Genomic DNA, 111,446 nt, shown 5'->3' on the forward strand with positions numbered 1-111,446 from the left:
AGCGGCGATTCCTGCGTACTCGTCGCATACCGGGAGGGCGTCGCACGCCGCGGGGACGCCCTTGGTCAGGTAGCCCAGGCGGGGCTTGAACCCGCGACCGACGGATTATGAGTCCGCTGCTCTGACCGGCTGAGCTACTGGGCCGTGGCCCGTTCGGGGCCGGTCAGAATCTACCACCCCTGGTCCATGTGACCTGCCGTGATGCGCGGCCGTCGCGAGGTGCACCACGCCCCGGAATCGCCGGCGGGGGAGGAGGGGATCAGTCCACGCGCCGTGTCGCGGCGGCACCGCCGGCGCGGGTGTCGCCGCCGGCGAGCTCGACCTCCTCGCGCACCACGCGGATCGTCGGCCGCTCCCCGGCCCGGGACGCCTCCATCCACGCCTCGAACACCGCGCCGCCCGGCGCGGCGGCGCTGCGACGGAGCAGCGGCTCGGGGCCGACGGGCCAGTCGATCGCCCGTCCGCGCGGAACGGGCGCCGCGGCCTCGCGGCCGTGGGCGATTACCTCCCGGAAGGCTTCACCGGCCGGCTTGAGGTGGCCCTGGGCGTCGAACAGTCCCAGGGTGTGCTCGAGCGGCGGGATGTCCGCGAGGTCCGCGGACACGTCGTGCGAGCACCACCAGGTCACGCCCCACAGCTGGGGGACGTCCAGGGCGTTGCCGATGGTCTCGGTGACGAACCAGGGGACGTCCGCCTCGTCGAGCACGTTCCGCGGCGCGCCCACCTCCTGCAGCCACAGCGGACGCTCCGGCACAGGGGAGAAGCCGCGGGCGAGCTCGAGGTAGTACTCCCCGCGATGCGCCGTCTCGTAGGAGCGGCCGCCGTAGCGCTGGCCGGTCCCGTCGAAGATCCACGAGTGCACCACGGTCGCGTCGCCGAGCGTCGCCGACTGCTCGGGCGTGAAGGAGTGGTCGTCGAGGAACCAGGCGGCGTCGTAGTTCGCGACCGAGTGCAGCCCCTCCGGCAGCGACTCCCGGGCGGCGCCGAGCATCGTGGCGGTCCACTGCGCGGCCTGCTCGACACTCAACGGATCGGGATCGGGGTGGTTCGAGGCGGAGAACTGGTTCATCTCGTTGCCGACGCTCAGGCCGATCAGGTTCGGTGCCCCGGCGAGCTCGGCGCCGAGCGCCCGCACCAGATCCGCTGTGGAGGCGACCACTGCCGGATCGGTGAACATGTTGCGCCGGTGCCAGGAGGTCAGCCAGCTGGGGACGAAGTCGAAGCTCGAGAGGTGCCCCTGCAGCGGATCGACCACGACGTCCAGCCCGACCTGCGCCGCGAGGTCGACGACCGTGCGCACGTCCTCGAGCGCGCGGCGCCGGATCAGGGTCCGGTTGGGCTGGAGCAGCGTCCACAGCGGGAAGATCCGCACGTGGTCCGCGCCGAGGGAGGCGAGCGCGGCGAGATCCTCGGCGATCTCCCGGGGCTCCAGATCGAGCCAGGCGTGGAACCAGCCGCGGCGAGGGGTGTAGTTGACGCCGAAGCGCGGCGGGACGGCGGAGGAGGGGGAAGACACCCTCGTCATTCCGACTGATCGGGTGGAGGGCGCTCCGAGACGGGCGTGCCGATCCCGCAGGTGAGGCGTGACCGAACCGCTGGGTCACTCCACGGGTCGGACCGCTGCACGGGAGGCTTCCCGGCGACTACTATAGCGCTCAAGCAGAAGACTGGCCGAGTGCTCTCCTCCTGTCTCCACGACCTCGGGAGGAACGTCATGAGCACCCCCAGCACCTCCAGCAGTCCCGCCCGGCGAGGCAGCGGCCGCGGCCAGCGCGTCACCATCGCGGACATCGCCGCCCGCGCCGGCGTGACCTCCGCAGCGGTCTCCCTCGCGGTGAACGGCCGCCCTGGCGTCTCCGACGCGACCCGCGCCCGCATCCTGGAGATCGCCCGCGAGCTGGACTGGGAGCCGTCCCCGTCGGCCCGCGCGCTGGCCGGCGCACCGGTGCTCTCGGTCGGGATGGTGCTCGCCCGCCCGGCCGAGGTGCTGGGCGACGAGGCCTTCTTCGGGGCGTTCTCCGCCGGGCTCCAGGAGGTGCTGAGCTCCCGGGACTACTCCCTGCAGATGAAGATCGTCGAGTCCGCCGAGGCCGAGATCGACACCTATCGCCGCTGGTTCGCGCAGCGTCGTGTCGACGGGATCGTGATGGTCGACCTGCAGCTCGAGGACCCGCGCATCCCCGCGCTCGAGGAGCTGGGGCGTCCGGCCCTCGTGATCGGCGGACCAGGCCATCACGGCACCCTCCCGTCGGTGTACGTCGACGACGCCCTCGCGACCCGCCTCCTCGTCGAGCACCTCGCCGATCTCGGCCACACCCGCATCGCCCGCGTCGCCGGCACCCGGGGCTACCACCACACCGCCCAGCGCGACGAGTCCTTCCTCGCCGTCTGTGCCGAGCGGGGCGCGACGGGGACCCTCCACGAGGCGGACTTCGGGGCGCTCGGCGCCGCGCGCTGCGTCGCGGAGCTGGTCGCCGGCGAACAGCCGCCGACGGCGATCATCCTCGACAGCGACGAGATGGCCCTCGCCGGCGCGCACGTCCTCCAGGAGAGCGGTGTCGACATCCCCGGCCAGGTCGCGATCGCCAGCTACGAGGACTCGCCGCTCGCGCGGATGCATCGGCCGCCGCTGACCGCGATCGGTCGCTCGGCCGTCGAGTACGGCCGACGTGCCGCCCATCGCATCCTCGAGCTCATCGAGGAGGACCGCGGGGCACGTCGCGGCGAGGGAGCGGCCGACGGGCGGGACGCCGCCGAGGACGCGCGCCCCGAGCTCCGGGCGATCGAGCCCGAGCTGATCATCCGCGCCTCGAGCGACCCCCGGGCCGCGACCGATCCGCTGCTGCTCGCCGTCGACGGGGACCTCGACCGGACCGTCGGCGGATCGTCCGCCACCCAGGGTTAGATGCGTCATAGTGCCCGGTGGGCGCGGGGAACCGGCGTGCGCGCACCCCGGGGATCCTGCTAAAGTCGCTGAGGTCGATCCCGCATAGCTCAACGGCAGAGCACTCGACTGTTAATCGAACGGTTGTTGGTTCGAATCCAACTGCGGGAGCCCACGCAGGAAGAGCCCCGGAGAGATCCGGGGCTCTTCCCATGTCAGCACCTGCCGCACCCGGCGGCGACCGCCGCACGTCGGCGGCCGCGCCCGACCCTGGAGGACCGCCATGCCCACCGTCCCCGATGACACCTTCGACCTGCCCGAGGACTTCGGCCCCGGCAGCGTCTGGGCGGACCGCACCGGAGCGCGCACCCTCGTGGGCCGCAACCAGCGGGGCGTCGAGATCCGCATCGGCCACGGCGAGGGCGAGATCAACCCCGGCGAGCTGCTCAAGCTGGCCCTGATCGGCTGCGCCGGGATGTCCAGCGACGTGAACCTCGCCCGCCGCCTCGGGGAGGACTTCCCGATGCGCCTGTGGGCCCACGGCACCTCCGATCCTGCCGACAACCGGTACCACCGCGTCGAGGAGCAGGTGCAGCTTCCGCTCGAGGACTTCTCGCCCGAGCAGATCGCGACCGTGGTGAAGGTGTTCTCGCGGGCCGTGGCCGCCGGCTGCACGGTCGAGCGGAGCGTCGTCCCCGGCCTCGAGGTCGCCCACCGCGTGTTGGGCGCCGAGACCGACCAGGCCGACGCCGAGATCGACCAGGCGGACACCGAGACCGGCTCCGAGGTCGGTCCGACCGGCGCCGACGCCCGCGCCGAGGGCGAGGGGGGCCAGGGATGAGCGTCCGTCCCATCCGCCTCGTCGGCGATCCTGTGCTGCGCACCCCCTGCGACCCGATCCGCTCGGTCACCGATGCCACTCGCCGTCTGGTCCGGGACCTCGAGGACACCGTGGACGACGAGGCGCGCGCGGGCGTCGCCGCGAACCAGATCGGCGTCAGCCTGCGCGCCTTCTCCTGGCACCTGCCCACCCACACCCAGCGGGTCGGCCACATCCTCAACCCCGTCATCGTCGAGCTCTCCGACGAGCTGCAGCACGACGACGAGGGCTGCCTCTCCGTGCCGGGACTGTTCTTCCCCCGCACCCGCTCCGCTTTCGCGCGCTGCGTCGGCACCGACGTGGACGGCGCCGAGATCGAGCTGGCCGGTGAGGGCATCATCGCCCGCCTCATCCAGCACGAAGTCGCGCATCTCGACGGGGAGCTCTACATCGACGGCCTCGAGCGCTCCGTGAAGAAGAAGGCGTTGCGCCAGATCAGGGAGACCCTCTAAGCTCGGACCCGTTCGACCTGGAGCCTCGTTCTCCTGCCGCACCCTCGGGGGCGGCGAACCCCGGCAGTTCCGATACGTGGGGAAGACGCATCGGAGACCGGAAGGAACGAGATGACTCAGGGCGTTCTGTATGTGCACTCCGCGCCGCGAGCCCTCGCACCGCACATCGACTGGGCAGCGAGCGGAGTCCTTGGTGTGCCCTCCCGCTTCCGCTGGGAGGAGCAGCCCGTCGGCCGCGGCCTGCTGCGGGCCGAGATGACCTGGCGCGGCCGCGAGACGACCGGCGCCCAGCTCGTCAGCGCCCTGCGAGGTATGCACGAGGTGCGCTTCGAGGTCACCCAGGAGGCCACCGCCACGAGCGACGGCGCCCGCTGGTCCTGCACCCCGGAGCTCGGTATCCACCACGCGGCGACCGATCGTGCCGGCAACATCGTCCTCACCGAGGATCACGTGCGTGGCTGTCTGGAGCGGGCGGGCGATGACCCGCTGGCCCTCAAGCGCGAGCTGGGCGTCGCCCTCGGCGAGCCGTGGGACGAGGATCTCGAGATCTACCGCCACGCCGGCGAGGGCGTGCCCATGCGCTGGCTGCACCGCGTCAGCTGAGCCGACGCCGGCGCAGGTCGGCTTTCTTTTGGACGACCCCTGGCTCCCCGCCGTGCGCACCTGGCTCCCCGCGGTATGCCGTCGTCGAGTGTTGCGTTTGGACCGCCCGGCGCGCCTGGTGACGGTCCAGATGCAGCCCCCGGGCGCGACGCGGCGCGGCGGTAGCGGGGATCGAAGCGCGGCGGGCGCGGAGATCGGGGCGCGGCGGGAGCGGGGATCGGGGTACGGCAGACTTGGCGAGGCCATAGCTCGAGGTGTGGCGAGTGCGGAGAAGGTCCGCGTTCGCCCACGCCCCTCCACAGCGCAGAGCGCCCGCCCCCGTAGAGGGGAGCGGACGCTCTGCGGCTGTCGGGCTCAGGCGCTCGTGACCACCACGGCCACGTCGTGGCCGCCGAAGCCGAAGGCGTTGTTCAGCACGGCGACGTCGCCCTGGGCCAGCTCGACCGGCGCGTTCTGCGCGATCGCCATCGGGGTCTCGGGATCGAGGTTCTCGATGTTGATCGTCGGCGGGGCGATGCGGTGGTGCGCCGCGAGGGTCGCGAAGAGCGTCTCGAGGGCCCCGGCGCCGCCCAGCAGGTGACCGGTCATCGACTTGGTCGAGGAGACCACGATCTGGTCGGTGACCCCGTCGAGCGCGGCGGAGACCGCGTTCAGCTCCGCGATGTCGCCGAGCGGGGTGGAGGTGCCGTGGGCGTTGACGTGCACGATGTCCGCGGCGGTGAGGCCCGCGTCCGCAACCGCCTCGCGCATGGCACGGGCCTGGCCCTCGAGCGACGGGGCGGAGATGTGGTACGCGTCGGACGCCATCCCGCGACCCGCGACGTAGCCGTAGATCCGGGCGCCGCGCGCCGCGGCGTGCTCCTCGCTCTCGAGCACGAGCATGGCTGCGCCCTCGCCGAGCACGAAGCCGTCGCGGTCCACGTCGTAGGGACGGGACGCGGTCGCCGGGTCGTCGGTCCGGGTGGAGAGGGCACGGATGTTCGCGAAGCCGGCGAGCGGCAGCGGGTGCACGCACGCCTCGGTGCCGCCGACGACGACCACGTCCGCACGGCCGGCGCGGATCATGTCGAAGCCCAGGGCGACGGCCTCCGCACCGGAGGCGCACGCGGACACGGGCGTGTGGGCGCCGGCCTTCGCGCCGAGGTCCATCTCGATGTGCGCGGCCGAGGAGTTGGCCATCAGCATCGGCACGGTGAAGGGGTTGACCCGTCGGGCGCCCTTCTCCCGCACCACGTCCCACTGGTCCAGGATCGTCCATACGCCGCCGATGCCGGTGCCGACCACCACGCCGAGGCGCTCACCGGGCACCTCGGGGGTGCCCGCGTCGGCCCAGGCCTCGCGGGCAGCGATCATTGCGTACTGGCCCGAGGGGTCGAGCTTCTTCGCCTCGGGGCGGGACAGGTGGTCGAAGGGGTCGATCTGCACCTCGCAGGCGAAGTTCACGGCGAGGCCGTACTTCTCCTGCCAGTCGTTGTCGAGGGTGCGGGCGGTGGAGGTCCCGGCGAGGGCCGCCTCCCAGGTCGAGGCCACGTCCCCGCCGAGCGGGTTGACGGTGCCGAGGCCGGTGATGGCGACACGGGTGCTTGCTGCGGACATTCAGACCTCCGGTGCGAAGTGCGGGAACGACGACGCCCGGGACGGAATGACCCGTCCCGGGCGTCGGGCGGGAGTCAGGACTGGGCGCCCGCGATGTACTTGACGGCGTCGCCGACGGTGGCGAGGTTCTTGACCTCTTCGTCGGGGATGCGCACGTCGAACTTCTCCTCGGCGTTGACCACGATGGTCATCATCGAGATCGAGTCGATGTCGAGGTCGTCGGTGAAGGACTTCTCGAGCTTGACGTCCTCCGTGGCGACACCCGTCTCCTCGTTGACGATCTCGGCGAGGCCCTCGAGGATCTCGTTCTCGGTGTGTGCCATGGGTTCTCCTTAGGTTTCCGGATGGTGTGGCGGGGACAGACTACCCGCGCGGGAGGCCGTCGCCCGGCAGGGGCCGCTAAGTGACCGGCGGGTCGTGATCGGGGCGACAGCGGACCTCGGCCCGGGACCGCCGGTGCGACGTCAGGGGAGGATCAGCACCTGCCCGGCGTAGGCGAGGCCTGCACCGAAGCCGAACTGGACGAGCACGTCGCCGCTCTTCGCGGCGCCCTCCTCGAGCAGGCGATGGGTGGCCAGCGGGATCGAGGCGGCCGAGGTGTTGCCGGTCTCGGCGATGTCGCGGCCGATCACGACCGACTCGGGCAGCTTCAGCTGCTTGGCGAGCTCGTCGATGATGCGCATGTTGGCCTGGTGCGGCACGAACACGTCGATGTCCTCGACCCCGAGGCCAGACAGTTCGAGCATCTCGCGGATCTTCTCGGCCGTGTGCCACACCGCCCAGCGGAACACGGTGCGGCCGTCCTGCTCGAGGGTGGGCCACTCGGCGGTCCCGTCGCGGAAGTCCACGAGGGAGCCGGTCATGCGGATCGTGTTCCAGTTGTCGCCGTCGGATCCCCATACGGTCGGACCGATCAGCGGCTCCTCGCTCGCGCCGACCACGGCCGCTCCCGCACCGTCGCCGAGCAGGAAGGAGATCGAACGGTCGGTGGGGGAGACTAAGTCGGAGAGCTTCTCCGCCCCGATGACCAGCACGTTCCGTGCGCTGCCGGAGCGGATCAGGGCGTCGGCCTGGCCGACGCCGTAGGCGAAACCGGCGCAGGCGGCGGAGATGTCGTAGGCGATGACGTCGGGGCGCCCCAGCTCGCCGGCCAGCAGGGTCGCGAGCGACGGCGTGGGATAGGGGAAGGAGATCGTCGAGACGATGATCGCGTCGAGGGTGTCGAGGGCGATGCCGGAGCGCTCGATCGCCTCACGCGCCGCCGTGAGGGAGAGGTCCTTGACGCCGACGTCGCGGGAGGCGCGGGTGCGGGTGACGATGCCGGTGCGCTGGCGGATCCACTCGTCGGAGGAGTCGATCGGGCCGACCAGGTCGTCGTTGGGGACGATCAGGTCGCCGCGGGCGGCGCCGTAGGCGAGCACCCGGGAGCCGGCGACGACGGGATGGGTCTTCAGGGTCGGGGCCATGCTCAGTCCTCCTGGTGCGCGCTGGAGCGGTCGTCGGAGTTCGAGGACGACAGTCCGTGCTCGGCGACGAAGGCCCGTGCGGCCTCGAGATCGTCGGGGGTGTTGAGGTTCATCAGAGCGACGCCCTTCAGCTCCCGCTTGGCGAGGCCGGTGAGCGTCCCGGCGGGGGCCACCTCGAGGATCCCGGTCACCTGCTTCTGCGCGAAGACCCCCATGCAGGACTCCCAGTCCACCGGAGCGGAGACCTGGTCGACGATCAGCTCGAGGTAGCGGGAGCCCGTGGTCACGATCTCGCCGCCCGCGTTGGACACCAGCGGGCACTGCGTCAGGGGGTCCGAGACCGTCAGGCCGGGGGCGAAGGCGGCGAGCTCCTCCCGGGCCCCGGCCATGAAGGCGGTGTGGAAGGCCCCCGCGACCTGCAGCGGGATGACGCGGGCACGAGCCGGAGGGTTCTCCCCGAGGGCCTGGATCTGCGCGGCGGTGCCCGCGGCGACCACCTGGGCGGCGGAGTTCAGGTTCGCCGGCGCCAGATCGTGCTCGCGGATCGCTGCGATGACCTCGTCGCGCACTCCGCCGACGACGGCGGCCATCGAGGTCGGCTCGGCCGCGGCGGCGGTCGCCATGGCCCGGGAGCGCACGGCGACCAGTCGCATCGCGTCCTCGGCCGTGAGAACACCGGAGAGGGCCGCGGCGGTCACCTCGCCCACGCTATGACCGGCGAGCAGATCCGCCTGCGCGCCGGCCGCGAAGCCGTCCCCTCCGGTGAGGCAGTCCGCGGCGGTCACACCCGCGGCGACCAGCAGCGGCTGGGCCACCGCGGTGTCGCGGATGGTCTCCGCATCGGACTCGGTGCCGTGGCGGATAAGGTCGACGCCCGCGGCCTCGGAGAGCCCGGAGAGGGACGCCTCGACGCCGGGCAGCTCGAGCCAGGGGGACAGGAAGCCGGGCTTCTGCGCCCCTTGGCCGGGGCAGACGATCGCGAGCACGGGAACCTCCAGGGGAGAGATCGAGGGCGGTCCGGTCGATGCCGAGCGGATCCGCTCAGGGGATGGAAGACGACACCGGGCCGCCCGTCCCGGAGGACGGGCGGCCCGGCGCGTGGATCAGGACTCGCCGCCGAACGACCCGGACTGGCCGGCGTTCACGTTCGTCAGGTCGTACTTGTCGATCGCCTGGCGTACCACCGACGGGTCGACCTTGCCCTCGCGGGCGAGCAGCTGCAGAGCCTTGACGACCATGGAGTGCGCGTCGATCTTCAGGTGGCGTCGGGCGGCCGGACGGGTGTCGGAGAAGCCCCAGCCGTCGGCGCCGAGGACGCCATAGGCGCCGGGGATCCACTCGCGGATCATGTCCGGGACCAGGAAGTCGTAGTCCGAGGTCGCGACGAACGGGCCGTCCACGCCCTGCAGACGCTGGCTGATCCACGGGGTGCGCGGATCCTCCGGGTTCAGCAGGTTGTGCTTCTCGGCCTCGAGGGCCTCCTTGCGCATCTCGGTCCACGAGGTCACCGACCACACGGTCGCGCGGACGCCCCAATCCTCCAGCAGCAGCTCGCGAGCGTGCTTCGCCCACGGGACACCCACGCCGGAGGCCAGCAGCTGCGCCTCCGGGCCGTCGCCCTCGGGCGCGCCCTCGAGCTGGTACATGCCCTTGAGCAGGCCCTCGACGTCCAGGCCCTCGGGCTCGGCCGGCTGCACAATCGGCTCGTTGTAGACCGTGATGTAGTAGAAGACCTCCTGCAGGCGGTCGTCCACGCCGTACATGCGCTGCAGGCCGTCACGGATGATGTGCCCCAGCTCGTAGCCGTACGCCGGGTCGTAGATGACTGTCCCCGGGTTGGTGTAGGCCAGGATCGGCGAGTGGCCGTCCATGTGCTGCAGACCCTCGCCGGCCAAGGTGGTCTTGCCGGCGGTCGCGCCGATCACGAAGCCCTTGGCCATCTGGTCGCCCGCGGCCCAGAAGAAGTCGCCGGTCCGCTGGAACCCGAACATCGAATAGAAGATGTAGAACGGGATCATCGGGTAGTCATGGGTGGCGTACGAGGTGCCTGCCGCGGTGAAGGCCGCGGTCGAGGAGATCTCGTTGATGCCCATGTGCTTGATCTGGCCGGAGGTGGACTCCTTGTAGGCCAGCAGCAGGTCGCGGTCCACCGACAGGTAGTTCTGCCCGTCGGGGTTGTAGATCTTCGCCGTCGGGAACAGCGAGTCCATGCCGAACGTGCGCGCCTCGTCGGGGACGATCGGCACCCAGCGCTTGCCGGACTCCTTGTCGCGCATGAGGTCCTTGAGCAGGCGGACCAGCGCCATGGTGGTGGCGATCTCCTGCTTGCCGGAGCCGCGACGGGCGACCTCGTAGGCCTTGTCGCCGGGCAGCTCGATCGGCTTGTGCTCGGTGCGCCGCGAGGGCACGGGGCCGCCGAGCTCGCTGCGCCGCGACTTCAGGTACTGCATGACCGGGGTGTCCTCGGCCGGGAGGTAGAGCGGCGCGTCGTAGACGCTGCCCGACTCGAGCTGCTCGTCGGTGATCGGGATGTGCAGCGTGTCGCGCAGGGCCTTGAGGTCCTCGAGGGTGAACTTCTTCATCTGGTGGGTCGCGTTGCGACCGGCGAAGTTCTTGCCCAGGCGGTAGCCCTTGATGGTGTGGACCAGGATGACGGTCGGCTGACCGGTGTGCTCGGAGGCGGCCTTGAAGGCGGCGTGGATCTTCCGCGTGTCGTGGCCGCCGCGGTTCAGCTTCCACCAGATGTCGTCATCGGACATGTCCTCGACGAGCGCCTTGGTGCGCGGGTCGCGGCCGAAGAAGTTGTCGCGGATGAACCCGCCGTTCTCGGCGCGATAGGTCTGGAAGTCGCCGTCCGGGGTGGAGTTCATCAGGTCGATGAGCGCGCCGTCGGAGGACGCCTCGAGCAGCGGGTCCCAACCCGAGCCCCAGATCACCTTGATGACGTTCCAGCCGGCGCCGCGGAACTGGCTCTCCAGCTCCTGGATGATCTTGCCGTTGCCGCGCACCGGGCCATCGAGGCGCTGCAGGTTGCAGTTGACCACGAAGGTGAGGTTGTCCAGATGCTCCTTCGCGGCGATGTGCAGCGCGCCGCGGGACTCGACCTCGTCCATCTCGCCGTCGCCGAGGAACGCCCAGGTGTGCTGCTGGGAGGTGTCCTTCAGGCCGCGGTTCTGGAGGTAGCGGTCGAAGGAGGCCTGCTCGATCGCGGCGACCGGACCAATGCCCATCGACACGGTCGGGAACTCCCAGAAGTCGTGCATCGCACGCGGGTGCGGGTACGAGGGCATGCCGTGCTCGGAGGAGAACTCCTGGCGGAAGCCGTCGAGATCCTCCTGGCCGAGGCGCCCCATCGCGAAGGCGCGGGCGTAGATGCCGGGGGAGGCGTGGCCCTGGAAGAACACGTGGTCGCCGCCGCCGGGGTGGTTGCGCCCGCGGAAGAAGTGGTTGAAGCCGACCTCGTACATGTTCGCGATGGACGCGTAGGAGGAGAGGTGACCGCCGACGGAGACGCCGGGGCGCTGGGCGCGGTGCACGAGCATCGCGGCGTTCCAGCGGTTGATGTCGCGCAGCTCGCGCTCGAGTTCCGTGTCACCGGGGTACTCGCCCTGCGCCGAGACCGGGATCGTGTTCACGTAGTCCGTGGTCAGCGAGTCGGGCAGCTCGAGGTCGTTCACGCGCGCATGCTGGATGAGGCTCTGGACGACCTCGGAGGCCCGCTCGGCACCACGCTGCTCGACGAGACCGTCGAAGGAGTCGAGCCATTCGCGGGTCTCCTCCGGATCCGGATCCGCGGCATGGCTGGGCAGGTTGATGCCGATGGGACGAGGGGTCTCGTGCGAAGTCACACTGTCCTTCTCTCTTCGGAGGCGCTGGACCGGCCAGGGGAGCGGGTGTCTGCAGTGGGCACGGCTCCGTCGGCCTCGGTCCGGCAAGCCTACCGTCGCCAGGGGTCCCGAGGTCCTTCACGATCCCTCCTCATCTGTGAGACTCGGGACACCCGGACGGATGCCCGACAGGGCCGTTCCCCGTCACTGGCCGGTGCAGCGGCGCGCCGCGTGTCATATGATCGGCCGCGCGCAGTCCGCCCCCGGGTCCGACGGACACGGGTCGGGCGCGCGGGACCACCCGGTCCCGTCATTGCTGTCTTTCCCCTGAGGAGCCCTTTCTTGTCACCGTCGGCCGACGCCCCTTCGTCCAGCTCCGCTGCCGAGGCCCTGTCCTTCACCACCGGGCAGATCGTGCAGGAGTTCGGGTACGACGACGACGTGGACCTGGATCTGCGCGACGCCATCGAGGACCTCATCGGGGCTGATCTCGAGGACGAGGACAGCCAGGAGATCGTCGACGGCGTCATCCTCTGGTGGCGCGACGGCGACGGCGACCTCACCGACGCCATGGTCGACACCCTCGCGACCCTCGCGCCCGGCGCCCCGGTGTGGGTGCTCGTGCCGAAGGCCGGACGCGACGGCCACGTCCTCCCCGCAGAGATCCAGGAGAGCGCCGCCACCGCGGGTCTGCGCGTCATGTCCACCGTCTCGCTCGCCGCGGACTGGACCGGCACCCGCCTGGCCAGCCGCAGCTGAGCGCACGTCGTCGGCCGGGACGCTCGGCCGACGGACGCCCCTCCGGGGCGCGGGGCCCTGCCCCGATACGGGTCGTTAGCTCAGCTGGTCAGAGCGTCTGGTTTACACCCAGAAGGTCGGGGGTTCGAGCCCCTCACGACCCACTGCAGGTCAGAGCGCGGCTCACCCCGCCCTGACGTCCTGCGGCCCCGCCGAGGCGCGTTCTGCCGCGAAACCTCCGCAGAGTTGGGGGAATGAGCAGCGAATTCCCCCAAGTCTGCGGGGGTTCCGCGGAGTCAGCGGGGTGAAGGGCGCGCGGAGCGAGTGAGGGGCGCGTCGGGGAAGAACCGTCCCAGCAGCCCTCAGCCAGTCACCCAGTAGATGGCCAGCAGGACGAGGGGCACCGCGAGCAGCAGCACCACCCAGATGCCCGAGGCGCGACGGTCCTGCTCGCGCTCCTCGGCGGTGGGCTCGGGACGCTCCGGGCGGCCGTCCCGCTCCCACTGCTCGCGCTCCTGGCGGCGGCGCACCAGCAGGCGTCCGATCATCACGATCATCGTCACGAGGACGCAGACGAACAGGACGGCGAGGAACAGGGTGTCGATCGGGCACCTCCGGGGGACGGCGCGGTCTGACGGTGTGAACGCGCGGGTCGGGCGGACTGTGGACAGGGTCTCACGCCCGTCTGCGCGGGGGCGGACCTTCCTATACTGGCCGGACCGCCCTCGATCCCAGGAGGCCACCTCAGGTGAGCGCAGCGACCAGACCGTTCGACGTCGAGGCGATCCGGGAGGACTTCCCCATCCTCACCCGGATGCTGGATGAGGACACCCCGATGATCTATCTCGACTCGGGCGCGACCTCGCAGCGTCCGCGCCAGGTCATCGACGCCGAGGTCGCCTTCCTCACGCACGACAACGCCGCGGTCAAGCGCGGGGCGCATCGCATGGCCGGTGCCGCGACCGACGCCTACGAGTCCGCGCGGGAGACGGTCGCCGACTTCCTCGGTGCCCCCTCCCCGGACGAGGTGGTCTTCACCCGCGGGGCGACCGAGGCGCTGAACCTCGTCGCCCGCTCCCTCGGTGACGGCGATCAGGACGTGCCGGACCACCTGCGCGTCGGCCCGGGCGACGAGATCCTCGTGACCGAGATGGAGCACCACGCGAACCTCGTCCCCTGGCAGGAACTCGCCCGCCGCACCGGGGCGACGCTGCGCTGGATCCCCGTGACCGACGACTTCACCCTCGATCTCACCGACCTCGGCAGCCTGCCCACCGAGCGCACCAAGGTCCTCGCGTTCACCCACCAGTCGAACGTGCTCGGCACCGTGAACCCCGTCGGCACTCTCGTGGAGGCGGCCCGCTCCGTGGGTGCGCTCACGGTGCTGGACGCGGCGCAGTCCGCGCCGCACATGCCGCTGGACCTTGCCGCGCTCGGCGTCGACTTCGCGGCCCTCTCCGGCCACAAGATGCTCGGTCCCACCGGCATCGGCGTGCTGTGGGGCCGTTACGAGCACCTCGCCGCGATGCCCCCCTTCCTCACCGGCGGCTCGATGATCGAGACCGTCGAGATGGAACGCTCGACCTATGCCGAGCCGCCCGCCCGCTTCGAGGCCGGCACCCCGCCGATCAGCCAGGCCGTCGGTCTCGCCGCCGCCTGCGACTACCTCTCGGCCCTCGGCATGGACCAGGTCGCCGCCCATGAGCGGGCCCTCACCGCCCAGGCCCTCGAGGGCCTCGCCGGGATCGACGGGATACGGATCATCGGCCCCGCCGCCTCCCCGGAGCGGGCCGGCGCCGTGTCCTTCGCCCTCGCGGGGCGCCACCCGCACGACGTCGGCCAGGTGCTGGACTCCTACGGCATCGAGGTGCGGGTGGGCCACCACTGCGCCTGGCCGCTGCACCGCCGCTACGGCCTGCACGGCACCACCCGGGCGAGCTTCTCCGTCCACACCACGGCCACTGAGGTCGACGCCTTCGTCCGCGGCGTGGCCCGCACCGTCGAGTTCTTCGAGGAGCGCGCATGAGCACCGGACTGAACGCCCTCTACACCGAGCTGGTGATGGAGCACGACAAGCGCCCCCTGCACGAGGGGCTGCGGGAACCCTTCGACGCCGAGGTCCACCACGTGAACCCCACCTGCGGCGACGAGATCACCCTGCGGCTGTACGTGGAGGGCGACGGCGACGAGCGCCGGATCCTGGACGTCTCCTACGACGCGATCGGCTGCGCGATGAGCCGCGCCTCCGCCTCGATCATGGCGGACCTGCTGATCGGCCGCACGACGGCAGAGGTCGATCCGGTGCGCGAGCACTTCGAGGCCGCGATGCGCTCGCGCGGACGGATCGAGGGCGACGAGGAGCTGATCGGCGACGGGATCGCCCTGCTCGGGGCGGCGAAGTTCCCCGCCCGCGTCAAGTGCGTGCTGATGCCGTGGAAGGCCTACCAGGCGGCGCTCGTCGAGACCGGGGTGCTCGGCGCATGAGCCCCGTCGCTGCACCGCCGGAGCGGTCCGGGTCGTCCGCGGAACCCGCGACGACCGTCGGCTCCCTGGTCACCGCGCTCGAGGCGGCCTACCCGCTGCCCTGGGCGGAGGACTGGGACCGGGTGGGGCTCGTCCTGGGGGAGCGCGGCGCGGAGGTCACGGCCGTGCACCTCGCCGTCGACCCGACGCTCGCGGTCGCCCGCGAGGCGATCGCGGCACGCGCCCAGCTGCTGGTCACCCACCACCCCCTGCTGCTGCGCGGGGCGAGCCATCTCCCGGCCGACGACGGCAAGGGGGCCGTGGTCACGGCCCTGCTCCGCGCCGGCACGGCGCTGTGGTGCGGGCACACGAACGTGGATCGCTCGACGCGCGGCACCGTCGGCGCCTGGGTGCGGTCCCTCGACCTGCAGCAGGTGCGGGCGCTCGTGCCGAGCGGCGCGGGGGAGGAGGCCGCACACGGCTCCTCCGTGCTGGGGCTCGGCGTCGTCGGCGAGCTGCCCGAGCACACCACGGTCGGCGATCTCGCCGCTCGGGTCGCGGCGCTCGTTCCCGCCACGGCGCGCGGCATCCTGCACACGGGCGATCCGGATCGACCGGTGCGGACCGTCGCGGTGTGCCCGGGCTCGGGCGACTCCTTCACGGGAGCGGCGGCCGGCGCGGGAGCCGACGTGTACATCACCTCGGACCTGCGGCATCACCCGGTGGTGGAGCATCTCGAGTCCGCGGCCGACGCCGAGCGAGTCCCCGCTCTGATCGACGTGCCGCACGGGGCGAGCGAGGCGCTGTGGCTGCCGCTCGCGGAGCAGCTGCTCGGGGAGATCGCGCCCGGCCTCGAGGTCACCGTGAGCGCGCTGCCGGTGGACCCCTGGGCGGCGCGGATCGTCTGAGCCCGGGTCAGGCCACCCGGTCGACGATCAAGAGCCGGTGCCCGTCGAGCTCGACGGCGAGGGGCGACCCGGCGACCCCGGGCACCGAGGCGAGCCGCTCCTGCAGCAGTCCGACCAGTTCTCGCGCGTCGGCCGGCACCCGGTCCGCCGAGAGCAGCTCGCGCGTGACGATCCCGCGATAGCGCTTCGCATCGTGCGAGATCACCTTTCGCACCCCCGCGCGCTCCTGCACGGGGGCGACCTCGAGCACCGGAACCTCCGGGGTGCTCTTCAGGCGCATCATCGACCGGTACGAGCCGGAGCGGCCGTCGATCACGAGCGGCGCGGGCGAGGTCGCCTGTTCGGCGAGCAGGGCCGCGCCGACGCCCCGCAGCCGGGGAGCCCACCAGGAGGCGGCGGTGCCGAGTCGGGACACGGACGATCCGGCGGAGAGGCGATACGCCGGGATGCGATCGGTCGCGGCGTCGACGACCCCCAGCAGCGCGCTCTGCACCAGCACACGGCGGTCGGTCGGCACCGCCGTGTCCGGAGGGAGCTGGTCGTAGAGCACGCCCGAGTAGACGGCCAGGGGAGACGCCGCGGGCTCGTGCTCGAGGCTGGCCATCCGATCGACCAGCTCGGGAGCGGACGCGGGCACGCCGAGGCGGGTGGCGGCGTCCTTCCCGGCGGCGGTGCGGATCGCGGCCCGGACCATGGTGCGCCGCGCGTCCTCGAGCTCGGGGAGCGCGAGCCGCGCCAGGTCGAGCGGGGCGGCGTCGGCGGCGGGCCGGGACTTGGTCTCCGAGGGCGGCAGCAGGATCAGCACCGCACCATCTTGGCCGACCCCGGGGTGCACCAGGCTGCACGGCGCGGGAGAGATCGCGCACGTCACGGCGGCGGGCACGAACCGGGACGCCGGTCGCGCGCGGTCGCCGCGTAGACTGCTCGGCGGACCAGTCGGCCGGGCAGTCGCGTCCTCGGGGGAGACCTCGGGGCCGAGGAAAGTCCGGGCTCCGTCTGGCACGGTGGTGGGTAACGCCCACCCGGAGTGATCCGCGGGACAGTGCCACAGAGAGCAGACCGCCTCCGCGCCCTCGGGCACGGGGGTAAGGGTGAAAGGGTGGTGTAAGAGACCACCGCGGCCTCGGTGACGAGGACGGCACGGCAAACCCCACCGGGAGCAAGGTCGGACAGGGCGCGTTCGAGGGTGCCAGCCCGAGCGTCCGGGTGGACCGCTGGAGGTCGTCGGCAACGGCGATCCGAGATGGATGACTGCCGCTCACAGAACCCGGCTTACAGGCCGGCTGGTCCGCTCACCCGAGCCGGTCGCCCGCCGCGGGGCGACCGACTCGGGCACGGGTCACTTCCCGTGCTTCTTCCCGTGCTTCGTGTCCGTCTTCTGCAGCGCCTTCTCCTCGCGCCGGGCGAGCACGGCCGCGCCGACGATGCCGGCCTCGTTGCGCAGCTCGGCCGGGACGATCTCGGTGCGCAGGTCCAGCAGCGGCAAGAACTTCTCGTGCTTCTTGGAGACGCCGCCGCCGACGATGATGCGGGTGGGGCTGAACAGGAACTCGACGTGCGCGAAGTACTCCTGGAGGCGTCCCGCCCAGGTCTCCCAGTCGAGGTCCTCGATCTCCCGGACGGAGGAGGCCATGTACTTCTCCGCGTCCTGGTAGGCGCGGGCCGCCTCGCCGGCCAGGTGGAGGTGCCCGAGCTCGGCGTTCGGCACGAGCCGGCCGTCGACGAACATGGCGCTGCCCACACCGGTGCCGAGGGTCACCACCAGCACGACGCCCTTCGTACCGCGCCCCGCGCCGAACTCCATCTCGGCGATGCCGGCGGCATCGGCGTCGTTGACCACGAAGACGTCATGCCCGGTGCGCTCGGTCAGCAGCGAGTCGACGTCGGTGCCGATCCAGGACTTGTCGACGTTCGCGGCGGTGAGCGCCACGCCTTGCTGGATCACGGCCGGGAAGGTGACGCCGACCGGCATGTCGTCCGCGATCTCGAAGCCGGCGAGCAGCTCCGCGACGGTGTCGGCGACGGCCTCGGGGGTGGAGGGCTGCGGGGTCTCGAGCCGGAGGCGGTCCTCGGCCAGCTTCCCCTTCTTCAGATCGACCGGCGCGCCCTTGATGCCGCTGCCGCCGATGTCGATCCCGAAGGCCTTCTTGCTCATCGCTTCTCCCTGCTCCATGGGGCGGGGCGTTCCCGCCGGCCGGGCCGCCGACGTCGGCGTCCTCACGGCGGCCCAGGATACCCGCGGACCGTGCGTCCGGAGCAGGCGCGCCGCCGTTCAGACGACCGGCCGGGCCGATCAGACCACCGTCAGCAGCTCCGGGCCCTCGTCAGTGATCAGCATGGTGTGCTCGAACTGGGCGGTGAAGGAGCGGTCCCTCGTGACCACGGTCCAGCCGTCGTCCCACTGCTCCCAGGCCTGCGAGCCGAGGGTCACCATCGGCTCGATGGTGAAGGTCATGCCCTCCTCGATGACGTCGGCGAACATCGGCGCGGCGTCGTAGTGGGGGATGACCAGACCGTTGTGGAAGCCCTCGGCGACACCGTGCCCGGTGTAGTCGCGCACCGACTCCATGCCGTGGCGGGCCACGAACTTCTCGATCACGCGCCCGATCACGTTCACCTCGCGGCCGGGCCGGGCGACCTTGATGCCGCGCTCCATCGCCTCGCGCGAGCGGTCGATCAGCTCCTGCGCGCGCGGGTGGATGTCGCCGACGGCGAACGTGGCGTTGGTGTCGCCGTGGACGCCGTGGACGAAGGCGGTGACGTCGACGTTGAGGATGTCACCGTCCTGCATCACCGTCGAGTCGGGGATGCCGTGGCAGATCACTTCGTTCAGGCTCGTGCAGCACGACTTCTCGAAGTGCAGGTAGCCGAGGGTCGAGGGATAGGCACCGTTCTCGATCAGCACGTCGTGGACGACCTGGTCGATGTGATCGGTGGTGACGCCCGGGCGCGCGGCCTCCCCGGCGGCCTGCAGCGCGAGGGCCGCGATACGGCTCGCCTCGCGGACCCGCTCGATCACGTCCGCGCTCTGCACATAGGGGCCCGAGTCGGAGACGGCCTCGTCCTTGTCCACATATTCCGGGCGCTCGATGCGCGCCGGAACGGGTCGCCGGGGGCTCAGCTCGCCCGGCACCAGCTCCGCGCGTCCTGCGGGACGGGTCCACACCTGCTCTACAGTCATGGCCACCAGTCTCTCACCCGGCCGCGAAGGAGCCCGCCATGAGCACGACCCACGAGTTCTTCTACAACCTCGCCACCGGGGCGGTGGAGGAGGGCCGCCAGTCGAGCGGCCAGGACCTCATGGGTCCCTACTCCACCCGCGCCGAGGCCGAGCGGGCGCTGCAGACGGCGGCCGCGCGCAACGAGGCCTGGGACGAGGACGACGCCGCCTGGGAGGGCGAGGACGCCGAGTCCTGAGCGGCGCGTCGGCCCGTTCGGCCGGGGCTCACTCGAAGGAGTGCTCGGCCGTCGGGTAGGCGCGGGTCTCGACCTCGCCGCGATAGGCCTCCGCCGCGCGACGCAGATCGGAGCGCAGGTCCGCGAAGGTCTTCACGAAGCGACCGTGGAAGCCGGACAGCCCGGCCATGTCCTGCCAGACGAGCACCTGGCCGTCGCACGCCGGGCCCGCACCGATGCCGATGGTCGGCACGTGCAGCACCTCGGTGATGCGCTCGGCGACGTGGGCCGGGATCAGCTCGAGCACGACCGCCGAGACGCCCGCCTCCTGGAGCGCCAGCGCCTCCTCGGCCAGGTGGTCCGCGGCGTGCGTGTCGCGTCCCTGCACGCGGTGCCCGGAGAGCGAGTTGACCGACTGCGGGGTGAAGCCGAGGTGGCCCATGACCGGGATCCCCGCCGCGACGAGGGCGCGCACCTGCGGGGCGATCGCGGAGCCGCCCTCGAGCTTGACCATCTCGGCGCCCGCGCGGACCAGGTCGACGCCGTGCCGCACCGCCTCCTCGACGGAGACCTGATAGCTGCCGAAGGCGAGATCCGCGACGATCAGCGGACGGCTCACGCTGCGCGCCACCGCGCCGGTGAAGGTCAGCATGTCCTGATGGGTGGTGGCGGTGGTCGACTCGTGCCCGAGCACGGTGGTGCCGACGGAATCGCCGACCAGCAGCACCTCGATGCCCGCCTCCTCGAAGACACGCGCCGAGAACTGGTCGTAGGCGGTGAGCATCGCGAAGGGACGGCCGCGCTCCTTGGCGTCCTGCAGATGACGGAGTCGGATCTTCGCGGGGCCGGTGCCGGAGGGGGTGCTCACGTGTGCTCCTGGGCGGATGGGGGGGGATCCGAGGGCCGGGTGGGCCGCGTCGGGGACGGGCCGGTCCAGCCTAGCGGGAGGCGGCCCCCGGGCGGGCTCCGCCCGACGCCCTGTTCCTCGATGCATCGATGAACGGAGATGGCCGGGAGCGCCCTTCCTGTGGGAAGCTGTGACCTCCGTCGGCCAGGGGGGTCGACCGATCAGGGAGGACAATCACCATGCGTTCCATCATGCGCACCACCACCCGTCGTGCTGCCGTCGTCGTCGGCGCCCTCGCGCTGGCCGCCGGTGCGGCCGGCTGCGGAGCTCTCACGGGCGGTGACGAGCCGGAGACCGAGACCACCGCCGAGGAGGCCGGCACCGAGGAGGACGCCGCGACCGAGGAGGAGGCGACCACCGAGGACGAGGCCGCCACCGAGGAGGAGGCGACCACCGAGGACGAGGCCGCCACCGAGGAGGACGCGGCCGCGGAGTCCGGCCCGCTCTCCGACGAGGACCTCACCGCCGCCGCCGACCGCTTCTACGAGTTCCTCGAGAAGGCCGCCGCCTCGGACTTCGTGGGCGCCTGCGGTCTGATGCTCGACCCGACCACCGACGAGCCCGTCTCCGGCGCGACCGCCGAGGGCTGCGCGGACGGCCTCGAGACCGGCCTGGGCGAGAACGTCTCCGCGCTCGGCTCGATCGACCGCTCGAGCGTCGAGACCACGGACAACGGCGACGGCACCGCCGCGGTGCAGTTCATGGGCTCCGACTTCGGCTACAACATGGTCAAGGCCTCCGACGGCCAGTGGTACATCGACTCCGGCGTCTGATCGCACCGCCGAGCACGATCCGGACCGCCTCGAGCGCCCCGTCCCTCCCTGCCGAGGTGCGGGGCGCTCGGGCGTCCACGGGCTCCATCGGCCCCGGATCCGGCCCCGTCGCCTGGCAGACTGTGCGCATGGAACATCTCCACGACGACGTCATCCGCCGGGTCTCCGACAACGACGTGCGGTTCATCCGCCTGTGGTTCTGCGACATCGCGGGGACGCTCAAGTCGATCGCGATCTCCCCGTCGGACCTCGAGAACGCCTTCACCGAGGGGATCGGCATCGACGGCTCGACGGTCGAGGGGCTCACCCGCAGCTATGAGTCGGACATGATCCTGCGGCCCGACCCCGCGACCTTCGAGCTGCTCACCTGGCGCGGCGACACCAACGGCACCGCGCGGATGATGTGCGACGTCCTCACCCCCGACGGGGAGCCCGCCGCCTCGGACCCCCGGCGCGTGCTGCGCGACGCCCTGGCCCGCGCCGAGGAGAAGGGTCTCGAGCTCTACACCCACCCGGAGATCGAGTTCTACCTCTTCGAGGAGCCCTACGAGGTGGGGGAGCGCCTACGCCCCATCGACAGCGCCGGCTACTTCGACCACGTCCACCGGGGACAGGGCCAGGACTTCCGCCGCACCGCGATCGAGCATCTCGAGGCGATGAACATCCAGGTCGAGTTCTCCCACCACGAGAACGGCCCGGGGCAGAACGAGATCGACCTGCGCTATGCGGACGCGCTGTCCACCGCGGACAACATCGTCACGCTGCGCACGGTGGTCAAGGAGGTCGCGCTCGGCATGGGACAGGTCGCCTCCTTCATGCCGAAGCCGATGATCGAGCACCCCGGCTCCGGGATGCACACCCACCTCTCGCTCTTCCAGGGCGGCCGCAACGCCTTCCACGAGCCCGGCGCCGAGTACGGGCTCTCGCGCCTGGGCCGCCAGTTCATCGCCGGGCTGCTGCGCCACGCCCCCGAGTACAGCGCCGTCACCAACCAGTGGGTGAACAGCTACAAGCGCCTGTGGGGCGCGCAGGAGGCCCCGAGCTACATCTGCTGGGGGCACAACAACCGGTCCGCGCTGGTGCGCGTCCCCTTCCACAAGCCCACCAAGGGCACCAGCTCCCGCGTCGAGTTCCGCGGGCTGGACTCGGCGGCGAACCCGTACCTCGCCTTCGCCGTGCTGCTCGCCGCGGGCATGGCCGGCATCGAGGGCGAGTACGAGCTGCCCGAGGGGTCGGAGGACGCGGTCTGGGACCTCACGGAGCGCGAGCGCCGGGCCATGGGCATCGAGCCCCTGCCCACGGACCTCTTCCGCGCCCTGGAGAGCTTCGAGAGCTCCGAGCTGATGGCCTCGACGCTCGGCGAGCAGGTCTTCCAGTTCTTCCTGCGGGATAAGAAGCAGGAATGGCAGCGCTACCGCGAGCAGGTCACCGACTACGAGCTCGCCTCGACCTTCTCCCGGATCTGAGCGGCGCCGCATGACCCCCGAGCCCTCCACCTCGACCGGGGCGCTGGCGCGCCTCGGTTTCTCGAGCACCGACCGGGTGCGCCGCTTCCTCGCCGATCCCGCCCTCGCGGCGCTCGGACCCGGGGCACCGCTCGCGATCGGCGCCACCGCCGACGGGGACGACGCCGTGCTGGGCCTGCTGCGCCTCGCCGAGGCCGGCCACGCCGCCGGGCACGGGACGCTCATGGACGAGTTCCTGGCGGGAGTCGGCACCGAAGGCACGCCGGGGGAGCGGCTCGTCCGCCTGCTCGGCACCTCGGTCGCGCTGGGCGACTTCCTCACCCGCCACCCGGAGCAGCTCGAGGCGCTCCGCGAAGGTGATGACCAGCTGCGCCTGTCCGGCGAGGAGTTACGCACGGCGGTGCTCGAGGCCGTCGGCGCGGACCCGGAGGGCACCCCGCCGGTCGCCGCCCTCAGCGGCCGGGAGGCCCGGGACGCCCTGCGGGTGGTCTACCACCGTCGGCTGCTGCAGATCGCGGCGGCCGACGTCATGGCGGCCGATCCGACCGCGCTGCAGCCGCAGGTCTCCGCCGCGCTGGCCGACCTCGCCGACGCCTCGCTCGACGCGGCCGCGGCGATCGCCCGGCGCTCGGTGGAGGGGCAGGAGCACGTGCACTGGTCCGTCCTCGCGATGGGCAAGACCGGGGCGCGGGAGCTCAACTTCATCTCCGACGTGGACGTCCTGCACGTGGTCGCCCCCGCCGGTGAGGGCGAGGCGGCCTGCGACGAAGAGCAGCTGGTGGTGATCGGCTCGGCCCTCGCGCGGGAGCTCGCGCGGGTCTGCTCGGACCGCACCTCGGAGGGCTCCCTGTGGCAGGTCGACCCGAACCTGCGACCGGAGGGCAAGGACGGCCCGCTCGTGCGGACCCTGGACTCGTACCGCCGCTACTACGAGCGGTGGGCGCAGTCCTGGGAGTTCCAGGCGCTTCTGAAGGCGCGCGCCGCCGCGGGCGACCGCGCGCTCGGCACCGCCTTCGAGGAGATGGTGGCGCCCTGGGTGCGGCAGGCCTCCACCCGTGACGGCTTCGTCGAGGACACCCGGGCGATGCGTCGCCGCGTCGTCGCCCACATCCCCCGCGGCGAGGCGGACCGCAACATCAAGCTCGGCCCGGGCGGACTGCGCGACGTCGAGTTCACGGTGCAGCTGCTGCAGATGGTGCACGGCCGCACCGTCGAGAACCTCCACCACCGCTCGACCCTCGAGGCCCTCGCCCGGCTCGGCGCGGAGGGGTTCATCTCCCGCGAGCACGTCGCGGAGATGGACGCCGCCTATCGCTTCCTGCGCTGCATCGAGCATCGCATGCAGCTGCACCGCCTGCGGCGCACCCAGGTGCTGCCCACGGCTCCCGTGGAGAAGCGCCGCCTGGCCCGCACCATGGGGCTCACGGTGGAGGCCTTCGATCAGCAGTACCAGCGCACCCGGCGCCGCGTGAGGCAGCTGCACGAGGAGATCTTCTACCGGCCGCTGCTCACCACCGCCGCGGCTCTCAGCGACGGCGAGATCGCGCTCAGCCCCGAGTCCGCCGGGGCCCGCCTCACGGCGATCGGCTACCGCGACGGCGCCCGCGCGCTGACCCACATCCAGGCCCTGACCTCCGGCATCTCCCGGCGCGCGAAGATCCAGAAGCAGCTGCTCCCGGCGATGCTCGAGTGGTTCGCCGACGGCATCGACCCGGACCTGGGCCTGCTGGCCTTCCGTCGGCTCTCCGACACCATCGGCTCCGCACATTGGTACCTGGGACTGCTGCGCGACTCCGGCCTGGCCGCGAAGCGGCTCACCCGGGTGCTCTCCGGCAGCCGCTTCGTGGGGGAGCAGCTGGAGCAGATCCCCGAGGGGGTGCGCTGGCTCGCCCGCGACGAGCAGCTGCGGCCCCTCGGCCGGGACCAGCTCGGACGGGAGTTCCTCGCGGTGAGCACGCGGGTCGACACCGTCGAGGTCGCCCAGGAGGTCCTCCGGCGCACCCGCAACCGAGAGCTGCTGCGCATCGCCCTCGCGCACCTCACCGGGATCGCGACCCCGCGCGAGGTCGCCGTGGCCCTCACCGACCTCGCCGAGGCGGTGCTCGAGGCCGGAATGCTCGTGGCCCTGCACGTGGTGGCCCGCGAACGGGGCGCGATCGCGGAGGGTGCCGAGACCCTCGACGAGGTGGACGAGGTCGACGAGGGCACTGCGCATCGTCTGCGGGAGAAGCGCTCGGACCCCGCCCGCGCTCTCGGGGTGGAGATGGCGATCCTGGGGATGGGCAGCTTCGGCGCCCGCGAGATGGGCTACTCCTCCGACGTGGACGTGCAGTTCCTCGTGCTCGACCGCGGCGCCGGCGAGGCGACCGGGGAGATCGGCATCGCGGTCGCCACCCAGATCCAGCGGATCCTCAACGCCCCGGCTGCGGGAGCCGACATGAAGGTCAACGCGGACCTGCGCCCCGAGGGGCGCAGCGGACTGCTCGCCCGCAGCCTCGAGGGCTGGGTGGACTACTACCGCCGCGACGCGCTGACCTGGGAGAAGCAGGCCCTGCTGCGGGCGCGGCCGGTCGTCGCCTCCGAGGCGGTCTCCGCCCGCCTCACCGAGGAGATGGATCGCCACCGATATCCCGCCGGAGGCATCGGTCCGATCGAGCGCCGCGAGATCACCCGGATGAAGGCCCGCGTCGAGTCCGAGCGGCTGCCCCGCGGGGCGGACCCACTGCGCCAGGTCAAGCTGGGTCGCGGCGGGATGACCGACGTGGAGTGGACGGTGCAGCTGCTCGCCCTCGAGCACGGGCACGAGGTCGAGGGGCTGCGCAGCCCCGGCACCGTGGCGCAGCTCGAGGCGGCGGCGGAGGCGGAGCTGCTGCCCGGGCGGGAGGCGCGGGAGCTGATCGACGCGTGGATCCTCGCCTGGCAGATCCGCCGCGGGCTCTTCCTGTGGAAGGGGCGAGAGGGGGTCGTGCTGCCGACGGACCGGATCGAGCTGCGCGCCCTCGCGCTCCTGATCGACGGCCCGGACGCGACCGCCGTCGCCCTCGAGGAGCGCTACCTGCGGTTGACCCGACGAGCCCGGGTACTCGCCGAGAGAGTCATCTTCGGCACCGAGGACTGAGACGTGTCGGTTCCCCCCCGCGGCGCTGTGACGAGGCGGGCATCCCCGGCGCGTCCCGCCTGCCCGCGCAGGAGACGGTGCCCGACAGCGCGTACCGTGGGCGGGTCCCCGGTGCAGGGTGCCCGCATGCCCCGCATCGACCCCGTCGTCCCGCTCGAGGAGCCATGACCACCCCTTCGCTCAGCGCTGACACCCCGCGCGGCCGCATGTACCGCCTCGAGCCCGACGGCCCGCTCATGTTCCCCTCGATCACGACCGTCGCCGGGATGCGCGCCAAGGACCACCTCCAGGGCTGGTACGCGACGATGGCCTCGAAGCGGGCCCTGGAGATGTACTCCTGGCTGGATCGGAACCCCGCGCGCGCCGCTGCCGAGATCTCGCGAGTGACCCGCGACAAGTGGGGATCGCAGAAGCGGATCGCCGCCGCGGCCGAGGAGTACACCCGCACCGCCGCAGACTTCGGCACCCTGGTCCACGCCGCGTGCGAGCTGTGGGGGCGCAGCGGCTCCCGCCCCTCCGAGTCCGAGATCGAGGGACTCGCCGACGGCATGCGCACCGCCCAGGGCGCCTTCGCGACGGAGAAGAGCCCCCAGGCGCTCCAGCAGCGGGTCGCGGTGCGGCTGGACGGCTACGGCTCCTTCCTCGAGGACTACCAGCCGGAGTTCGTGGAGATCGAACAGACGGTCGTCAACCGCACCGTCGGCTACGCGGGCACCACCGACGCGATCGTGCGGATCGGGAACACGCTGCTCAGCGCGGACATCAAGACCTCGAAGAAGGTGCGCGGCGACTACGCCCTCCAGGGCGTCGCGGTCGTGCGCGCCGAGGAGCTGGTCGACGACGACGGCACCCTGCGCGAGATGCCGGAGCTGACCGGGGCCTTCATCATCCATCTGCCGGAGGCGGGCGGGTACCGGGCGGTGCCGCTGCGCACCGGGGATGCCGAGTTCGAGGTGTTCCGCGCGCTGCGGGACGCCTGGTCGTTCGAGCCCGACGAGTGCGCGCTGCCCGAGGCGTCCTCCTCGAAGGACCTGCTGCTGTCCCTGCTGCGCGCCAAGGGCGGGCTCGACGGCATCGCCTGAGCCGCCCGTCCCCGCCCCGGCTCATTCGGGCCGCAGCATCCCCTCGGCCCGGGCCCGGGCGACCGCCTCGGTGCGGCTGGTGACGCCCAGCTTGTCGAAGATGTGTACGAGGTGGGTCTTCACCGTCGCCTGGGAGAGGAAGAGCTCGCTCGCGATGGCGGCGTTGGTGCGCCCCGCGGCGACCAGTGCGAGCACCTCGATCTCGCGTGAGGAGAGGGAGTGCCCGCCGTCGCGGCGCTGCAGCCGGCGGGAGATCCGCGGGTCCAGGGCGGAGCCCTCCGTGCGGGCGCTCCGAACCGCCGCCACCAGCTCCTCGGCGGGGGAGTCCTTGAGCAGGTACCCCCTCGCCCCGGCGTCCATCGCGGCGGTGACGTCCTGGTCGTTGTCGTAGGTGGTCAGCACCAGCACCGCGGGCGGCGGGTCGAGGGCGACGAGCTCGGCGATGATCTCCGTGCCGCGCACGCTGCCGGCCCCGTAGGAGAGATCCAGCAGTACCACGTCCGGGTGGACCGATCGGGCGAGCAGCAGTGCCTCCGCGGCGGTCGCAGCCTCGGCGACCACCTCGAGGTCCTCCTCGGCGGCGAGCACGGCGAGCAGGCCGCGGCGCACGATCGCGTGGTCGTCGGACAGCAGGATGCGGATCATCGGGTCTCCTCGGGCGCGGGCAGGGACGCCTCCGAGAGCGGGTGATCCGGTCCGGGCTCCCGGTCGGTGAGCGGCGCGGCGGGCAGGATCACCTGCACCGCCGTGCCCTCCCCGGGAGCTGACTCGATCACCAGCGACCCGCCCACGGAGGCGGCCCGGGCCCGGGCGGAGCGGAGGCCGAAGCCGGCTGCGGCCTGCGGGTCGAAGCCGCGCCCGTCGTCGACCACGTCGAGGATCAGCAGGCCCCCGTCGCGGGCGATGCTCACGCCGATCCGTCGGGCGTCGGCGTGCTGCACGGCGTTGGCGAGCAAGGATTCGACCAGGCGCAGCAGGGCCCGGGAGCTGCTACGGGGCAGGGCGTCGAGCTCCGCCACCTCCAGATCCAGGCGCAGCCGGGTCGCGAGCCCGCCGACGGCGCCGGCCTCGTCGAGGAGGACGCGCAGGTGTGCGGCGAGCTCGGCGCCGACGGGGGAGTCGGCGTCCCCCGCGTCGACGAAGCGACGGGTCTGGCCGCCGGTGCGGGCGGCCGTGGTGCGCGCCTCCTGCACCAGGCGCCGGGTCTCGACGAGATCCTCGCGGGCCAGGGCCCTCTCGGCGGCGTCGAGCAGGAGGTGGATGGACTGAACGGACTGGGCGACGGTGTCGTGCAGCTCGGAGGCGATGCGGTCGCGCTCGGCGGCGGTGGCGGCTGCGCGGGTCTGCTCCGCGATGGTGTCGCGGGCCTCGGCGAGTTGACGGGCCAGGCGCGTGCGCCGATCCACCTCGTGCTGCAGCGCGCGCACGGTAAGCACGACCGCGAGCGCGACACCGGCGCCGATCACCGGGCCGATCAGCTCGCCGAGGCCGGGATCCGCGGACCAGGCCGTGAACCCGGCGACGGCGAGGGCGGTCACCAGCGCGAGGGCGAGCACCCCGCCGAGGATCGGCAGGGCGTAGAGCACCGCGAAGTCGAGGCCGAAGGCGATCCATACCGCATTCGGGGAGAGCAGGAAGCCGACCGCCCACACCGCGATCGAGGCGAGCAGATAGCCCAGCGCCCACCAGCTGCCGTCGGGACCGGGGGAGTGCCGCAGGGCGCGTCGCGCCCCGAGGGAGTAGACGGTCGTGAACACGGCGAGCAGCCCGAGGAGGCCGAGGTCGGCACCGCTCGCGGGCGGGGCGAGGGTGATCGCGGCGACGACCAGCACCAGCAGGTAGACGAGTGCGTGCACCGCCCAGCGCAGGGCGGCGGCGAAGGGCACGGCCGTGAGGTCCGCGGCATGGTCCACGGGTGGAGTCGGCGTGCCGGTCGTCATGGCGGCGACTGTATCGCCCCGCCATTGAACATCTGTTCCGGGATTCCCTTGTGCTCCGATTGAACACGTGTATAGCCTGGTGGCGAGGCGCGAGGAGGGGCAGATGAGCGACCGAGGTCGGACCGACGAGCACATCCTCCGCGCCGCGCTGGCGCGTTTCGCGGTGGAGGGCCTTCGTGCCCCGCTGCGCCGCGTCGCCGAGGACGCCGGTGTCAGCGCGGGGCTGATCATCCACCACTTCGGCACCCGCGACGCCCTTCTGGCCGCGTGCGACGCCCACGCCCTCGAGATCGCGCGCCGCGAGAAGACGAAGGTGGTCACCGGGGACTCCGCGGCATTGCTGACCCAGCTCGCCCAGGTCGAGGAGTACGCCCCCGTCGTCGGCTACGTGCTCCGCCGCCTGCAGGCCGGCGGTCCGCTCGCCCAGCAGCTGGTGGGCGACTTCGTGGACGACGCCGCGGCCTATCTCGCCGCGGGGGAGGAGACGGGCACCATCTCCCCGAGCCGTGATCCGAGGGCCCGCGCCCAGGTGCTCACCGAGATGGCCCTCGGAGCCCTGGTGCTGCAGCTCCCCGGCGACGCCGACCCGCTCGAGCTCGAGGACCTGCCGCGCTGGATGCGCGACTACACCGCGAAAATCCTGCTGCCCGTGCTCGAGCTGTACACCCAGCCTCTGCTCACCGACGCCACCCTGCTCGAGGCCGTCCTGGCCGATCAGCCCCCCGAAGGAGGCCCCCGATGATCACCACCACGCCCGACAGCGCGATCAGCATCCACGACCTGACCAAGACCTTCGGCTCCTCCACCGCCCTCGACGGCTTCTCCCTCGAGGTCCCCGTCGGCGAGGTCACCGGCTTCCTCGGGCCCAACGGCGCCGGGAAGTCCACCACCATCCGCATCGTGCTGGGACTGCTGCGCGCGACGTCTGGCCGAGTGCGCGTGCTGGGCATGGACCCCTGGGACCGGGCCGTGCAGATCCACCGCCGCCTGGCCTACGTCCCCGGAGACACGAGCCTCTGGCCAAGCCTGACCGGCGGCGAGGCGATCGACGTGCTCACCCGCTCCGAACGCTCCGCAGCCTCCCGCGCCCGACGCGAGGAACTCATCGAACGCTTCGAGCTGGATCCCACGAAGCGCTGCCGCACCTACTCCAAGGGCAACCGGCAGAAGGTCTCCCTGATCGCCGCGCTGAGCCGCGACGTGGACCTCTACGTCATGGACGAGCCGACCTCGGGCCTGGACCCGCTGATGGAGGCGATCTTCACCGACGAGGTGAGCGCTCTGCGCGCCGCCGGCCGCACCGTGCTGCTCTCCAGCCACATCCTCGCCGAGGTGGAGAAGCTCTGCGACCGAGTCACGATCATCCGCTCGGGGACGGACGTGGAGAGCGGCACGCTCGCCGAACTGCGCCACCTCACCCGCTCCACCGTCTCCGTCGTCCTCGACGGAGACCCCCAGCCCCTGCGGGACCTGCGCGGCGTCCACGACCTCGTCGCCGAGGCGGGACGGGTGCGCTTCGACGTCGACGACACCGCGGTCCACGACGTCCTGCCGGTGCTCACCACACTCGATGCGCGAAGCCTCACGATCACCCCGCCCTCCCTCGAGGACCTCTTCCTGCGCCACTACGGCGAGGACCTCTCCACCTCCACCGCGGGCGCCTCCGCCGCAGGAGCGGCCGCCGCGGGAGCCCGCTCATGACCGCGCACCCGGCGGATCCCGTCGCCCCGAGCGACCGCCCGCACCTCCGTGAGATGCCGCCTGCCTCCCCGGCGAGCGGCCTCGGCACCCTGCTGCGGGTCACCCTGCGGCTCGCCCGTCGGCGCCTGATCTGGTGGACGCTTGCCGTCGCGGTGCTGGTCCCCTCCTCGGTCATCGCGATCCAGGAGGCCTATCCCGACCAGGCCGCGCTCGACGCCCGCGCTGCGCTGCTCGGCAATCCCTCCGCCGTGATCATGACCGGGCCGGCGTTCGCGCAGGACCAGTACACGCTGTGGGCGATGGTCGCCAACGAGCTGCTGCTGTATGTGCTGCTGCCCGCCGCGATCCTCGGCGTGCTGCTCACCGTCTCCCTCACCCGCGGGGAGGAGGAGGCGGGTCGGCTCGAGCTGCTGCGCTCGCTGCCCGTCGGCCGCTCCGTCCCGGCGCTGGCCGCCTTCGCCGTGGTGCTGCTGGCGGCACTGCTGGTCGGGACGGCGACCGCCGGCGGACTGATCGCCGCGGGAGGGGCGGTACCCGACTCCCTCGCCGTCGGCGCCGCGGTCGGACTCACAACGCTCGTCTTCGCCGCGGTCGCGGCCGTGATCGCGCAGGTGACCGAGCACGCGGGAACCGCCTCCGGGGCGTCGCTGGGCGTGCTCGCCCTCGCCTTCCTGGTCCGCGGGGTGGGTGACGTGCTGGACCCGCAGGGATCGTGGCTGTCCTGGCTCTCACCGCTCGCCTGGGCGCAGCAGACCCGCGTCTACGTCGACCTGCGCTGGTGGCCGCTGCTGCTCTGCCTCGGCCTCACCCTGCTCCTGGGAGCCGTCGCGGCGGTGCTCGGACGACGCCGCGACCTGGGCGCCGGTCTGCTCGCCGCGCGCTCCGGGCGGGCGACGGCCCCCGCGCTGCTGCTGGCCCCGGGCGGCCTCGTGCCATGGCTGCTCGGCCGGAGCCTTATCGCTTGGGGAATCGGACTGTTCGTCTTCGCCGTCGCCGTCGGCAGCCTCGCCTCCTCCCTCGAGGATCTCGCCGCGGACATGCCCGACCTGAGCACCTACGCACCGCTCGACCTCGACGACCTCACCACGTCCTTCTCCGCCTATCTGCTGATGATGCTCGCCATCGGACCCCTGGCCCTCGCGGTCTGGGGGATCCTCCGCCTCGGCGCCGAGGAACGGGAGGGCCGGCTCGCGGCGCTGCTGCTCTCGGGGACCTCGCGGACCGCGGTCGTCGGCGGCTGGGTCGCCGTGGTGCTCGCGGGGAGCGCGCTGCTGCAGATGCTGCTCGGCCTCGGCCTGGGCCTCGGCGTGTGGACCGCGACGTCCGAGACGCACTGGGTGGGCGACCTGGTGCTCGCCTCCCTCGCGTACCTCCCGGCGATCGCCCTCGCCGCGAGCGTCGCCCTGCTGCTGTACGGGCGGCGCCTGCGCCTCGCGGGACTCGCCTGGCTGCTGGTCGGCTGGTGCGCGCTCGACACCATGCTGGGCACGCTCCTGGACCTCCCGGACGTCGTGCGCGGGCTGAACCCGCTGTTCCACGTGCCGCTCGTGCCCGATGCTGAGTGGGAGGCGGGACCCGCGGCGGCGCTGCTGGGGGTCGCGGTCCTGCTGGGGGCGGCCGGGCTGCTGGCACTCCGCCGACGCGACCTCGTGGCGGGCTGAGCCCCACCCGGGGGAGGCGCGTGACGGGGGAGGGCCGACGGAGGACGTCCCGCCCGTGCGGGTGCACGCCGACGGTTCGATCACGGAGGACACCTCCGAGCAGACCCGCTGCCTCGAGGGCGGGTACACGGTGATCGACGTGCCGACCCGCGCCGAGGCCGAGGACTGGGCGTGGAAGATCGCGGTGGCCTGTCGCTGCCCGCAGGAGCTGCGACTGTTCATGCACGATCACGAGAGCTGAGGACGGGCGGGAACCAGCGCGCCGCCGGTCCTGCCCCTCGGCACGGAGCGTCCGCCCGGGGGGCGTCAGCCGGTGCAGTCGGCGGTGCCCCGCTCCGGTGCCGACTCTGACGCTGCTGCCGGCTCCGACTCCGCGCGGGACCGAGCGGCGCGGGCATGCTCTCGATCGGCCTCCCGCAGCACCCGCGGCAGCACGAGCAGCGTGACCAGCACCGCGGCGACGGTGAAGGCGAGCTGGGCACAGGGCAGGGCAGCGGGTCCCTGCAGCTCGAGCACCTGCCCGCCCACGAAAGCGCCGCCGGAGATCGCCAGGTTGAAGGCGACGGCGATGATCGCGCCGGCGAGACCGTGGGCGCGCGGCGTCGCCACCCGCAGCGCCGCGGACTGCACGAGCGTGGGGAAGCCCGCGAAGGCGATGCCCCAGAGGGCAACGAGGACGGCCGTCGGCACGATGCCGGCCAGCAGCGCCATCGCGACCACCGCGAGCGCGGTCGCGCCGAGCACGAGGGTGAGGATCATGGTGAGGCCCCGGTCGGCGACGACCCCCACCAGCACCAGGCCCGCCGCGGAGGCGAGACCGAAGACGAACAGCAGCGTGCTCAGCGCGCCGACCGTCACGCCGCCGGGCCCGAGGATCCACGGGGAGATGTACGTGTAGAGCGAATACTGACCCAACGCCGCGAGGATCACGATCAGCGACGGCACGAGCATCCGATGCAGTCCGCGGTCCCCCAGGAGACTGCCGCGGGCCGGCTCGGCGATCGGTCGGGGCACGGCCGGCAGGAGGACCGCGATCGCGAGGGCGAAACCGATCAGGACCAGGCCGGCGGCGCCGAAGGCGGCCCGCCAGTGCAGGGCCAGGCCGATCGCGGTCCCGAGAGGCACGCCGAGGATGAAGCCGAGCGAGGTGCCCATGTTCACGACCGACACGGCGCGGCCCACCTGAGCCTGCCGGACGAGGCTCGCGGCATAGGGCATCGCGGTGGACCAGAAGAGACCGTGCCCGAGCCCGCCCAGCACGCGCGATCCGGCGAGCAGGCCATAGGTGGGGGCGAGGGCGCTGATGAGGTTCGCGAGGCCGACGGCGAAGATCGCGATCACCAGCAGCCGCTTCTGCCCGATACGGGAGGTGAGGATCGTCAGCGGCAGGGCGGAGATCGCGACGGTCAGCGCGAAGGTCGAGACCAGCAGGCCGATCCTCGCCTCGCTCACCCCGAGTCCCGCGGCCATCTGCGGCAGCACCCCGGCCGGCAGGAACTCCCCGGTGTTGGCCGCGAAGGCGGCGCCCATCAGGAGCAGCAGACGGCCCAGGGGGAAGCGGGCGGCGGGAGAGGGGGCATTCACCGATCCAGGATCCGGAGGCTGACGGGCCTGGTCAAGCCGCGGAGCCGGTGTGAGACGAGAGCGACGACCGGTCCCGGGAGAGAGGAGGTGAGGAGGGGGTGAGACAGCGGAGCGCGCATGTCGGACGATGAACCCATGGAGCACGGGGAGGCGGCGAGCAGGCCCGCGGGTGAGACCGACGTCCATGCGGAGCGGCGTCGGCTCCTCGCGCTCGCCTTCCGGATGACCGGGACGATCGCGGAGGCCGAGGACGTCGTCCAGGAGACCTACCTCCGCTGGTATCGGCTCTCCGCTGCGGAGCGAACGGCACACGATCGCTCGCGCGAGCCAGTTCCATGAGTTCGCCGGGCAGGTCGCCGCTCGCGCGAGCGTCGGTCCGCTGACCCTCGTGCCGCGCATGCCGACCCGGCCGGTGTCGGCCGAGGACGTCGGCTCGCACCTGGTGGGCGTCGCCGAGACAGGCCCCGTAGGCCGTGCAGCGGACCTCGTCGGACCCCGGGAGGAGACGCTGGGGGAGATGGTCCGGCGGCTCTACGCGGCGACCGGGGTGCGTCGGCGGATCGTGGAACTGCGCTTCCCCGGCGCCTACGGTCGCGGGCTCACCTCGGGATCGCTCCGGGGATCCGCCGGTGCCCTCACCGGGCATATGACCTTCGAGGAGTGGCTCCGCTCCCAGCACCGGTGAGGCACTCCCCGGGGGCGCGCCCGTGAGGCGGCGCCCCCGTGTCACGGCGACACCCCCATGTCCTGGGTGACCGCGGTCACGATCGCCCGCGGGGAGAATGGTGGGCTCGAGGGGGTCACCGTCGCTCCCGCTCCCCGTCCTCGGAGGATTCCGCATGACCCGTCCGAACATCGTGTTCATCCTGTCCGACGACCACGCCGCGCACTCGATCTCCGCCTACGGCAGCCGGGTCAACACGACCCCGCACATGGACCGCCTCGCCGCGGAGGGCGCGATCACGGGCGCTCTCTACTGCACCAACTCGATCTGCACGCCGTCGCGCGCCTCGATCCTCACCGGCACCTACAGTCACGTGAACCGCGCCTGCTCCATCTACTCCGAGTTCGACTACCGGGTGCCGACCTTCCCGGAGGTGATCCAGGAGGCCGGCTATCAGACAGCGCTCTACGGGAAGTGGCACCTCGGCCGCTCGAAGCAGTCCCGGCCGAGGGGCTTCGATGACTGGCTGATCTACCCGGACCAGGGACACTACTGGTACGCGGAGATGACGGGGCCCGACGGGGAGGCGGTGCAGCCCGGCTACGCGACAGACGTGGTCACCGAGCACAGCCTGCGCTTCCTGGAGGAGCGCGACCCGGAGCGCCCGTTCTGCCTGCTGGTCCACCACAAGGCCCCGCATCGGCCGTGGGACCCGCACCCCCGTTACGAGGGGATGTACGAGGCCGGCACGATCCCGGAGCCGGAGACGATGGACGATCCGCACGAGGGTCGCGCCCAGGTGGTGCGCGAGGTGCGGATGAAGCTGGACGACCTCCGCCCTCGGGACGTGAAGGACCAGATGCCCGCCGAGCTCGAGGGGGAGGAGCGCCGTCGCGAGCGCGCCGCCTGGAAGTACCAGCGGTACATGCGCGACTACCTCCGCTGTGTGCAGGCGGTGGACGACTCGGTGGGGCAGATCCTCGACCGCCTCGAGGCCGACGGGATCGCCGATAACACCCTGGTCATCTACACCTCTGACCAGGGCTTCTTCCTGGGAGACCACGGCTGGTTCGACAAGCGCCTGATGCTCGACGAGTCGCTGACCATGCCGATGCTGCTGCGCTGGCCGGCGCGGATCCCCGCGGGGACCCGCGTCACCGACACGCTCTCGAATATCGACATCGCCGCGACCCTGCTCGAGGCGGCGGGGGTGGACGTGGCGTCGGCACTGCCCGATCAGCAGGGCCGCAGCTTCCTGCGCCAGCTGGGCGGGGAGCAGGTCGAGGACTGGCGTCAGGCCGTCTACTATCGCTACTGGGAGCATGACGACCCGGAGCACCATGCCCCGGCGCACTACGGCGTGCGCACCCCGGAGCTGAAGTACATCCGCTACTACAACGACGGGCTGGGCAGCCCAGGGTCCTCGAACCGGATCATGCCGATCGAGGACGAGCTGTACGACCTCGTGGCCGATCCCCGCGAGATGACCAACGTCGCCGCCGACCCGGCCTACGCCGCGCAGCTCGCGAGGATGCAGGAGCTCACCGCCGCGCTGCAGACCGAGTACGGCGATGCCCCGTACGAGGGCCCGGACACGCCTCGCCTGGAGTGGCCGACCGTGCGGTGATCCCCGCAGCCCGCACGACGAGCGGCCCGCCGCACCCCGAGGAGGGGGTGCGGCGGGCTGTTGCTGCATCGGGCCGGAGGGCTCAGATGTCGTAGTAGAGCTCGAACTCGTGGGGGTGCGGGCGGAAGCGGAACGGATCGATCTCCGTGGTGCGCTTCAGCTCGATCCAGGTCGAGATGAGGTCCTCGGGGAACACGTCGCCCTCGGTGAGGAAGTCGTGGTCGGCCTCGAGGGCGTCCAGGGCGGCGCCGAGGGAGTCGGGCAGCTGCTGGATCTGCGCGTGCTCCTCCGGGGGCAGCTCGTAGAGGTCTTTGTCGATCGGCTCCGGCGGCTCGATCCGGTTGCGGATGCCGTCGATGCCGGCCATCAGCTGCGCGGCGAAGGACAGGTACGGATTCGCCGACGGGTCCGGGGCGCGGAACTCGATGCGCTTGGCCTTCGGGGAGGAACCGGTGACCGGGATGCGGATCGCGGCGGAGCGGTTGCGGGCCGAGTAGACCATGTTCACGGGGGCCTCGAAGCCCGGCACCAGACGCTTGAACGAGTTCACCGTGGGGTTGGTGAAGGCGGTCAGCGCGGGGGAGTGGGCGATGATGCCGCCGATGTACCAGCGGGCGATGTCGGAGAGACCGCCGTAGCCGCGCTCGTCGAAGAACAGCGGCTCGCCGTCCTTCCACAGCGACTGGTGGGTGTGCATGCCCGAGCCGTTGTCGCCGAAGAGGGGCTTGGGCATGAAGGTCGCGGTCTTGCCGGCGTCCCACACGGTGTTCTTCACGACGTACTTGAACTTCATGACGTCGTCCGCCGCCTGCTGCAGCGTGTTGAAGCGGTAGTTGATCTCCTGCTGACCGGCGGTGCCGACCTCGTGGTGGGCGCGCTCGACCTCCAGGCCGACCTCGCTGAGCACCGCGCAGATCTCATCGCGCAGGTCCGCCATCTGATCGTTCGGCGGGACGGGGAAGTAGCCGCCCTTGAGACGGGTCTTGTAGCCCTGGTTGCCGCCGAATTCGGACTCGTCGCGGTCGGTGTTCCACACGGCCTCGTCGGAGTCGATCGAGTAGAAGCCCGAGTTGACGGAGGTCTTGAAGCGGACGTCGTCGAAGATGTAGAACTCGGCCTCGGCGGCGAAGAAGGCGGTGTCGGCGATGCCGGTCGACTTCAGGTACTCCTCGGCCTTCGCGGCGACGGTGCGCGGGTCGCGGGAGTAGGGCTCGTCGGTGAACGGATCCACGATCGAGAAGTTGACGATCAGGGTCTTCCGCTCGCGGAAGGGATCGAGGTAGGCGGTCTCGAGGTCCGGCACGAGCTTCATGTCCGACTCGTGGATGGCCTGGAAGCCGCGGATCGAGGAGCCGTCGAAGAGCTGACCGGTGGCGATGGCCTCCTCGTTGAAGCTGCTCGCCGGCACGTTGAAGTGCTGCATGACGCCGGGAAGGTCGCAGAAGCGGATGTCGATGAACTCGACGCCCTCCTCTTCGATGTACTTGACGACCTCGCTGGGATTGTTGAACACATCTCCTCCATCCGCGCCGGGGCGGCGCGCCGTTCTGGTCCTGCCCGGGGCTCGTCGTGCCGCACGGGCGATCTCCTGCTCCGAGGCCGGCACGCGCTGCGGGCCGGACTCGGTGGGAGCAAGCTTATGCGCCGTCGGTCCCGCCTTCCCGAAGCGCGTCCTCGCCCAGGACCCCCGGATAGGCTCCCTCCGTGATCGAACGCAAGGACCTCGGCTCCTGGATGGAGGGCGCCCCAGGCGACCCCGGATACGTCAAGGGCTCGTCCCTGCGACTGCCGCCGACGGGCCACGGATCCGTCGCCCCGTTCTGGCGCCGGCCCCTCGCGCTGGTGATCGACTGGGCTCTCGCCGTGGGGGTCTCGACCGTCGCCTTCGACTACGACGCGCTCGCCAACCTGGTCCTCTTCGCAGCGGTGAACGTGCTGTTCCTGACGCTTTTCGGGGCGACTCCGGGGCAGTACGCGCTGCGGATGCGAACCCTCCCGGTGCGCGGTCGCAGCCCGATGATCCTGCGCGCGCTGATCCGTACCGGGCTGATGCTCCTGCTGCTCCCGGCGGTGGTGTGGAACCGGGATGCGCAGCCCCTCCATGACGCCGCCGCGGGCACCGCGGTGATCCGCGTCTGACGAGTCCGTACAGGAGCGGACGAGGGCTGCGGGCGCCCCGGGACGCGGGAAACGCGCCTGCACGCTGTTCGCCGGTCGAGCAGACCGTTGCGGGCCGATTTCCCTTGTGACCTGGGCAAAGAAAGTTTGGTTACGAAAAGGTCACGGCGGCAACGGTCGGATCACGAGACGCCGGGACGCGAGGTCGGGCGGCGTGATCGAGCGTCCCTCGCCGAGCCCCGACCCGCATTCCGTGCTCGGGAGGCGGCTCGTCGACCTCGGTCGGATGAGCTCGACCGAGGCGGGCACCTGGATGCTGCTGGTGGCGATCGGATTCCTCGAAGCGGCCGCGATCCACGGGCGCGGCTGATCCGACAGAGGGACCGCGTGGACCCGGACGTGGCGCTCGTGGACGACCACTATGTGCACTGGTGCCGCCGTCACGGGCAGATGCCGCGCATCGGCAACAGCCGGCAGTGGACCTGACGACCTGACCGACGACTCCCGGGACAGCACGACGCCCCCGTCGGCCGCAGCCGGACGGGGGCGTCTGGAGCGCTGGGGCGCGGGGGCAGGGCGGATCAGCGGCCGCGCATCGCCTTGCGGTTGGGGCGGGCGCGCATCGGGTCCACGCCCTTGGGCACCTGCTGGCGGATCGAGCGCTGCAGCGCCGAGAGGCGCTTGGTGACCTGCGAGGCCTCGTCCTTGGTGAGCTCGCGCTTCATGCGGGTCATGTAGCCGGGGAGTTTGTGCAGGGGCACCTCGCCCTCGCCGTCGCCCACCACGATCTGGTGCACCGGGACGCCCTCGTGCTGGAGCACGCGGCGGATCGAGCGACGCTCCTTCTCGAGCAGCTTCATCGAGGTCGAGGAGGAGTCCTCGGCGACGATCGCGATGCCGGCCCGACCCGACGCGCGGAAGAGCATCTTCTGGCTGCGGGGATCGATCTGCACCGGCTCCTCCGTCACGTTCCAGCCGCGACGGATCGACTGCATGGCGGCGAGCGCCGCACCGGGCTGGCCCTTGATGCGGCTGAACGCGGCGCGCTCCGCCTTCCGGGCGAGGATTAGCATCGCGCCGAGCAGGCCCACGGCGATGCCCAGGAAGATGCCGTACCAGGGGCTGTTCAGCACCAGCCAGGACACGAGGACGCCGACGACGATCGCGCCGAGCATCGCCGCCAGCATCAGCGGCAGCGTGGTGCGGTCCACCTCCTGGGTGTACCTGTACACCTCGAGCATCTGCTTGAGGCGGCCGGGCTTCTTCGGCGCGGACTTCTCGGACTCGCTCTTGCGGGCCATGGGGGTGGGGGTCCTTCCGGGGGTGCGGACTCAGCTCGCGGCGGCCGGGGAGCGACGGGCGACGACGCTCGCAGCCTCCTGACGGGCGGGCTGGTCCTGATCGAGGTGGCGGAGGTTCTCAGGGATCTCCCGCCCCAGCTTCTTCATGGACTGCGCCCACAGCTTGCCCGCGCGGTACGAGGAGCGGACCATCGGTCCGGCCATCACCGCGAGGAAGCCCATCTCCTCGGCCGCATGGGACAGATCGAGGAACTCCTCGGGCTTGACCCAGCGGTCGATCGGATGGTGGAGCTTGGAGGGGCGCAGGTACTGCGTGATGGTGATGATGTCGCATCCGGCGTCGCGCAGCCGCTGTAGCGAGTCGAGGATCTCGTCGGTGGTCTCGCCCATGCCGAGGATCAGGTTCGACTTGGTGATCATCCTGGCGGACTTGCCCAGCGAGATGACGTCGAGGGAGCGCTCGTAGCGGAAGGCGGGACGGATCTGCTTGAAGATCCGCGGCACCGTCTCGAGGTTGTGCGCGAACACCTCGGGCTTCGCATCGAAGACCTGCTGCAGCGCCTCGCCGTTGCCCTTGATGTCGTCGATCAGCAGCTCGACGCCGGTTCCGGGGTTCATGGCGTGGATCTGCTCGCAGGTGCGGGCGAACAGACCGGCCGCGCCGTCGGGCAGGTCATCGCGGGCCACGCCCGTGATGGTCGAGTAGCGCAGTCCCATCTCCTGCACGGACTTCGCGACCTTGAAGGGTTCCATCGGGTCCACGGCCATCGGCTTGCCGGTGGCGATGTCGCAGAAGTCGCAGCGGCGGGTGCAGGTGTCCCCGCCGATGAGGAAGGTCGCCTCGCGGTCCTCCCAGCACTCGAAGATGTTCGGACAGCCCGCTTCCTCGCAGACCGTGTGCAGGCCCTGGCCGTGCACCCGCTTCTTCATCGCGCTGTACTCCGGACCCATCACCGCGCGGGTCTTGATCCAGTCGGGCTTGCGCTCGATCGGCACCTCCGCGTTGCGTGCCTCGACGCGCAGCAGGCGTCGGCCCTCGGGAGCGAGTGTCACCGTGATGCCTCCATACGTTTGACGGTCCTGGCAGTCTATCGATCCGCGCGCGGCAGGCGTCGGTCAGGCCACCCGCGGCGAGGTGCGGTGCGCCACGAGATCGGTCAGCGCCTCCGCGGCGAGATCCACCACGTCCGCGACGGCGACGCGGCGGCCCGCCTCGCGAGTCAGCGTGGTGACCCCGGCGTCGTCGATCCCGCAGGGGATCACGTTGCGGGCCCACGAGAGGTCGTTGTCGCAGTTCAGGGCGAAGCCGTGCATGGTCGCGCGCTTCGAGACCCGCAGCCCGATCGCGCACACTTTGCGATCCTCGGCCAGCTCGCCCTCGGCGCCCTCGGTGCCGCGCACCCACACGCCGCTGCGCCCCTCGACGGGGATCGTGTCCACGCCCAGCTGCCCGCACACGCCCATGATCGTCCGCTCGAGATCGCGGACGAAGCCGACCACGTCGATCGGCACGGGCAGCTTCACGAGCGGGTAGCCGACGAGCTGCTGGGGCCCGTGCCAGGTGATCTTCCCCCCGCGGTCGATGTCGACCACCTCGGCGCCGTCGCGCGGGCGCTCGTGGTCGGCGGTGAGCTTGCCCGCCGTGTACACGGGCTGGTGCTCGAGCAGCAGCAGGGTGTCCGGCCGCTCCCCGGCGACGACCTCGGCATGGAGCCGGCGCTGCAGATCCCAGGCGGCGCGGTAGTCGACCGGCCCCTCCGGCAGGCCGAACTCCTCGTGGCGGTCCCCGCCGGGGAGGGGTTCGCTGAAGCCGAGACGGATCACATCGAGCATCCGCCCAGAGTACTCCCGCGGTCCCTCACCTGCGCATTGTGGATGACCGACGGGGGAGGGGGCGTGGTGGGCTTCACTGGTCGCCATGCACGACTACGACGAGGATCGTTTCGCGGCCGGAGCGCCGTCGCTGTCCGGCCCGCGCGGGAGCGGCTGGTCGGCCGACGGGGACCGAACGCGACCGTCGGCCGGGCGACATGCGCGGTCGGAGACGAACGCGGTCGAGCGGCCGCGGATCCTCCACGCCGACGGGGACGTGGTGGTCGAGCAGGTTGCGCTGCAGGGGCGCGAGGGCGTGGTGCGGGTGCGAGCTCTCAGCGGGGAGGGCCGACGGGCGGTGCGGGACCAGGCACAGCTGCTCGCCGCCCTCGAGGTCGACGCCCTGCGCGCGGCCCCAACGGTGCTGGCCCTCGAGGACGACGCCTACCTGCGCGAATCCGCCCCGGAGCTGGCGCGGCGGGGCGGCCGCCGCGCCGACCACGACGGCACTCCGCCGACGGCCGAACGGCTCGCCCTCGGGGCGGTGCGCGAGGACCTCGAGGCGCTCGTGGGGGCGCTCCATGCGCGGGGCTGGTTGCTCGGTGCCCGCGGGGCCTCGGCGCTAGGGCTCCGGGCCGACGGGACCGTCGTGCTCCTCGACCTGCGCGGCCTGCGTCGTGGTGATGACGCTCTGGATCAGCTCGCCGATCGGCACTGGATCGACGCGACCCTTTTGGACCGCGATCGCACCCTGCGCCGCCGCATCGACGACCATCGAGCGGTGCAACAGGGGCCCGTGGCGGTCGGGGACGGGCCTGCTGGGACGACTGAGCCGGTCCGGCAGTGGGCGGGGGTCGCCGCCGAGGAGATCGAGCACGGCGACCGACTGGCAGGGGCGGAGGGGCAGGCCGAGCACCGGGCCGGGCCCCGCCCTGCCCCGCGGGCGGCGGAGGTCGACTCCCCTCGGAGCTCACGGAGCAACTGGACCACCCGGTGGGGCACCAGGGGCACCCAGAGCACCCGGGGCGCTCGAAGCACACCGGTCGCCCACCTGGTGCGATCCGTGCACCGCCTCATCGTCGATCCCGGCACCCGCCGTATTGCGCTGCTCAGCGGGGCGAGCGTGCTCGCGGCCGGTCTCGTCCTCGGCACCGGCGGCTGGCTGCTCTCCGACAGGCCTCGCGGGGAGGGGTCGGCGAGCGAGGTCGGGACCGGCGAGACGACGGGGGAGTCGGGGACGGAGGGAACCGGGGCAGGGCCGGACTCCGGGGCCGGGACCGCAGCGGTCCCGATCGAGGACCCGTGGTCGCTCGGCGCTGAGCTCGCCGGCTCCCGTCACGCCTATCTCACCAGCGCCTCGGACCAGGCACCCACCGCCGCCGGAAGCGCCGCCCGCGCGGAGGACGACGCCGTGCGCGCGGCGTACGAGGGTGCGACCGTCCGCGGCGGCGGACCGGTCGTGCAGGACGCGGAACTGCTAGAGATCGATCTCGACGCCGGCACCGCCGCGCTCCGACTGGAGACCTCGACCGAGGCCGCGACCATCACCGACGCGGCGGGTGAGGCCACGGAGGTGCCCGCGACCGCGCCCGGCACCGTGATCCTCGATCTCACCTGGGACGGGCGCCAGTGGCTGATCACAGAGGTGCGCGAGCCCGTCGCCTGACCCCGTCGTCCCGGCGGCAGCGCTGCGCCCGGGCCCGTCTGCCGGGCCGGCGCCGGCGATACCTGCCGAAGCTGCCTCGTCTTCCCTCCCTTCCCTGCTGAAGCCCCCTCCTCTTCCCGCCCTTCCCTGCTGAAGCCCCCCTCCTCTTCCCGCGCTCCCCTGCTGGAACTCCGCGTGCGGCGTGGCCTCGACGCTCCAGAGCGGTTGAGGTCACGCAGGGCACGGAGTTCCAGCAAAGATCGTCCCGGTCCGACGCTGTTGACGACACGATCCCCGCAACTCCCTGGAAGAGGGTGCTGCGGGGATCGTGTCGAACCGTCGAGCGGTCGGGCCCGACCGGGTCGGGCGGAGCCGGGAGGGAAGGTCAGAGACCGAGCTCGCCCTCGAACGCGCCCTCCTCGAGCCGCTTCTTCATGAAGGTGAGGAAGCGGGCGGCGTCGCCGCCGTCGACCATGCGGTGGTCATAGGAGAGGAAGAGGTACATCATCGAGCGGATCGCGATGGTGTCATCGCCCTCGGCGTTCTGCACCACCACCGGACGCTTGGTGATGGTGCCGGTGCCGAGGATGCCCACCTGCGGGGCGGGCACGATCGGGGTGTCCCAGAGGGCACCGCCCGAGCCGGTGTTGGTGATGGTGAAGGTCGCCCCGGCCAGGTCGTCGGGGACGAGCTTGTTCGACTTGGCGCGGCCGCCGAGATCACCGATCTGACGCGCGAGGCCCGCCAGGTTCAGGTCGCCGGCGTTCTTGATGACCGGGACCACGAGACCGCGCTCGGTGTCCGCCGCCATGCCGATGTTCTCCGCGCCGTGGTAGACGATCTTGTCGCCATCGATGGTGGAGTTCAGCTGCGGGTAGGTCTTCAGACCCTCGATCGCGGCCATCATCAGGAACGGCAGGAAGGTCAGCTTCGCACCCTCACGGGCGGCGAAGTCGTCCTTCGCCCGGGCGCGGAGCTTCGCCACGCGGGTCAGGTCGACCTCGACCGCGGTGGTCAGCTGGGCCATGCCCTGCAGCGACTCCATCATCCGCTGGCCGATGACCTTGCGAATGCGGGGCATCTTCTCCTCGGTGCCGCGCTTGGAGGAGACGTTCACCGCCGGAGCAGCCTTCGGTGCGGAGTCCGCGGCCGGAGCGGCAGCGGCGGCGGGAGCGGAGGCCGCAGCCTTCTGCTCCTCGATCGCCTTCTGCACGTCCTGCTTGCGGATGCGACCGCCGAGGCCGGTGCCGGCGACGGAGGACAGGTCGACGCCGGCCTCGGCCGCCATCTTCCGCACCAGCGGGGTCACATAGCCGGAGGACTCGGCACCCGAGACGGCCTCGTCGGCCTTCGGGGCGGGAGCCGCGGGAGCGGCAGCCGGAGCCGGAGCAGCCTCAGCAGCCGGGGCCGGCTCGGGAGCGGCGGTGGACTTCTCCTCCGCAGCGGCCGGCTTCTCCTCGGCAGCGGCCTTCTCCTCGGGAGCGGGCGCCGGAGCAGCCTTCTCCTCGGCCGGGGCCGGGGCGGCGGGCTCCGCCGGAGCCGAGGCGCCGGCGGCATCGCCGATGACGGCGAGCACGGCGCCGACCTCGGCGTCCTCGTCCTCCTGCACCGCGATCGAGAGCAGGGTGCCCGCGACCGGGGAGGGGATCTCGGTGTCGACCTTGTCGGTCGAGACCTCGAGCAGGGGCTCGTCGACCTCGACGGTGTCGCCGACGGCCTTGAGCCAGCGGGTGACGGTGCCCTCGGTGACGGACTCGCCGAGCGCGGGCATCGTCACCTCCTGGCCCTCGCCGGAGCCACCGGCGGCCGGTGCCTCCTCGGCGGCGGGCTTCTCCTCGGCGACGGGGGTCTCGGTCGAGGGAGCGGCGGTCTCGTCGGAGGCGAGATCCTCACCGGCGGGAGCGGACTCCTCAGCGGCAGGCTGCTCGGCGGCGGGCTCGTCGGCGGCAGGCTCCTCGGCGGCGGCACCGGAGTCACCGGCGTCGGACGCGGCGGAGCCGGAGCCGTCGCCGATCACGACCAGGTCGGCGCCGACCTCGGCGTCCTCGTCCTCCTGGACCAGGATCTGCTCGATGGTGCCCGCGACGGGCGAGGGGATCTCGGTGTCGACCTTGTCGGTCGAGACCTCGAGCAGCGGCTCGTCGACCTCGACGGTGTCGCCGACGGACTTGAGCCAGCGGGTGACGGTGCCCTCGGTGACGGACTCGCCGAGGGCCGGCATCTTCACGGTTTCGGACATGGTGGTTCTCCTCGGGGGGTGGTCTCAGGCGTGGGCGTGCAGCGGCTTGCCGGCGAGGGCCAGCGCGGCCTCGCCCATGGCCTCGTGCTGCGTCGGGTGGGCGTGGACGAGGGACGCGACGTCCTCCGGGTAGGCCTCCCAGTTGACGATGAGCTGGGCCTCGCCCATGAGCTCGGACATGCGCGAGCCGATCATGTGGACGCCGACGATGGCGCCGCCCTTCTCGCGGACCAGCTTGATGAAGCCCGTGGTGCCGAGGATCTGGGACTTGCCGTTGCCGCCCAGGTTGTACTCGTAGGACTCGACGCCGTCCTCGCCGTACTGCTCCTTGGCCTGCTTCTCGGTGAGGCCGACGGAGCCGAGCTGCGGCTCGCAGTAGGTGATGCGGGCGATCCCGGACTCGACGATCGGCGCGGGGTTCTCGCCGGCGATGCGCTCGGCGACGAAGATGCCCTGGGCGAAGCCGCGGTGCGCGAGCTGCAGGCCGGGGACGATGTCGCCGACGGCGTAGATGCCGGGCACGTTGGTCTCGAGGGTCTCCTTGTTCGCGAGCACGAAGCCGCGATCCATCTCGATGCCCTGCTCCTCGTAGCCGAGGCCCTGGGTGTTCGGGCCGCGGCCGACGGCCACGAGCAGGTAGTCGCCCTCGTAGACCTTGCCGTTCGCGAGGGTGACCTTCACGCCGTTCTCATCCTGCTCGGCCTTCTCGGTGAAGACGCCGAGGGAGAAGGCGATGCCGCGCTTCTTGTACGCGCGTTCGAGCGCCTTGGAGAGCGACTCGTCCTCGTTGGCGACCAGGTGGGGGAGACCCTCGATGATCGTCACGGACTCGGCGCCCAGGGACTTCCACATCGAGGCGAACTCGACGCCGATGACGCCGCCGCCGAGGATGATCGGGTTCTTCGGGATCTCGGGGAGCTGCAGCGCGGTCTCGGAGTCGAGGAAGCGGCCGCCGAGGTCGATGCCGGGGATCGACTTCGAGAAGGAGCCGGAGGCCAGGATGATGTTCTTGCCGGTCAGGGTGCGCGTGCCCTGGGCGGTCTCGACCTCGACGGTGTTCTTGCCGGTGAGGCGGCCGAAGCCCTCGACGTACTCGACCTTGCGGGACTTCACCAGGCCCTGCAGACCCTTGTACAGGCGGCCGATGATCTTGTCCTTGAAGTCCAGCATCTTCGTGACGTCGATGCTGTTCAGGGAGATGTCGAGACCGAGCTCCTTGCCCTCGGAGGGGGCGTCGGCGACCTCGCCGACGTGGAGGAGCGCCTTGGTGGGAACGCAACCGCGGTGCAGGCAGGTGCCACCGAGCTTGTCCTTCTCCACGAGCGCGATCTTCTGGCCGAGCTGGGCTCCGCGCAGCGCAGCCGCATAGCCGCCGCTGCCACCGCCCAGGATCACGACGTCGTACTGGTCAGTGGTTGTATCCGCCACCTGTGTGCTCCTCGGTGTATGGGTGTCTACCCGGCGCGCATCCACCCGGATGGCCGACGGCGCCGCCTGCATGACCCATGCTAGGGCACGGGGCGGCGCCCGTCGGCCCGCTGACGTGGACTCTCGGCCTCGTGACGAGGAGCGGATCACACCGGCTGACCGGTGGACCCCGGTCCGGTCCGCCCGGCTCCGTCGGCATCCGACGGAGCCGGGATCGGGCTCAGCGCGCGGAGGCGCGGTCCTCGAGGACCTGCAGCACGGTGCGGACGCTCATACCCGTAGCGCCCTTGCCCATGTATCCCAGCGGCGCGGAGGCGAAGGCCGGACCGGCGATGTCCAGGTGCGCCCACTCGGTCTCGCCCACGAACTCGGACAGGAAGATCCCTGCCGACAGGGCGCCGCCCCAGCGCTCCCCGATGTTGCGCAGGTCCGCGACGCGACCGGTCAGGTCGGCGCGCAGCTCCGCGGGGAAAGGCAGGGGCCAGAACGGCTCGCCGGCGGTCTCCGCGGCGCTCAGCACGCTCTCGCGGCCGGCGTCGGTGCCCATGACGGCCGCGGTGCGCTTGCCGAGGGCCACCATCGCGGCACCGGTGAGGGTCGCGACGTCCATCACCAGGTCCGGCTCGTCGGCGACGGCGTCCACGAGCGCGTCGGCCATGACCATGCGGCCCTCGGCGTCGGTGTTGAGCACCTCGACGGTCGTGCCGTTGCGCATGGTGACCACGTCGCCGGGGCGCTGGGCGCCGCCGCCGGGCATGTTCTCGGCGAGGGCGAGATAGGTGGTCACGGTGACGGGCAGGCCCAGGCGGGCCGCGCCCAGGGTCGCAGCGAGCACCGTCGCGGCCCCGGTCATGTCCGAGGTCATCTCGTCCATCCCCGCGCCGGGCTTCAGCGAGATGCCGCCTGTGTCGAAGGTGATGCCCTTGCCGACCAGGGCGACCGAGGCGGTAGCGCCCTCGGGGGAGTAGGCGAGGCGCACGAGCCGCGGCGGGCGGGCCGAGCCCTGGCCGACGCCGACGATGCCGCCATAGCCGCCCTCGGCCAGCTGCTGCTCGTCGAGCACGGTGACCTCGAGGGGGAGGCCCGCGGCGAGCTCCTCGGCGCGGCGGGCGAACTCCGCCGGGTAGAGCAGGTTCGGTGGGGTGTTCACCAGGTCCCGGGTGACCGTGACGATGTCGGCGAGGACCTCGGCACGGGCGATCGCGGACTCCGCCGCGGCGGTGTCATCGGCGAGCAGGACGATCTCGGCCAGGGCGCCGTCCGGGGCGGACCCCTCGGTGCCCGACTTGAAGGCGGTGAACGTGTAGGCGCCGAGGGCGGCGCCCTCGAGGGCGGCGGCGAGCTGCTCGGGGGACCCTCCGGGCAGGGCGACCGCGGCGCGCTCGACGCCGACCAACGAGCGGGCGGCGGCGCCGTACGCGAGGCGGAGGTCCTCCGCGGAGAGCTCCGCGAGATCGGCCTCGCCGAGCCCGACGAGGAGCAGCGAGCCCGCGGAGGCGAAGGTGTAGGAGGGGATGCGGTGCACGTCCCCGCGCGCCGCGGAGGGGTCGAGGCTCGCGATGGCCGAGGAGATGTCGGCGGCGCCGGGCACGGTCGACGGGGCGCCGTCGGAGCCGGGGACCAGCGGGAGGATCAGGACGTCGACGTCGACGTCGGTCAGGGCGGTGTTCGCAGCAGTCAGTGTGGGCATGGATCTATCGTAGGGGCGCTCGGGCATCCCGTACCGGGCGGTCACAGCGCCCGACGCGAGGTCGGCGCCCGAGAGGACGGACGGCACCCATGGCGGCGTTGAGCATCGTGGTGAGCGTCGTCGGCGGCCTCACCGCCCTGCTGGGTCTCTATTACGCGGTCCGCGATCTCCGCACCGACCTGGTCCTGCTCGGAGCCTGCGCCCTCACCGCTCTGCTGTGGATCGTGCTCGGGGCCGCCCTGCTGGTGCGGGACCTGGCCGGCGGCACCCCCGAGGATCCGATCACCCTCTACGGCTACCTCCTGACCGCGATCGCGATGGTGATCGGGGGCGGCTGGGTCTCGCTCTGGGAGCGGTCCCGCTGGGGCAGCCTCGTCATCGCCGTGGTGGCCGCGACCTCGCTCGTGCTGCTGCTGCGGCTCCACCAGATCTGGCCGGGAGGCTTCGCATGACCCAGGACGACGCAGTGCTCGAGGACGGGACCGGGACCCCGGCCGACGGGGAGCGTCCCGCGGCCGCTCCGACCCGTGCCTCCCGCGGGTTCGAGGTCGTCCTGATCATGGTCTACGCCCTGTTCGCCCTCTCGGCGACGGCGCGCAGCCTGGTGCAGATCTTTCGCGAGTTCGACCGCGCACCCCTCGCCTACCTGCTCTCCCTCGCCGCCGCGCTCACGTACATCGCGGTGACCGTCGCGCTGATCCGCGGCGGCCGCCGTTCCCCGGTCGTGCTGGGGCTGTGCCTCGTCGAGCTGGCCGGCGTGCTGCTCATCGGCACCCTCACCTACGCCCTGCCGGGACTGTTCGCCGATGCGACGGTCTGGACCCACTACGGGCAGGGCTACGGCTTCGTGCCGCTCGCGCTGCCGCTGATCGCCCTGGTCTACGTGCTCCTGACCCGCCGGGCGGGACGTGCGACCCCGATCGCCGCCGGATGAGCACGTACCGTAAGGCCGTGCCCTCCACCGACGACGCCCCCCGCGGCGCCTACGCCGCGCTCTTCCGCCACGTCCTCACCCGGCTCGACGCCGAGCAGGCCCACCGGCTGACCGTGCGCGCGCTCCGTCTGGCCCACGCCGTGCCCGGCGGTCCGGCCCTGCTCCGCGCCGTCTTCGGCACCCCGCACCCGCTCCGCGACCGTCGGCCCGCCCGCACCGTGCTCGGTGCCGAGCACCGCTCCCCGCTGGGGATGGCGGCCGGCTTCGACAAGAACGGCGAGGTGCCCCTCGCCCTGCTCGACCTCGGCTTCGGCCACGTGGAGGTCGGGACCGTCACGGCCCAGCCCCAGCCCGGCAACCCCGCGCCCCGTGCCTTCCGGCTCCTGGCCGACCAGGCCCTGATCAACCGCATGGGCTTCAACAACCACGGCGCCCAGGAGCTCGCCCGGAACCTCGCCGCGGCCCGCCGCACCGAACGGGGCCAGCGCGCGGTCATCGGCGTGAACATCGGCAAGTCCAAGGTCACCGCGCTCGAGGACGCCGCGGAGGACTACCGCTTCTCCGCCCGTCTGCTCGCGCCGTACGCCACCTATCTCGCGATCAACGTCTCCAGCCCCAACACCCCGGGCCTGCGGGACCTGCAGACCACCGAGGCCCTGCGCCCCATCCTCGAGGCGGTCCTCGAGGAGGCGCGGGCCGCCGCCCGACGCCTGCGCCGCGAGGTCCCGGTGCTGGTCAAGATCGCTCCCGACCTCCACGACGACGACGTCCTCGCCGTCGCCCGCCTCGCGACCGAGGTCGGCCTCGCCGGGGTGATCGCCGCGAATACCACGATCGCGCGACCCGAGTCCCTGCTCACCGACGCGGACCGGGTGCAGAGCATCGGTGCCGGCGGGCTCTCCGGCCCGATCCTCGCCGAGCGCTCCCTCGAGATGCTCCGCCTGCTGCGCCGCGAGCTGCCCGAGGAAGCGGTGATCATCAGCTGCGGCGGCGTCACCACCGCGGCCGATCTCCGCGCCCGGCTCGAGGCCGGCGCCGACCTGGTCCAGGGCTACACCGCACTGATCTACCGCGGTCCCGGCTGGGCCGGCAGGATCGTCCGCGAGCTCGGCGCGGATCCGTGGGGCTGACCTCCCCGGCCGGGGCGCATCGCCCTGCCGTCGGCCCCGCGGCATAGTCTGAGGGACATGGAGGAGGACCTGTTCTCGGTGTCGCACGTCGCCCCGGCGCCGCGCACCCTGTCGGACCGCAACCACGACCACCGCGCCCCGCTCGCGGTGCGGATGCGGCCGCGCCGGCTCGAGGAGATCGTCGGGCAGCACGCCGCGCTCGAGCCCGGCAGCCCGCTGCGCCGGCTCGTCGCGGCCGACGACTCCCGCACAGCCCCGTCCTCGGTGATCCTCTGGGGTCCGCCCGGGACCGGCAAGACCACCCTCGCCTACGTCGTCGCGCAGTCCGGCGACCGGGAGTTCGTCGAGGTCTCCGCCGTGCTCGCCGGGGTCAAGGACATCCGCGACGTCGTCGACCAGGCCCGGTCGAGGCTGCGGACGATCGGGAAGGAGACGGTGCTCTTCGTCGACGAGGTGCACCGCTTCTCGAAGTCCCAGCAGGACGCCCTCCTGCCCAGCGTCGAGAACCGCTGGGTGACGCTGATCGCCGCGACCACCGAGAACCCGCATTTCTCGGTCATCTCCCCGCTGCTGTCGCGCTCGATCGTCCTCACCCTCGAGTCGCTGGACCGCGCCGATCTCGACACGCTGATCGACCGGGCCCTGACCGAGGACCGCGGGCTCGGCGGCGCCGTCACGCTCGCCGACGACGCCCGGGAGGCGCTGCTGCGGCTCGGCGGGGGCGACGCCCGCAAAATCCTCACCTCCCTTGAGGCAGCGGCGGCCGCCGCGCTGATGAAGGAGTCGAAGGAGATCGACGCCGCGACGCTCGCGCAGGCCGTCAATCGGGCGGCGCTTCGCTACGACCGCGCCGGCGACCAGCACTACGACGTCACGAGCGCCTTCATCAAGTCCATGCGGGGCAGCGACGCCGACGCCGCGCTGCACTACCTCGCCCGCATGATCGAAGCGGGCGAGGACCCGCGCTTCATCGCCCGGCGCGTCGTGATCGCCGCGAGCGAGGAAGTGGGCATGGCGGACCCGACGGCGCTGCAGGTCGCGGTCGCGGCCATGCAGGCCGTGCAGCTGCTGGGCATGCCCGAGGGGCGGATCCCGCTCGCGCAGGCGGTGGTGCACATCGCCACCGCCCCCAAGTCCAACGCCTCCTACCGGGCGCTCGACGCCGCGATCGCCGACGTGCGCGCCGGGCGCGGCCAGGGCGTCCCCGCGCACCTGCGCGACGCCCACTACTCCGGGGCGAAGTCCCTGGGGCACGGCGTCGAGTACCGCTACGCCCACGACTTCCCGCACGGGGTGGTCGCCCAGCAGTACCCGCCGGACGACCTGGTGGGGACCGACTACTACGAGCCCACCGGACACGGCCAGGAGGCGCAGACCGCCCGGCGCGTCGAGGCACTGCGGCGCATCCTGCGCGGCGGGTGAGGCGGTCCAGGGCGGCGAGAGCATCGCCGCCCTGTGGGCGACTCCACAGGAATCCGCGCGCGACCTGCGCCGCGAACCGTTGAGCAGCGCGGGGCCCTGCGCTACTGTTGGTCGCTGAATCCGCGGCTGCAAGACTGGATTCACCACACGCGATAAGAGGTAGACCTCGTGACCAACGTCACACGCGCGCGTCGTCAGGCGCGCCTGTCCCGAGCCCTCGGGCTCCCCCTGACCCCGAAGTCGGTCAAGTACTTCGAGAAGCGCCCGTACCCCCCGGGCGAGCACGGCCGCGCCCGTCGTCGGACCGAGTCCGACTACGCGGTCCGTCTGCGCGAGAAGCAGCGTCTCCGCGCCCAGTACGCCCTGCGCGAGAAGCAGATGCACCGCTCCTACCTGGATGCCAAGAAGGAGTCCGGCCTGACCGGTGAGTCGATGGTCGAGCTGCTCGAGATGCGCCTCGACGCGCTCGTGCTGCGCTCCGGCTTCGCCCGCACCATCCTCCAGGCCCGCCAGGCCGTCGTGCACCGTCACGTCCTGGTCGACGGCAAGCTGGTGGACCGTCCCTCCTTCCGCGTGAAGCCGGGCCAGACCATCCAGATCAAGCCCAAGTCCCAGGCGATGGAGCCCTTCCAGATCGCGGCCGAGGGCGGCAACTCCGACGTCCTCGCCCAGGTCCCGTCCTACCTGTCGGTCGAGCTCGCCGAGCTGAAGTCCCAGCTGGTCTCGCGCCCCAAGCGCTCCGAGGTCCCCGTGACCTGCGACGTCCAGATGGTCGTCGAGTACTACGCGCGCTGACCTCCGCCTCACGCGTCGCGAACGGCCCCGGCAGGTGTACTCCGGTACCCTGACCGGGGCCTTCGTGTCCCCCTCCGTCCACCGCAGTCCCGGAAGGACCCCCACCGACCATGCGCACCTCTGAGATCCATCGGCGCTACCTCGCCCACTTCGAGAAGAAGGCGCACGAGGTCGTGCCCAGCGCCTCGCTGGTCTCGAGCGATCCGTCGATCCTCTTCACGATCGCCGGCATGGTCCCCTTCATCCCTTACATCGTCGGGACTGAGAAGGCGCCCTACGACCGCGCCGTCAGCGTGCAGAAGTGCATCCGCACCAACGACATCGAGAACGTCGGCCGCACCACCCGCCACGGCACCTTCTTCCAGATGGCCGGCAACTTCTCCTTCGGCGACTACTTCAAGCGCGGCGCCATCGACTTCTCCTGGGAGCTGCTGACCTCCTCGGTCGAGGACGGCGGCTTCGGCCTCGAGCCCGAGCGTCTCTGGATCACGCTGTGGGAGGAGGACGCGGAGTCCTACGAGCACCTCACCACCGTGATCGGCCTGGACCCGGCGCGCATCGTGCGCCTGCCCTGGGAGGAGAGCTGCTGGGACACCGGGCAGCCCGGCCCCGCCGGCTCCACCGGCGAGTGGTACTACGACCGCGGCCCCGAGTTCGGCCCCGACGCGCCCACCGGGACGCTCCCGCAGTGGCCCGGGGACGAGCGCGCCGAGGACCGCTACCTCGAGATCTGGAACCTCGTCTTCGACCAGTTCCTGCGTGGCCCCGGCAGCGGCAAGGACTACGAGCTCGTCGGCGAGCTCGACCAGAAGGCGATCGACACCGGCCTCGGCGTCGAGCGCCTTGCCTACCTGCTGCAGGGCAAGCGGAACATGTACGAGATCGACCAGATCTTCCCCGTCATCGAGAAGGCGCAGGAGCTCTCCGGCCGCCGCTACGGCGAGGACGAGGAGGACGACGTCCGCCTGCGGATCATCGGCGACCACGTGCGCAGCGCCCTGATGCTCGTCGGCGACGGCGTGCGCCCCGGCAACGAGGGTCGCGGCTACGTGCTGCGCCGTCTGATCCGCCGCGCCGTGCGCTCCCTGCGCCTGCTCGGCTACGCCGAGCCGGCCATGCCGCACCTCCTGCCCATCTCCAAGGACCTCATGGCCGAGTCCTACCCGGAGCTCGAGGCGGACTTCCCGCGCATCGCCGAGATCGTCTACGCGGAGGAGGAGGCCTTCCGCCGCACCCTCGAGACGGGCACCGCGCTCTTCGACCGGGTCGCGACGGCGGCCTCGGCCGACGGCGGACGCGTCCTCCCCGGTGACGAGGCGTTCAAGCTCCACGACACCTACGGCTTCCCGATCGACCTCACGATGGAGATGGCGGCGGAGGTCGGCCTCCAGGTCGATGCCGAGGCGTTCCGCTCCGCGATGCAGGAGCAGCGCGAGCGCGCCCGGGCCGATGCCGCGGCGAAGAAGACCGGCCACACCGACACCGCGATCTACAACCGCCTGCTGGGCGAGCGCGGCGGCGAGGTGCCCTTCCTCGGCTACACCGAGGACACCGTCGCCACGACGGTCGAGTCCGTGCTCGTCGACGGCGCGATCGTGAACTCCGTGCAGGCGCCCGCGCAGGTCGAGATCGTGCTCGCGGCGACCCCGTTCTACGCCGAGTCCGGCGGCCAGCTGGCCGACCAGGGGAGCATCGCCCTGACCGGCGGCGGCCTGGTCGAGGTCGACGACGTGCAGAAGCCCGTCAAGGGCCTGATCGTGCACCGCGGCCGTCTGGTAGAGGGCGAGCTCGCCGCGGGCGCCGCCGCGATCGCGACCATCGACCGCGAGCGCCGCGGCGCGATCGCCCGCGCCCACACCGCGACCCACATGGTCCACGAGGCCCTCCGCGAGGAGCTCGGTCACGGCGCCACGCAGGCGGGATCGGAGAACTCCCCGGGCCGGATGCGCTTCGACTTCCGATACGGCCAGGCGGTCCCCGCCTCCGTGCTGAGCCAGATCGAGGGGCGCGTCAACACGCTGCTGCAGGAGGAGCTCGAGGTCACCGACCAGCAGATGTCCCTCGATGCAGCGAAGGCCGCGGGCGCGCAGGCGCTCTTCGGCGAGAAGTACGGCGACGTGGTCCGCATGGTCTCGATCGGCGGGGACTGGTCGCGCGAGCTGTGCGGTGGCACCCATGTCGCCAGCACGGGCGCGATCGGCTCCGTGCAGCTCATGGGCGAGGCCTCGATCGGCTCCGGCGTGCGCCGCGTCGACGCCCTCGTCGGCCTCTCGGCCTACCGCCACCAGGCGAAGGAGCGCGCGCTCGTCTCCCAGCTGAGCGAGATCCTCAAGGTCGGCAGCAGCGAGGAGATCCCCGAGCGGGTCCGCTCGCTCACGCAGCGGATGAAGGACATGGAGAAGCAGCTCGCCGCGCTCCGCGGACAGCAGCTCCAGGCAGAGGCCGGGCGTCTCGTCGCGGGCGCGACGGAGGTCGCCGGGGTGCGCCTGCTCGCGCACGACGCGGGGGAGGGGATCGCCGCGGGCGATCTGCGCACCCTCGCGCTCGACCTGCGCGCCCGTCTCGGCGAGGACTCTCCCGTCGTCGTCGCGGTCGCCGGCCACGAGGACGGTCGCGCCGCCCTCGTCGTCGCCACCAGCGCGAGCGCCCGCGATCTCGGCCTCAAGGCGGGCGACCTGCTGAAGAGCGGCGCCGAGGCGATGGGGGGCCGCGGCGGCGGCAAGCCCGACATGGCCCAGGGCGGTGGCGGCGAGCCCGCGCGGATCGGCGCGGCCCTGGCCGCGGTGCGCGGCGCGATCGAGGCGACCGCGGGCGCATGAGCGGCGCTCCCGGCTCGGACGTCCCCGGAGGCCTGCCCCGGGGCGTCCGCCTCGGCGTGGACGTCGGCGACGTCCGTGTCGGCATCGCCCGCAGCGATCTCGACGGACTGATCGCCACGCCCGTCGAGACCGCCCCCCGCGACATCGCGGTGGCACGGGTCCTCGAGGAGGCCGCCGAGGCCGAGGCCCGTGTCATCATGGTCGGGCTCCCGCGGTCGCTGGATGGCAGCGAGGGCGCCGCGGCGAGGAAGGCGCGGGACTTCGCCGACCGTCTCGCCGCTCAGCTCGAGGAGAGCGACCGGGACGTGGCGGTGAGAATGCTCGACGAGCGCCTCACCACCGTCTCGGCGCACCAGGCCCTGCACGCCTCCGGGCGGAAGGGGCGCAAGCACCGCCAGGTCGTCGACCAGGTCGCCGCCGTGATGATCCTCCAGCAGGCGCTGGACATCGAACGGTCGACCGGGGCGCGCGCCGGGGAGCTCGTCGAGGTCGACCCCGACCTCCCGGACGGCACCGGCCCCGTGGGACAGGAGGATGCGGGATGAACGACGAGGACTCGAGCTTCGAGGAGCTCGCCCAGGAGCAGCACGTCTCCGGAGACGGTCGCGGGCGTCGCCGCGCCGCGCGTCGCCGTGGGGGGTTACTCCGCGCCGTGCTCCCGGTGCTGCTGGTGGTCGCCGTCGTCGTCGGCATCGGCTGGGGCGGCTACACCGGATACCGCTGGGTCACCTCCAACGTCTCCATGGAGGCGGAGGAGACGGACTTCCCGGGCCCCGGGTCCGGGGAGGCGATCGTCGAGGTCGCCGAGGGCGACACCGGCACGGACATCGCCTCGACCCTCGTCGAGGCCGGCGTCATCAAGTCGAGCGGTCCCTTCATCAACCTCTTCTCGTCGACCCCGGACGCCGCCGGCATCGAGCCGGGCGTCTATCGGCTCAAGCTGGAGATGTCCTCGGCCGATGCGCTCAACGCGCTCCTGGATCCGGCGAACCTCGCCGGCCACCGCGTGATCATCCCGGAGGGGCTGCGGCTCACCCAGATCTGGCCGCTCCTCTCCGAGGCCTCCGGCATCCCGGTCGAGGACTTCGAGGCCGCAGCGGTCGACTACACCGCGTACGGCATCCCGGAGAACGCCGCGGGGACGCTCGAGGGCTATCTGTGGCCGGGGCGCTATGACATCCCCGAGGACGCCACCGCCGAGCAGGTGATCCAGATGATGTGGGACCGCATGGAGCAGCAGCTGACGGACCGCGGCATCGCCGAGGCGGACTGGCATCGCACGCTCACCCTGGCCTCGCTCGCCGAGCTCGAGGCGAACAAGGAGGAGGACTACGGCAAGGTCGTGCGCGTCATCCTCAATCGCCTCGAGGGCGCCGGCGAGGCCGGCGGGACGCCGATGCCGCTGCAGTTCGACTCGACCGTGCACTATGTGGCCGGGAAGAACTCGGCGGTGGCCACCACCAATGCCGAGCGCGCCATCGACTCGCCGTACAACACGTACAAGTACCCCGGTCTGCCGCCCGGTCCGATCGCCGCCCCCGGCGGGCCGGCCCTCGACGCGGCGGTCTCCCCGCCCGCGGGCGACTGGCTCTACTTCGTCACGGTGAACACCGACACGGGGGAGACCCGCTTCGCGGCGACCTGGGCCGAGCACGAGCAGAACGTCGCGGACTGGCAGGAATGGGCGCAGTCGAAGTGACCTCGGCCGAGCCCGCGACCGGGCGGGCGCTCCTGCGGCGGCGCTTCGCCGTGATCGGCTCGCCCGTGTCCCACTCGCTCTCGCCGGTGCTGCACCGCACCGCCTACGCGGAGCTCGGCATCACTGATGCCAGGTACGAGCGCCACGAGGTCGGTGCGGGCGAGCTCGCGGCCTTCCTCGCAGACGGTCCCGGCCGCGACCTTCAGGGGCTGAGCGTCACGATGCCCGGCAAGCCCGAGGCGCACGATCTCGCGGCAGAGCGGGATGCGACCGCGACGGCGCTCGGCATCGCCAACACCCTCGTGCGCCGGCCCGACGGCTCCTGGCGGGCCGAGAACCATGACGTGCACGGCATCGTCGCCGCACTGCGCGACCACGGGGCCCCGGGCCCCCGCGGCACCGGGTCCGACGGAGGGATCGGCGCGCAGGGCGTCGGACCGACGGGTGCGGTGCTCGGATCCGGGGCGACCGCGCTGAGCGCCGTCGCGGCGCTCCTCGAGCTGGGCGCGCGGGAGATCCTGCTCAGCGCCCGCAGCCCCGAGAAGCTGGCCACCCTCGAGGTCCTGGCCGCGGGACACGGCGTGCACGTGCGCCGCGTCGCCTGGGAGGACAATCGGGAGCTGCTCACCGCGGACCTCGTCGTGAGCGCCCTCGCGGTCCCCGGGGCGCAGGCCGTCGCCGCGGACTGGACCACGGGCGGCCAGCGGGATACGGCACCGGGAGCGGTGCCGGGCGTCTTCCTGGATGTCCTCTACGACCCGTGGCCGGCACCCCTCGCCGGTCTCGTCGGCGCGCTCGGCGGCGAGGTCGCCGATGGACTCGAGATGCTCGCCCATCAAGCGGATCTGCAGGTCCGCTCGATGCTCGGGGTGCAGCGCGCCCCGGTCCGGACCATGCTCGAGGCCGCGCGCCGCGAGCTCGCCTCCCGCTCGAACTGAGCGGCGCGAGCATCCCGGGGCCGTCGCCGCGAGGGCGGTCGCGGAGGGTCGATGGTCCCTTGAATCCTTCAGTCAAGGGATAGTAAAGTCGGACGGATCCACGGGGGCAGAGGGCCTTCGGACGAGCACGAGGGAGTGACTCATGGAGACACGGCGAGGATCCTGGGAGTCGGTGGCGACCCCGCGCACGGAGATCGACTCCCCGCCGACGCCGAGCCCGACCGCGGACACCACCTCCCTCCCGATCCTCCCGGAGACGTCCACCCCGCTGCTGCGCCGCTGCACCGCCCTCGCGGCCCGGGCCCGGGTCGATCTGCTGACCCCCTCCGTCCACGGCTCCGCCGACGAGCTCGAGCTGGTGCTCGCCGAACTGAGCACCTGGGAGCCGCATCGGGTCATCGACCCCGACCCGACCATGCTGGCCCTTGCCGCCGCCTCGCTGCAGGACCTCGCCGAGCGCGTGGCGGATCCGGCGCGCGTGGGGGCCGGGTCCCTGATCGCCCTCGTCCTCGATCTCCTCCACGCCGTCATGCCCGGGTCGCGGGTGACCGCCTCAGCGTGATGATGGCCACGTCATGCCTGGCAGAGCGCAGATCGGTCGTCGGCGGGCGCGGGGCCGTGCTAATCTTCTCGAGTCGCTACGGCGGCCATTCGTCCGGATGGCGGAATTGGTAGACGCGCTAGCTTGAGGTGCTAGTGACCGTATTAGGTCGTGGGGGTTCAAGTCCCCCTTCGGACACGTCGAGAGAACAGGGCCCCGGTCTCCACCGGGGCCCTTCTTCTTTGGCTGGTAGCAGCGGGTGAGGTCGATGGTGAACTCTGCCAGGACGGTGCCGGTGTCGAGGTCGGCGACGAGGAAGTCGTTGTGGTCGATGAGGAGGCGGACGGGTCGTCCTTTGTGGGCGTGCCCGATACCGAGGTGTCTGATTCGGCCCGGGTTCTCTGCCTCTACTTTGTGGGTGCGGGCTCTCGGGTGAGGGCCTCGTAGTGAAGCCTCTCGGACTCTACCGGGGTGAGTATCCCGAGGGAGCCGTGGAGGCAGCGGTTGTTGTACCAGTCGACCCAGCCGGAGGTTGCGAACTCGACGTCTGCGAGGGTCCGGAATGGCCCTGGGTGGAAGACGGTGGTGCGGATGCACTCGGTCTTGTCGAGCCCGTTGATCGTCCCCATCAGCGCGTTGTCAAAGGCATCGCCGACGGTCCCGGTCCACGGGGTTATGCCCTCGAGGGCGAGCGGCCCTGAGGGGGCGAGCTCCCCCACGAAGAGAATCGAGGCCCGGCCAAAGATCTTGTTGTCCTCGCGAAGCCGCTTGTCCTCAGCTTTCAGGCGCTTGCCCTCCGCGGATTCCTCGCTCGTGACACCGGGACGGGTCCCGTCGTCGACCTCGGCCTGCGCGAGCTGGCGCCGGACGGACTCGCGAGAGACGCCAGCCTGGCGGGCGACCGCGGTGACTGCTGTGGTCAGGGTGGGGCATTCCTGGAGGTGCTCCCTGACGAGCCGCACGCACCTCGCGCGCAGCTGGAGATCGATCTTCTTCGGCATGCTGTCCATCCATCCGGACGCAAACAGCAGCGGCATCAAACCCGGGTCGACTCATTGCGAAGCAGGGCGACGGTAGATGCCGGGGCCCTGCTCGTTCCCCGGGTGATCGCGGCTGCCGCTGTCACGTACTTCCCGCCCGCACGGCGGGGATGTCGACTGGGACGGTCGATGCAGACTGAGATGCGCGCTCACACAGAGCGGAGGAGTTGCTCAGACGCGATGACACCGCCGAGACCTGAACAGTGAAAGTCCGAGGTGAGCGGAGGAGGTTCACGCGCAGATCGGGCCCCGGGGTGCTTCATTTTCCGGGGTCGCAGATTCTGGCTGAGTCAAGGGGGGGAAATCTGTGGTGCGCGACGTCCCATCCAGGTAGAGGATCTCGGCCGCCGAGTCTTGCGACTTCAGGTCTGTAAAAGTGACGATGTTATTTTTGGAAAGGCAGGTGACGCCACCCACCGTTATTGCTCGGATGTTGTCAGGGGTAGCGAATACAGCGACCTGCGGGCCGTCGAGCTCTTGGATTCGGATGTGCAATGGGTCTCGTTCGGGCTCGTATCGACAAGAAAGATAGCTTCCGGCCTCGGCGTCGACTATGAGAAGAATGCAGATGGAGTCTTCCTCGGTCCCGAGGTAGACATGTGCCCCGTCTTGCAGAGACGCTGCTCGCCAGTCTTTGGGCATCCCGGTGGAGCTGGTGTCTATCAAGTTGGATGGCGGTTTGTCCAGCGGTGTTTCCGGAATGGCCAGCAAACTGTATCCGCTCGGCTCCATGTCGTCTGAACTATTAGAGCATGAGGGGAGAATCGCTATCAGCGCTAACATCGCAGTTGCGGCGATGGCACGGCGCAGTCGTTGAAGGAGCGAGTTCATCGACTATCGGGAGTAGCAGCGCACGTCGTTCCGCGCCGTTCCGGCGTTAGCGCAGATGGTGTGTCCGTTCACAGTTCGCGGGAATGTCCTCGTCAATGAGCCGCTGTTGGACCTGCCCTCCCAGATCATCACATTGCCGCTACCGCGCTTTTCATATGCGGCGATTCTCATCGTGTAGTAGGGCCCGCTCTTCAGGGCGAGAACGCCGGTTGTGCGGTAGGAGATGGCGCCACTTGTGCGACTATTATACGGATCCAATGGACCGCAGAAGTACATCCCTGCGATTGGTGGGCCGCATGAAAGGGTGCTCGGCTCCGCGATCGCTGGGGTTGCGAGCGTTCGTCCCGCGACCAGGGTCGCTGTGGCCAGAGTAGATTTCACGATTCTCATGATGTTGGACATCTCGATACTCCTCCATGTCCGCACTGTGAGGCAGGTCTCGCGTCGAAGTTACCATGGAGGCCGACTCGCCGTCGTTCGTCGGGTGTAGGCCTGACTTGGACCTTCTCGGCCTCGTTCTGCCTCGGTGCCGTTGAGCGGCGTTGTTCGGCAGCGTTGCCGATGCCAGCGGTTGATTCGGGCGTCGGTGCGTGACAGTCCGCCACGTGTCGGTCGTGGTGGTCGGGCGTGGTCGGCCCGGGTGATTTCTCCCGAGCGTGAGTCGGTTCAAGAGGTGCGTGACTGGACGACGGGCGTGACGGGCGATGGTCGCGGGGATCTGGAACTGGCGGTGTAGCACGCGTTCGGTCTTCCACCTCCGGGCGGGCTGGCCGGCGTATCCGAGCAGTCCCGGACGTCGGCGTTGGAGTGTTGCGCCAGCTCCCAGACGTGCTTCGGGATTGGACCGGACGGTTCCGTTGTGCTGCACGAGCAGGGAGAACCCGATCGATGACGAGCCCTCGCGCTTAACCAGCTCCTGGAGCATCTCCCTCGTGCCGCTCGACCCATCGATCATGCACCTCCGGCTCAGCTCGCAGCGTCGCGACATCGGCCAGACAGTCCTCACCGACCGCGAGCATAAGCGCGAGATCGGCGAGGATCTTCCCGGGACGATGGCGCGAGTGCTGTATCCGCCGCGGCGCGAGCGTTCCGTAGAGCTCTACAGCGAGGCCCTTCGCGCGGAAAGTCTCGGGCAGCAGCGCCACGTCGGCGTGGCCGCCCACGGGCACTGCTGTGGCATCAGCTCGGGCACACGGAAATTCCCCGGCAGCATTCCCCCTGGAGGTGCCCGCTGAACTGGCACGGACTGGAATTTTGGCAAGTCCCTTCTTCCAGATCAGGAGCACTGTACTCACCCTGCATCACTCCTCGGGCACCTCGACGACGAAAGCCTGAGGCTGAGGTGCGGGACTGACGGAATCGAGATCTGCGGCTGAGTCGTCGTGACGTAGCGGCGAGTTGCACAGAGGAGTCAGCGCGGGAGCACCTATCCGGCGAACGCCCAGCTCACCCCCGCGGCACCGTCCCCGATCGTGACCCCGGGCAGGACGGTCGCGCCCGCGCCGATCCACACCCGCTTCCAGAGGACGACAGGCGCCGGATGGAGATCCGCTCACCGCGCCGGGTCCAGGTCGTGGTTCAGCGTCGCCAGCACGACGTTGTGCCCGATCAGGCAGTCATCGCCGATCGTGATCCCACCCTGGCCCTGGAAACGGCACCCGGAGTTGATGAACACCCGCTCCCCGAGGCGGAGGTTCCTCCCGAAGTCCGGGGTGAGCGGAGGGAAGACGGTCACCGAATCGGCGATCGCGGTCCCCGTGAGCTCGGCGAGCAGCTCCCGCACCTCGGACGGCTCGTGATAGGCACCGCTGAGCTCCGCCGTCATCCGCATCGCCTGCTGGCTCACACGATGCATGACCTCGTGCAGCGGGGAGCCGCCCTCGATCCTCTCCCCGGCGTTCGGCGCGTCCAGCAGATCCTGCAGCACCGAGGCACTCCTCCTCGTCCCGAGCCCGGAGCGGGCCCCGCTCTCAGGGTAGCGACGGGGATGCGCGGTCCAGGACCCGCCGAGCTCGCCCGCCGGACGGCCGCCGCCGCCGCGATCAGCCGCTCCTCGAGTCCTCGTCGCTCGCTACGATGCGGCCATCCGGCGCCAGAGGAGCCCTCGTGACGAGCCAGCCCGAAACCGTCCCCGCGGCGGAGCCCCCGTCGGCCGTGCCCGCGGTCCGACCCACCCCGCCCTGGCGCTATGCCCTGGGCATGTTCGGCACGTCGATCCCGATCAACTTCATCAAGGGCTCGATCCTCCTGTTCTACGTCGACGAGCTGGGCCTGGACGTGCGGGCCTATGCCGCGGTGATGATCGTCTACGCGATCATCGACGCGCTCGACAACCCGCTTCTGGGTCATCTCTCCGACCGCACCCGCAGCCGCTTCGGCCGACGTCGACCTTGGCTCCTGGTGGGCGCTCCGCTCCTCACCGCCTCGATGATCGCGCTGTTCAGCCCGCCCGCGGCGCTCGACGGCACGGCCCTGGTGCTCTGGTTCGCCGTCTTCGCGATCCTCTGCGAGCTGATGGACTCGATGCTCAACGCGAACTACGGGGCGCTCCTGCCCGAGCTCTTCCCCGGGGAGCGACGGCGTGCGGTCGCCAACGCCCTGCGCCAGGGTTTCCAGCTGATCGCCATGATCATCTCCCTCGCCCTCACCCCGATCCTGACGACGTCCTGGCTGGGCAGCGAGAACGGCACCGAGGGCTTCTCGCGCACCGCGCTGCTCTACGGCGTGATCGCGGTCGTGGTGATCGTCGTGATGGCCCTCGGGGCGCGGGAGGATCCCCGCCACTCGGCGCTCGAGCGACCGCGTCTGGGCCGGGCGGTGCTGCAGATCCTGCGCACCCGGCAGTTCTGGTCCGTGGGCCTCACCGGCGCCTGCTACACCGCCGCGCTCGGCCTCGTGCTCTCGGGTGTCCAGCTCTACGTCCGTCACACCCTCGGGCTTCCCGTCGCCTACGCGTTCGCGCTCCAGGGGGCGGTGATCGTCGTGGCGGCCGCGGGGCTCGCGGTGTGGGCGCTGGTGATCGCGCGCATCGGCGCCCTGCGCGCCTGGCGCTGGGCCTTCGTCGTGCTGGCGGCGGGGTTCGCGCTGCTGCTGATGGCGCCGACGCTGGCGACCGCGATCGGAGCGGGAGTGGTGCTCGGCGCCGGTTGGGCCGGGATGATGGCGACGCACGATCTCGTCGTCGCGCGGGTGCTCGATGCCGATGCGGCCCGGTACGGGACGCACCGGGAAGGCCTGTTCCTCTCGGCCTTCGGGGTGTTCGGCCGGCTCAACGGCGTCGTCTCGGGTCTGGCCCTGGCCTCGCTCGGAGTGTTCTTCGGCTACTACTCGGGAGAGGACCCGGGGGAGCGGACCGGCCTCGCCTTCCGCGTCTACCTGTGCGCCTACCCGCTCGGCCTCGTGCTCCTCGGAGCGATCGCCGCCCGTTTCGTGCGCATCCCGGCCGCTCCCGAAGATTCTGGAGTAGTGTCCAGTATAGGCTGAACCGGGAGGTGCCGTGGCCGGTCGACGACTCGTGATCACCGCCGACGACCTCGGCCGCGACCCCCTCACCGACCAGGTGATCGCCGAGCTCGCCGCGGCCGGGGCCATCACCGCCGCCTCCCTGCTCGTCACCACGCCTCACGCGGAGCGGGCGGCCCGTGCGGTCCGCGCCGTGGGGATCACCCCGCACCTGCATACCTGCCTCGTCGCCGAGAGCACCGGGGGACCGTGGCAGCTGCTCACCGACGCCCCCTCGCTGCACGAGCCGGACGGCACCCTGCGCCTCGCGGACCCGCTCGCCGAGCTCCGCGCCCAGGACAGGGAGGTCCTGGCCGAGCTCGAGGCGCAGCTGGGATGGATGCACGACAGGGGCCTGCGACCGCGGGCCGTCGACTCCCACACCGGAACCCTCTACGGCCTGCACGGCGGCGGGCTCCTGCCCGGGGCGCTGCACTGGGCCGCCCGGCACGGCCTCGCCGTGCGCCTGCCCCGCGACCCCGAGCCGCTCCGCCACCACGACCGGCCCGGTGCCGCCGCGCCGCGGTCCTCCCTGCTCGGTCCGACCGAGCGCGAGGCGCGGCACCGCCGGGCCGTGGACCTCGCCGACCACCTCGGGGTGCCGATCCCGGCTGCGATCCTCACCAACCCGCTCCCCGCCCGCCTCCTCGGCTCCTACGAGGCCCTCCGCGACCGGCTGCTGCACGGCGTGGCCCAGTTGCCGCCCGGCACCTCGGAACTGTTCCTCCATCCGTCGGGCGAAGGCCCCGGCATCCCGCCGGAGCGGGCCTGGGAGGCGCGGCTGCTGCGCGATGCGCAGTGGTGGGACGCCCTGGCCTCGACGGGGGTCGAGCTCGTCGACCGCTGGTGAGGCGGGGGAGCGGTGCCCGACCGTGGAAGAATCCCGGCATGGTCCACGTCTTCCTCCACGAGCCCGCGATCGCCGGCAACACCGGCAACGCCATCCGCCTCGCCGCCGTCACCGGGGCGCGGCTCCACCTCATCGAGCCTCTCGGCTTCGACTTCGAGGACGCGAAGCTGCGCCGCGCCGGGCTGGACTACCACGACCTCGCCGACGTGAACATCCACCCCGATCTGGAGACGGCCCTCGCGGCCGTCCCGGGCTCCCGGGTCTTCGCCTTCACCGCGCGCACCGAGACCACCTTCGGCGAGGTCGAGTACCGGCCGGACGACGTGCTCCTGTTCGGCACCGAGCCGACCGGGCTGCCCGCGGAGGCGCTCTCCCATCCGCGGGTCACCGCCCGGGTGCGGATCCCGATGCTGCCTGCGCGCCGCTCTCTCAACCTCGCCAACTCGGTGTCGATCGCCGTCTACGAGGCCTGGCGCCAGAACGGCTACGACGGGGCGGGCGTGTGATGGCCCGACGTCCCATCCGCATCGAGCGCCGCAACGCCCAGTTCCAGCAGTGGCAGGCGCTGCTGACCAACCGCACCAAGCGCAGCCGCAGCGGGGAGATGGTGATCCAGGGGGTGCGTCCCCTGACGCTCGCCCTGGAGCACGGGATCGAGATCCGCACCCTGCTCAGCGACGGCCGCGAGACCCCGAGCCGCTGGGCGCGCGAGCTCCTCGCAGACCCTCCCGCGCCGGTCATCGAGCTCGCCCCCGAGCTCATGGCCGAGCTGGGGGAGCGGGACGAGGGCACCCCCGAGCTGCTCGCCCTCGCCGCGATCCCCGCTGACGACCTCTCGCGCCTCTCGCCGGAGGTGCTCGGCCCCGACGCGCTCGTGGTCGCCTTCGACCGTCCCTCCGGTCCGGGGAACATCGGCTCGCTGGTGCGCTCGGCCGACGCGCTCGGCGCGAGCGCGGTGATCACCACCGGTCATGCGGCGGACGTCTGGGATCCCGCCGCGATCCGCGCCTCGACCGGGAGCGCCTTCGCCCTCCCGGTGCTGCGCCTGTCCTCGCCGCGGGAGGTCCTCGCGCATCTTGAGGGGCAACGGGCCGAGGGCGTCGACTGGCGGGTGGTGGGTCTGGACGAGGCCGGCGGGCACACGCTCGAGAGCACCGATCTCACCGGTCCGGTGCTGCTCGTGGTCGGCAATGAGACCGCGGGCATGAGCGCCCAGTGGCGGGAGGCCTGCGCCGTGATCGCGGAGATCCCCATGGTCCCCGGCACGGGCGCCTCCTCGCTCAACGCCGCCGTGGCGGGCTCGATCGCCCTCTACGAAGCGCGACGCCAGCGGGACGCCGCGGCCCGCTGAGCGGGGCCCGGGCGGGACGGCGGGGGAGCGGGGTCAGGCCGTGCCGAGGGCGGCCGCCACGAGCGGCGCCCCGGCGAGGCCCAGCACGGGGCCCGAGAGGAGGATCGGACCGTACGCGAAGCGCTCCCCGGACCGGCCGCGCAGCAGCAGCACCGATCCGACGATCCCTCCGAGCAGGGCGATCCCCAACAGCGCCGCGAGGAGCTCCTCCCCGCCGAGGGCCCCGCTCATGAGCACCACGACCGGCAGCGCCTTGGCATCGCCCATCCCCAGCAGCTGCGGGGCGAGCAGGGCGAGCAGCACCGCGCCGAGGCCGAGGACGAGCGCGAGCACGGCCGCCGATCGCAGTGGCGCGCGGAGGGCGGGCTCGACGAGGGCGCAGAGGATCAGGCCGATCGCGACCACGGCCGTGAGCAGGCCGACCCACCGGTTCGGCAGCCGGTGCTCCCGCAGATCGATGCGCGCGAGAACCACAGCGGGCGGCACATAGGCGACCGCCAGCACGAGGAGCGGTAGCAGCACCGGCGATGACATGCGCCCAGTCCACCAGACCGCGCTCGTCGGCGCTCCCGCGCCCCGCGGTCTGTGGACAGCGCGGCGGTCAGTCCGAGCGGTCCGCCCCGAGAGCCGACTCCACGCGCACGATCCGGCGCCGCATCCAGACCTTCCGGCCGCCGCCGAGGTACTTCCGGGTGCGCGCATGCTCCCACCGGCCGTACTCCGCGTGCTCCGTGAGCGCTGCGCGCACCTGGGACACTGAGCTCTCCCGGGGGACGGTGATGATCTGGAACTCGTAGTCCTCGGCCGACCGGCCGCGCTCGAGGGGGAGGTCTCTCAGGCCGCGCGGATCCCGGACGATCTCGATGCGCGCGACGAGGGGTGATGGCTGGGACGGCACGGGCACTCGCTTCCGGGGATCGACGACGCCGCGCCAAGTCGGGTCCGGGCCTGGCGAGGGGCACGGATCCGTGACCTCGCCACGGCAGTTTCCGCTGTCCATTCTGCCGCCGGACGATGTACCGTCCAACCATGAACACGGATCCTCGCTCCGCTCTCGCTGCGCTGATCGCTGCCCTCGAACGTCACTACGAGGCGGCCGCCGCCTCCCGCGGTGACGACGATCCCGCCCTGGAGGCTGCGACCGAGCAGCTCACCACGGCCTTCGACGACTATGACGACGCCCTCTTCGACGCCTACGACATCGCCACCCCGCTGATCGTCTTCGACGGCGAGGATGATGACGAGGACGACGACGAGGACGACTTCGACGATCTCGACGACTTCGAGGACGACGACGAGGAGTTCGGCGACGACGACCTCGAGGACGACGAGGAGGACGACGAGCGCTGAGCAGCGCTCCCCGTCCCCGACGTCATCCCCGTCGTCGTCCCGGTTCTCTCACGGCGACATCTCCGACCCTTCACGACGTCTGCACGAACGGTCCCCACGCGGCGCCGGGCACCCCGCCCGGCGCCGCGTACTCTGTCCAGGGCCGGTGAGCACCCCCGGCCCGTCCCGCCACCGCCGTCCGTCGAGGAGTCCGCATGTCGTTCATCGAGGCAGTGATCCTGGGCCTCGTCCAGGGCCTCACGGAGTTCCTCCCGATCTCCTCGAGCGCGCACGTGCGCGTGGTCGGCGAGCTCATGGCCCCCGGGCAGGATCCCGGTGCGGCGTTCACCGCGATCATCCAGTTGGGCACCGAGACCGCGGTCCTGATCTACTTCTGGAGGGACATCACGCGGATCATCGGCCGCTGGCGCCGGGCCCTCGTCGGCCGCCTCCCGCAGTCCGATCCGGACGTCCGAATGGGCTGGCTCGTGATCCTCGGCTCGATCCCCATCGGCGTGCTGGGTCTCCTCTTCGAGGAGCAGATCGACAACGGCCTGCGGAACCTCTACATCACCGCCACGATGCTCATCGTCTTCGGCCTCCTGTTGGGCCTCGCCGATCGCATCGCGCCGCAGCGCAAGGAGCTGAAGGAGCTCTCCTGGCGCGACGGCATCCTCTTCGGCCTCGCGCAGGCGCTCGCCCTGATCCCCGGGGTCTCCCGTTCGGGCGGCACCATCACCGCGGGGCTCCTCATGGGCTACACCCGCCAGGCGGCGGCCCGCTACGCCTTCCTGCTGGCCGTCCCCGCCGTCTTCGCCTCGGGCCTCTACAAGGCCGCGAAGGAGGTCCCGGCGCTGCTGACGGCCGACGGGCGGGCCGCGGCCGCGGCCGCCGGGGAACCCTCCCTGCTCGTGATCATCGTCGCGACCCTGGTCGCCTTCGGCGTCGGCTACGCGGTGATCGTCTGGTTCATGCGCATGATCGAGAACCGCTCCTACACCGTCTTCGTGGTCTACCGCGTCGTCGCCGGTCTCGTGCTGCTGATCCTGCTGTGGACGGGCCTGGTCGATCCGCTGGGCGGCGCCTGACCGCTGACCTCGGCGGGAACCGTATGATCGACCGGTGCGTTCCTGGACCTCCCCGAGCATCTCGCCCCTTCCCGCCTCCGGCCTCCCGCTGCGGCTGCACGACACCCGGACCGGGCGGATCGCCCCGCTGGTGCCCCTCACGCCGGGGACGGCGCGGCTGTACGTCTGCGGGATCACCCCGTACGACGCGACCCATCTCGGGCACGCCGCGACCTACCACGCCGCCGATCTGATGCGGCGCGCGCTGCGCGACAGCGGCCTCGAGGTGGAGGTCGCTCAGAACATCACCGACGTGGACGACCCCCTGCTCGAACGCGCGGAGCGGGACGGCGTGGACTGGCGCGAGCTCGCCGCCTCCCAGGTGGACCTCTTCGCCGAGGACATGGCGGCGCTGCGCATCGTCGCCCCCGAGACCTACCTCTCGGTGAGCGAGGCGATGGACCAGATCATCGCCACCGTCGATCGCCTGCGCGAGCGGGGCCGCGCCTACCAGGTGGAGACCCCCGACGCCGAGGGCGAGGACTGGTACCTCGACCTCTCCGTGGACGGCGCGCTGGGGGACGTCTCCGGATGGAGCGAGCAGCAGATGCTCTCCGTCGTCGCCGAGCGCGGCGGCGACCCCGACCGCCGCGGCAAGCGCGGCCGCTTCGACCCGCTGCTGTGGCGCGCCGAGCGCGCCGGGGAGCCGGCCTGGGACGCCGGGGAGCTCGGGCGGGGACGCCCCGGCTGGCACGTCGAGTGCGTGTGCATCGCCGAGGGCGGCCTCGGGCTCCCCTTCGACGTGCAGGCCGGCGGCTCGGACCTCGTCTTCCCGCATCACGACCTCAGCGCGGCCCATGCCGTCGCCCTCGGCCGCAACTTCGCGACCGCCTACGCCCACAGCGGCATGGTCGCCCTCGACGGCGAGAAGATGAGCAAGTCGCTCGGCAACCTCGTGTTCGTCCACCGCCTGGTCCGTGACGGGGTCGATCCGATGGCGATCCGTCTCGTCCTCATGGCGCACCACTACCGGGCTGACTGGGAGTGGTCCGAGGCGGAGCTGACGCAGGCCGAGGCGCGCCTGGCGTCCTACCGCGCCGCCGCGGCGCTCGGGGGCCGGCACCCGGAGACCGTCGAGGCGCTGCGCGCCGCGCTGCGGCAGGATCTCGACACGCCGTCGGCCCTCGTCGCCCTCGACGCCTGGGCGGCGCGTGCCGGTGCCGCGGGTCCCGCGGCCGAGCGGGCGGCGCGGGAGACGAGGCCCGACGCGGCGGAGGCGCGCCCCGGGGACGTCGCCGCCGCCTGCGATGCCCTCCTCGGACTCGCTCTGACCGACTGAGCGGCCCGACCCCGGAGGCCGGCCCGCTCCGCAGCGGGAGGTGTCAGTCGGCCTCGCGCCGACGGCGCAGGAACTGCTCGAACTCCCGAGCGATCGCCTCGCCGCTCGCGCCGGGCAGCTCGCCGGCGTCCTGGATCTGCTCGAGCTCGCGCACGTAGGCGCCGATCTCCTGTTCGGTGCGCGCGAGCTCATCGGCCCCGCGCATCCAGCCCTCGGCGATCGCCTCGAGCTCGTCCTGCGGGATCGGCGCCGAGATCAGCTCCTGCAGCTCGCGCACGAGGGCGAGCACCGCCTTCGGCGACATGGAGTGCGAGATGTAGTGCGGCACCTGCACCCACATGCTCGTCGTGCGCAGGCCCGCGCTCGTGGTGCGGCGGGCGAGGATCGTCGGGATGCCCACCGGGCCGACGTACTGGTCGCGGTCGCCGACGGACTCCGCGGCACCCGGCTCGACCTGCGAGCTGACCGGGAGGGGACGTGTATGGGGGACGTCGGCGAGCAGCGCCCCGAGGCACACCACGGCGGAGACGTCCAGCAGCTGCATCTGCTCGAGCACCTCGTCGCAGAAGCTCTTCCAGCGCAGCGAGGGCTCCGCGCCGAGGACCGTGACGATCTCCGGCCCCTGCGGCGGGGTGACGATCCGCAGCTCGGTGTCCGGCCAGTCGACGACCCGCAACCCGTCCTCGGTGGTGCGGATGTCGGGGCGGTTCACCTGGAAGTCGACGTACTCCTCGGCGTCCACCCGGCCGGCGGGCCGCGAGGGCCAGGTCTCCAGCAGGTGATCGATCACCCCGGTGGCGGCCTCCCCGGCGTCGTTCCAGCCGCTGAAGGCCGCGATGGCGATTCGACTCATCGACCCATCGTAGCCCCGGGGCCACCGCCTGAGCGGCGGGGGCGCAGGCGGGACGGCTATCCTCGGCCTGCCCCGCGGTCGTGCGCCGCGGGACAGGAGGAGACGCCCCATGCCCCGCCCCGCGCTGCGCCTCGGCCCGCTGCCCCCGATCCAGGTCAGCCCCGGGACCCTGATCACGGTCCTGCTGCTCGCCGCGATGATCTTCCCCAGCATGGCGGCGCCCGGGGCCAGCCTCGCCCTCGCCGCGTCCCTCGCCGTCGGCGTCGCCCTCGTCCTGATCCTCTCGGTGCTGCTGCACGAGGCGGCTCATGCCGTGGCCGCGCACCTGTCGGGGGCGACGGTCGATCACATCGCGCTGACCCTCTGGGGCGGCCACACCCAGTACCGTGGCGCGCCGCTCGGCGCCCTCGCCTCGATCGTCGTCTCCCTCGTCGGTCCGCTGAGCAACCTGCTGCTCGCCGGCCTCGCCCATCTCGCGGCCCTCTCCGTCGAGAGCGAGGCGGCGCTCGCGTTCTGGTCCGCCTGCTCGCTGCTGAACCTCGCTCTCGCCGTCTTCAATCTCCTGCCCGGGCTGCCGATGGACGGCGGGCGCGCGCTCGAGGCGCTGCTCGGCGGGGTGCTCCGGAGCCCCGTGCGCGGCACGGTGATCACCGCCTGGATCGGACGGGGGATCGCCGTGCTCGCCCTCGGTGTCCCGCTGTGGCGGATCCTCGAGGCCGGGGGGACGGGGACCCTCGGCCTGCTCACCCTGCTGTGGGCGTTGCTCATCGCCGGCATGCTCTGGCAGGGCGCGAGCAGCGCGCTGAACGGGGCGCGGCTGCAGCGGCGGATCGAGGGGCTCGACCTCGCGGCCCTGGCCCGCCCGATCCGCCTCGTCCCCCCGACCCAGCCCCTCGGCGCCCTCGACGTCGACCCGGAGGACGTGCTCGTGCTCGAGCCCGGGACCGCCCGGCCGGGGGTGCTCGGCCGCGTCCGGCGCCTCGATGCGGCCGCCCTCGCCGCCGTCCCCGCGGAGCACCGCGAGAGGACGCCGGTGAGCGCGGTCGCCGCCCCGCTCGGCGAGCTCGGCGTCCTCCCGTCGGCGCTCGGCGGCGAGCAGCTGGTCTCCGCGATGATGCGGCGCCCCGCCCCGGCCTACGCCGTCCTGGACGCCGAGCAGCGGATGCTCGGCGTGGTCCTCGCGGCGGATGTGCAGCGGCGCCTCGGCGCCCCGCGCCGCCCCTGAGGCGGCGCACGTCTCATCGGCCTCCGGGGACGAGCCGCCCGCGGCGGCCCCGCCCTATGCTGGAACGCATGACCGAGCAGCACCCGCAGACCGCCCCCGCCCAGGGGCCGACCGTCCCCGCCCCGCGCGCCCCGCGCCGCGGGCTGGACCGCACCGGCCCCCTCGACGTGGGGGACAAGGTGCAGCTCTCGGACTCCAAGGGCCGGCTGAACACGATCACCCTCAAGCCCGGCGGGGAGTTCCACACCCACCGCGGCGTGCTCCGCCACGACCAGCTGATCGGCGCCGAGGACGGGTCCGTCGTGGAGGACAACCACGGCACCCGCTACCAGGCCCTGCGCCCCCTCTACGCCGACTACATGCTCTCGATGCCCCGCGGTGCCGCGATCATCTACCCCAAGGACTCCGCGCAGATCCTCATGTGGGGCGACATCTTCCCCGGTGCCCGGGTGCTCGAAGCCGGTGTCGGCTCGGGCGGCCTGACCACCGCCCTGCTGCGCGCCGTCGGCCCCACCGGCTCCGTCCACTCCATCGAGCGCCGCGAGGACTTCGCGGAGGTCGCCCGCGAGAACGTCGGCACCTTCTTCGGCACCGCCGAGGGAGAGCTGCCCCCGACCTGGCAGCTCTCGATCGGCGACTTCCAGGACGTCGCCCCGACCCTCAGCCCCGACGGTCCGAGCGTGGACCGGGTGGTCCTGGACATGCTCGCCCCCTGGGAGTGCGTCGACGCGGCCGCCGAGGTGCTCGTCTCCGGCGGCGTCTACCTCGCGTACGTCGCGACCGTCACCCAGCTCTCCCGTACCGCGGAGGCTCTGCGCGCCCACGGCGAGTTCACCGAGCCGTACGCCTTCGAGACCCTCGTGCGGCCCTGGCACCTCGAGGGGCTCGCCGTCCGTCCCGAGCACCGCATGAACGCCCACACCGGCTTCCTGCTCACCGCGCGGCGCACCGCCCACGGCACCGGGGCGATGACCCGCTCCACGCGCCCGGCACCCGGCTCCCGCGATGCGGAGGAGCTGAACCATCCCGACAACGACGGCTTCGGCGGCACCGACTCGGAGTGGTCCTCCCAGGACCTCGGCGAGCGCGGCGTCGCCCCGCGCAAGCTGAAGCGGGCCCTGCGGGACATCCGGCAGGGCCGCGACCGCTGACCCGCTCGCGTCCCCGTTCCCTCGACCACCGCCGCCTCACCGGCACGCCGCACCTCGCAGGAAGGGGAGCACATGGCCATGAAGACCTACGCGGAGATGACCGCCGAGCTCGAGCAGCTCGCCGACCGCAACGACCGGCTCACCACGAGCCTCCGCTCCGCCCGCGCCCAGATCGTCGAGCTCAAGAACGACCTCGAGCGCATCGGGGACCCGCCGAACTCCTACGCGACCTTCCTGCGCCGCTGTGAGGGCACCACGATCGACGTGCTCCACAACGGCCGTCGGCTGCGCGTCGCGACCGCGGCGAGCCTCGACCTCGAGGCGCTCGAGCCCGGGGCCGAGCTGCGCCTGAACGAGTCCCTCGCGGCCGTCGAGGCGGTGCCTCCGGGCGATGCCGGGAACGTCGTGAGCGTGCTGGAGACCCTGGCCGACACTCGGGTGCTGGTCGCGGTCGCCCCCGACGACACCCGGGTGCTGCGGCGCGCCGGCGTCCTCGCCGAGATCGACCTGCACGCCGGCGACCACGTGCTGGTGGACCTCAAGGCGCAGCTGGTGCTCGAACGCATCGACCGCGCCGAGATCACCGATCTCGTGCTCGAGCAGGTCCCCGACATCTCCTTCGAGCAGATCGGCGGTCTCGGCGACCAGATCGAGGCGATCCGGGACGCCGTCGAGCTGCCGTTCCTGCAGCAGGACCTCTACCGCACCTACGGCCTACGGCCCCCGCAGGGCGTGCTGCTGTACGGCCCGCCCGGCTGCGGCAAGACGATGATCGCCAAGGCGGTCGCCCACGAGCTGGTGCTGCGCAGCGCCGAGCTGCGCGGGGTGAGCGTCGCCGAGGCGCTCGAGAACTCGGCCTTCCTCAACGTCAAGGGGCCCGAGCTGCTGAACAAGTACGTCGGCGAGACCGAGCGGTCGATCCGGCTGGTGTTCGAGCGGGCCCGGGAGAAGGCCGCCGCGGACCACCCCGTGGTGATCTTCTTCGACGAGATGGAGGCGCTCTTCCGCACCCGCGGCACCGGTCTCTCGAGCGATGTCGAGACCACGATCGTGCCGCAGCTGCTCGCCGAGATCGACGGCGTCGAGGGCCTCGACAACGTCATCGTCATCGGTGCCTCGAACCGCGAGGACATGATCGACCCGGCGATCCTGCGCCCGGGCCGGCTCGACGTGAAGATCCGGGTGCGCCGCCCGAACCAGCGGGCCGGCCGCGAGATCCTCGGCCTCTACCTCGACGAGTCGGTGCCGCTGCGCGAGGACCGCCAGGCGCTCCTCGACCTCGCCGTGCGCGAGATCTACGCGACCGGCCCCGAGGCGGCCTTCGTGCGCCTGGAGTACTCCGACGGGGAGACCGAGACCCTGCACTTCCGCGACGTGGTCTCCGGCGCGACCCTGCGCAACATCGTCGACCGGGCGAAGAAGCACGCGGTCAAGGACCAGATCGCGACCGGACAGGTGGGCCTCGGCGCCGACCACCTGAGCTCCGCGATCACGGCGGAGTTCGTCGAGAACGAGGACATGCCCTCGGCCGCCCATCCCGAGGACTGGGCCCGCGTCTCCGGGACCCACGGCCGCGCGGGGCGCCGGGTCGTCGCGGTCGTGCCGCTCAAGGGCCGCACCCGGGCCGCCGAGGAGCGGACGGGGGAGAACATGGGAGAGAAGGCATGAGCGACGCGATCACCACCGAGCGGGTGATGGGGATCGAGACCGAGTTCGGGGTGCTGCACGCTGACCTCGAGGACCGTGCCCGCGCGGGCGCCGGCTCCTCGATCCTGCTCTCCCACCTGGTCGTCGGCGCCTACGCCCTGCTCGACCCGCGGGAGGGGGAGCGCGGCCGCCGTGTCCGCTGGGACTACGGCGACGAGACGCCGCTGCGCGACGCCCGCGGCTTCGAGCTGCAGCGCGCCGCGGCGCACCCCACTCAGCTGACCGACGAGGTGCGGGACGCGCACGTGCCGAGCGTCGACGCGGACGCCCCGCTGCAGGGCCCCGAGGTCGCGCCCGAGGGAGATGACGCCGAGGTCCTCGCCTGGGCCTCGCAGCGCTCGATCGGCAACGCCGTGCTCACCAACGGCGCTCGCTGGTACGTCGACCACGCGCACCCCGAGTACTCCTCCGCGGAGGTGCTCCGCGCCCGGGAGGCGGTGGTCGTGGACCGCGCCGGCGAGGAGATCGCCCGCGCCGCGATGGGACTGCTCGCCCGCGCCGACGGCATCCCCGAGGTGGCGCTGCACAAGAACAACACCGACGGCAAGGGCGCCTCCTACGGCACCCACGAGAATTACCTGCTCGACCGGGACGTCCCCTTCGAGCGGGTCGTCGCGGCGCTGCTGCCGTTCTTCGCGACCCGCCAGGTGCTGGTCGGGGCCGGGCGCGTGGGCCGCGGCACCCGCGGCCAGCACCCGGGCTTCCAGATCTCCTCCCGTGCCGACTTCATGGAGGCCGAGGTCGGCCTCGAGACGACCCTGAACCGCCCGATCGTCAACACCCGCGACGAGCCGCACGCCGATCGCTCTCGGTTCCGCCGCCTGCACGTGATCATCGGTGACGCGAACCTGCTCGAGGAGTCGACCTTCCTCAAGCTCGGCATGACCTCGCTCGTGCTCGCCGCGCTCGAGGCGGAGCACCGCACCGGCACCGCGATCCTCCCGGACCTCGCCCTCGCCGATCCGGTCACGGCGGTCCGCACCATCAGCCACGACCCGAGCCTCAGGGCCACGGTCCCGCTCGCCGACGGCCGCGAGCTGACGGCGCTCGAGATCCAGCGCATCCATCTCGACGCCCTCCGCCCGGTCGCCGACCTCGCGGACACGGAGACGGCGCAGGTCCTCACCGCCTGGGGCGAGCTGCTGGACCTGCTCGCCGAGGACCCGATGCTCGCCGCGGACCGCGTCGAATGGGTCGCCAAGCTGCGCCTGCTCGAGCAGTACCGCCGCCGCCACGGGCTCGGCTGGGAGGATCCCCGCCTGCTCATGGTCGACCTGCAGTTCTCCGATCTGCGACCCGGCCGCGGCCTGTTCGAGAAGCTCCGCGCGGCCGGTGCCGTCGGCACCCTGGTCGGCGCCGAGGAGGTGGAGCGCGCGATGACCGCGCCCCCCGCCTCGACCCGCGCGCACCTGCGCGGCACCCTGATCCGCCACCACCCGCGCCGCGTGCCGTCGGCCGGATGGGACGCGATCACCCTCGCGGGCGAGACGGGCGGCTTCCGCCTCCGCCTCGCCGATCCCCGGCTCGGCTCCGCGGACTGGTGCCGTGACCACGGCGTCGACCTCGCCGCCGAGCCGTCCGCCCTCCACGAGGCCCTCGCCCGCGCCGTCGCGGCCGAGTGACCCACCCCGCCCCGCCCGCCACCCGGCGGCAGCACCCCAGGAGAACGACATGACCCAGCAGTCCCTGCACGGCGCCGGCCCCGGCGACGACGAGGCCAGCGGCGAGGAGACCCTCGCCGGCGGCCAGACCTTCGCCTCCGCCCAGGCGGCCGACGACCTCCTCGACGAGATCGACGCCGTCCTCGACCAGAACGCCGAGACCTTCGTGCGCTCCTTCGTCCAGAAGGGCGGCCAGTGACCCGATGAAGCGCCGCGTGGGAGGACTGGAGACCGAGTTCGGCCTGGTGTGCGTGCGGGCCGACGGCACGCGCGCGCTCGAGCCCGAGGCCGCGGCCCGCGAGCTGTTCGCCCCGGTCGTCGCGATGGGGCGCTCCTCGAACGTGTTCCTGCGCAATGCGGCCCGGCTGTACCTCGATGTCGGCTCGCACCCCGAGTTCGCGACCGCCGAATGCGATGACTGGTGGGAGCTGGTCGCCCAGGACCGGGCCGGGGAGCGGATCCTCGCGGACCTCGCCACCAGCGCGAACGAGCGCCTCGCCGCCTCAGGCGAGGACGCTCGCATCCACCTGCTGAAGAACAACGTCGACTCCGCGGGCAACGCCTTCGGCTCGCACGAGAACTATCTCGTGGATCGCCGCGGGGAGTTCACCCGCCTGCCCCGTTACCTCCTGCCCTTCCTGGTCACCCGCCAGATCGTGACGGGCGCGGGCGGAGTCGTCCTCGACCGCGCAGAGGACGCCTCCCCCGACGCCCCCGGTCGGGCGCGCTTCGTCTTCTCCCGGCGCAGCGACCACATGTGGGAGGCGGTCTCCTCGGCCACCACCCGCACCCGGCCGATCATCAACACCCGCGACGAGCCGCACGGCGACCCCACCCGCTTCCGGCGCCTGCACGTGATCGTCGGCGACTCGACGATGAGCGAGATCTCTACGTATCTCCGCTTCGCGACCACCGACCTCGTGCTGCGCGCGATCGAGTCGGGCCGTGCCCTGCCCGAGCTCTCCCTCGCCGACGACATCGCGGCGATCCGCACCGTCTCCCGCGACCTCAGCGGACGCGAGCCGCTGCCGCTGGCCGGCGGCGGCACCACCACCGCCCTCGAGGTGCAGCAGCGCTGGCTCGACCATGTCGCCGACCTCGCCGACGAGTCCGAGCAGGAGGTGCTGGAGACCTGGCAGAAGAGCCTCGACGCCGTCGCGACGGGCGACCGCTCCTGGGCCGCGCTGCATCTCGACTGGGCGATCAAGGAGCGCCTCGTGGAGCAGGTGGCCTCGCGCCGCGGAGTGGGTCTCGAGGATCCCGCGATCGAGCGCCTCGACCTCGCCTACCACGACATCGACCCGGGGACCGGGCTGTTCTCCCGGCTGCGCGCCCGGGGCCTCGCCCCGTCAGTGCTTGCCGAGGAGCGCATCGAGGGGGCGCGCACCACCGCCCCGGCGACGACCCGGGCCCACCTGCGCGGCCAGGTCGTCACCGCCGCCCAGGCCGCGGGCGTCGACCACGTCGTGGACTGGACCAGCTTCCGCCTCACCCGCCCCGGCGCCATGCCCGTGCAGGTCCTGGACCCGTTCACCACCTCCCACGAGGGGGTCGACGCCCTGCTCGCCGAGATCCGCACGCTCGGCGCGGCCTCCGCTCCCGGGGCCGACGCCCCGCCCGCCTGAGCCCCGCCCCAGGCACCAGCCCGTACCCTGGTCCCCGTGCCCCGCGAAGGGGCGACCCCCGTGAAAGGCCCCCCGTGATCCGTCGTCGCACGATCCTGACCACCGCCCTCGCCGCGAGCGCCGCCCTCGGGCTGGCCGCCTGCTCCGAGGACGGATCCGACCCCGAGGCGACCTCCGCCGCCGCGGCGCTGGCCGGGGTCACGATCAGCGAGGACCTCGAGACGGAGCCGGTCGTCGAGTTCACGGCGCCGCTGGACATCTCCGCCCCCGACTCGAAGGTCGTCGTCGCGGGGGACGGAGAGACCATCGCCGAGGGCGACCTGATCAGCTGGCGCAGCCTCTATGTCGACGCCTCCACGGGAGAGGTGCTGCAGTCCTCCTGGCAGGGCGCCCCCGCCGAGGTCATCGCCGTGACCTCCGACGGCATCGGAGCGGCAGCCTTCGCCTTCCTCACCACCGTCACCGTCGGCTCGCGCATCGCGATGGCCGGCTGGCAGCAGTCCACGAGCGGCCAGGCCTACTCCCTGATCCAGGTCGCCGACGTCGACCGGATCATCCCGGGGCGCGCCGAGGGCGAGGCCGTCGCCCCCTCCGGCGACTTCCCCGCGGTGACCCTCGCCGAGAACGGCGCCCCCTCGCTCGCCGCCGCCCCCGAGGGCGAGCCGCCCACCGCCACCACCGTCGAGATGCTGATCCGCGGCACGGGCGAGCCCACCGCCGCCGGCGACTCGCTGACGATGATGTACACCGGCTGGAGCTGGGACACCGGGGAGCAGTTCGACTCCTCCTGGGATCGCGGCGCCCCCTTCACCTTCGTGCAGGGCCAGGGCCAGGTCATCGCCGGCTGGGACGAGCACCTGCTCGACATCCCGGTCGGCAGCCAGGTCATGCTCGTGATCCCGCCCGTCGACGGCTACGGCGAGGAGCCCTCGGACTCCAACCCCCTCGGAGGGCAGACCCTGCTCTTCGTCATCGATGTCCTGAACGCCCAGCCCGCGGCGTCCTGAGACACCCACCGGACCCCCACCCCACAGGAGGAACCATGGACCGCAGCAAGCCCGAGATCGACCACCCCGAGGGCTCCGCGCCCACCGAGCTGGTCTCGACCGACGAGATCCTCGGCGACGGCGAGGAGGCCGGCCGCGGCGACGTCGTCGACGTGCACTACGTCGGCGTCTCCCACTCCACCGGCGAGCAGTTCGACGCCTCCTGGGACCGCGGCGAGCCGCTGCGCTTCCAGCTCGGCGTCGGCCAGGTCATCGCCGGCTGGGACCAGGGCGTCCAGGGCATGAAGGTCGGCGGCCGCCGTCGCCTCGACATCCCCAGCCACCTCGCCTACGGCGAGCACGGCGCGCCGCCCGTGATCGCCCCCGGCGAGTCGCTCATCTTCGTGTGCGACCTGGTGGCGGTGCACAAGCGCTGACCGGATCCGCCGGCACGGCGGGGGAGCGGGAGCGGCCGGGAGACCAGGCCAGCCTCTTCGCGGCCCCCGCCGTCGCCGTTCCCGCCCGCACGGACCCGGGCCGCCCCGGTGCGGCCCGGGCCGGTGGTCTGCGCACCACCGCGGGGTTCGCGGTGGCGGACGAGCTCCCGGTCGCGAGCGTCCGCCTGATCGGGGTGCTGCCGCACCTGGACCGTCCCTTCGAGTACGCGGTCACCCCGGAGACCGCCGCGGCGGGGCTCGGGATGCGGGTGCGGGTGCGCTTCTCCGGCAAGGACACCGAGGGCATCGTCCTCGAGCGCCGCGCCGAGCCCTCGACCGATCGGGCCCTCGCCCCGCTCGTCCGCCTCGTCTCCGAGGACGTGGTGGTGCCGCCGGAGATGATGCGCGTCTGCGAGGAGGTCGCTGCCCGCAGCGCGGGCACGGTCGGCGATGTGCTCCGCCTCGCGCTGCCACCCCGCCACGCCCGCGCCGAGAAGGCCGACCGTGCCGCCGCGGAGGCGGAGTCCGCCCCGGAGGCGGACAGCGCCGCGGAGGAGACGGGCGAGGAGATCCCGCCGTCGGCGCCGTCGGCTGCGCCGGCGGGGAGATCCGGCGCCCGCTATCCGGGCCTCGCCGCGCTCCTCGCCCGCGCGGGTCGGCCCGACGGACCCGTCCCGCGCGCGACCCTCACCCTCGACCCCGTCGACGCCTGGACCCAGGTGGCGGCGGAGGCCCTGGCCGCCCTCGACCCCGCCCAGGGGGCGCTCGTCGTCGCCCCCGACCAGCGGGACGTGCGACGCCTCTCCCGGGTGCTCACCGAGCGCGGCATCGAGCACGAGGTCCTCGCCGGCACCGAGGGGCCCGAGAAGCGGTACCGCACCTTCCGACGCATCCTCCGCGGCGCGACCCGCATCGTGCTCGGCAACCGCTCGGCCGCCTTCGCGCCGGTGCGGGATCTTGCGCTCGTGATCTGCTGGGACGAGGCCGACGACCTGCTCGAGGAGCCCCGCGCCCCCTACCCGCACACCCGGACCGTGCTGCAGTGCCGCTCCGCCGAGGAGCGCTGCGCCCTGCTCTTCCTCGGCGCGAGCGAGTCGGTGACGCTGCGCTCCCTCGTGGACGCCGGCTATCTCGCGCGTCTCGAGCCCGTCCCCACCCCGGTGAACGCGGTGCGGCCCCGGATCGTGGCGATGGACCAGTACCTCCGCGACCGCGAGGGCCCCTCGGGACGCTCGCGGTTGCCGCAGGAGGCGATGCGGGTGATCCGCCGCGGTCTCGAGCGCGGCCCGGTGCTGGTGCAGGTGCCGCGCACCGGCTACGTGCCGGCGATCGCCTGCACCTTCTGCGGCACCCGCGCCCAGTGCCCCACCTGCAGTGCCCCGCTGTCCGTGACCGGGCGCCACGGCGCTCTGCACTGCCGGGTCTGCGGTCGCCGCGAGGACGCCTACCGCTGCCCGGAATGCGATCGCACGCACGTGCGGGCCGCCGTGGTGGGCAGCACCCGCACCGCCGAGGAACTCTCCCGCGCCTTCCCGCAGGCGAGCCTGCGCGTGGCCGGTGGAGCCCAGGGACCGCTCGAGGACGACGCTGTGCCCGAGGACGCGATCGTCGTCTCCACTCCCGGCGCGGAGCCCGCACCGCCGGGAGGCTACGCAGCCGCCCTGCTGCTCGACGTCGACGCCGCGCTGGGCCGGGCGGCCTTCGACGCCGACGTCGAGGCGGTGCGCCGCTGGCAGGGCGCGATCGCGCTCGTGCGCAGCGCCGACGACGGGGGAGAGGTGCTCGTGGTCGGCACCTCGACGCTTCCCGCGGTGCGCCATCTGGTCGCCCACCGCTCCTCCGTCTTCCCGGACCGGGTGCTCGCCGACCGCCGCGAGCTGGGCCTGCCCCCCTTCCGCCGCATCGCGGAGGTGGTCGGGGACCGGCAGGCCTGCCGCGAGTTCCTCGAGGCCGCGGACCTGCCCGAGGGCACCGAGGTCTTCGGCCCCACGGACCTCGAGGGGCCCGACGCCGCAGGACGCGCCCGGGCGGTGCTGCGCCTGCCGCCGTCGCGCTCGCGCGAGCTCGCCGATGCCCTGCGCACCGCCGTCGCCGCCCGCTCCGCCCGCAAGGCGCGGGGCAGCCTGCGCGTGCGGCTGGATCCGCCCGACGTGTTCTGAGCCGCAGCGGCCGGGGCGCGGAGCCGCTGGTCCGCAGGTGATCGCGCGGCCTGGACGTAGACTCGGCCCATCATGCGACTGCTCTTCGCCGGAACCCCCGAGGCCGCCCTGCCCTCCCTGCGCACCCTGCTCGACTCGGACCACGAGGTGGTGGGCGTGCTCACCCGTGCCGACGCCCCCGCCGGCCGTGGTCGCCGGCTCGCGCCGAGCCCCGTCAAGGCCCTCGCCCTCGACGCCGGCGTGCCCGTGCTGACCCCCGCCACGCTCCGCGACGAGGCCGTGCAGCAGCAGCTGCGGGAGCTGGCGCCCGACGCCGCCCCCGTCGTCGCCTACGGCAACCTCGTGCCCCGCGCCGCGCTCGACATCCCCCGCCACGGCTGGGTCAACCTCCACTTCTCCCTCCTGCCGGCATGGCGCGGCGCCGCCCCCGCGCAGCGTGCCGTGCTCGCCGGTCAGCAGCAGACCGGAATGAGTGTGTTCCGCCTCGAGGAGGGCCTGGACACAGGCGATGTGATCACCACCGCGAGCACCTCGATCGGCGCCTTCGAGACCTCCGGGGAGCTGTTGGACCGGATGGCGCAGGACGGTGCCGCCCTGCTGCTCGAGGCCCTCGACGCCCTCGCCGCGGGCACCGCGACCTTCGCCCCGCAGGACCACGCCGCCGCGACCCACGCGCCGAAGCTCAGCCCCGCCGAGGCCCGCGTGGACTGGACCCGCTCCGCCGACGAGGTCTCCGCCCACGTGCGCGGCATGAGCCCGCAGCCCGGGGCCTGGACGCTCCTGGACGGCGCCCGCACCAAGATCCTCGGGGTCGAGGCGGTCCAGCCCGCCTCCCTCGACGCGCTCGGAGCCGCCCTGGCACCGGGCGAGATCGGCACCACCAAGCGGCAGCTCCTCGTGGGCACCGGCACCGAGACGGTCGCGATCTCGACGCTCGCCCCGTCGGGACGGAAGGCGATGCGCGCCGCCGATTGGGCGCGCGGCGCGGGGCTCGCCCCCGGCGCCCGCTTCGAAGACGAGCAGGACGGAGAGCAGGCATGAGCGAGCAGCGGGGCGGCGGCCGACGCGACGACCATGGCCGACGCGAGGACCACGGCCGACGGGGCGACCGTCGCCGCGAGGACCGTCGGAGGGACGGCGGCGGAGACCGTCGGCCCCGTGACGCCCAGGGCCGCGAGCGCTCCGGCAGCCGCGGCGAGGGCGGGCCGCGCCGCGGCTGGTCCGCCTCCCGGCCCTCAGAGCGGGGTCGCCGCTCGACCGCGTCCCGCCAGGTCGCCTTCGAGGGGATGCGCCTGATCCGCGAGGACGACGCCTATGCGAACCTCGTGCTCCCGCGGCTCCTACGCAGCCACCGGGTGAGCGGACGCGACGCCGCGTTCACGACCGAGCTCTTCTACGGCTCGCTGCGCGCCCAGGGCCGCCTCGACGCCGTCCTCGCCGCGTGCGTGGACCGTCCCCTGGCCGATGTCGAGCCGGCACTGCTGGACGTGCTCCGCCTCGGCGCCTACCAGCTGCTCGACATGAGCGTCGCCCCGCACGCCGCGACCAGCGAGACCGTGGCCCTCGCCCGGTCCGAGGTCGGCGCGGGCGGCGCGAGCTTCGTCAACGCGGTGCTGCGCCGGGTGGGGGAGAAGGACCTGCCCACCTGGATCGAGCAGGTCGCCCCGGACCGCGAGAAGGACCCCGCCGGGCACCTCGCGGTCGTCCACTCCCACCCCCGCTGGGTGGTGCGCGCCCTGCAGGACGCCCTCGGCGGTCACGGCCGCTCCCGTGAGGAGATCGACGCCCTGCTCGCCGCGCAGAACGAGGCCCCCGCGGTGTCCCTCGTGATGCGGCCGGGCCTCACCGATCTCGACGAGCTCATCGACCACGGCGCGAGCCAGGGCCGGCTCTCGGTCTTCTCCGCCGCCTGGCCCTCCGGCGATCCCGGCGGCATGGACCTGGTGCGCGAGGGCCGCGTCGCGGTCCAGGACGAGGGGAGCCAGCTCGCGGCCCTCGCCCTCGCCCTCGGCGCGGACGACCTGGTCCGCGCCGACGACGACCACTGGCTCGATCTGTGCGCCGGGCCCGGAGGCAAGGCCGCCCTGCTCGGCGGGCTGACCGTCGACCACGACGCGGACCTCCTCGCCGTCGAGCTGCAGCCCCACCGCACCGAGCTCGTCGACCGCGCCGTCGCGAGCCTGCGGGACGCCGGTTGCGAGATCGAGACCCGCACCGCGGACGGCACCACCATCGGCGGGGAGCTGCCGGGTCGCTTCTCCCGCATCCTCGCGGACGTCCCCTGCTCGGGGCTCGGAGCGCTGCGTCGCCGCCCCGAGGCACGCTGGCGCCGCAGCCCCTCCGACATCGCCACCCTGGGGAGGGTGCAGCGGGACCTGCTCCGCTCCGCGCTCGACGCCGCGGCCCCCGGCGGCGTCGTCGCCTACGTGACCTGTTCCCCGCACCTCGCCGAGACCCGCCTCGTCGTCGCCGATGTGCTCAAGGAGCGGCCGGAGGTCGAGCAGCTCGACGCCCGGCCCGCCGTGCGCGCCGGCGTGCTGCCCGACCACCGGGAAGAGATCGAGCTCGGCGACGGCCCCTCGGTCCAGCTGTGGCCGCACGTGCACGGGACCGACGCCATGTACATCGCGCTGCTGCGCACCCCCGCCGACCCCTCCGTAGAAGGATCCGAGACCCGATGAACGCCGCCTACTCGACCGATGGCCAGTACATCCACCCCAGCATCCTCAACGCCGACTTCCTCGCCCTCGGCGCCGAGCTGGAGAAGATCAGCACCGCCGACAGCGTCCACGTGGACGTCATGGACAACCACTTCGTGCCCAACCTGACCTTCGGCGCGAGCATGGTCGAGCAGATCGTGCGGCGGTCGGCGATCCCGGTGGATGCGCACCTGATGATCGAGGACGCCGACCGCGAAGCGCCCGTCTTCGCCGAGGCCGGCGCCTCCTCGGTGACCTTCCACCTCGAGGCCACCGCCGCCCCGATCCGCCTGGCCCGCGAGCTGCGGCGCAAGAACGCCCAGGTGGGCGTGGCCCTGCGGCCGGCCACCCCGGTCGAGCCGCTGCTCGACGTGATCGGCGAGTTCGACATGCTGCTGATCATGACCGTGGAGCCCGGCTTCGGCGGCCAGTCCTTCCTCGAGACCATGCTCCCCAAGATCCGACGCGCCCGCCGGGCGATCAGCGCCGCGAACCTCGAAGTCTCGATCCAGGTCGACGGCGGCGTCTCCCGCGAGACCATCGAGCGCTGCGCCGAGGCCGGGGCGAACGTCTTCGTCGCCGGCTCCGCGATCTACCGCGCGCAGAACGCGGCCGACGAGATCTCGGCGCTGCGGGAGCTGGCCTCGGCCCACCGTGCCCACTGAGCGGGCGGTGCTGGAACATCCTCCGGTCGGTCCCGTCACAGGGCGTGCCGTGCCGCTCGGCGCGGAGGTATTCTGTGCCGGTCACACGAAGTGACGTGCTCCGGGGTCGGTGAAAGTCCGAGCCGGCGGTGACAGTCCGCGACCCGCATCCCTGCGGTGGAGCCGGTGGAATTCCGGCACCGACAGTACAGCCTGGATGAGAGGCGCACGTCCTGCAGGTCCTCGGACGCACCCCCGCGGTGCTCGCCGAGGCCTGCCGGATCCTTTTTTCCCCCGGAGCCACTGCATCCGACGGGAGAAAGGACCCTCATGGATCTTCTGCAGTGGCTCTTCCACGCCCGACTCGAGTTCGGGAACGGACAGTTCCTCCTCTGGCGCGAGGTGCTCGGCAACATCTTCGGATTGCTCAGCGCGCTCGGCGGCATGCGACGCAAGGTCTGGGCCTGGCCCGTGGGCATCGTCGGCAACCTGCTGCTGCTCACCGTGTTCCTCGGCTCGCTCTTCGGCGAGGCCGACCACGTGAACCTCCTCGGCCAGGCCGGCCGCCAGATCATGTTCATCGCCACCAGCATCTACGGCTGGGTCCGCTGGCGGCAGGCCCGCAACGAGGGCGGCACCGCCGTCGAGCCCGAATGGGCCTCGTGGGGCACGCGCGCCCTGCTGGTCGTCGCGATGGTGGGCGGCACCGCCCTGCTCACCCCGCTCTTCCGCGCGCTCGGCTCCTATGAGCCGGTGTGGGCGGACGCCTGGATCTTCATGGGTTCGCTCCTCGCGACCTATGGCATGGCCAAGGGCTGGGTCGAGTTCTGGCTGATCTGGGTCGCCGTCGACGTGGTCGGCGTGCCGCTCCTGATCAGCGCCGGGTACTGGGCGAGCGCCTTCATGTACATCTTCTACGGCTGCTTCACGGCCATCGGCTTCGTCGTCTGGTGGCGTGTGCGCAGCCGACGGATCGCCGGGGAGGGCGGCGCGGTCTCCGTGGAGACCGCGCATCTCGATCCCACGGTGCGCCGGGACTGAACAGTCCTCCGTCCCTCTCCCGACGGGCGGTCCGCTGGACGGGCCGCCCGTCGGCGCATCCTCCCCGGACGCGTACCCTGACCGGGTGAACGATTCCGACATGCAGACCGCCGACGGCGCCCCGAAGGACTTCGAGGGCCTGTACGCGGAGCTCCTCGAGAAGGCCCGCACCCGACCGGAGGGCTCCGGCACCGTCCGCGAGCTCGACGCGGGCGTCCATCAGATCGGCAAGAAGATCGTCGAGGAGGCGGCCGAGGTCTGGATGGCCTGCGAGCACGAGACCGACGAGGACGCCGCCCTCGAGATCAGCCAGCTGCTCTACCACCTGCAGGTGATGATGGTGGCCAAGGGCATCTCCCTGCAGGACGTGTACCGCCACCTCTGAGCGCCCGCAGCGCTCGACTCGACCCGCCGAGCGCGCCCAGCGCGCCCCGCCCCACCCCGACCCGTCGGCCGCCCCGCGGCCAGGAGGATCCATGCTCCGCATCGCCGTCCCCAACAAGGGCGCCCTCTCCGAGCCCGCCGCCGAGCTGCTGCAGGAGGCGGGCTACCGCCGCCGCGGCATGTCCAAGGAGCTCGTGGTCGTCGACCGCGAGAACAACGTCGAGTTCTTCTACCTGCGACCGCGAGACATCGCCGTGTACGTCGGCTCCGGCACGGTCGACGTGGGCATCACCGGGCAGGACATGCTGCTCGATTCCCGCACTCCGGCCGCCGAGATCCTCGCCCTCGGCTTCGCCCGGTCGACCTTCCGCTTCGCGGCCCCGATCGGCGCGGAGCTGGACGTGCCCGAGCTGGCCGGCGCCCGCATCGCCACCAGCTACGAGAACCTCGTCGAGGACCACCTCGCCGAGCGCGGCGTGACCGCCCGGGTGGTCCACCTGGACGGTGCGGTCGAGTCCTCGATCCGCCTCGGCGTCGCCGACGTGATCGCCGACGTGGTGGAGACCGGCACGACCCTGCGCCAAGCGGGGCTGGAGCCGTTCGGCGAACCGATCATGACCAGCGAGGCAGTCCTCTTCTCGCGCCCCGGCATGGAGCTGGAGGACGAGGCCGCCCGCTCCCTCGAGGTGCTCGAGCGACGTCTCCGGGGCGTGCTCGTCGCCCGGGAGTACGTGATGCTCGACTACGACGTGCCGACCTCGCTGCTCGAGCGCGCCGTCGAGATCACCCCCGGCCTGCAGTCGCCGACGGTCTCGCCGCTGCACGGCGGCGAATGGTCGGCCGTGCGCGCCATGGTCGACAGCCGGTCCGCGCACCGCATGATGGACGAGCTCTACGACGCCGGCGCCCGCGCCATCCTGGTCACCGCGATCCAGGCCTGCCGGATCTGAGCCCGGGGATGCCGGGACGACGGGGGCTCCGCCGAGCCGAGGCGGCGCGATGACGCCGACCGGGGGAGCGGACCCCTCGACCGGGGGAGCGGACGCCCTGCAGGACCCTCCGATCGTGATGCGTCCGCGGGCGGTGCGGGTCGCCGCCTATCTCTCCGGCGGCATCGTGCTCGTCGGGATGATCGCGGGGGCGATCCTCCTGCAATCCTTCGAGCCGGCCGGTCGGGCCGGGCTCGTGGCGCTGGGCGTGGCCGCCCTCGCCTTCTGCCACCTCGAGGCTCGCGTGCGCCTGATCGCGGGGCCGCACAGCCTCGTGATCCAGAACGTCTTCTCGCGACGCGAGCTGAGCTGGCCGGAGATCCTCGACGTCAGCTTCCCGATGGGGGACCCCTGGGCGCACGTGAACCTGTGGGACGGCACCACCCATTCGCTCCAGGCGCTGCAGCGCTACGACGGACCGCGCGCCGTGGCCGCCGCGCACCGGCTGCGCGAGCTGATCCGGGAGCGCGGGGAGGCCGTCGACCCGGCCGACGGCGCCTGACCGGGTCGCGCGTCGGGGTGCTCCGCCGCAGCGGTCAGGAGCGCGGGGGCAGCAGCTCGGCGGCCCGGCGTCCGGCGAGCGCGGCATAGAGGAAGGACTCCGGGTCCTCCGCGAGGGTCCTGCCCATGGTCGACAGGCGCACGGGCATCTCCTCGAGCGCATCGCGCAGGCCGCGCGCGTCGACACCGACGATCCGATGCGCGCCGCCGCGGGACACCGAGGGCGCCAGGATCGACGTCTCCACCTGTTCCCGCACAGACGCATGAAAAGCGTTGTAGCGAACGTCGCTCGGGGGGAGCACGGGAAGGTCCACGGGGACCAGTGTCGCGCGACCGTAGGCGGTCGAGGAGTGATGGGACAGGCCCCGGTGCCGCTCCCGCGGGTCCGCGCTCGAGACGCGCAGGCTCGCGACGGGCGTCCCGCCGAGCACGGCCGTCGCGTGCAGCGCCTCCGCGGCCTGCACGCCGGAGTAGCCCCAGCCGGTCCCGGTGCCGAGGTTCCCGGGACCCTGGATCGCGATCGCCACGTCGGCTCCGAGGACGTGCCGTGCGCCGAGCAGCGCGGAGTGCACCGTGACCGCCTCGAGGTCCCCGCCGAAGGACTGACCCGCGCTGATCACGCCGGCCAGCAGGCCCGTCTCCCGCAGTCGGGCGGCGGTGCGGGAGAAGGCCGCGGGGAGGGCCGCGGCATCGGTGTGGACGTAGGCGATGCGGGCCGAGCGTCGGGTCGCCCGCACGCCGGCGACGATCGCGGGCAGGGCCGAGTGGAGGTCCGCGACGACGACCGGCATCCCCTCGAGGGAGTCGGCGTCGCGCACGGTCGCATAGTGCTCGCCGTCGGGGTCGTCGATCGCATCGACCATGGTCTGCATCGGGGTGTACCGGGCCTTGACCAGGTGGCCCGTGGTCTCCTCCGCCTCCGGCAGCACGTCGGGGCGGGCGATCACCAGGGCTTCGCCGCCCGTGCCGAGCTCGCGGCGCAGTGCATTGGTGTTCAGCAGGACCCGCTCCCCGCGGGCCGGGGCCCCGGTCAGCTCGGTGTAGGCGAGGGCCGGGACCTGACCGGTCCCGTCGTCCAGCGCGATCAGCATCCGTGCGACGCCCGGCCACCCCGGGCGCTCCTCGACGACGGTCCCTCGTTCCCAACGCAGCATGGGCACCAGCGTAGGCGGGAGGGAGCGGGTGCTCGGACCAGTAGTCTGGGCAGGTGGCTGCCAAGGGTGTGGAACGACTGCTCAACGTCATCATGACGATCGGCTCACGGCGACGGATCGATCGCCGGAAGCTGTTCGCGGTGATCCCCGATTACGCGGAGGCCGCCTCCGAGACCGCGCGCGAGCGGATGTTCGAGCGGGACAAGGCGTCGATCCTCGAGCTCGGCCTGCCGCTCACCACCGAGAAGGACGTGCTCGACGAGAACACGGTCTTCTACCGGATCGACTCGCCCCGTGCGGGGGCGGTGCTGGACCTCACCGCAGCGGAGTACACCGTGCTGCTCGCTGCGAGCAGGGCCTGGGACGCCGCGGCCGCCGGCGGCGCCGCGCGGCGCGTCCGGGCGAAGCTGCTGAGCCTCGGCCACGACGCCGATCCCGACCTGCTGCGGCGCACCCCGCGCGGCGCCGTCGAGTCCCTGCCCGTGCTCTCGCCGCTGCTCGAGGCGGTCACCGCCGGGCACGGGGTGCGCTTCGTCTACCGCACCGCGCAGGGCTCACCCGCCGAACGGCGCGTGGAGCCCTGGGTGGTGGGCGTCCATGAGGGGCACTGGTACGTCCATGGCTGGGACCTGGACCGCGAGGCGCCGCGCGTCTTCCGCGCCTCCCGCATCGAGTCCTTTCCCGCGGCCCTGCCCGCGAGCACCCGGCCGCGCCCCGAGGGCATCGATCTGGCGACCGCGCTCGAGTCCCTGCACACCGGCGACGACCGGGCCCCGGCGACCCTCCGCGTGGAGCCGTTCAAGGCCCTCGCGATCCGCGACCGCGCCGGCGCCCCGCTCGAGGCGCGGGAGGTCACCTTGCCGGAACTCCCGCGCACCGCGGCGCGGCGACTCGTGCTCGGCAATCTCCGCTGGCTCGAGCTGACCGGGCCCGACTCCTGGCGCCAGGAGCTGCTGGAGGTGCTCGCCGCTCTCCGCGCCGCCCACGAGGGACCTGCCGATCTCACCGCGCTCGAGGCGGCGCCCATGCGCCCCCGGCCGCGGATCCGCACTACCGCGACGGACCGCGACGTGCTCTCCCGGCTGATCTCCGAGGCCTCCTACGTGATGAGCCGGGGAGAGGTCGAGCTCGCCGAGCTCGCCGCCGCCGTCGGCGTCACCGAGAAGCAGCTCATCGACGACCTGCAGGTGCTGTTCGTCTGCGGGGACATGGGCACCGGCTGGGAGGACCTCATCGAGGCCGAGTGGGAGGCCGGCACGGTGCGGGTGCGCAATGCGGACCCGCTGCGCCGCGCCCTCCGCCTGACGCCACCCGAGATCACGGCGCTGCTCGCCGGCCTCGCGACCCTCGAGGAGGCAGCGGGCGAGGCCGAGGGCGTGCTCGAGAGCGCCCGCGCCAAGCTGCTCGCCGGACTGCGGGGCGAGGACGCCGACGTCGCCGCGGACCGGGAAGCCACCGCGGGGGACCCCGCGAGCGCCGCGCCCGACGGCGACCCCGTGCTCCCCACGGCCCGGGAGGTCGACGACGCGATCGCCGCCGACGCCACCGCGGCGCGCACAGCGGACCGCGCCGAGGCGGTGCTCGCCGCGGTCCAGCGCGCCCTCGCCGCCGGGGACGCCGCCGCGGGCGCCCTCACCATCCGCTACTCCTCGGCGGACCGCCCCGGGACCAGCGTCCGCCGCATCCGCCCCGAGCGGATCGAGACCGACGGCTCCCGCTCGTACCTGATCGCCGACTGCGAGCTCGCCGAGGGGCCGCGCCGGTTCCGCCTGGACCGCATCGTCGAACTGCTGCCGGACGGAACCCCCCAGTCCCGTGCGGAGGACGCCGCGGGAGCGGAGCTCGGCGGCCGCGTCGAGGGCGAGGTCTGGCTCGCGCTCGAACCGCCCGCGCACTGGATCGCCGAGTCCTTCGCGGCGGGGGAGCTGCGCGACGGGGAGAACGGTCGGACCTTCGCCCGGCTCGACTCGCCGATCCGCGCGGCGCTCGTCGACGCGGTGCTCGAGGCGGCGGGAGCGGCGGAGGTGCTCGCCCCGAGTGATCTGAGAGACACGATCGTGACCGTGGCGCGGGCCGCGGACGCACGTCACACCCAGACGGGGCCGCTACCCTGAATCGACCCGCCGTGCGGAGGCCCGATCCCGGACCTCGCCGCTCGTCATGTGCCCCATCCGCTGTGGGATGATAGGTGCGCTCGCGAGACCTCCGCGGCGCTGTTGAAAGGGAATTTCATGGGTTTCTTCCGTAGCCCCTGGCCGATCGTGATCCTCATCGTGCTCGTCGTGCTGCTGTTCGGCGCGAACAAGCTGCCCGGTCTCGCCCGCAACATGGGCAGGTCCATGCGCGTGTTCAAGAGCGAGGTCGAGGAGCTGCGCGGCGACGACCGCGCGGAGGACGACGAGGACGACGACGCCCCGCGTCAGCGCCCCGCCCGCGACGAGGACCGTCGCCGCGAGGACCGTCCCCGCCGGGACGAGCGCCAGTACGACCCCCGCGACGAGGCGGACCGCGAGCCCGTCCGCTCCCGGGAGGACGACGACTCCTACCGTCGCGACTGATCAGCGTCGACACAGGACGCTGCTGGTCCGGTCCGCAGCTGCGGACCGGACCGTCGACGACGGGGAGGAGAGACCGACGTGGCCAGTGACACCCAGGGCGACGCCCAGAGCACCGCGCAGGAGAAGCGCTCGCGCACGCCCAAGAACCCCGAGGGGCGGATGTCCCTCGGCGAGCACCTGCTGGAGCTGCGCAACCGCCTGGTGATCTGCGCGATCACCGTCGTGATCTTCGCGATCGTGGGCTGGTTCGTCTTCGACTGGGTGTACGCGCTGCTCGAGCGGCCCTTCCGCCTCGCCGAGGCGCAGGGGCTCCCTGCCTCGCTGAACTTCCAGGGCGTGGGCACCGGCCTGAGCGTGAAGCTGCAGATGTCCGCCTACGTGGGCCTGCTGCTGTCCTCGCCGATGATCATGCTGCAGATCTGGCTCTTCGTGATGCCCGGCCTGCACCGCACGGAGCGCCGGTACGCGATCGGCTTCTTCGGCACCGCGATCCCCATGTTCTTCCTCGGCTGCGCCGCGGGCTACTGGGCGATCAACCAGCTGGTGCCGGTGCTGCTCTCCTTCACCCCGCAGGGTGACACGACCGACCAGCTGATCCGGTACGACGAGTACCTCGCGATGCTGGTCAAGACCATGCTCGCCTTCGGCATCGCCTTCGTGCTGCCGGTGGTGATGGTGCTGCTGAACTTCCTCGGCATCATCCGCGGCAAGACGATGCTGAAGGCCTGGCGCTGGCTGATCTTCGCGAGCGTGCTGTTCACCGCCGTGATGGTGCCGACCCCGGAGCCCTTCACGCTGCTGGCGATGTCCGCGGCCGTGGCCTCCCTGTTCTTCGGCGCGATCGTCATCGCACTGATCCACGACAAGCGCCACGGCATCACCGGCGAGGAGTCCGATGACGGGCTCGCCGATGACGAGGCGAGCGAGATCGACGGGCCCTCGCGCCTGGACGAGGACGATCGGTGAGTCGACTCCGAGTGGGACTGCTGTCGAATCCGACGGCGGCCCTCGGCGCGGCACGGCGCACCGGCCGGCAGGTCGCGAACCTGCTGAGCCTCGCCGGGATCTCCGTCGTCGACCTCTCCGGGCCGTCGGCCCAGGTGGCGCGGGCCCGCGCCCTCGAGATCCGGGACACGCTGACCGCCCTCGTCGTCGTGGGCGGGGACGGCACCGTCTCCCTCGGCGCGGAGATCGTGGCGGGCTCGCCGGTGCGGCTCGGCGTGGTCCCCTCCGGCAGCGGCAACGACTTCGCGCGCGCCCTGGGGCTGCCGCTGAACGATCCCGAGGCGTCCACCCGGTCGCTGCTGCACGCCCTCTCGCGCCCCGCGGTGACCATCGACGCCCTCGAGATCACCGCCGCCGGCGAGCACTCCCTGCCGCACCGCTCCCTCGCCCTGGGCAACGTGAACCTCGGCTTCGACGCCCTCGTCAACGCCCGGGCCAACAGCTCCACCCGGGGGGCGTCCACCCGCTACACCGCGGCCGTGCTCCGGGAGCTCGCCGCGTTCTCCCCGTTCCCGTACTGGCTCGAGATCGACGGCGGGGAACGGATCGAGATCGATGCGACCCTGCTGACCGTGTCCAATACCGGTCTGTTCGGCGGGGGGATGCGGGTCGTCCCCGACGCGCGGGTCGACGACGGTCAGCTCGAGCTCGTGACCCTCGAGGGACTCTCCCGCATCCAGCTGCTGCGCTTCTTCCCCCGCGTCTTCCGCGGCACCCATACCTCCGTGCGGGGCTTCGCGACCCGCCCCGTGCGCGAGGCGACGGTGGGCCTCCGCCACGGGCGCGGCCTGCGCGCCTATGCCGACGGCGAGGCGCGCGCCCTGCTCCCGTTGACCGTCCGGGTGCTGCCCGGCGCCGTCCGTCTGCTGGCGGAGGTGCCGGAGCCGGGGGCCGAGGAGGCGAGCACCACCAGGAGGACCCGATGACCTCACCCGCGGATCGCTACGCCCGCTGGGCAGCGGAGAGGCGCGAGGCCGGTTCCGCCCTGAGCGACTTCACGCGGCGCTACGACTTCACCCTCGACGACTTCCAGCTGGAGGGCTGCCGGATCCTCGAGGCCGGCAGCTCCGTCCTGGTCGCCGCCCCGACCGGCGCCGGCAAGACCGTGGTGGGCGAGTTCGCAGTCCACCTCGCCCTCGCACAGGGCCGCAAGGTCTTCTACACCGCACCGATCAAGGCGCTGTCGAACCAGAAGTTCGGCGAGCTGGTGGACTGGCTGGGACATGATCGGGTGGGCCTGCTGACGGGCGACACCTCGATCCGGCCCGAGGCCGCGGTGGTCGTGATGACCACCGAGGTGCTCCGGAACATGCTCTACGCCGACTCGGACCTCCTGACGGACCTCGGCTTCGTGGTCATGGACGAGGTGCACTATCTCGCCGACCGCCTGCGCGGGCCGGTCTGGGAGGAGGTCATCCTCCACCTGGATCTCTCGGTGCAGCTCGTGGCGCTCTCCGCGACCGTCTCCAACGCGGAGGAGTTCGGGGCGTGGCTGCAGGAGGTCCGCGGGGAGACCGAGATCGTGGTCTCGGAGACGCGGCCGGTGCCGCTGTGGCAGCACGTGATCGCCGGCGAGGAGCTGCTGGACCTCTTCGTCGACGAGGCCGGTGAGGCGGTGGTCTCCCAGGGCCCCGGCGCCCGGGCGCATCGCGTGGTGAACCCCGAGATCGAGAAGGTCACCTCCTTCTCCCTCCCGGTCGACGAGCGCTCCGGCGGCCCGCGCGGACGCGGATACCGCGGGCGGAAGGGCACCAGCGGTCGGCACCGGCCCCGCGGCTCGGGTCAGCACGGCCGGCGCGGAGGCCGCGATCAGGCTCCCGATCGCACCCGAGCAGGAGGCGCTTCCTCGGCCGGCGACGGCCGAGGCGACCACCGGCAGGGCAGTCGACCCGACCGCGGGCACCGCGACGGCGGGCAGGACGGAAGGCCGCGGGGCGGGCGTCCGGGCGGCGGGCAGCGGCCGATGCGCCGCGCCGACGTCATCGCGCTGCTCGACGATGCGGCGCTGCTGCCCGCGATCGTGTTCATCTTCTCCCGTGCCGGCTGCGAGGGTGCCGTCCAGCAGTGCTCCCGGGCGCGGGTCCACCTCACCGACGAGCAGGAGCGCCGCCGGATCCGGGCGGTCCTCGACGAGCACCTCGCCGAGATCGGCCTCGAGGACGAGGAGGTGCTCGGGATCGAGGCCTTCCGGCGCGCCGCCCTCGACGGCTACGCCGCGCATCATGCGGGCATGCTGCCGCTGCTGAAGTCGGTGGTGGAGACGCTCTTCGCGCAGGGCCTGATCAAGGTGGTCTTCGCGACGGAGACCCTCGCGCTCGGCATCAACATGCCGGCCCGCTCGGTCGTGCTGGAGAAGCTGGTGAAGTTCAACGGGGTCGAGCACGCCGACCTCACCCCGGGGGAGTTCACCCAGCTCACGGGGCGGGCGGGACGCCGCGGCATCGACACCGAGGGACATGCGGTGGTGCTCGCGGGGCCGCACTTCGACGCCGCGGCCGTCGCCTCCCTCGCCTCCCGGCGCACCTACCCCCTCCGCTCGGCGTTCCGGCCGACGCCGAACATGGCCGTCAACCTGCTGGACCGCTTCGACCTGTCCCGCGCCCGGGAGACCCTCGAGACCAGCTTCGCCCAGTTCCAGGCGGACCGCTCGGTGGTGGGCCTCGCGCGGCGCGCCCGCGAGCTCGAGGACACCGCCGACTCCTATCTCGAGGCGATCACCTGCGAGCACGGGGACCTGCTCGGCTACGCGGAGATCCAGGAGCGCATCGCGGAGCGCGAGAAGTCCCTCTCGCGCTCCCGGGCCTCCGCCCAGCAGGACCGCACCCGGTCCGTGCTCGGCTCGCTCCGCCGCGGGGACGTCATCGCCCTGCCCGGCGGGAAGCGGCGCGGCTACGCCGTGGTGCTCGACGTGGACCGCACCGTGCTGGGCGGCCCGCAGCTCGACCTGCTCGACACCGAGGGCCGTCGCCGCAGCCTCCGCCCGGGGGACGTGCCCTCGCCGCCCGCCGTCCTCGACACCCTGCGCCTGCCGCGGCAGGAGGCGCTCGGCAGCGGGAAGGTCCGCAAGGACACCGCCGCCGCGCTGCGCCAGCGGCTCTCGGGCGCGGACGACGACGCGCGCCGCGAGGTGCGGCGCCGGGCGGAGAAGGTCCCCTCGAGCGCCGCGACCGACGAGACGCTGCTGCGGCTGCGGGAGGAGCTCGCGGCGCACCCGTGCGCCGCCTGCCCCGATCTCGCCGCCCACCTGCGCTGGGTCGGCCGCTGGCGCTCGAGCCGGCGCGAGCTCGAGGGCGTGCAGCGGCGCATCGAGGGGCGCACCAGCTCGCTGGCCCGGCAGTTCGACCGGCTCACCGACCTGCTCCAGGAGCTCGGGTACCTCGAACCCTCCGAGGACAGGTCCGCCGCCGAGCCCGATCTGCGCCCCACCCCGAGCGGGCTGCGGCTGCGCCGACTGTTCAGCGATCGGGACCTGCTCATCGCCCAGTGCCTCGAGCACGGGGCGTGGAAGGGCCTGGACGCCCCGGGCCTCGCGGCGGTGGTCTCGGCCGCGGTGCACGAGTCCCGCCGCGACGACCGCGCCCCCGAGGCGATCCCGGATCCCGCCGTGGACGCGGCGCTCGTGGCCTCCGCGCACCTCGCCCGGGAGCTGCAGGCCGCGGAATCCCGGCACGGCATCGAGCCGACGGTCCCCCCGGATCCGGCGATCGCCGGGATCGTGCATCGCTGGGCGCGCGGGGAGCATCTCGCCGCCGCCCTCGACGGCAACGACCTCCCTGCCGGGGACTTCGTCCGCCACTGCCGCCAGGTGATCGACCTCCTCGACCAGCTCGCCGAGGACCCGGAGCTCGGGGCGACCGCGCGCCGTGCGATCACGGCGGTGCGCCGCGGTCTCGTCGCTCAGGAGATCGACCGATGAGCGTTCTCCCAGGAGGACACGTCACCCTGGGGCCCGTGACCACGCCCGACACCGTCCCCGACGCCTCCGCGCCCGTGCTCTACACCGGCATCGTGCTGTACAGCACCGTCGACCCCGAGGCCGCGGCGATGCTGGTCGCCGACGGGCTGATCGCCTGGACCGGCCCGGAGGACTCCGCCGCCGTGCTCTTCCCCGAAGCAGAGCGCGTCGACGCGACCGGCTGCCTGCTCACCCCCGGCTTCGTCGACGCCGCCGCGACCGCCGACGGCTCGGCACTCGATCCCGCCGACGACGCGGCGGCCGCTGCCTCCGGGATCGTGCTGCGCCTTCCCGGGCCGACGGGGGAGCGGGACGGGATGCGCGTGATCGCCCCGGTCACCGAGAGTGCCGACTTCCTCGATCTGACCTCGTCGGGCACGCCGCTCGCCCTCGGCTCCGGCGGTGTCCCCGAGGCGGCGGATCCGTGGGACTGGCTGCGGGGCGCGACCCGTCGGCCGTCCGCGGAGCAGCGCATCAGCGATCGGGCCGCCTTCCTCGCCGCGACCCGCGGCGGTCGCCGCCTCGCCGGGGACCGCCACCCCGGGGATCTCCGCACCGGGCAGCCCGCGACATTCGTCGTCTGGGAACCGTGGGACCTCACCGTCCAGTCCAAGGCCACCGGCGTGGACTCGTGGTCCACGGACCCGCGCTCGCGCACGCCCCTGCTGCCCGACCTCGACCAGGGCAGCCCCCGGGCGCTGCGCACCGTCGTCGACGGCCGGATCGTCCACGATCTGCTCGGGCAGGGGCGCGGATGAGCGCGGCCGCCCGCACCGCCGCCGCGCAGGGGACCGCGGAGGCGACGCCCGACGAGGTCGACCCGACGCCCTGGCCCGTCGCCCTGCTGCTCGCGGCCCTCGGAGGGGTCTGCGCCCTGCTGGCCTTCCCTCCCTATGACCTGTGGATGCTGCTGCCGGTGGCGCTGGCCCTGTTCAGCGCCGCGCTGCTGGTGCGCACGGTGCGCCTCGCGGTGCTGGTCTCCCTCGTCTGGGGTCTCGCGTTCTTCGTCCCGCTGACCCAGTGGGCGAGCACCTACGCCGGGTGGATGCCGTGGATCGCGCTCGGCGTCTTCGAGGCGCTGTACATGGTGGTCTACGGCCTCGCCGCGCGCACCGTGATGGTGCGCCGCGGTCTCTCCCTGAGCTCGGCGATCGTCGTCGCCGCGCTGTGGACCGCGGTCGAGATGCTGCGCGGCACCGTCCCCTGGGGCGGACTGACCTGGGGATCGGCGGCCTTCGCGCTCGGCGACTCGCCCCTGCTGAACCTCGGCCCGTGGGTCGGCATGTCCGGCCTCGCCTTCGTGACGGCCCTGCTCGGCCAGCTGCTGGTGCACGGTGCCCTGTCGCTCCTCGGCCGGCGCCACCGGGGACTCGTCGGCTTCTCGGGGGTGTGGCCGCTGGCGATCGCGGTCGCCGCGGTGCTCGCCACGGTCCTCACCCCCTATCCCGCCAACCGAGCCCCCGAGGGCCGCCCGACGATGCGCATCGCCGGGGTGCAAGGCTCGATGGAACGCATCGACCCGGCGACCATGGCCATGCCCGAGGGAGTCTTCGAGAACCACCTCGAGACCACCTACCAGGTGATCGCCGGCGCCGAGGCGGACGGCACGGAGCTGGGGCTGATCGTCTGGCCCGAGGACTCCACCGGCTACGACCCGCGGCAGGATCCCTGGCTCGCCCAGCAGCTCGCCGCCGCCTCCACGGAGGCGGGCGCCCCGATCCTCATCGGCTCGCAGTCCGCGGTGGGGGAGACGCAGCGGATGAACGAATCGGTCCTCGTCACGCCCGACGGCAGCATGCCCTACTCCTATGCGAAGCGGCACCCGGTGCCCTTCGGCGAGTACGTCCCCTTCCGGAACTTCTTCCGCACCCTCACCGACAAGGTCGACCTCGTCGGCCGCGACATGATTCCCGGCGAGGAGGTGGGAGTGTTGGACCTCGGCGCCGTCGGGCAGGGCGAGGGGTCCGTCGGCGTGCTGATCTGCTTCGAGATCGCGTACCAGGACCTCGTCGGCGATGTCGTCGAGGACGGTGCCGAGGTGATCCTGGTGCAGTCCAACAACGCCCTGTTCGGCGACTCGCACGAGGCGATCCAGCAGCTCGCCGAGGCGAAGGTGATGGCCGTGGTCTCGGGGCGGAGCGTCGTGCACGTCTCCACCGTCGGGCAGAGCGCGATCTTCACCCCCGAGGGACGCCAGCTCGACTTCGTGGACCACTGGGACCAGGGAGCGGTCGTCGCGGACGTCCCGCTCCGCACCGGAACCACGCTCGCCGTCGCCGCCGGTCCGTGGATCGGCGTGGGGATCAGCGCGGTCGCGGTCCTCGGACTCCTCGGGGCGCTGTCCACTTCCCGTCGGGCGCTCGCGCGCCCCCGTCCGCGTCGATCCACCAGGACCTGAGCATGCACCCCTCCTCCGCCTCCCTGCCGCCCACCCTCGTCGTGATCCCGACCTACGACGAGCGCGACGCCCTCCCCGGGACCCTCGCCCGGCTCCGGGCCGCGGTGCCCGAGGCGCACGCGCTCGTGGTCGATGACGCCTCCCCGGATGGCACCGGGCAGTGGGCAGACCGGGCCGCGGCCGCGGACGATCACGTGCACGTCCTGCACCGCACGGGCAAGGAGGGCCTCGGCCCCGCCTATCTCGCGGGCTTCGCCTGGGGCCTCGAGCGCGGCTACGCGCAGCTCGTGGAGATGGACGCCGACGCCTCGCACCGTCCCGAACAGCTGCCGCGGCTGCTCGAGGGGCTGCGCCGCGGGGCGGACCTCGCGATCGGCTCCCGCTGGGTCACCGGGGGCAGGGTCCACGACTGGCCGCTGCGCCGCCTGCTGCTCTCCCGCGGGGCGAACCTCTACGTCCAGCTGGTGCTGGGCCTCGGGGTGCGGGACGCGACCGCGGGCTTCCGGGCGTTCCGCGCGGAGACGCTCGCCAGGATCGTCCGCGGCCGGGTCGCCTCGCAGGGCTACTGCTTCCAGGTGGACATGACCCGTCGGGCCCGCGCCGCCGGCGCCGTGATCGCGGAGGTCCCCATCGACTTCGACGAGCGCACCGAGGGCGCCTCGAAGATGTCCTCGCGGATCGTGCGGGAGGCGCTCGTGAAGGTCACCCTCTGGGGGGTCGCGCACCGCACCCAGCAGCTGCGCACGGCCCTGCGCTACCCTGGCCGCGCCCGCAGGTCCGTCACGGCAGCGAAGGGGGACGCACGATGACCAGCTCCACGGGGACCGGCTCCGAGCGTCCCGGACCGCTCCGCTCCCGCCTCGGCGTGCTCGTGCCGGTGGGCATCATCGCCCTCGGCCTGATCGAGCTCGCGCTCCTGATCGTCATCGGCGTGAACACGAACCTGTGGTGGCCCCTGGTCATCGTGCTGGTGGGAGGCATCGTGGCGGTCGCCCTCGTGGTCGCCGCGGGGCAGCAGTCCTTCGTGCGGCTGCGGTCGCTGTTCCGCGCCCTCGGTGGGCGCGGCGACGTGCAGAAGCATCTCTCCCGCCCCGCGTTCACTCTCCTGGCCGCGCTCTGCTTCGCCTTCCCGGGGGTGCTCAGCGACCTGATCGGGATCATCCTGCTGCTCACCCCGGTGCAGCGCCGCACCGTCCGGGCCATGGGCCTCTCCGGCGGCTCCGAGGGCGCCTCGCGCGTGCTCTACCGGCGCAGCACGGGCGGCGTGATCGACGGGGAGATCATCCTCGATGCGCAGCGGCCCGAGCAGGGGCCGGGCGGCCAGCGGCGCACCGGTGGCGAGGACGGCTCCACCCCGCCGGTCATCCAGCAGGACTGACCCTCCCGCGCCACAGGACCACACCTCACGACAGAGCCCCCGCACCGTCTCGGACGATGTGGGGGCTCTGCGGCGACGGCGGGGCCGTCGGGATCAGAAGTGGGTGCGCTGGTGCAGCTTGCCGGCGCGGAGCAGCGCGAGGCGCTGGTCGAGGAGCACCTGCAGGTCCTCCTCGCTGCGACGCTCCAGGAGCATGTCCCAGTGGGTGCGCACCGGCTTGCCGGGCTTCTCCTCGGGCTTCTCGTGGTCGCGGAGCACCGCGGTCGCGCCGCAACGGCACTCCCACACGGCCGGGACGTCGGCCTCGACGGAGAACGGCAGCACGATGTTGTGGCCGTTGGGGCAGTCGTAGATGGCCTCCTGACGCGGAGCGGCCAGCACGCCCTCGTCGGTCTCCATGGAGAGGGAGCCCAGACGGGTTCCTCGCAGACTACGGCTGTTCATGCGGTTCTCGCTTCCTGCCGGAAAGATGCTCCGGGCGGGGTGCCGCCCGGAAGGTCTGTGTCGGTCAACGCCGCACGGGCACGATCTGTTCCCGTTCCGGTCGGGGGACCGGTGCCCACGGCGGACCGTCGGTCACGCGCCGTCGGCCTGCCCGGAGAGGAGCCCCGAGAGCAGATCGACGCGATTGGAGATGATACCATCCACGCCGCTGACCAGCAGATCCCGCATGTGCTCCGGGTCGTCCACCGTCCACACGTGCACCTCGCAGCCGGCGCGGTGAGCGGCCGCGATGTTCGCGGGGGTGACGATGGGCACGCCCTGGTAGGTCTCCGGCACCTGGAGCGCGCCGAAGGGCCGCAGGATCCGGGCGATGACCCGGTCGGGCGCCTCGACGGCGCGGGCGGCGAGGAAAGCGGCGATCGTGGCGCGGCCGGGGGAGCGGACCGGGGTGACCCCGGTGGCGGCCTTCACCGTCGCGACGGCCTTGCGCGCCACGACGTCGTGGAAGCTGGTCAGGCAGATGCGGTCGGCGCTGCGGGTGCGGGCAATGGCCGCGACGGTCGGCCCGATGGCCTCGGGAACCTTGACGTCGACGTTGACCTGGACCTCGGGGAAGCCTCCGAGCACGTCCTCGAGCATGGCGAGCGGCTCCTCGCCCGCGAGGCGGATGGCGCCTGCCTCCTCGGCGCTGAGCTCCGCGATGCGGCGGGGGTCCCCGGCGATCCGCTGCAGATCGGGGTCGTGGACGGTCAGCGCGAGGTGGTCCGCGGTGGCGCGCACGTCGGTCTCGAGGACGTCGGCGCCCGCGGCGATCGCGCGCTCGAAGGCCCCGAGGGTGTTCTCGGCGCCGTCCGCGACGAGCCCCCGATGCGCGATCCGCCGCGGCCGAGGCCCGGGCAGGAAACGCGAGTCCGGTCGCCCCTCAGGGCTGTTGCTGATCGATGAGGGCATCCTCTGCCTCCTCGTCCTGGCCTCGGCGTCGCGCACGGGCGACGGTCCGGGGCGGTTTGCTGGTGCGGGTCCGACGGGGGCGGCCGCGGCTCGTGCTCTGTTCGCTCGAGAGCTCCGTCGCGGAGCCCCCAGACGCCGCGACCGTGGCCGGGGCGGGCTCCGGCACGGTCGGGGTCGTCCCCGGGGCGGGTGCCGACTCGTCCGCGGGACCGGACCTCTCGGCGGCGACGGCGTCGCGCTCATCCTGCAGTCGGCGTCGCAGGACGTACACCAGCGCCGCGGGGAAGAAGATCGCGAAGAGCACCCACTGCACGGTGTAGGAGAGATGGGGGCCGAGCGAGGTGTCGGGAGCGGGCAGGGCGATCGGGCGGGCGGACTCCGGCTGCTCGGAATCGAGCACCGCGTAGGCACCGGTGATCATCTCGCCGTCGAGGGGGAGGTCCGCGGCGATCTGCTGGGGGTTGATCGAGTGGACCTGGCCTTCGGGGCGCTCACGATCCAGGACCCGCTCGGCGGGCCGCACCCGGGCGGTGAGGGTGAGCTCTCCCGCGGGGACGGGGGCGGGGTCGTCGGGCTGCGAGGCGGAGTCCTGGGAGTCGACCCAGCCGCGCACGATCAGCAGAACGGTGCCGTCCTCGGCCCGGAAGGGGACCAGTTCATAGAAACCGGTGGCGCCGCCGTACTGGCGGTTGCGGACGTAGAGCACGCAGCCCGGGTCGGTGCAGTACTCGCCGCGGAGCTCCACGCGCTGCCAGTCGTCCTCGGCCGCGAGCGTGCTGCCCGGGGTGGGCAGCAGCCGGGAGAGGGCGACGGGATCCGCGTCGTAGTTGGCCTCGATCACGGCGGCCTCGGCGCGGCGCTCCTCGAAGCGGTGCCACTGCCAGCGGCCGAGGCCCAGGCAGACGGTGGCGGCGAGGGTCACGAGGAGCAGACCGACGAGAGTCTCCCGGCTGAAGAGCACTCGGCGCCAGGAGACCCGCGGCGAGGCGTCGCTCCCCGCACTCGCCGTCGGGGGAGCGGGGCGCAGCGGACCGGTCATGGGGCGTCCGGCGTGCGCGCCTGGTCTCCCTCGATCGCGGTGACGGCTCCCAGGTGCCCGGAAGCCTCGGTGAGCACGCCGATGAGGTCGTCGACGGCGAAGTCGACGAGCCGTACGAAGACGATCGCGGTGAGGGCGGCGAGGACGAATCCGAGGGCCGTCACCGTGATCGTCATGCCGAGGCGCAGGCGCGGACGCCGCTTCTCGGGCTTCGCCGGCGGGAAGCCGTAATCCTCGTCCTCGAGATGGTTCTGAGACCACATCCCCGGGTTGAGGACGGAGACAGGGTAGGTGTCGACGCGAGCCCGGGGGCGGGCACCGCTCGCAGGAACGTCGACGGAGTCCAGCAGCGGCGGTGCGGTGCGGGCGAGGGGCTCGTCCGGCAGCCACAGCCGCCATCCCGCCGGCACCGGCCCCCACTCGTGCGGGGGCCGGAAGCCGTCCGGAGGGGTCCACCCGTCATGCGGGGGCTCCGGCCAGTTGGGCGGGGGGTTGAAGCGCGGACTCACGCAACGACGTCCCAGGTGTACTCGTCGGTCCAGTTGTTGTAGACGAGCTTGTTGCCACCGGCCCGCTGCACGTCGTACAGCAGGATGTAGGTGTAGGTCTCCCCGGCCTTGAACGGGTAGAGGCTGTCGTAGTCCCGGCCGTTGTCGGCGAGGGCGTAGGTCTCGATGGACTCGCTGACGGTGCCGCCGTAGGGGGTGTTCAGCTCCCAGTAGAAGGACGGGAAGTCCATCTCGCCCTCGGTGACCTCGATCTGCGCGGTGACGACGAGGTACTCGCCGAACTCGGCGGGCTCGATGGTGCCGCCGTAGCTGCTGGGCAGGTTCTCCGCGGTCTGCCACTGCATGTGCACGGTGACGTTCGCGGTGCCGGTGTCGCTGATGACCTCCTGGGTCTGGGCGCCCTCGGCAGGCATGGTCGGCACGGGGGTGGTCGGATCGGGGGAGACGTACTCCTCCTCGTCCTCGGTGGTCTCCTCGTCGGTGGGCTCCTCCTCCGTGGCGGTGGGGTCCTCCTCGACGGTGGTCTCCTCGGCGGTCGTCGTCTGATCTCCGCCGCCGCCGGCCTCGTCGTTCCCGCCCCGCGTGAACAGGACGATGCCGACGATGGCCGCGATCAGAGCGAACACGAGGACGAGGGCGATGCAGCCCACCCACCAGAAGCGGGCGATGACGCCCTTCTTCGGCGCCTCGTTCGGGCCGGTCGTGGCGGTCCAGCCCCCGGGCGACGTGGCCGGCGAGCCCTGGCCGAAGGCCGGGGCGGCGTAGTCCGACGCGGAGCCCTGGCCGTAGCCGGCGGGGGACGCCTGCCCGTAGCCGGCGGGCGAGGCCTGGCCGTAGCCGGCGGCCTGGTCCTGTTGCCCGTATCCGGCGGGGGAGGCCTGGCCGTAGCCGTCGGCGGAGCCCTGCTGGCCGTAGCCCGACGAGGACTGGTCCCCGTAGCCGCCCTGCTGGCCGTATCCGTTGGTCATGCCGCCATCCTGTCCGTAAGCCGGCGCCGCGGCCGCCGCATCCTGTCCCTGCTCGGCCGGAGCGGAGCCCTGCTGCTCGGCGCCGGTCGCGGTCTCGTACGGGGCCTGCTGGGCGAGGTCCGCCTGCAGATCGGGTCCCTGGTACTCGGCCGTCTCGCTCGAGCTCGTGGCCGACGCCTCGGTGCCGTCGGCTACCTGCGCCTGCTGATCGGTGCTGGCGACGTGGGTGGCGTCGTCATCGAGGACCGGAGCGGCTGCGGCCTGCTGATCGGTCCCGGCGATGTGGGTCGCGTCGGCATCGACGAGCGCGGGCTCCTCCGCCGACGGCAGCTCGGACTCGGTTCCGGTCGCCTCGGCGCCGGCACCGGTCTCGGCGTCGGTGGCCAGCGGTTGCTCGTCACGGGGCTCCCCGCGATGGGACCCGGCATAGGCGGCTGCTCCGGCTCCGACGGCCCCGGCGCCCACGGCTCCGGCGGTCGCGGCCGACGCGGGAGCGGAGTCCTCGGTGCCCGAGGTGCTCTCCTCGACCGGAGCGGACGGCTCCTCGGCCACCGCGAAGTCGGAGGAGGACGCGTCGGACGCGAAGGGGGCAGCGGACGCAGATCCGGTGCCGGATGCGGACCCGGACGCCGACGAGCCGTAGGCGTCCGCGGCACCGGCGTAGCTCCCGGTGTACTCGGGGGCGGCCGCGGGCGCGGAGTCGGTGGGCTCCTGGGAGCCGAACGACGCCTGCTCGGCGGGGAGGGCCTCGCTCTGCGGGGCGATCCCGGATTCCGCGGAGGGATCGTCCTGCGCGGTCCCGGTCTGCTCCTGCGCGGTCCCGAGCGGCGGGTCCTCGGCGGCGGGAGCCTGATCCTCGCCGCTCGGGGCGACGGAACCCACGGAGACGATCCGCGTGGCGTCGTCCTGCTCCTCGACGGCGTGCGCGGGAGCCGCGTCCTCGGCGAGCGGGGCCTCCTGGCCGGTGGCGCTCGGCTCGTCGGCGGGAGCCATGGGCTGCTCGGCGGGAGCCTGCTCAGCAGGGGCCTGCTCGACGGACGCCTGATCGGCCGGGGCGGCCTCGCCCTCGACCCAGAAGTTCCAGCCCTCGGGGGCGGGACCCCACGCCGGATCCGGCTGCCACCCGGGCGGCGGGGTCCAGTTGGGATCGTCGATCTGCCAGTTCGGCGGAGGATTGAATCGGTAGGCCATCAGGCAGCACCTTCCAGAGGCTGTATCCACGGACGGGCTTCCCCCAAGAACCCCGACACTCTCTCGCACCGTATCGTAGAGCACACTGCGCCGCGGGAGATGCATCCCCGAAGCGTGCCGAACGATGCCGACCAGCAAGGAGCCCCCGATGTCCGACGCCCCCCACGAGCCCCGCAGCGTCCTGATCACCGGCGGCAACCGCGGCATCGGCCGCGCCATCGCCGAGGAGTTCCTGCGCCGCGGCGACCGGGTGGCGGTCACCAGCCGCTCGGGCGAGGGCGGTCCCGAGGGGGCGCTCACGGTCGCCGCGGACGTCACCGACGGCGCCTCCCTCGATGCGGCGATCGGCGCCGCCGAGGCGGCGCACGGCCCGATCGAGGTGCTCGTGGCCAATGCCGGCATCACCGACGACCAGCTGCTGCTGCGCATGAGCGATGCGTCTTTCGAGTCCGTCATCGACACGAACCTCACCGGCTCCTTCCGCGTCGTCCAGCGCGTCATCAAGTCGATGGTGCGCAAGAAGAAGGGCCGCATCGTGCTGATCTCCTCGGTGGTCGGTCTCTACGGCTCGCCCGGTCAGGTCAACTACGCCGCCTCGAAGTCCGGGCTCGTCGGCATCGCCCGCGCCCTCACCCGCGAGCTCGGCTCGCGCGGCATCACCGCGAACGTCCTCGCCCCCGGCTACATCGACACGGAGATGACCCAGGCCCTCTCCGAGGATCTCCAGGCGTCCTACCGCAAGGCCATCCCGGCGGGCCGCTTCGCCGATCCGGCCGAGGTCGCCCGAGTCGTGTCCTTCCTCGCGAGCGATGACGCGGCCTACATCTCCGGCGCCGTCATCCCCGTCGACGGCGGCCTCGGCATGGGACACTGAGTCCGGCCCTCGACCGGCCCTCCCATCGAACGAACGAAGGCGTGAACGCAGCCCCATGTCATCCTCGGACCCCGACAGTCGCCTCCTGCTCCTGATGCGTCACGGCAAGGCCGACAGCGGCACCGGCGTCGCGGACCACGAGCGTCCCCTCGCCGACCGCGGCCGGTCCCAGGCCCAGCTGGTCGGGGAGTACCTCGAGTCCCAGAACGTGCACGTCTCGCGGGTACTCGTCTCGGACGCCCTGCGCACCACCGAGACCTGGGAGGCGGTGCTCTCGGCGATGCCGTCCTTCGACGGCGAGGTGACCTTCCACGAGGACATCTACACCGGCGGCGGCCGCGAGCTCCTCTCCCTCATCCGCGAGGTGAAGGACGAGCACTCCGTGCTGCTGGTCATCGGGCACGAGCCGACGATCTCCTCGGTGATCTCGCATCTCGCCGCCGAGGACTCCGATTCCGGGGCCGAGGCGCAGGCCCGCATCGGCATGCCGACGGGGGCGATGGGAGTGCTGTCCGGCGCGCTGCCCCACTGGCAGGACCTCGACGAGGACGGGCTCACGCTGCACACCATCGTGCGCCCCTGAGGTCAGCGGGAGGCGGCGGCCTCCAGATGCGGCCACGCATCGAGCAGCGACTCGCCGTCGAGGATGACATCGGCCGCCTCACGCAGCGCGGGCTTCGCCCGGAACGCGATACCGGTCCCCGCCTCCTCGACCATCAGCCGGTCGTTCGCGCCGTCGCCCATCGCGACCACCCGCTCGCGCGGTAGCGCGTAGCGCTCGGCGAGCTCCAGCAGGGTGCGCCGCTTCGCTTCGCCGTCGATGATCGGACCGCTGACCCTGCCGGTGAAGCGACCGTCGACGATTTCGAAGCGGTTGGCGAGCACGTGATCGATGCCCGTCTCGGCGGCGAGGTGATCGATGATCTCGTGAAAGCCTCCGGAGACGAGAGCCGTCACCCAGCCGGCGGCCCGCGCCCGGGCCATCAGCTCGAGCGCGCCTGGCGTCGGCACGAGCACCGCCCGCACCTCGGCGAGCACCGACTCCTCGAGCCCTTCGAGCAGCGCCACCCTGGAGCGCAGCGACTGGGAGAAGTCGAGCTCCCCGCGCATGGCGGCGGTGGTGATCTCCTCGACCCGGTCCCGCACTCCTGCGTGCTCGGCGACGAGCTCGATCACCTCCTGCGTGAGGAAGGTCGAGTCGACGTCGGAGACGAGCAGGCCCGTCGCCGTGCGCACTGTCCCGCTCACGGTTCGATGACCGTGCCCTTGCCGATCACGGTGATCCCGGACTCGGTGACCACCCAGCCGCGGGCGCGGTCGGCGGCGGCATCCAGCCCGATCTGCGTGCGCGGCGGGATGACCACGTCCTTGTCGACGATCGCGCGGTGGATCTGGCAGTGCCGTCCGACGGTCACGTTGTCCATCAGCACCGAGTCGGAGACCGTCGACCAGGAGTTCAGCCGCACGCCCGGGGAGAGCACGGAGTTGGAGACCTGCGCACCGGAGATCACCACGCCGGGCGAGATCACGGAGTCCACCGCCGTCCCCACGCGGCCGGGGCCGGCGTGCACGAACTTCGCCGGCGGCTCGTTGCGGTGGCCGGTGAAGGTGGGCCAGTCGCTGTTGTACAGGTTGAACACCGGATGCACGGCGATCAGGTCCATGTGCGCGTCGTAGAAGGCGTCGAGGGTGCCGACGTCCCGCCAGTAGTCGCGGTCGCGGTCCGTCGAGCCGGGGACGTCGTTGCGGATGAAGTCGTAGACCGCCGCATCGCCCGCGGCGACGAAGCCGGGCACGATGTTGCCGCCCATGTCGTGCGCCGAGGAGTCGTCCTCCGCGTCGAGGGTCACGGCCTCGACCAGGGCATCCGCGTTGAAGATGTAGTTACCCATCGAGGCGAGGATCTGGGTGGGGTCGTCGGCGAGCCCCTCCGTCTTCGTCGGCTTCTCGACGAAGGCCTTGATGGTGGTCGGGTCCGCCGGGTCGGTCTCGATCACACCGAACTGGTCGGAGAGCTCCAGCGGCTGGCGGATCGCGGCGACGGTGCAGGACTTGCCGGAGGCGATGTGCGCCTCGAGCATCTGCGAGAAGTCCATCCGGTAGATGTTGTCGGCCCCGACCACGAGCACGTGCTCGGGCTTCTCGTCGCGGATCAGGTTGAGGGACTGCGCGATCGCGTCGGCGCTCCCGCGGAACCAGTGCTTGCCCAGGCGCTGCTGCGCGGGGACGGGAGCGACGTAGTTCCCGAGCAGGGAGCTCATCCGCCACGTCTGCGCGATGTGCTTGTCCAGGGAATGGGACTTGTACTGGGTCAGCACGACCACTCGGAGGTAGCCCGAGTTGACGATGTTGGACAGGGCGAAGTCGATCAGACGATAGATGCCGCCGAAGGGGACGGCAGGCTTCGCACGATCCAGGGTCAGCGGCATCAGCCGCTTCCCCTCTCCGCCGGCGAGGACGATGGCGAGGACCTTCTTGGAGGACATAATGCGAGGATAGTGCAGACGTGGCACCGGTCACGCCGGGATCGCGGACGTCGATCGACGGCGGGCGGTGCCGGTGGACCAGAGGATCAGGAGAGGGGTCGGGACATGCGCGTGGACCTGCTGACGAAGGAGTACCCGCCGGAGATCTACGGAGGGGCCGGCGTGCACGTCGCCGAGCTCACCCGGGTGCTGCGGGAGCACGTGGAGGTACAGGTGCGGGCCTTCGGCGCGGAGCGCGACGAGAAGGACACCCACTCCTACACGACCCCCGCCGAGCTCGAGGGCGCCAACGCCGCCCTTTCGACCCTCGGCACCGATCTGCTGATCGCCGCGGACTGCGCGGGCGCGGACCTGGTCCACTCCCACACCTGGTACGCGAACTTCGCCGGCCACATGGCGTCCCTCCTGCACGGGATGCCGCACGTGCTCTCGGCGCACTCGCTCGAGCCGCTGCGTCCCTGGAAGGCCGAGCAGCTCGGCGGCGGCTACCGTGTCAGCTCCTTCGCCGAGCGCACCGCCTACGAGGGCGCCGCCGGGATCATCGCCGTCTCCGCCGGGATGCGCGAGGACATCCTGCGCGCCTACCCGGGCGTGGACCCGGCCAAGGTCCACGTGGTCCACAACGGCATCGACGTCGACGTCTGGCAGCCGAACCCGGAAACCTCCGCCCTGACCTCCCGCGGCATCGACCCGGAGGCACCGACGATCGTCTTCGTCGGCCGGATCACGCGCCAGAAGGGCCTGCCCTACTTCCTGCGCGCCGTGCGCGAACTGCCCGCCGAGTACCAGGTGGTGCTCTGCGCCGGCGCCCCGGACACCCCGGAGATCGCCGCCGAGGTGGACGGACTGGTCCGCGAGCTCGCCGCCGAGCGCGGCACGGTCCACCTGATCACCGAGATGCTGTCCCGGCACGAGCTGACCCAGATCCTCAGCCACGCGACCACCTTCGTGTGCCCCAGCATCTACGAGCCGCTCGGCATCGTGAACCTCGAGGCGATGGCCTGCGGGATCCCCGTCGTCGCCTCCGCCACCGGCGGCATCCCCGAGGTCGTGGTCGACGGCGAGACGGGCTACCTGGTGCAGCTCGAGCAGCTCACCGACGGCACCGGCACCCCGGTGGACCCGGACCGCTTCGTCGCGGACCTGCGCGACGCCCTGGTGCGCATGGTCTCGGACCCGGTGCGGGCGCAGGAGATGGGGGAGGCCTCGCGGCGCCGCGCGGCGGAGCACTTCTCCTGGGCCTCGATCGCCGAGCGCACCCTCGAGGTGTACCGCACGGTCCTCGCCCGGCACGGCTGATCCCGCTCGGCTGAGCCGGTGCTGTCGGCGGCGGCCGACGGGAAGGGCCGACGGGACCCGCCCCGTCGGGGGGCCCTGATGCTCAGCCGATGCCGTCGGTCTCCGCGGTGACGATCCGCTCGATGACCTCGACGAGCGCCGACCGGGCCGCGTCGTGCAGCTCGTCGAGGAGTCCGCGGCGGGCGAGGGCCTCGGCGAGGTGCTGCGTGTGCCCGTGGCCCTCCTCGATCTCGCTGCGGGTGAGCAGCAGGGTGCGGGCCGCGAGGACCAGCAGGTGGGCGGTCCCGGCCTCGAGATGCCGCGGCAGGCCCGTCGTGGTCCAGGTCGCGGGGACCCGGGCGAGCTCGACCGGCTCGTCGGGGACGAGATCGAGGTCGACGCTGCCCTCGGCGGTGCGTCGCAGGGCGTGCAGCAGCTCCTCGCGGGCGCTGCCGGAGCTCGCCGGCGGCGGCACCTGCGCGCCGAGCGGGGCGGGGAAGCGCATCCAGGTCACGGCGTGCATCGGACGGGCGCTCTCCGGCACGTCGGTCACGAGCGGCACGAGGGTGTGGTCGGCGATGCCCGCGGCGGTTACGACGATCGCCTGCTCCGCCTCGAGCGCCGCGGGAAGGGCCTGCGGCGGGCCGACCAGTCCGGCGATCCGTCCCGGGGCCGGGAGCACCAGGCGCAGCTGGGGGAGGGGGAGCCGACGCAGCGCGGTGAGCCAGTCGAAGAGGTCCTCGCCCTGGCCGCTGGGCCCTGAGCGGTCCGCGCCGATCGAGAGCTCCGTGACGTCGTCGGGTCCGACATCGCCGCGCAGGTAGGCGGAGGCCCACAGCATCAGCACGGCGGCGCGGGGGAGGGCGACGAGGTCGCGACCGCCCGGCTCGCTCACGAGGACTCCGGGGAGTGAGCCGGATCCGCCGGGTCGATGGTGCCCGCCCCGTCCTCGGAACCAGCCCCGTCGGCGGCGACGAACACGGCCTTGCGCTGCGTCGGGTCCACGGACTCCAGCCGCACCCGCACCACGGTGCCGGGCTCGGCGTCCATCGGCACCCACGCGGTGACCGGCGGGTCGAGCAGCTGGACCTCGACGCGGGTCGGAGCGCCGCTCTCGCCGTCCCGGCCCTCGCTCGCCTCGCGCCGCTCGATGACGGTCGCGTCGAAGGTCTCGCCCTCCCAGGCGGCGAGGGCGAGGGCCTCGACGAGCTCGCGGGCGCGCCGCTCGAGATTTCCCGCTCGCTGACCGGTCTCCTGCATCGGCCCGGGGATCTCCCCGAGGGCGGCGAGCAGCTCCGGGGCCGGGGCGTGGCCCTGGGCATGGGCGTGGCAGACCAGCAGCACGAAGCGGTCCACGAGCCGGCGCAGGGGAGCGGTAGTGTGCGCGTAGGGGGCGGCGATCGCGGCCTGCGCGGGGTCCTCGGGGATCTCCTCGGGACGGGTGAACGCCGCGTAGGAGGCGCCGCGGAACAGCGAGGTGGCCTGGTTCAGCAATGCCAGATGGGAGGGCTCGCGCCAGTCGAGGGTGCGCAGGAACTCGCCATAGGCCTGGTCGCTGCGCCAGGGCACGCCGAGCACCTCGCTCTGCCGCCGGAAGCGGTCCACGGCCCGCAGCTCGGCGGCGGGCATGGTGCGCAGGAT

106 protein-coding genes, 4 tRNA genes, 1 other RNA gene, 1 pseudogene and 1 riboswitch (2 of these 113 cut by a window edge) are annotated in these 111,446 nt (G+C 72.4%); of the genes and pseudogenes, 74 read left to right on the top strand and 38 right to left on the bottom strand.

Annotation, left to right across the window (positions count from 1 at the left end):
- Position 1, top strand: a 1-nt sliver of a protein-coding gene (gene dnaG, locus ACZCAH_RS02165) for a DNA primase (protein ID WP_464339509.1). The gene continues 1,991 nt to the left of window position 1, outside the view; a 1-nt sliver of its 1,992-nt coding sequence is all that appears in the window; its start codon lies beyond the left edge, outside the window; only part of the stop codon is in view: it crosses the left edge, with 1 base visible at position 1.
- 69 nt (positions 2-70) lie between these two features.
- Here the strand turns inward: dnaG and ACZCAH_RS02170 are convergent.
- Positions 71-144: transfer RNA gene (locus tag ACZCAH_RS02170), tRNA-Ile, on the bottom strand.
- Between the two features lie 115 nt (positions 145-259).
- The gene (locus ACZCAH_RS02175; protein WP_464339510.1) at positions 260-1,516 is read right to left on the bottom strand and encodes a glycoside hydrolase 5 family protein; all 1,257 of its coding nucleotides are present in this window, start codon (positions 1,514-1,516) and stop codon (positions 260-262) included.
- Positions 1,517-1,714: 198 nt separating this feature from the next.
- Between ACZCAH_RS02175 and ACZCAH_RS02180 the strand changes: the two genes are divergently transcribed.
- From ACZCAH_RS02180 to ACZCAH_RS02200, 5 genes are all read left to right on the top strand, one after another.
- The gene (locus tag ACZCAH_RS02180) at positions 1,715-2,905 is read left to right on the top strand and encodes a LacI family DNA-binding transcriptional regulator (protein ID WP_464339511.1); all 1,191 of its coding nucleotides are present in this window, start codon (positions 1,715-1,717) and stop codon (positions 2,903-2,905) included.
- A 78-nt stretch (positions 2,906-2,983) separates the two neighbouring features.
- Positions 2,984-3,055: transfer RNA gene (locus ACZCAH_RS02185), tRNA-Asn, on the top strand.
- Between the two features lie 112 nt (positions 3,056-3,167).
- Entirely contained in the window at positions 3,168-3,725 is a 558-nt protein-coding gene (locus ACZCAH_RS02190) for an OsmC family protein (protein ID WP_464339512.1), read from the top strand.
- The gene (locus tag ACZCAH_RS02195) at positions 3,722-4,216 is read left to right on the top strand and encodes a peptide deformylase (protein WP_329748239.1); all 495 of its coding nucleotides are present in this window, start codon (positions 3,722-3,724) and stop codon (positions 4,214-4,216) included. Before ACZCAH_RS02190 ends, ACZCAH_RS02195 begins: the two co-directional genes overlap by 4 nt.
- Before the next feature lie 111 nt (positions 4,217-4,327).
- Entirely contained in the window at positions 4,328-4,819 is a 492-nt protein-coding gene (locus tag ACZCAH_RS02200) for a DUF3145 domain-containing protein (RefSeq protein ID WP_329748240.1), read from the top strand.
- Positions 4,820-5,173: 354 nt separating this feature from the next.
- Here the strand turns inward: ACZCAH_RS02200 and ACZCAH_RS02205 are convergent, their stop codons facing one another.
- From ACZCAH_RS02205 to aceE, 5 genes are all read right to left on the bottom strand, one after another.
- Positions 5,174-6,415, bottom strand: a complete 1,242-nt coding sequence (locus tag ACZCAH_RS02205) for a beta-ketoacyl-[acyl-carrier-protein] synthase family protein (RefSeq protein WP_464339513.1) — start codon at positions 6,413-6,415, stop codon at positions 5,174-5,176.
- Positions 6,416-6,489: 74 nt separating this feature from the next.
- The gene (locus ACZCAH_RS02210) at positions 6,490-6,738 is read right to left on the bottom strand and encodes an acyl carrier protein (protein WP_329746589.1); all 249 of its coding nucleotides are present in this window, start codon (positions 6,736-6,738) and stop codon (positions 6,490-6,492) included.
- Between the two features lie 141 nt (positions 6,739-6,879).
- Positions 6,880-7,881, bottom strand: a complete 1,002-nt coding sequence (locus ACZCAH_RS02215) for a beta-ketoacyl-ACP synthase III (RefSeq protein ID WP_464339514.1) — start codon at positions 7,879-7,881, stop codon at positions 6,880-6,882.
- A gap of 2 nt (positions 7,882-7,883) precedes the next feature.
- Positions 7,884-8,867, bottom strand: a complete 984-nt coding sequence (locus ACZCAH_RS02220; RefSeq protein WP_464339515.1) for an ACP S-malonyltransferase — start codon at positions 8,865-8,867, stop codon at positions 7,884-7,886.
- A gap of 117 nt (positions 8,868-8,984) precedes the next feature.
- Entirely contained in the window at positions 8,985-11,729 is a 2,745-nt protein-coding gene (aceE, locus tag ACZCAH_RS02225) for a pyruvate dehydrogenase (acetyl-transferring), homodimeric type (protein ID WP_464339516.1), read from the bottom strand.
- Between the two features lie 321 nt (positions 11,730-12,050).
- Between aceE and ACZCAH_RS02230 the strand changes: the two genes are divergently transcribed.
- Together ACZCAH_RS02230 and ACZCAH_RS02235 are read left to right on the top strand one after the other, a co-directional pair.
- Positions 12,051-12,467: a DUF3052 domain-containing protein gene (locus ACZCAH_RS02230; RefSeq protein WP_464339517.1), complete on the top strand. Its 417-nt coding sequence runs from the start codon at positions 12,051-12,053 to the stop codon at positions 12,465-12,467.
- A gap of 69 nt (positions 12,468-12,536) precedes the next feature.
- Positions 12,537-12,610: transfer RNA gene (locus ACZCAH_RS02235), tRNA-Val, on the top strand.
- Positions 12,611-12,808: 198 nt separating this feature from the next.
- Here ACZCAH_RS02235 and ACZCAH_RS02240 read toward each other — a convergent pair.
- Positions 12,809-12,994 (bottom strand): hypothetical protein, encoded by a 186-nt coding sequence (locus tag ACZCAH_RS02240; protein WP_464339518.1) that lies wholly within the window; start codon positions 12,992-12,994, stop codon positions 12,809-12,811.
- 200 nt (positions 12,995-13,194) lie between these two features.
- Here ACZCAH_RS02240 and ACZCAH_RS02245 point away from each other — a divergent pair, with 200 nt between their 5' ends.
- From ACZCAH_RS02245 to ACZCAH_RS02255, 3 genes are read left to right on the top strand one after another with little or no spacing between them, the layout of a single operon-like run.
- Positions 13,195-14,472 (top strand): aminotransferase class V-fold PLP-dependent enzyme, encoded by a 1,278-nt coding sequence (locus ACZCAH_RS02245; protein ID WP_464339519.1) that lies wholly within the window; start codon positions 13,195-13,197, stop codon positions 14,470-14,472.
- Complete coding sequence (gene sufU / locus ACZCAH_RS02250) at positions 14,469-14,930, top strand: Fe-S cluster assembly sulfur transfer protein SufU (RefSeq protein ID WP_464339520.1); 462 nt, start codon at positions 14,469-14,471, stop codon at positions 14,928-14,930. Before ACZCAH_RS02245 ends, sufU begins: the two co-directional genes overlap by 4 nt.
- Complete coding sequence (locus ACZCAH_RS02255) at positions 14,927-15,817, top strand: Nif3-like dinuclear metal center hexameric protein (protein WP_464339521.1); 891 nt, start codon at positions 14,927-14,929, stop codon at positions 15,815-15,817. The genes sufU and ACZCAH_RS02255 overlap by 4 nt, the downstream gene beginning before the upstream one ends.
- 7 nt (positions 15,818-15,824) lie before the next feature.
- Here ACZCAH_RS02255 and yaaA read toward each other — a convergent pair whose 3' ends face one another.
- Complete coding sequence (gene yaaA / locus ACZCAH_RS02260; protein WP_464339522.1) at positions 15,825-16,622, bottom strand: peroxide stress protein YaaA; 798 nt, start codon at positions 16,620-16,622, stop codon at positions 15,825-15,827.
- 127 nt (positions 16,623-16,749) lie between these two features.
- On the opposite strand from yaaA, the gene rnpB reads away from it, so the two are divergent.
- Positions 16,750-17,108: RNase P RNA component class A (gene rnpB, locus ACZCAH_RS02265), an RNA gene on the top strand.
- Positions 17,109-17,156: 48 nt separating this feature from the next.
- Here the strand turns inward: rnpB and ppgK are convergent.
- Positions 17,157-17,972: a polyphosphate--glucose phosphotransferase gene (ppgK, locus tag ACZCAH_RS02270; protein WP_464339523.1), complete on the bottom strand. Its 816-nt coding sequence runs from the start codon at positions 17,970-17,972 to the stop codon at positions 17,157-17,159.
- 138 nt (positions 17,973-18,110) lie between these two features.
- Entirely contained in the window at positions 18,111-18,998 is an 888-nt protein-coding gene (gene map, locus ACZCAH_RS02275) for a type I methionyl aminopeptidase (protein ID WP_464339524.1), read from the bottom strand.
- A gap of 38 nt (positions 18,999-19,036) precedes the next feature.
- On the opposite strand from map, the gene ACZCAH_RS02280 reads away from it, so the two are divergent.
- Complete coding sequence (locus tag ACZCAH_RS02280; RefSeq protein WP_464339525.1) at positions 19,037-19,234, top strand: SPOR domain-containing protein; 198 nt, start codon at positions 19,037-19,039, stop codon at positions 19,232-19,234.
- Between the two features lie 28 nt (positions 19,235-19,262).
- On the opposite strand, the gene panB is transcribed toward ACZCAH_RS02280, so the two are convergent.
- Positions 19,263-20,081, bottom strand: a complete 819-nt coding sequence (gene panB, locus ACZCAH_RS02285; RefSeq protein ID WP_464339526.1) for a 3-methyl-2-oxobutanoate hydroxymethyltransferase — start codon at positions 20,079-20,081, stop codon at positions 19,263-19,265.
- A gap of 218 nt (positions 20,082-20,299) precedes the next feature.
- Here panB and ACZCAH_RS02290 point away from each other — a divergent pair, with 218 nt between their 5' ends.
- From ACZCAH_RS02290 to ACZCAH_RS02305, 4 genes are all read left to right on the top strand, one after another.
- Positions 20,300-20,893 carry a hypothetical protein gene (locus tag ACZCAH_RS02290; RefSeq protein WP_464339527.1) on the top strand — a complete coding sequence of 198 codons (594 nt, stop codon included), beginning with the start codon at positions 20,300-20,302 and terminating at the stop codon, positions 20,891-20,893.
- Positions 20,894-21,021: 128 nt separating this feature from the next.
- Complete coding sequence (locus ACZCAH_RS02295) at positions 21,022-22,359, top strand: glutamine synthetase family protein (protein ID WP_329746604.1); 1,338 nt, start codon at positions 21,022-21,024, stop codon at positions 22,357-22,359.
- 10 nt (positions 22,360-22,369) lie between these two features.
- Complete coding sequence (locus ACZCAH_RS02300; RefSeq protein ID WP_464339528.1) at positions 22,370-25,477, top strand: bifunctional [glutamine synthetase] adenylyltransferase/[glutamine synthetase]-adenylyl-L-tyrosine phosphorylase; 3,108 nt, start codon at positions 22,370-22,372, stop codon at positions 25,475-25,477.
- Positions 25,478-25,641: 164 nt separating this feature from the next.
- Positions 25,642-26,559 (top strand): hypothetical protein, encoded by a 918-nt coding sequence (locus ACZCAH_RS02305; protein ID WP_464339529.1) that lies wholly within the window; start codon positions 25,642-25,644, stop codon positions 26,557-26,559.
- Between the two features lie 21 nt (positions 26,560-26,580).
- Here ACZCAH_RS02305 and ACZCAH_RS02310 read toward each other — a convergent pair whose 3' ends face one another.
- Positions 26,581-27,204 (bottom strand): response regulator, encoded by a 624-nt coding sequence (locus ACZCAH_RS02310; protein WP_464339530.1) that lies wholly within the window; start codon positions 27,202-27,204, stop codon positions 26,581-26,583.
- The gene (locus ACZCAH_RS02315; RefSeq protein ID WP_464339531.1) at positions 27,201-28,499 is read right to left on the bottom strand and encodes a sensor histidine kinase; all 1,299 of its coding nucleotides are present in this window, start codon (positions 28,497-28,499) and stop codon (positions 27,201-27,203) included. The genes ACZCAH_RS02310 and ACZCAH_RS02315 overlap by 4 nt, the downstream gene beginning before the upstream one ends.
- 103 nt (positions 28,500-28,602) lie before the next feature.
- Between ACZCAH_RS02315 and ACZCAH_RS02320 the strand changes: the two genes are divergently transcribed.
- Genes ACZCAH_RS02320 through ACZCAH_RS02335 form a run of 4 tightly spaced genes read left to right on the top strand, consistent with a single transcriptional unit; the run spans position 28,603 to position 32,102 of the window.
- Positions 28,603-29,241 (top strand): TetR/AcrR family transcriptional regulator, encoded by a 639-nt coding sequence (locus ACZCAH_RS02320; protein ID WP_464339532.1) that lies wholly within the window; start codon positions 28,603-28,605, stop codon positions 29,239-29,241.
- Positions 29,238-30,200, top strand: a complete 963-nt coding sequence (locus ACZCAH_RS02325; RefSeq protein ID WP_464339533.1) for an ABC transporter ATP-binding protein — start codon at positions 29,238-29,240, stop codon at positions 30,198-30,200. Before ACZCAH_RS02320 ends, ACZCAH_RS02325 begins: the two co-directional genes overlap by 4 nt.
- On the top strand, positions 30,197-31,861 hold the full coding sequence (locus ACZCAH_RS02330) for an ABC transporter permease (RefSeq protein WP_464339534.1): 1,665 nt from the start codon (positions 30,197-30,199) through the stop codon (positions 31,859-31,861). The genes ACZCAH_RS02325 and ACZCAH_RS02330 overlap by 4 nt, the downstream gene beginning before the upstream one ends.
- Positions 31,862-31,916: 55 nt before the next feature.
- A complete protein-coding gene (locus ACZCAH_RS02335; RefSeq protein ID WP_464339535.1) occupies positions 31,917-32,102 on the top strand; it encodes a hypothetical protein in 186 nt (61 codons plus the stop codon).
- Between the two features lie 65 nt (positions 32,103-32,167).
- On the opposite strand, the gene ACZCAH_RS02340 is transcribed toward ACZCAH_RS02335, so the two are convergent.
- The gene (locus ACZCAH_RS02340; RefSeq protein WP_464339536.1) at positions 32,168-33,445 is read right to left on the bottom strand and encodes an MFS transporter; all 1,278 of its coding nucleotides are present in this window, start codon (positions 33,443-33,445) and stop codon (positions 32,168-32,170) included.
- A gap of 117 nt (positions 33,446-33,562) precedes the next feature.
- Between ACZCAH_RS02340 and ACZCAH_RS02345 the strand changes: the two genes are divergently transcribed.
- From ACZCAH_RS02345 to ACZCAH_RS02355, 3 genes are all read left to right on the top strand, one after another.
- The gene (locus tag ACZCAH_RS02345; RefSeq protein ID WP_464339537.1) at positions 33,563-33,784 is read left to right on the top strand and encodes a sigma factor; all 222 of its coding nucleotides are present in this window, start codon (positions 33,563-33,565) and stop codon (positions 33,782-33,784) included.
- A 49-nt stretch (positions 33,785-33,833) separates the two neighbouring features.
- Positions 33,834-34,130, top strand: coding sequence for a hypothetical protein (locus ACZCAH_RS02350; RefSeq protein ID WP_464339538.1), 297 nt, complete (start codon positions 33,834-33,836; stop codon positions 34,128-34,130).
- 154 nt (positions 34,131-34,284) lie between these two features.
- Positions 34,285-35,736: a sulfatase family protein gene (locus tag ACZCAH_RS02355; protein WP_464339539.1), complete on the top strand. Its 1,452-nt coding sequence runs from the start codon at positions 34,285-34,287 to the stop codon at positions 35,734-35,736.
- Between the two features lie 82 nt (positions 35,737-35,818).
- Here ACZCAH_RS02355 and glnA read toward each other — a convergent pair whose 3' ends face one another.
- The gene (gene glnA / locus ACZCAH_RS02360; RefSeq protein WP_329746626.1) at positions 35,819-37,249 is read right to left on the bottom strand and encodes a type I glutamate--ammonia ligase; all 1,431 of its coding nucleotides are present in this window, start codon (positions 37,247-37,249) and stop codon (positions 35,819-35,821) included.
- A gap of 191 nt (positions 37,250-37,440) precedes the next feature.
- On the opposite strand from glnA, the gene ACZCAH_RS02365 reads away from it, so the two are divergent.
- Positions 37,441-37,875 (top strand): RDD family protein, encoded by a 435-nt coding sequence (locus ACZCAH_RS02365; protein WP_464339540.1) that lies wholly within the window; start codon positions 37,441-37,443, stop codon positions 37,873-37,875.
- Between the two features lie 193 nt (positions 37,876-38,068).
- Positions 38,069-38,224 carry a hypothetical protein gene (locus tag ACZCAH_RS02370; protein ID WP_464339541.1) on the top strand — a complete coding sequence of 52 codons (156 nt, stop codon included), beginning with the start codon at positions 38,069-38,071 and terminating at the stop codon, positions 38,222-38,224.
- Between the two features lie 211 nt (positions 38,225-38,435).
- On the opposite strand, the gene ACZCAH_RS02375 is transcribed toward ACZCAH_RS02370, so the two are convergent.
- From ACZCAH_RS02375 to lipB, 3 genes are all read right to left on the bottom strand, one after another.
- Complete coding sequence (locus tag ACZCAH_RS02375; RefSeq protein WP_329746629.1) at positions 38,436-39,155, bottom strand: DUF4191 domain-containing protein; 720 nt, start codon at positions 39,153-39,155, stop codon at positions 38,436-38,438.
- Between the two features lie 30 nt (positions 39,156-39,185).
- A complete protein-coding gene (gene lipA, locus ACZCAH_RS02380; RefSeq protein WP_464339542.1) occupies positions 39,186-40,208 on the bottom strand; it encodes a lipoyl synthase in 1,023 nt (340 codons plus the stop codon).
- A 63-nt stretch (positions 40,209-40,271) separates the two neighbouring features.
- On the bottom strand, positions 40,272-40,988 hold the full coding sequence (gene lipB, locus ACZCAH_RS02385; RefSeq protein WP_464339543.1) for a lipoyl(octanoyl) transferase LipB: 717 nt from the start codon (positions 40,986-40,988) through the stop codon (positions 40,272-40,274).
- A gap of 85 nt (positions 40,989-41,073) precedes the next feature.
- On the opposite strand from lipB, the gene ACZCAH_RS02390 reads away from it, so the two are divergent.
- Positions 41,074-42,633, top strand: coding sequence for a hypothetical protein (locus ACZCAH_RS02390; RefSeq protein WP_464339544.1), 1,560 nt, complete (start codon positions 41,074-41,076; stop codon positions 42,631-42,633).
- Between the two features lie 364 nt (positions 42,634-42,997).
- On the opposite strand, the gene sucB is transcribed toward ACZCAH_RS02390, so the two are convergent.
- The 3 genes from sucB to ACZCAH_RS02405 all read right to left on the bottom strand — a co-directional run bounded on the left by sucB (position 42,998) and on the right by ACZCAH_RS02405 (position 47,969).
- Positions 42,998-44,851: a 2-oxoglutarate dehydrogenase, E2 component, dihydrolipoamide succinyltransferase gene (sucB, locus tag ACZCAH_RS02395; RefSeq protein ID WP_464339545.1), complete on the bottom strand. Its 1,854-nt coding sequence runs from the start codon at positions 44,849-44,851 to the stop codon at positions 42,998-43,000.
- A 24-nt stretch (positions 44,852-44,875) separates the two neighbouring features.
- Entirely contained in the window at positions 44,876-46,279 is a 1,404-nt protein-coding gene (lpdA, locus tag ACZCAH_RS02400) for a dihydrolipoyl dehydrogenase (protein ID WP_464339546.1), read from the bottom strand.
- Between the two features lie 220 nt (positions 46,280-46,499).
- On the bottom strand, positions 46,500-47,969 hold the full coding sequence (locus ACZCAH_RS02405; protein WP_464339547.1) for a leucyl aminopeptidase: 1,470 nt from the start codon (positions 47,967-47,969) through the stop codon (positions 46,500-46,502).
- A gap of 89 nt (positions 47,970-48,058) precedes the next feature.
- Here ACZCAH_RS02405 and ACZCAH_RS02410 point away from each other — a divergent pair, with 89 nt between their 5' ends.
- The 11 genes from ACZCAH_RS02410 (at position 48,059) to ACZCAH_RS02460 (ending at position 58,445) form a co-directional block, all read left to right on the top strand.
- Positions 48,059-48,421, top strand: coding sequence for a hypothetical protein (locus ACZCAH_RS02410; protein WP_329746636.1), 363 nt, complete (start codon positions 48,059-48,061; stop codon positions 48,419-48,421).
- Positions 48,418-48,903, top strand: a complete 486-nt coding sequence (locus tag ACZCAH_RS02415) for a hypothetical protein (RefSeq protein WP_464339548.1) — start codon at positions 48,418-48,420, stop codon at positions 48,901-48,903. The genes ACZCAH_RS02410 and ACZCAH_RS02415 overlap by 4 nt, the downstream gene beginning before the upstream one ends.
- The gene (locus ACZCAH_RS02420) at positions 48,900-50,033 is read left to right on the top strand and encodes a quinone-dependent dihydroorotate dehydrogenase (protein WP_464339549.1); all 1,134 of its coding nucleotides are present in this window, start codon (positions 48,900-48,902) and stop codon (positions 50,031-50,033) included. Before ACZCAH_RS02415 ends, ACZCAH_RS02420 begins: the two co-directional genes overlap by 4 nt.
- A 57-nt stretch (positions 50,034-50,090) precedes the next feature.
- Positions 50,091-51,455, top strand: a complete 1,365-nt coding sequence (locus ACZCAH_RS02425) for a replication-associated recombination protein A (RefSeq protein WP_464339550.1) — start codon at positions 50,091-50,093, stop codon at positions 51,453-51,455.
- 168 nt (positions 51,456-51,623) lie between these two features.
- Positions 51,624-52,250, top strand: coding sequence for a 30S ribosomal protein S4 (rpsD, locus tag ACZCAH_RS02430; RefSeq protein ID WP_329746640.1), 627 nt, complete (start codon positions 51,624-51,626; stop codon positions 52,248-52,250).
- A 110-nt stretch (positions 52,251-52,360) separates the two neighbouring features.
- Positions 52,361-55,069, top strand: a complete 2,709-nt coding sequence (gene alaS, locus ACZCAH_RS02435; protein WP_464339551.1) for an alanine--tRNA ligase — start codon at positions 52,361-52,363, stop codon at positions 55,067-55,069.
- Positions 55,066-55,614, top strand: a complete 549-nt coding sequence (gene ruvX / locus ACZCAH_RS02440) for a Holliday junction resolvase RuvX (protein WP_464339552.1) — start codon at positions 55,066-55,068, stop codon at positions 55,612-55,614. Before alaS ends, ruvX begins: the two co-directional genes overlap by 4 nt.
- Positions 55,611-56,768, top strand: coding sequence for an endolytic transglycosylase MltG (gene mltG, locus ACZCAH_RS02445; RefSeq protein ID WP_464339553.1), 1,158 nt, complete (start codon positions 55,611-55,613; stop codon positions 56,766-56,768). The genes ruvX and mltG overlap by 4 nt, the downstream gene beginning before the upstream one ends.
- Positions 56,750-57,706: a shikimate dehydrogenase family protein gene (locus tag ACZCAH_RS02450; protein WP_464339554.1), complete on the top strand. Its 957-nt coding sequence runs from the start codon at positions 56,750-56,752 to the stop codon at positions 57,704-57,706. Before mltG ends, ACZCAH_RS02450 begins: the two co-directional genes overlap by 19 nt.
- Positions 57,707-57,878: 172 nt before the next feature.
- Positions 57,879-58,268, top strand: a complete 390-nt coding sequence (locus ACZCAH_RS02455) for a hypothetical protein (protein ID WP_464339555.1) — start codon at positions 57,879-57,881, stop codon at positions 58,266-58,268.
- A gap of 91 nt (positions 58,269-58,359) precedes the next feature.
- A tRNA-Leu gene (locus tag ACZCAH_RS02460) sits at positions 58,360-58,445 on the top strand.
- Between the two features lie 209 nt (positions 58,446-58,654).
- On the opposite strand, the pseudogene ACZCAH_RS02465 reads toward ACZCAH_RS02460, so the two are convergent.
- Both ACZCAH_RS02465 and ACZCAH_RS02470 read right to left on the bottom strand, forming a co-directional pair.
- Positions 58,655-58,939: pseudogene (locus tag ACZCAH_RS02465) on the bottom strand (integrase core domain-containing protein); the annotation flags it as partial.
- A gap of 579 nt (positions 58,940-59,518) precedes the next feature.
- Positions 59,519-60,118 carry a hypothetical protein gene (locus ACZCAH_RS02470; RefSeq protein WP_464339556.1) on the bottom strand — a complete coding sequence of 200 codons (600 nt, stop codon included), beginning with the start codon at positions 60,116-60,118 and terminating at the stop codon, positions 59,519-59,521.
- Positions 60,119-61,050: 932 nt separating this feature from the next.
- On the opposite strand from ACZCAH_RS02470, the gene ACZCAH_RS02475 reads away from it, so the two are divergent.
- On the top strand, positions 61,051-61,353 hold the full coding sequence (locus ACZCAH_RS02475) for a hypothetical protein (protein ID WP_464339812.1): 303 nt from the start codon (positions 61,051-61,053) through the stop codon (positions 61,351-61,353).
- A gap of 317 nt (positions 61,354-61,670) precedes the next feature.
- Here ACZCAH_RS02475 and ACZCAH_RS02480 read toward each other — a convergent pair whose 3' ends face one another.
- Positions 61,671-62,045, bottom strand: a complete 375-nt coding sequence (locus ACZCAH_RS02480) for an LbetaH domain-containing protein (RefSeq protein WP_464339557.1) — start codon at positions 62,043-62,045, stop codon at positions 61,671-61,673.
- Positions 62,046-62,224: 179 nt separating this feature from the next.
- On the opposite strand from ACZCAH_RS02480, the gene ACZCAH_RS02485 reads away from it, so the two are divergent.
- The 4 genes from ACZCAH_RS02485 to ACZCAH_RS02500 are packed head-to-tail and all read left to right on the top strand — an operon-like array spanning position 62,225 to position 65,820.
- Positions 62,225-63,601, top strand: a complete 1,377-nt coding sequence (locus ACZCAH_RS02485; RefSeq protein ID WP_464339558.1) for an MFS transporter — start codon at positions 62,225-62,227, stop codon at positions 63,599-63,601.
- 13 nt (positions 63,602-63,614) lie between these two features.
- Positions 63,615-64,469 carry a ChbG/HpnK family deacetylase gene (locus tag ACZCAH_RS02490; RefSeq protein WP_464339559.1) on the top strand — a complete coding sequence of 285 codons (855 nt, stop codon included), beginning with the start codon at positions 63,615-63,617 and terminating at the stop codon, positions 64,467-64,469.
- 38 nt (positions 64,470-64,507) lie between these two features.
- The gene (locus ACZCAH_RS02495) at positions 64,508-64,975 is read left to right on the top strand and encodes a tRNA (cytidine(34)-2'-O)-methyltransferase (RefSeq protein ID WP_464339560.1); all 468 of its coding nucleotides are present in this window, start codon (positions 64,508-64,510) and stop codon (positions 64,973-64,975) included.
- Positions 64,975-65,820 (top strand): TrmH family RNA methyltransferase, encoded by an 846-nt coding sequence (locus ACZCAH_RS02500; RefSeq protein ID WP_464339561.1) that lies wholly within the window; start codon positions 64,975-64,977, stop codon positions 65,818-65,820. Before ACZCAH_RS02495 ends, ACZCAH_RS02500 begins: the two co-directional genes overlap by 1 nt.
- A 33-nt stretch (positions 65,821-65,853) precedes the next feature.
- Here the strand turns inward: ACZCAH_RS02500 and ACZCAH_RS02505 are convergent, their stop codons facing one another.
- On the bottom strand, positions 65,854-66,354 hold the full coding sequence (locus ACZCAH_RS02505) for a hypothetical protein (RefSeq protein ID WP_464339562.1): 501 nt from the start codon (positions 66,352-66,354) through the stop codon (positions 65,854-65,856).
- 67 nt (positions 66,355-66,421) lie between these two features.
- Positions 66,422-66,718: a DUF5703 family protein gene (locus ACZCAH_RS02510; protein ID WP_464339563.1), complete on the bottom strand. Its 297-nt coding sequence runs from the start codon at positions 66,716-66,718 to the stop codon at positions 66,422-66,424.
- Positions 66,719-66,849: 131 nt separating this feature from the next.
- Here ACZCAH_RS02510 and ACZCAH_RS02515 point away from each other — a divergent pair, with 131 nt between their 5' ends.
- The 3 genes from ACZCAH_RS02515 (at position 66,850) to mshC (ending at position 69,555) form a co-directional block, all read left to right on the top strand.
- Entirely contained in the window at positions 66,850-67,170 is a 321-nt protein-coding gene (locus tag ACZCAH_RS02515) for a DNA primase (RefSeq protein WP_464339564.1), read from the top strand.
- 194 nt (positions 67,171-67,364) lie between these two features.
- Positions 67,365-68,237 carry an undecaprenyl-diphosphate phosphatase gene (locus ACZCAH_RS02520; protein WP_464339565.1) on the top strand — a complete coding sequence of 291 codons (873 nt, stop codon included), beginning with the start codon at positions 67,365-67,367 and terminating at the stop codon, positions 68,235-68,237.
- A gap of 34 nt (positions 68,238-68,271) precedes the next feature.
- Positions 68,272-69,555, top strand: a complete 1,284-nt coding sequence (mshC, locus tag ACZCAH_RS02525) for a cysteine--1-D-myo-inosityl 2-amino-2-deoxy-alpha-D-glucopyranoside ligase (protein WP_464339566.1) — start codon at positions 68,272-68,274, stop codon at positions 69,553-69,555.
- A gap of 43 nt (positions 69,556-69,598) precedes the next feature.
- Here the strand turns inward: mshC and ACZCAH_RS02530 are convergent, their stop codons facing one another.
- Positions 69,599-70,408 carry a PAC2 family protein gene (locus ACZCAH_RS02530; RefSeq protein WP_464339567.1) on the bottom strand — a complete coding sequence of 270 codons (810 nt, stop codon included), beginning with the start codon at positions 70,406-70,408 and terminating at the stop codon, positions 69,599-69,601.
- 109 nt (positions 70,409-70,517) lie between these two features.
- On the opposite strand from ACZCAH_RS02530, the gene ACZCAH_RS02535 reads away from it, so the two are divergent.
- From ACZCAH_RS02535 to ACZCAH_RS02610, 16 genes are all read left to right on the top strand, one after another.
- Positions 70,518-71,633 (top strand): site-2 protease family protein, encoded by a 1,116-nt coding sequence (locus ACZCAH_RS02535; protein ID WP_464339568.1) that lies wholly within the window; start codon positions 70,518-70,520, stop codon positions 71,631-71,633.
- 68 nt (positions 71,634-71,701) lie between these two features.
- A complete protein-coding gene (locus ACZCAH_RS02540; RefSeq protein WP_464339569.1) occupies positions 71,702-72,784 on the top strand; it encodes a tRNA (adenine-N1)-methyltransferase in 1,083 nt (360 codons plus the stop codon).
- Positions 72,785-72,862: 78 nt separating this feature from the next.
- The gene (gene arc / locus ACZCAH_RS02545; RefSeq protein WP_464339802.1) at positions 72,863-74,452 is read left to right on the top strand and encodes a proteasome ATPase; all 1,590 of its coding nucleotides are present in this window, start codon (positions 72,863-72,865) and stop codon (positions 74,450-74,452) included.
- Complete coding sequence (gene dop / locus ACZCAH_RS02550) at positions 74,449-76,113, top strand: depupylase/deamidase Dop (protein WP_464339570.1); 1,665 nt, start codon at positions 74,449-74,451, stop codon at positions 76,111-76,113. The genes arc and dop overlap by 4 nt, the downstream gene beginning before the upstream one ends.
- A gap of 49 nt (positions 76,114-76,162) precedes the next feature.
- Positions 76,163-76,351 (top strand): ubiquitin-like protein Pup, encoded by a 189-nt coding sequence (locus tag ACZCAH_RS02555; RefSeq protein ID WP_464339571.1) that lies wholly within the window; start codon positions 76,163-76,165, stop codon positions 76,349-76,351.
- A gap of 4 nt (positions 76,352-76,355) precedes the next feature.
- Positions 76,356-77,777: a Pup--protein ligase gene (pafA, locus tag ACZCAH_RS02560; RefSeq protein WP_464339572.1), complete on the top strand. Its 1,422-nt coding sequence runs from the start codon at positions 76,356-76,358 to the stop codon at positions 77,775-77,777.
- Between the two features lie 74 nt (positions 77,778-77,851).
- Positions 77,852-78,784 (top strand): FKBP-type peptidyl-prolyl cis-trans isomerase, encoded by a 933-nt coding sequence (locus tag ACZCAH_RS02565; RefSeq protein ID WP_464339573.1) that lies wholly within the window; start codon positions 77,852-77,854, stop codon positions 78,782-78,784.
- Between the two features lie 35 nt (positions 78,785-78,819).
- The gene (locus ACZCAH_RS02570) at positions 78,820-79,200 is read left to right on the top strand and encodes an FKBP-type peptidyl-prolyl cis-trans isomerase (RefSeq protein WP_329746662.1); all 381 of its coding nucleotides are present in this window, start codon (positions 78,820-78,822) and stop codon (positions 79,198-79,200) included.
- A 152-nt stretch (positions 79,201-79,352) separates the two neighbouring features.
- Complete coding sequence (locus ACZCAH_RS02575; protein WP_464339574.1) at positions 79,353-81,359, top strand: primosomal protein N' family DNA-binding protein; 2,007 nt, start codon at positions 79,353-79,355, stop codon at positions 81,357-81,359.
- Between the two features lie 72 nt (positions 81,360-81,431).
- Positions 81,432-82,400 (top strand): methionyl-tRNA formyltransferase, encoded by a 969-nt coding sequence (gene fmt / locus ACZCAH_RS02580; RefSeq protein ID WP_464339575.1) that lies wholly within the window; start codon positions 81,432-81,434, stop codon positions 82,398-82,400.
- Positions 82,397-84,040, top strand: a complete 1,644-nt coding sequence (locus tag ACZCAH_RS02585) for an RsmB/NOP family class I SAM-dependent RNA methyltransferase (protein WP_464339576.1) — start codon at positions 82,397-82,399, stop codon at positions 84,038-84,040. Before fmt ends, ACZCAH_RS02585 begins: the two co-directional genes overlap by 4 nt.
- Positions 84,037-84,723: a ribulose-phosphate 3-epimerase gene (gene rpe, locus ACZCAH_RS02590; RefSeq protein WP_464339577.1), complete on the top strand. Its 687-nt coding sequence runs from the start codon at positions 84,037-84,039 to the stop codon at positions 84,721-84,723. Before ACZCAH_RS02585 ends, rpe begins: the two co-directional genes overlap by 4 nt.
- A 92-nt stretch (positions 84,724-84,815) precedes the next feature.
- A riboswitch (FMN riboswitch) is annotated at positions 84,816-84,935 on the top strand.
- 97 nt (positions 84,936-85,032) lie between these two features.
- Positions 85,033-85,743, top strand: coding sequence for a nicotinamide riboside transporter PnuC (gene pnuC, locus ACZCAH_RS02595; RefSeq protein WP_464339578.1), 711 nt, complete (start codon positions 85,033-85,035; stop codon positions 85,741-85,743).
- 100 nt (positions 85,744-85,843) lie between these two features.
- Entirely contained in the window at positions 85,844-86,128 is a 285-nt protein-coding gene (locus ACZCAH_RS02600) for a phosphoribosyl-ATP diphosphatase (RefSeq protein ID WP_329746716.1), read from the top strand.
- Positions 86,129-86,219: 91 nt separating this feature from the next.
- Positions 86,220-87,077, top strand: coding sequence for an ATP phosphoribosyltransferase (hisG, locus tag ACZCAH_RS02605; RefSeq protein WP_329746668.1), 858 nt, complete (start codon positions 86,220-86,222; stop codon positions 87,075-87,077).
- Positions 87,078-87,126: 49 nt separating this feature from the next.
- A complete protein-coding gene (locus ACZCAH_RS02610; RefSeq protein WP_464339579.1) occupies positions 87,127-87,618 on the top strand; it encodes a PH domain-containing protein in 492 nt (163 codons plus the stop codon).
- 34 nt (positions 87,619-87,652) lie between these two features.
- Here ACZCAH_RS02610 and ACZCAH_RS02615 read toward each other — a convergent pair whose 3' ends face one another.
- The gene (locus ACZCAH_RS02615; RefSeq protein WP_464339580.1) at positions 87,653-88,771 is read right to left on the bottom strand and encodes a DUF3866 family protein; all 1,119 of its coding nucleotides are present in this window, start codon (positions 88,769-88,771) and stop codon (positions 87,653-87,655) included.
- 53 nt (positions 88,772-88,824) lie between these two features.
- Between ACZCAH_RS02615 and ACZCAH_RS02620 the strand changes: the two genes are divergently transcribed.
- The 9 genes from ACZCAH_RS02620 (at position 88,825) to ACZCAH_RS02660 (ending at position 100,065) form a co-directional block, all read left to right on the top strand.
- Positions 88,825-90,885, top strand: a complete 2,061-nt coding sequence (locus tag ACZCAH_RS02620; RefSeq protein WP_464339581.1) for a WYL domain-containing transcriptional regulator — start codon at positions 88,825-88,827, stop codon at positions 90,883-90,885.
- A gap of 117 nt (positions 90,886-91,002) precedes the next feature.
- A complete protein-coding gene (gene tatA, locus ACZCAH_RS02625) occupies positions 91,003-91,329 on the top strand; it encodes a Sec-independent protein translocase subunit TatA (protein ID WP_464339582.1) in 327 nt (108 codons plus the stop codon).
- Positions 91,330-91,407: 78 nt separating this feature from the next.
- Positions 91,408-92,295, top strand: coding sequence for a twin-arginine translocase subunit TatC (tatC, locus tag ACZCAH_RS02630; protein ID WP_464339583.1), 888 nt, complete (start codon positions 91,408-91,410; stop codon positions 92,293-92,295).
- Positions 92,292-93,260, top strand: coding sequence for a diacylglycerol/lipid kinase family protein (locus ACZCAH_RS02635; RefSeq protein ID WP_464339584.1), 969 nt, complete (start codon positions 92,292-92,294; stop codon positions 93,258-93,260). Before tatC ends, ACZCAH_RS02635 begins: the two co-directional genes overlap by 4 nt.
- Complete coding sequence (locus tag ACZCAH_RS02640) at positions 93,257-96,250, top strand: DEAD/DEAH box helicase (protein WP_464339585.1); 2,994 nt, start codon at positions 93,257-93,259, stop codon at positions 96,248-96,250. Before ACZCAH_RS02635 ends, ACZCAH_RS02640 begins: the two co-directional genes overlap by 4 nt.
- A 35-nt stretch (positions 96,251-96,285) precedes the next feature.
- The gene (locus tag ACZCAH_RS02645; RefSeq protein WP_464339586.1) at positions 96,286-97,047 is read left to right on the top strand and encodes a hypothetical protein; all 762 of its coding nucleotides are present in this window, start codon (positions 96,286-96,288) and stop codon (positions 97,045-97,047) included.
- Positions 97,044-98,687 (top strand): apolipoprotein N-acyltransferase, encoded by a 1,644-nt coding sequence (gene lnt / locus ACZCAH_RS02650; RefSeq protein ID WP_464339587.1) that lies wholly within the window; start codon positions 97,044-97,046, stop codon positions 98,685-98,687. Before ACZCAH_RS02645 ends, lnt begins: the two co-directional genes overlap by 4 nt.
- A 2-nt stretch (positions 98,688-98,689) precedes the next feature.
- Positions 98,690-99,496: a polyprenol monophosphomannose synthase gene (locus ACZCAH_RS02655; protein ID WP_464339588.1), complete on the top strand. Its 807-nt coding sequence runs from the start codon at positions 98,690-98,692 to the stop codon at positions 99,494-99,496.
- A complete protein-coding gene (locus tag ACZCAH_RS02660) occupies positions 99,493-100,065 on the top strand; it encodes an FxsA family protein (protein ID WP_464339589.1) in 573 nt (190 codons plus the stop codon). The genes ACZCAH_RS02655 and ACZCAH_RS02660 overlap by 4 nt, the downstream gene beginning before the upstream one ends.
- A 93-nt stretch (positions 100,066-100,158) precedes the next feature.
- On the opposite strand, the gene ACZCAH_RS02665 is transcribed toward ACZCAH_RS02660, so the two are convergent.
- The 5 genes from ACZCAH_RS02665 to ACZCAH_RS02685 form a co-directional block, all read right to left on the bottom strand.
- Entirely contained in the window at positions 100,159-100,509 is a 351-nt protein-coding gene (locus ACZCAH_RS02665) for an RNA polymerase-binding protein RbpA (protein ID WP_329746680.1), read from the bottom strand.
- Between the two features lie 132 nt (positions 100,510-100,641).
- Complete coding sequence (locus ACZCAH_RS02670) at positions 100,642-101,460, bottom strand: glycerophosphodiester phosphodiesterase family protein (RefSeq protein ID WP_464339590.1); 819 nt, start codon at positions 101,458-101,460, stop codon at positions 100,642-100,644.
- Positions 101,432-102,499, bottom strand: coding sequence for an SURF1 family cytochrome oxidase biogenesis protein (locus ACZCAH_RS02675; protein ID WP_464339591.1), 1,068 nt, complete (start codon positions 102,497-102,499; stop codon positions 101,432-101,434). The genes ACZCAH_RS02670 and ACZCAH_RS02675 overlap by 29 nt, the downstream gene beginning before the upstream one ends.
- On the bottom strand, positions 102,496-102,909 hold the full coding sequence (locus ACZCAH_RS02680) for a hypothetical protein (RefSeq protein ID WP_329746683.1): 414 nt from the start codon (positions 102,907-102,909) through the stop codon (positions 102,496-102,498). The genes ACZCAH_RS02675 and ACZCAH_RS02680 overlap by 4 nt, the downstream gene beginning before the upstream one ends.
- Positions 102,910-103,004: 95 nt before the next feature.
- On the bottom strand, positions 103,005-105,167 hold the full coding sequence (locus ACZCAH_RS02685; RefSeq protein WP_464339592.1) for a hypothetical protein: 2,163 nt from the start codon (positions 105,165-105,167) through the stop codon (positions 103,005-103,007).
- Between the two features lie 148 nt (positions 105,168-105,315).
- Here ACZCAH_RS02685 and fabG point away from each other — a divergent pair, with 148 nt between their 5' ends.
- Positions 105,316-106,041 carry a 3-oxoacyl-ACP reductase FabG gene (fabG, locus tag ACZCAH_RS02690; RefSeq protein ID WP_464339593.1) on the top strand — a complete coding sequence of 242 codons (726 nt, stop codon included), beginning with the start codon at positions 105,316-105,318 and terminating at the stop codon, positions 106,039-106,041.
- A 55-nt stretch (positions 106,042-106,096) separates the two neighbouring features.
- Complete coding sequence (locus ACZCAH_RS02695; RefSeq protein ID WP_464339594.1) at positions 106,097-106,624, top strand: SixA phosphatase family protein; 528 nt, start codon at positions 106,097-106,099, stop codon at positions 106,622-106,624.
- A gap of 2 nt (positions 106,625-106,626) precedes the next feature.
- Here ACZCAH_RS02695 and serB read toward each other — a convergent pair whose 3' ends face one another.
- Entirely contained in the window at positions 106,627-107,289 is a 663-nt protein-coding gene (gene serB, locus ACZCAH_RS02700) for a phosphoserine phosphatase SerB (RefSeq protein ID WP_464339595.1), read from the bottom strand.
- Positions 107,286-108,527: a glucose-1-phosphate adenylyltransferase gene (gene glgC, locus ACZCAH_RS02705; protein WP_464339596.1), complete on the bottom strand. Its 1,242-nt coding sequence runs from the start codon at positions 108,525-108,527 to the stop codon at positions 107,286-107,288. The genes serB and glgC overlap by 4 nt, the downstream gene beginning before the upstream one ends.
- A 105-nt stretch (positions 108,528-108,632) precedes the next feature.
- Between glgC and glgA the strand changes: the two genes are divergently transcribed.
- Positions 108,633-109,826 carry a glycogen synthase gene (glgA, locus tag ACZCAH_RS02710; RefSeq protein WP_464339597.1) on the top strand — a complete coding sequence of 398 codons (1,194 nt, stop codon included), beginning with the start codon at positions 108,633-108,635 and terminating at the stop codon, positions 109,824-109,826.
- Between the two features lie 82 nt (positions 109,827-109,908).
- On the opposite strand, the gene ACZCAH_RS02715 is transcribed toward glgA, so the two are convergent.
- Together ACZCAH_RS02715 and ACZCAH_RS02720 are read right to left on the bottom strand one after the other, a co-directional pair.
- The gene (locus ACZCAH_RS02715) at positions 109,909-110,700 is read right to left on the bottom strand and encodes a hypothetical protein (RefSeq protein WP_464339598.1); all 792 of its coding nucleotides are present in this window, start codon (positions 110,698-110,700) and stop codon (positions 109,909-109,911) included.
- On the bottom strand, positions 110,697-111,446 hold the end of the coding sequence (locus ACZCAH_RS02720; RefSeq protein WP_464339599.1) for an RNB domain-containing ribonuclease. 807 nt of this gene lie beyond the right edge of the window; the window shows 750 of its 1,557 coding nt (coding positions 808-1,557); its start codon lies beyond the right edge, outside the window; its stop codon occupies positions 110,697-110,699. Before ACZCAH_RS02720 ends, ACZCAH_RS02715 begins: the two co-directional genes overlap by 4 nt.

The sequence above is a fragment of the Brachybacterium sp. B718/18 genome, from assembly GCF_055454375.1.

What these genes read in the sequence shown, in the direction of transcription:
- ACZCAH_RS02520 (WP_464339565.1), top strand. Translation starts at nt 67,365, where the DNA reads ATGTCGTTCATCGAGGCAGTGATCCTGGGCCTCGTCCAGGGCCTCACG.
- pafA (WP_464339572.1), top strand. Translation starts at nt 76,356, where the DNA reads ATGAAGCGCCGCGTGGGAGGACTGGAGACCGAGTTCGGCCTGGTGTGC.
- ACZCAH_RS02195 (WP_329748239.1), top strand. Translation starts at nt 3,722, where the DNA reads ATGAGCGTCCGTCCCATCCGCCTCGTCGGCGATCCTGTGCTGCGCACC.
- ACZCAH_RS02655 (WP_464339588.1), top strand. Translation starts at nt 98,690, where the DNA reads ATGCACCCCTCCTCCGCCTCCCTGCCGCCCACCCTCGTCGTGATCCCG.
- ACZCAH_RS02375 (WP_329746629.1), bottom strand. Translation starts at nt 39,155, where the DNA reads ATGGCCCGCAAGAGCGAGTCCGAGAAGTCCGCGCCGAAGAAGCCCGGC.
- glgC (WP_464339596.1), bottom strand. Translation starts at nt 108,527, where the DNA reads ATGTCCTCCAAGAAGGTCCTCGCCATCGTCCTCGCCGGCGGAGAGGGG.
- ACZCAH_RS02505 (WP_464339562.1), bottom strand. Translation starts at nt 66,354, where the DNA reads ATGTCATCGCCGGTGCTGCTACCGCTCCTCGTGCTGGCGGTCGCCTAT.
- ACZCAH_RS02640 (WP_464339585.1), top strand. Translation starts at nt 93,257, where the DNA reads ATGACCTCACCCGCGGATCGCTACGCCCGCTGGGCAGCGGAGAGGCGC.
- map (WP_464339524.1), bottom strand. Translation starts at nt 18,998, where the DNA reads ATGACTGTAGAGCAGGTGTGGACCCGTCCCGCAGGACGCGCGGAGCTG.
- rpe (WP_464339577.1), top strand. Translation starts at nt 84,037, where the DNA reads ATGAACGCCGCCTACTCGACCGATGGCCAGTACATCCACCCCAGCATC.
- pnuC (WP_464339578.1), top strand. Translation starts at nt 85,033, where the DNA reads ATGGATCTTCTGCAGTGGCTCTTCCACGCCCGACTCGAGTTCGGGAAC.
- ACZCAH_RS02665 (WP_329746680.1), bottom strand. Translation starts at nt 100,509, where the DNA reads ATGAACAGCCGTAGTCTGCGAGGAACCCGTCTGGGCTCCCTCTCCATG.
- ACZCAH_RS02355 (WP_464339539.1), top strand. Translation starts at nt 34,285, where the DNA reads ATGACCCGTCCGAACATCGTGTTCATCCTGTCCGACGACCACGCCGCG.
- hisG (WP_329746668.1), top strand. Translation starts at nt 86,220, where the DNA reads ATGCTCCGCATCGCCGTCCCCAACAAGGGCGCCCTCTCCGAGCCCGCC.
- arc (WP_464339802.1), top strand. Translation starts at nt 72,863, where the DNA reads ATGAAGACCTACGCGGAGATGACCGCCGAGCTCGAGCAGCTCGCCGAC.
- ACZCAH_RS02315 (WP_464339531.1), bottom strand. Translation starts at nt 28,499, where the DNA reads ATGACGACCGGCACGCCGACTCCACCCGTGGACCATGCCGCGGACCTC.
- ACZCAH_RS02345 (WP_464339537.1), top strand. Translation starts at nt 33,563, where the DNA reads ATGTCGGACGATGAACCCATGGAGCACGGGGAGGCGGCGAGCAGGCCC.
- tatA (WP_464339582.1), top strand. Translation starts at nt 91,003, where the DNA reads ATGGGTTTCTTCCGTAGCCCCTGGCCGATCGTGATCCTCATCGTGCTC.
- lnt (WP_464339587.1), top strand. Translation starts at nt 97,044, where the DNA reads ATGAGCGCGGCCGCCCGCACCGCCGCCGCGCAGGGGACCGCGGAGGCG.
- fabG (WP_464339593.1), top strand. Translation starts at nt 105,316, where the DNA reads ATGTCCGACGCCCCCCACGAGCCCCGCAGCGTCCTGATCACCGGCGGC.
- ppgK (WP_464339523.1), bottom strand. Translation starts at nt 17,972, where the DNA reads ATGAGCAAGAAGGCCTTCGGGATCGACATCGGCGGCAGCGGCATCAAG.
- ACZCAH_RS02200 (WP_329748240.1), top strand. Translation starts at nt 4,328, where the DNA reads ATGACTCAGGGCGTTCTGTATGTGCACTCCGCGCCGCGAGCCCTCGCA.
- ACZCAH_RS02410 (WP_329746636.1), top strand. Translation starts at nt 48,059, where the DNA reads ATGGCGGCGTTGAGCATCGTGGTGAGCGTCGTCGGCGGCCTCACCGCC.
- ACZCAH_RS02500 (WP_464339561.1), top strand. Translation starts at nt 64,975, where the DNA reads ATGGCCCGACGTCCCATCCGCATCGAGCGCCGCAACGCCCAGTTCCAG.
- mltG (WP_464339553.1), top strand. Translation starts at nt 55,611, where the DNA reads ATGAACGACGAGGACTCGAGCTTCGAGGAGCTCGCCCAGGAGCAGCAC.
- ACZCAH_RS02190 (WP_464339512.1), top strand. Translation starts at nt 3,168, where the DNA reads ATGCCCACCGTCCCCGATGACACCTTCGACCTGCCCGAGGACTTCGGC.
- ACZCAH_RS02325 (WP_464339533.1), top strand. Translation starts at nt 29,238, where the DNA reads ATGATCACCACCACGCCCGACAGCGCGATCAGCATCCACGACCTGACC.
- ACZCAH_RS02300 (WP_464339528.1), top strand. Translation starts at nt 22,370, where the DNA reads ATGACCCCCGAGCCCTCCACCTCGACCGGGGCGCTGGCGCGCCTCGGT.
- ACZCAH_RS02675 (WP_464339591.1), bottom strand. Translation starts at nt 102,499, where the DNA reads ATGACCGGTCCGCTGCGCCCCGCTCCCCCGACGGCGAGTGCGGGGAGC.
- ACZCAH_RS02530 (WP_464339567.1), bottom strand. Translation starts at nt 70,408, where the DNA reads ATGAGTCGAATCGCCATCGCGGCCTTCAGCGGCTGGAACGACGCCGGG.
- ACZCAH_RS02330 (WP_464339534.1), top strand. Translation starts at nt 30,197, where the DNA reads ATGACCGCGCACCCGGCGGATCCCGTCGCCCCGAGCGACCGCCCGCAC.
- ACZCAH_RS02695 (WP_464339594.1), top strand. Translation starts at nt 106,097, where the DNA reads ATGTCATCCTCGGACCCCGACAGTCGCCTCCTGCTCCTGATGCGTCAC.
- ACZCAH_RS02420 (WP_464339549.1), top strand. Translation starts at nt 48,900, where the DNA reads ATGAGCACGTACCGTAAGGCCGTGCCCTCCACCGACGACGCCCCCCGC.
- ACZCAH_RS02600 (WP_329746716.1), top strand. Translation starts at nt 85,844, where the DNA reads ATGCAGACCGCCGACGGCGCCCCGAAGGACTTCGAGGGCCTGTACGCG.
- ACZCAH_RS02180 (WP_464339511.1), top strand. Translation starts at nt 1,715, where the DNA reads ATGAGCACCCCCAGCACCTCCAGCAGTCCCGCCCGGCGAGGCAGCGGC.
- ACZCAH_RS02535 (WP_464339568.1), top strand. Translation starts at nt 70,518, where the DNA reads ATGCCCCGCCCCGCGCTGCGCCTCGGCCCGCTGCCCCCGATCCAGGTC.
- ACZCAH_RS02240 (WP_464339518.1), bottom strand. Translation starts at nt 12,994, where the DNA reads ATGATCGGACGCCTGCTGGTGCGCCGCCGCCAGGAGCGCGAGCAGTGG.
- ACZCAH_RS02610 (WP_464339579.1), top strand. Translation starts at nt 87,127, where the DNA reads ATGACGCCGACCGGGGGAGCGGACCCCTCGACCGGGGGAGCGGACGCC.
- ACZCAH_RS02405 (WP_464339547.1), bottom strand. Translation starts at nt 47,969, where the DNA reads ATGCCCACACTGACTGCTGCGAACACCGCCCTGACCGACGTCGACGTC.
- ACZCAH_RS02555 (WP_464339571.1), top strand. Translation starts at nt 76,163, where the DNA reads ATGACCCAGCAGTCCCTGCACGGCGCCGGCCCCGGCGACGACGAGGCC.
- ACZCAH_RS02205 (WP_464339513.1), bottom strand. Translation starts at nt 6,415, where the DNA reads ATGTCCGCAGCAAGCACCCGTGTCGCCATCACCGGCCTCGGCACCGTC.
- ruvX (WP_464339552.1), top strand. Translation starts at nt 55,066, where the DNA reads ATGAGCGGCGCTCCCGGCTCGGACGTCCCCGGAGGCCTGCCCCGGGGC.
- ACZCAH_RS02515 (WP_464339564.1), top strand. Translation starts at nt 66,850, where the DNA reads ATGAACACGGATCCTCGCTCCGCTCTCGCTGCGCTGATCGCTGCCCTC.
- sucB (WP_464339545.1), bottom strand. Translation starts at nt 44,851, where the DNA reads ATGTCCGAAACCGTGAAGATGCCGGCCCTCGGCGAGTCCGTCACCGAG.
- sufU (WP_464339520.1), top strand. Translation starts at nt 14,469, where the DNA reads ATGAGCACCGGACTGAACGCCCTCTACACCGAGCTGGTGATGGAGCAC.
- ACZCAH_RS02255 (WP_464339521.1), top strand. Translation starts at nt 14,927, where the DNA reads ATGAGCCCCGTCGCTGCACCGCCGGAGCGGTCCGGGTCGTCCGCGGAA.
- ACZCAH_RS02210 (WP_329746589.1), bottom strand. Translation starts at nt 6,738, where the DNA reads ATGGCACACACCGAGAACGAGATCCTCGAGGGCCTCGCCGAGATCGTC.
- ACZCAH_RS02310 (WP_464339530.1), bottom strand. Translation starts at nt 27,204, where the DNA reads ATGATCCGCATCCTGCTGTCCGACGACCACGCGATCGTGCGCCGCGGC.
- ACZCAH_RS02615 (WP_464339580.1), bottom strand. Translation starts at nt 88,771, where the DNA reads ATGCTGCGTTGGGAACGAGGGACCGTCGTCGAGGAGCGCCCGGGGTGG.
- ACZCAH_RS02295 (WP_329746604.1), top strand. Translation starts at nt 21,022, where the DNA reads ATGGAACATCTCCACGACGACGTCATCCGCCGGGTCTCCGACAACGAC.
- ACZCAH_RS02415 (WP_464339548.1), top strand. Translation starts at nt 48,418, where the DNA reads ATGACCCAGGACGACGCAGTGCTCGAGGACGGGACCGGGACCCCGGCC.
- ACZCAH_RS02425 (WP_464339550.1), top strand. Translation starts at nt 50,091, where the DNA reads ATGGAGGAGGACCTGTTCTCGGTGTCGCACGTCGCCCCGGCGCCGCGC.
- fmt (WP_464339575.1), top strand. Translation starts at nt 81,432, where the DNA reads ATGCGACTGCTCTTCGCCGGAACCCCCGAGGCCGCCCTGCCCTCCCTG.
- ACZCAH_RS02290 (WP_464339527.1), top strand. Translation starts at nt 20,300, where the DNA reads ATGCGTTCCATCATGCGCACCACCACCCGTCGTGCTGCCGTCGTCGTC.
- lipB (WP_464339543.1), bottom strand. Translation starts at nt 40,988, where the DNA reads ATGCTCGATGTGATCCGTCTCGGCTTCAGCGAACCCCTCCCCGGCGGG.
- ACZCAH_RS02585 (WP_464339576.1), top strand. Translation starts at nt 82,397, where the DNA reads ATGAGCGAGCAGCGGGGCGGCGGCCGACGCGACGACCATGGCCGACGC.
- ACZCAH_RS02390 (WP_464339544.1), top strand. Translation starts at nt 41,074, where the DNA reads ATGCACGACTACGACGAGGATCGTTTCGCGGCCGGAGCGCCGTCGCTG.
- ACZCAH_RS02685 (WP_464339592.1), bottom strand. Translation starts at nt 105,167, where the DNA reads ATGGCCTACCGATTCAATCCTCCGCCGAACTGGCAGATCGACGATCCC.
- ACZCAH_RS02495 (WP_464339560.1), top strand. Translation starts at nt 64,508, where the DNA reads ATGGTCCACGTCTTCCTCCACGAGCCCGCGATCGCCGGCAACACCGGC.
- ACZCAH_RS02320 (WP_464339532.1), top strand. Translation starts at nt 28,603, where the DNA reads ATGAGCGACCGAGGTCGGACCGACGAGCACATCCTCCGCGCCGCGCTG.
- alaS (WP_464339551.1), top strand. Translation starts at nt 52,361, where the DNA reads ATGCGCACCTCTGAGATCCATCGGCGCTACCTCGCCCACTTCGAGAAG.
- dop (WP_464339570.1), top strand. Translation starts at nt 74,449, where the DNA reads ATGAGCGACGCGATCACCACCGAGCGGGTGATGGGGATCGAGACCGAG.
- ACZCAH_RS02670 (WP_464339590.1), bottom strand. Translation starts at nt 101,460, where the DNA reads ATGCCCTCATCGATCAGCAACAGCCCTGAGGGGCGACCGGACTCGCGT.
- glgA (WP_464339597.1), top strand. Translation starts at nt 108,633, where the DNA reads ATGCGCGTGGACCTGCTGACGAAGGAGTACCCGCCGGAGATCTACGGA.
- ACZCAH_RS02570 (WP_329746662.1), top strand. Translation starts at nt 78,820, where the DNA reads ATGGACCGCAGCAAGCCCGAGATCGACCACCCCGAGGGCTCCGCGCCC.
- ACZCAH_RS02450 (WP_464339554.1), top strand. Translation starts at nt 56,750, where the DNA reads ATGGGCGCAGTCGAAGTGACCTCGGCCGAGCCCGCGACCGGGCGGGCG.
- ACZCAH_RS02540 (WP_464339569.1), top strand. Translation starts at nt 71,702, where the DNA reads ATGACCGAGCAGCACCCGCAGACCGCCCCCGCCCAGGGGCCGACCGTC.
- ACZCAH_RS02280 (WP_464339525.1), top strand. Translation starts at nt 19,037, where the DNA reads ATGAGCACGACCCACGAGTTCTTCTACAACCTCGCCACCGGGGCGGTG.
- ACZCAH_RS02215 (WP_464339514.1), bottom strand. Translation starts at nt 7,881, where the DNA reads ATGGCCCCGACCCTGAAGACCCATCCCGTCGTCGCCGGCTCCCGGGTG.
- ACZCAH_RS02660 (WP_464339589.1), top strand. Translation starts at nt 99,493, where the DNA reads ATGACCAGCTCCACGGGGACCGGCTCCGAGCGTCCCGGACCGCTCCGC.
- ACZCAH_RS02470 (WP_464339556.1), bottom strand. Translation starts at nt 60,118, where the DNA reads ATGAACTCGCTCCTTCAACGACTGCGCCGTGCCATCGCCGCAACTGCG.
- ACZCAH_RS02305 (WP_464339529.1), top strand. Translation starts at nt 25,642, where the DNA reads ATGACCACCCCTTCGCTCAGCGCTGACACCCCGCGCGGCCGCATGTAC.